This is a genomic window from uncultured Pseudomonas sp. (assembly GCF_913777995.1).
Classification (GTDB): Bacteria; Pseudomonadota; Gammaproteobacteria; order Pseudomonadales; family Pseudomonadaceae; genus Aquipseudomonas.
In genome coordinates this window covers 1-112,638 of the sequence record NZ_CAJYVE010000034.1, presented here as the reverse complement: position 1 = coordinate 112,638, position 112,638 = coordinate 1, and the positions used below count along the sequence as shown (strand labels likewise).

Sequence of the window (112,638 nt, the reverse complement as noted above, 5' to 3'; positions counted from 1 at the left end):
TCCGCCTGTCTGCGCTGTCGTTCAGGCGGCCCGACAGCTATAATCGACCGCTTTCCTCGCTGCCAAGACCTCTGAGACCATGACTGAGTCCGTTCTTGACTACATGTCCCGCCTGGGACGCGCCGCCCGTGAGGCCTCGCGCGTGATCGGCCGGGCCAGCACCGCGCAGAAGAACCGCGCCCTGCTGGCCACTGCCGCCGCACTGGATGAGGCCCGCGCCGAACTGTCCGCCGCCAACGAGCAGGACCTGGCCAATGGCCGGGCCAACGGCCTTGAGTCGGCCATGCTCGACCGCCTGGCCCTGACCCCGGCACGCATCGACAGCATGATCGTCGGCCTGCGCCAGGTGGCCAGCCTCCCGGACCCGGTAGGTGCGATCCGCGACATGAGTTATCGGCCCTCGGGTATTCAGGTCGGCAAGATGCGCGTGCCGCTGGGCGTGGTCGGCATCATCTATGAGTCGCGTCCCAACGTGACCATCGACGCCGCGAGCCTGTGCCTGAAGTCAGGCAACGCGACCATTCTGCGTGGCGGCTCCGAGGCCATCCACTCCAACCGTGCGGTGGCCGCCTGCATCGCCAAGGGGCTTGAGGCCGCCGGCCTGCCGGCAGGCGTGGTGCAGGTGGTGGAAACCACCGACCGTGCCGCGGTGGGCGCGCTGATCACCATGCCCGAGTACGTCGACGTCATCGTTCCACGTGGCGGCAAGAGCCTGATCGAGCGCATCAGCCGCGACGCGCGGGTGCCGGTCATCAAGCATCTGGACGGCATCTGCCATATCTATGTCAGCGCCCATGCCGACCTGGCCAAGGCGCAGAAGATCGCCTTCAACGCCAAGACCTACCGTTACGGCATCTGCGGGGCCATGGAAACCCTGCTGGTCGACCAGGCGGTGGCGGCCGAATTCCTGCCGCCGATGGCCGCGCAACTGCGCGAGAAGGGCGTCGAACTGCGTGGCTGCGAACGCACCCGTGCACTGATCGAAGCGGTGCCGGCCACCGAGGAAGACTGGCACACCGAGTACCTGGCGCCGATCCTGTCGATTCGTGTGGTGGCCAGCCTCGACGACGCCATCGAGCACATCAACCACTACGGCTCGCATCATAGCGACGGTATCGTCAGTGACCACCAGGGGCAGATCCGCCGCTTCATGGCCGAGGTCGACTCCAGTTCGGTGATGGTCAACGCGCCGACCTGCTTTGCCGATGGTTTCGAGTACGGCCTGGGTGCCGAGATCGGCATTTCCACCGACAAGCTGCACGCTCGCGGCCCGGTCGGCCTGGAAGGTCTGACCTGCGAGAAGTACCTGGTGATCGGTGACGGCCAGCTGCGTGGACAGGAGCCGGCCTGAGTTGACTGAGCCTGCGCTCGCCTTGCCCCGGCGTATCGGCCTGCTGGGCGGTACGTTCGACCCTGTGCACATCGGGCACTTGCGTGGCGCGCTGGAAGTGGCGGAGCTGCTCGCGCTCGATGAACTGCGCCTGGTCCCCAGTGCCCGGCCGCCGCACCGCGAGCGCCCCAGTGTCTCGGCACAGGACCGCCTGGCCATGGTGCGCTGCGCGGTCGCGGGCGTCGCGCCGCTGACGGTGGATGACCTGGAGCTGCGCCGCGACCGGCCCTCGTACACCATCGACACCCTGGAGTCGATGCGCAGCGACATGGATCCGTGCTCGCCGTTGTTCCTGCTGCTGGGCTGGGATGCCTTCTGCAGCCTGCCGGCCTGGCACCGCTGGGAGGCGCTGCTGGAGCACTGCCACATCGTGGTGCTGCAGCGCCCCGACGCCGATGTCGAGCCGCCCGAGGCGCTGCGCGATCTGGTCGCGGCGCGCACGGTCAGCGACCCCAAGGCCCTGGACGGGCCGGGTGGGCAGATCACGTTTGTCTGGCAGACGCCGTTGTCGGTGTCGGCCACCCAGATCCGCCAGTCATTGGCCACGGGGCGCTCGGTGCGCTTTCTGGTTCCTGACGCGGTTCTGGCCTATATCGAAGCACACGGGCTGTACCGTGCGCCGAATACCGCAGGAACGCCTGGGACCGCTTCGCACGGCAAGCCCCCGAGTGCTTCCACCTTGAAGAGTGAATGAGTTTTTATGAGCAAGCAGAAACTGAACAGTGAAGAAGTCGTCCAGCTGGCCATCAGCGCCCTGGAAGACGTCAAGGGTACCGACATCCTCAAGATCGACGTCCGTGAAAAGACCAGCATCGCCGACTACATGCTGATCTGCACCGGTAGCTCCAACCGCCAGCTCAACGCACTGGCCGAGAACGTTCGCGAGAAGGTCAAGGCCGCCGGCCTGCAGCCGCTGAGCGAAGAAGGCAAAGGCGACAGCGACTGGGTGCTGCTGGACCTGGGTGATGTCGTGGTCCACGTGATGACCGCCGCTGCGCGCCAGTTCTACGACCTGGAGCGCCTCTGGCAGGGCGCCGAGCAGAGCCGTGCCGCCAGCGCCGCGCACCACACGCCAGGCAACGAATAAGGCGCTGTCGTGCGGATACGCCTGATTGCCGTAGGCTCGCGCATGCCCAAGTGGGTGGAAGAAGGCTGGCATGAGTATGCCAAGCGTCTGCCATCCGAACTGGCGCTGGAACTGGTGGAAATCCCGCTCAACACCCGTGGCAAGAACGCCGACGTGGCGCGCCTGATCCGTCAGGAAGGCGAAGCCATGCTGGCCAAGGTGCAGCCGGGCGAGCGTGTGGTCACGCTGGAAGTGCAGGGCAAGCCCTGGAGCACCGAGCAGCTGGCCGCCGAGCTGGACCGCTGGCGGCTGGATGCGCGCACCGTCAACCTCATGGTCGGCGGCCCGGAAGGGCTGGCGCCGGAGGTCTGTGCGCGCAGCGAGCAGCGCTGGTCGCTGTCGCCGCTGACCCTGCCGCACCCGTTGGTCCGTATCCTCATCGGCGAACAGATCTACCGCGCCTGGACAGTCCTGTCCGGTCACCCTTACCACAAGTAGTACACCTCGAATGTCTCAGCCGATCCGCCTCAAAGATCACGAGAAAGACGCACGCCTGGTTCGCAGCCGTGTCGTGGTCGGTGCCGTGGCGGTCCTGCTGCTGGTGTGCGTGCTGATCGCCCGGCTTTACTACCTGCAGGTCATCCAGTACGACTACCACTCGACCCTGTCGGAGAACAACCGCGTCCACGTGCAGCCGATCCCGCCGAGCCGGGGGCTGATCTACGACCGCAACGGCGTGGTCATCGCCGACAACCGCCCCAGCTTCAGCCTCAGCATGACCCGCGAGCGGGCCGGCGACTGGGCCAAGGTGCTCGACACCATTGTCGATATCTTGCAACTGACCCCCGATGACCGGCTGATCTTCGAAAAGCGCATGAAGCAGGGGCGTCGGCCGTTCGAGCCGGTGCCGATTCTTTTCGAGCTGACCGAAGAGCAGATCGCCCTGATCGCCGTGAACCAGTTCCGCCTGCCTGGCGTGGAAGTGGTCGCGCAATTGGTGCGGCATTACCCGCAAGGGCCGCATTTCGCCCATTCGGTGGGCTATGTAGGGCGGATCAACGAGAAAGAACTCAAGAGCCTCGACCCGATCAACTACAGCGGCACCCACCACATGGGCAAGACCGGCATCGAGCGCTTCTACGAGGACGACCTGCATGGTCAGGTGGGTTACGAAGAGGTCGAGACCAACGCCCGCGGCCGGGTATTGCGGGTGCTCAAGCGCACCGACCCGATTCCCGGCAAGGACATCGTACTGAGCCTCGACATCCAGCTGCAGGAAGCCGCCGAGGCGGCGCTGGGCGGGCGGCGTGGCGCGGTGGTGGCGCTGAACCCGAATACCGGCGAGGTGCTGGCGATGGTCAGCGCACCGAGTTTCGACCCCAACCTGTTCGTCACCGGCATCAGCTTCAAGGCCTATGCCGAGCTGCGCGACTCCATCGACCGGCCGCTGTTCAACCGTATCCTGCGCGGCCTGTACCCGCCGGGTTCGACCATCAAGCCGGCGGTGGCCATTGCCGGCCTGGACGGCGGCGCGATCACCCCGACGTCGCGGGTATTCGACCCCGGTTTCTACCAATTGCCCAATTACGATCACAAGTACCGTAACTGGAACCGCACCGGCGACGGCTGGGTCGACCTGGACACCGCGATCATGCGCTCCAACGACACCTACTTCTACGACTTGGCGCACAAGCTGGGCATCGACAAGCTGTCGATGTACATGAACAAGTTCGGTATCGGCCAGAAGGTCTCGCTGGACATGTTCGAGGAGTCGCCGGGGCTGATGCCGTCCCGTGAGTGGAAACGCACCACCCGGCGCCAGGCCTGGTTCCCTGGCGAAACGCTGATTCTCGGTATCGGCCAGGGCTACATGCAGGCCACGCCGCTGCAGCTGGCCCAGGCCACTGCGCTGGTGGCCAACAAGGGCAAGTGGATTCGTCCGCACCTGGCCAAGACCATCGAAGGCCAGCCGCCGGTGGACCCCAATCCGATGCCGGACATCGTCCTGCGCGACCCCAACAACTGGGCGCGGGTCAACCATGGCATGCAGGAAGTGATGCACGGCGCCCGGGGTACCGCCCGCAAGGCGTCCATCGGCGCGCAGTACCGGATTGCCGGCAAGAGCGGTACCGCGCAGGTGGTGGCGATCAAGCAGGGCGAGAAGTACGACCGCAGCAAGGTCCAGGAGCGCCACCGTGACCACGCCCTGTTCGTCGGCTTCGCGCCGGCCGACAATCCGCAGATCGTCGTAGCGGTGATGGTCGAGAACGGCGAGTCCGGTTCCGGTGTCGCCGCGCCGGTGGTGCGCCAGGTGATGGACGCCTGGTTGCTCGACGCCAGCGGCCACCTCAAGCCCGAATACGCCAGTTCGTACAACCCAGAGCGCGGTAGCGCGCCTGCCGTGGAGTCCACCGCCCGTGAAGAGTAATTTCGACCGGGTGCTGTCCAGCGAAGACGTGATGCGCCGCCGCGCCACGCTGCTGCAGCGCATGCATATCGATGGCCCCCTGCTGGTACTGCTGCTGGTGCTCGCCGCCGGCAGCCTGTTCGTGCTGTATTCGGCCAGTGGCAAGGACTGGGACCTGCTGCTCAAGCAGGCCAGTTCGTTCGGTCTCGGCATCGTGGCGATGATCGTCATCGCCCAGTTCGAGCCGCGCTTCATGGCGCGCTGGGTGCCGGTGGGCTATGTGATCGGGGTGGCCCTGCTGGTGGTGGTGGACGTCATGGGCCACAACGCCATGGGCGCGACGCGCTGGATCAACATCCCCGGGGTGATCCGCTTCCAGCCGGCGGAATTCCTCAAGATCCTCATGCCGGCCACCATCGCCTGGTACCTCTCCAAGCGCACGCTACCGCCCCAGCTCAAGCACGTGGCGATCAGCCTCGGCCTGATCGGCATTCCCTTCGTGCTCATCGTGCGCCAGCCGGACCTCGGCACCTCGTTGCTGATCCTCGCCTCGGGCGCTTTCGTGCTGTTCATGGCCGGCCTGCGCTGGCGCTGGATCCTCAGCGTGGTAGTGGCGGTGGTGCCGGCCTCGGTGCTGATGTGGTTCTTCTTCATGCACGACTACCAGAAGCAGCGTGTACTGACCTTCCTCGACCCGGAAAGCGACCCGTTGGGTACTGGCTGGAACATCATCCAGTCCAAGGCGGCGATCGGCTCCGGCGGGGTGTTCGGCAAGGGCTGGCTGCTTGGCACCCAGTCGCACCTGGACTTCCTGCCGGAAAGCCATACCGACTTCATCATCGCGGTGCTGGGCGAAGAGTTCGGCCTGGTCGGCATCTGCGCGCTGCTGATCATCTACCTGCTGCTGATCGGTCGCGGGCTGGTCATCACCGCCCAGGCCCAGACCCTGTTCGGCAAATTGCTGGCGGGTGCGCTGACCATGACCTTCTTCGTTTACGTCTTCGTCAACATCGGTATGGTCAGTGGCCTGCTGCCGGTGGTAGGGGTTCCGTTGCCCTTCATTAGCTACGGAGGAACTTCGCTGGTGACCCTGCTGTCAGCGTTTGGCATTTTGATGTCGATTCACACCCATCGGAAATGGATCGCACAGGCTTGATTAAGGTGAACAATTCAATGCAAGCAGCCTTCAACCTGGCCCGCTGCGTACCGCTGGTCGGCCTGATGGGACTCCTCAGTTCGCTGCAGGATGCCGAGGCCGGCTCCTACGATGGCTCGCCCCAGGTGGCCGAGTTCGTCGGCGAGATGACCCGCGACTATGGCTTTGCCGGCGAACAGCTGATGGGGGTGTTCCGCGAGGTAGAGCGCAAGCAGGCCATCCTCGACGCCATCTCGCGGCCGGCCGAACGCGTCAAGCCGTGGAAGGAATATCGCCCGATGTTCATCACCGACGCGCGCATCGCCCGCGGGGTGGACTTCTGGCGCCAGCACGAGGCCGCCCTGGCCCGCGCCGAGCGCGAATATGGCGTGCCGGCGCAGATCATCGTGGCGATCATCGGCGTAGAGACCTTCTTCGGCCGCAACACCGGCAATTACCGGGTGATCGACGCCCTGTCCACCCTGGGCTTCGACTACCCGCCACGTGCCGACTTCTTCCGCAAGGAGCTGCGCGAGTACCTGCTGCTGGCCCGTGAACAGCAGGTCGACCCGCTGACCATCAAGGGCTCGTACGCCGGTGCCATGGGCCTGCCGCAATTCATGCCGAGCAGCTTCCGTGCGTATGCCGTGGATTTCGACGGTGATGGCCACATCAACATCTGGACCGACCCGGACGATGCCATCGGCAGTGTGGCCAGCTACTTCAAGCGCCACGGCTGGACGGCCGGGCAGCCGGTGGTCAGCCGTGCCAAGGTGTTCGGCGACCAGGTCGAGCAGGGCCTGAGCCCCGGGCTCGACCCGGTGATGAGCCTGGGGGAGTTGCGAGGCCTGGGCTGGTCAAGTCATGATGCGCTGCGCGACGACCTGCCGGTCACCGCGTTTCGCCTGGAAGGTGACAACGGCCCTGAATACTGGATAGGGTTGAACAATTTCTATGCGATCACTCGCTATAACCGGAGTGTGATGTACGCCATGGCGGTCTATCAGCTGTCCGAATCACTGGTTCAAGCTCGAGGCGTCAAGTAATGCGGGCAAGTACCTCTGTAAAACTGCTGCTGTGCGTCGGAATCGGCGTGGTACTGGCCAGCTGCTCGTCGTCCAGCCGTTCGCCCCAGAAGGGCAACAGCCAGGCTGTGCGTTCGATGCCGGGCCTGGACATCAACCGTGCCCACAAGGATGGCGCGCCCTGGTGGGACGTGGATATCTCGAAGATTCCCGATGCCACGCCAACCCTGCACACCGGGGCCTTCAAGGCCAACCCCTACACGGTGCTGGGCAAGACCTATTTCCCGATGAACGACGGTCGGCGCTACGTGGCCACCGGCACCGCCTCGTGGTATGGCACCAAGTTCCATGGCCAGAACACCGCCAACGGTGAGGTCTACGACCTGTATGGCATGAGCGCTGCGCACAAGACCCTGCCGCTGCCGACCTACGTCAAGGTCACCAACCTCGACAACAACCGCAGCGTGGTGCTGCGCGTCAACGACCGCGGGCCGTTCTACTCCGACCGCATCATCGACCTGTCCTACGCTGCCGCGAAGAAACTCGGTTATGCCGAAACCGGTACCGCGCGGGTCAAGGTCGAGGGCATCGACCCGCAGGAATGGTGGGCCCAGCGCGGCCGACCGGCGCCGCTGATGCTCAGTGAACCCCAGGTGACGCCGCAGCCGGCGGCGCCTGCCATCACCGCTTCGACCGGCAGCATCGAACAGTACACGCCGCCGCCCCAGCAGCACGCGGCACCCCAGGTGCCCCTGCAGGCCGAGGCAAAAAAAAACGTTTCCGGATCAGCCGATGGGCTGTTTCTCCAGGTCGGAGCCTTCGCCAACCCGGATGCTGCGGAGCTGCTGCGCTCGAAGCTGAGCACGATGGTCCGGGCGCCGGTGTTCGTCAGTTCGATCGCGCGCAACCAGCAGACACTCTATCGCGTGAGGATGGGGCCGGTCGCGACGCAGGGTGAAGCCCAGCAGCTGCAGGACAGCGTCCGCTCCGCCAACCTGGGGCAACCCAGTGTGGTGACAGCCGACTGATCGCGCCACCCGCTTGCGGGTGGCGGTTTCTTCGCACCATCTCCGAACCTGCCGCGCAGAGCAGAAGAGGCGGTGCAGCCGGCAAGGCCCCGATGGCCTTGCCCGCCAGGTACGGCCTGGTATCACGGAGCCCGGAGGAAGGCGCGACCTTCGAAGGGTTCTTGAGTTTTGCCCGCGAGGGCAGGTTATGCCCATTTAGCAATTTCGAGAGACGGATGAACATCACAACCTTTGCAAAACGTTTGTGCCTGCTGGTGCCATTGATGATCGCCCCGGCAGCCTGGGCCGCTGAACAGATGACTCCGGCCGCACCGCAACTGGCCGCCAAATCCTACGTGCTGATGGATGCCTCCAGCGGCAACGTTCTGGTTGAGAGCAACGGTGACCAGCGCCTGCCGCCCGCGAGCCTGACCAAGCTGATGACTGCCTACATCGCGACCCTGGAAATCCGTCGCGGCCAGATCGGCGAGAACGACCCGGTTACCGTCAGTGAAAACGCCTGGCGCACCGGCGGCTCGCGGATGTTCATCAAGGTGGGTAGCCAGGTGAGCGTCAGCGACCTGCTGCACGGCATCATCATCCAGTCGGGCAACGACGCCAGTGTCGCCATTTCCGAGCACATCGCCGGCAGCGAAGACGCGTTCGCCGACATGATGAACAAGACCGCCGGCGACCTGGGCATGACCAATACCCACTTCATGAACCCGACCGGCCTGCCGAACCCCGATCACTACTCCTCGGCCCACGACATGGCCATCCTGGCGCGAGCCATCATCCACGAAGACCCGGCGCACTACGCGATCTACTCGCAGAAGGAGTTTTTCTGGAACGGCATCAAGCAGCCCAACCGCAACCTGCTGCTGTGGCGTGACAAGACCGTCGATGGCCTGAAGACCGGCCACACCGACGAAGCCGGCTATTGCCTGGTGTCGTCCGCCGTGCGTGATGGCATGCGCCTGATCGCCGTGGTGTTCGGTACCAACAGCGAGCAGGCCCGTGCCGCCGAGACCCAGAAGCTGCTGACCTACGGCTTCCGCTTCTTCGAAACCCAGAACTTCTACCAGAAGGGCCAGGAGCTGGCTCAGGCGCCGGTGTGGAAAGGCACCGCCCGTCAGGTCAAGGCCGGCCTGGCCCAGGACCTGAGCCTGACCATGCCCAAAGGGCAAATGAAGAAACTCTCGGCCACCATGACCATGAACCCGCAGCTGATGGCCCCCATCAACAAGGGTGACGTGATCGGCAAGGTCGAAGTGCGTTCGGAAGACAAGGTGGTACACACCGCCGACCTGATCGCCCTGGAAGGCGTCGAGGAAGGTGGCTTTTTCCGCCGCGTGTGGGATAGCATTCGCCTGTTCTTCTTCGGCTTGTTCAACTAAGCCGCTAAGTCATTACCGCCGACCTTCTCGCGGCCTGCCCTTACAAGGGGCGGGCCGCGTGTCCGTCGTCAGGGCTTGTGAGACCTTTACTGCCATGACCGATACCGACGTCCAGTCGCCCAAAATCGAATTCCCCTGCAACGACTACCCGATCAAGGTGATCGGCGACACCGGTGTAGGCTTCACCGATACCGTGATCGAGATCCTCAGCAAGTACGCCAAGGTGGACCTGAACACCCTGGCCGAGCGGCAGAGCAGCAACGGCAAGTACACCACCGTGCAACTGCATATCGTTGCCACCGGTGAAGAACAACTGCGTGACATCAACAGCGCCCTGCGCGCCACAGGCATCGTGCACATGGTGCTGTGATGGGCGATGTCCTGGGCATCCGCGAGCTGGGGCTGGTCGACTACACCCAGGCCTGGCACGCGATGCAGCGTTTTACCGACACCCGTGGCCGCGAAGCGACCGATGAAGTCTGGCTGGTGCAGCACCCGCCGGTCTTCACCCAGGGCCAGTCCGGCAAGGCCGAGCATCTGCTGCTGCCGGGCGACATTCCGGTGGTGCAGGTCGATCGGGGTGGCCAGGTGACCTATCATGGTCCCGGCCAACTGGTCGCGTACCTGCTGCTGGATGTACGCCGCAAGGGCTGTGGTGTGCGCGAACTGGTGACGCGGATCGAGAACAGCCTGATCGATCTGCTGGCCAGCTACGGTGTGAAGGCCGTAGCCAAGCCCGATGCCCCGGGTGTGTATGTCGACGGGGCCAAGATCGCCTCGCTGGGCCTGCGCATTCGCAACGGCTGCTCCTTCCATGGCCTGGCGCTGAACGTCGACATGGACCTGGAGCCCTTCAGGCGTATCAACCCCTGCGGCTACGCAGGGCTGAAAATGACCCAGCTGAGCGAACATGCCGGGTCCATCGAATTTGCCGAGGTAAGTGCCCGGCTGCGTGCGCAGCTCGTCAGACACCTCGACTATGCTGAGCAGGCGACCCTTACGGGCGGAATAGACTGATATGACTGATACCGTGCAAACCCTGATCCCCACGCTCGACGTGTCCGAGCGAGCGCCCCGTCCCAAAGTCGAAGCCGGCGTCAAGCTGCGTGGCGCGGAGAAAGTCGCACGCATTCCGGTCAAGATCATTCCGACCGTCGAGCTGCCGAAGAAACCCGACTGGATCCGCGTGCGCATCCCGGTTTCCCCGGAGGTCGACCGTATCAAGCAACTGCTGCGCAAGCACAAGCTGCACAGCGTCTGCGAAGAGGCGTCCTGCCCGAACCTGGGCGAGTGCTTCTCCGGCGGCACCGCGACCTTCATGATCATGGGCGACATCTGCACCCGTCGCTGCCCGTTCTGCGACGTCGGTCATGGCCGGCCCAAGCCACTGGATGTCGACGAGCCAAAGAACCTGGCCGTTGCCATCGCCGACCTGGGCCTGAAGTACGTGGTCATCACCTCGGTGGACCGCGACGACCTGCGTGACGGTGGCGCCCAGCACTTCGCCGACTGCATCCGCGAGATCCGCGCGCTGTCGCCCAACGTGCAACTGGAAACCCTGGTGCCCGACTACCGTGGCCGCATGGACATCGCCCTGGAGATCACCGCCGCCGAGCCGCCGGATGTCTTCAACCACAACCTGGAGACCGTCCCGCGCCTGTACAAGGCTGCGCGTCCTGGCTCCGACTACCAGTGGTCGCTGACCCTGCTGCAGCGCTTCAAGCAGATGGTCCCGCACGTGCCGACCAAGTCCGGCCTGATGCTGGGGCTGGGCGAGACCGACGACGAGGTTATCGAGGTCATGCAGCGCATGCGCGAGCATGACATCGACATGCTGACCCTCGGCCAGTACCTGCAGCCGTCGCGCAACCACCTGCCGGTGCAGCGCTTCGTGCACCCCGACACCTTCGCCTGGTTCGCCGAGGAAGGCTACCGCATGGGCTTCAAGAACGTGGCGTCCGGCCCGCTGGTGCGTTCTTCGTACCACGCCGATGAACAGGCCAAGATCGCCAAGAACATGCTCTGATCAAAACAGCGCAAACAGAAAAGGCCGGGTAGCGATATCCGGCCTTTTTCATGCGCGCATGAAAAGCGTTGGGGTCACCTATTCATTTCGCTCTTGTGGGAGCGAGCTTGCTCGCGAAGAGGCCGATGAACGCGGCACATCTGCTGTGAACGTGACGGCCACTTCGCGAGCGACGGGCTGGCGGTCTGCCAGCCGTCTTCAACAGCGCTACAGAGCCCCTCAGGGCTGGCGCAGGCTGTTGAGCAGTTCGTGGGTAGGGTAACCGTCGGCGGGCCAGCCAAGGGCCTGCTGGGCGCTGCGGATGGCCTTGCGGGTATTGGCGCCGATGATCCCGTCCGGGGCGCCGGCGTCGTACTGGCGTGCGCTGAGCAGGGTCTGCAGCTCGATGCGTTCGGAACGGCTCAATGGCAGGTCGGTACGCGGCCAGGTGCCCACGATGTAACCGGCCCCTTTGAAGCGGTCGGCCAGCAGATTGATGGCCAGGGCGTAGGAGGTCGAGTTGTTGTACTTGAGCACGGCGCGGAAGTTGTCCAGCACCAGGAAGGCCGGCCCCCGGTAGCCTGCCGGCAGTATCAGCGAGGCCTGTTGCTGGCTGGCCGCCACTGGCAATGGGGTGCCGTCAGGAAGTTTCAGGCCCAGCGCCTGCCACTGCATCAGGCTCTTGCGGATGCTCGGGTCGGCCAATGCATAGTCGAAGTTGCTGCCCAGCACCACTTCGTAGCCCCACGGCTGGCCACGCTGCCAGCCAGAGCTTTGCAGGTAGTGTGCAGCCGAAGCCAGAGCGTCGGTGGGGCTGGTCCAGATGTCACGGCGCCCGTCGCCGTCGAAGTCCACGGCATGGGTGTTGTAGGTGGTCGGCATGAACTGGGTCTGGCCCATGGCGCCCGCCCAGGAGCCGAGCATGCGCTCGGGCGTGATGTCGCCCTGCTGGAGGATCTGCAGGGCGGCCAGCAGCTGATTCTGTGCGAAGGTCGGACGACGGCCTTCATAGGCCAGGGTGGCCAGAGAGCGGATCACCGATTGCGAACCCTGGAACTGGCCGAAATTGCTTTCCATGCCCCACACCGCCACCAGCGCCTGGCGGTCGACACCGTACTGCTGTTCGATGCGCTGCAGCTCGGTGGCGTACTGGGTCAGCAGGCTCTGGCCCTTGCGTACCCGCGCATTGGAAATCGCGCCCTCGAGGTATTCCCATACCGGGCGGCTGAACTCGGGCTGACTGCGGTCGGCCTTGACCACGCTCATGTCCGGGGTGACACCTGCGAACGCCTTGTCGAAGACATCGGCACGGATACCGGCCTGCAGGGCCTGGTTACGAAAGCCTGCCTGCCACTCGTCAAAACTCATGGTGGGCTGGATGGCCAGGTTCTGGTCGATCTGCAGGGGCTGGGCGGGCGTCAGCACTGCGGGGGCATTGGCCTTGCTGGTCTGCAGGGGAGTGGCGTCGGCGGCAGTCGGTTTTTCGGCGCAGGCGACCAGGGCGACGAGGCTTGAAGCGGTGATCAGCTGGCGCAGTGGCCAGTGCCGGGTAAAACAGGAATGCATGCTGGGGTCCAGAAAGGAATACCGTTTAGATGCAGACCTTAACATGCCAGCGTTGTTGCAGGGGTGCCCAAGGTAACTGCATTTATCGATGGGCCAGAAAGCAAGAAGCCTCCCAGTTTTTCGACTGGAAGGCTTCGCGGCGGTAGCTGCCCTTGCCCTTGGCCGGGCGTTCCTGGCGGCTGCGGAACAATGGCTGGGCGATGATGGATTTGGCCTTGTTGGGCCGCTTCTGTTTGCTCATGGCGGTATCCCTTGGATGAATGGCGAGCGCATGATCGGACATGTTCCGACACGTGTCCAATAGGTCTCTGCTATGGCCGGTGTCGTTACGGTGGGACCGGCTTCAGTCGGGAACGGGCGCTGCACTCATTCGGCCGGCAACCCCAGGCGCTGGCCGGACATCAGCACGGCCAAGCGTGCCAGGCTGCTCCAGGCCGAGCCGGGCGCCTGGCCTTTGATCTGTTCGTCGATGCGTTGCGCTTCCAGCAGCAGCTGGCTCCAGCGCTTGGCGGAAAGCCGCTGCAGGGCCTTGCTCATCAGCGGCTTGCGCTTGTCCCACACCGGTGGCCGGGCCGAGCTGAACACCTTGTCCAGCGGCATGCCCTGGCCGTATTGCAAGGCCATGGTCGCCAGCGAGCGCAGCTCGCGGGTCAGCGCCCAGAGAATCACCGGCGTCTCCACTCCCTCGCCGCGCAGCCCTTCGAGCATGCGCAACGCGTGCGCGGCGTCGCCATTGAGAACCGCATCGGTCAGGCCGAAGACGTCAAAGCGCGCGCTGTCGGCCACCGCCGCCTGTACCGTTTCCACGGTGATCTGGCCTTCTTCGGCCATCAGCTTGAGCTTCTCGATCTCCTGGGCTGCGGCCAGCAGGTTGCCCTCGACACGTGCGGCGATCAGTTCGACGGCGTCCTGGGTAGCGGCCAGGCCTGCCTGCGAAAGGCGCTGGCGAATCCACTGCGGCAGCTGGCCGGCGTCCACCGGCCAGATCTGGATGAACTGGCACTGCGCGCCTTCGATCAGCGCCTTGCCCCACTTGGTCTTCTGCGCGCTGCCATCGAGCTTGGGCAGGCTGACCAGCAGCAGGGTGTCTTCGGCGGGCCGCGAACAGTACTCGATCAGCGCCGCGGCACCCTTGTCGCCAGGCTTGCCCGAAGGCAGGCGCAGTTCCAGCAGGCGGCGTTCGGCGAACAGCGACAGGCTGGCACCCGCCTGCAGCAGCGTGCCCCAGTCGAAGTTGTTGTCGGCACTGAATACCTGGCGTTCGTCGAAGCCCTGCTGACGCGCGGCGGCGCGAATGGCGTCGGCGGCTTCCTGGCAGAGCAGCGGATCGTCACCACTGACCACGTAGACGGGGGCCAGCGGGCCTTGCAGGTGTTTGGCGAGTTGCGCGGGAGCGAGTTTCATCGGCGGGCAGGAGCGGGGCCAGCGAGCTGGCCCCTTGCTGGCTTAGCGGCCAGGAATTTCGATGGGCGACTGTTGCGGGGTCTCGTCACGCAGGCGCTGGGCCTCCTGGCGAGCCTGCTCTTCGGCACGGGCCACGTCATCGGCACGGGCCTGCAGTTTTTCCAGGTACTCAGGCGTCATCTGTTGCAGGCGGGCCAACAGGCGCTGGATCAGGTCGTGGCGCATTTCCTGACGAACCTGGGCGGCTTCCTGGTCGGAACCGGTCAGGTTGTTGCCGTCGTGGACGTACACGCGGTCGACGCTGATCTTCTCGCCCAGCAGGAAACGGTCCTGCATGCCGTGGATCTCGAAGTTCAGGGTCGAGGTCAGTTGGTACTCGGCGGAGCGGCCAGAGCCGGAGTAGCTCGCGGTGCGCTGGGTTTCAGCCTCGTTGACCAGGATCAGCTTGTACTGCGCGCCAGGGTAGATCTTCACGCCACCTGCGGTCAGCAGGCGGTTGAGCTGGGTCACGGTCTCGCCGTAGGCGTTGCGTGCGCTCAGGTCCAGTTCCTTGAGCGGCAACTCGTTGCTGCCGGTGCCGCGCAGCTGGAAGCCACAGGCACTCAGGAGCACGGCCAGGCCGACTACCAGCAGATTGCGTTTGATCATCTCGATACTCCCCTTGAATCCTTGAGGGCCGCGACGCGTACCCCGGAAATTGGTGGGCGCCCGCGTGTGGCGGGCGCCCTGGTCTATCAGCTGGCGACGATGTTGACGAGCTTGCCGGGTACGACGATGACCTTGCGGATGGTCAGGCCGTCGACGAAGCGCTGCACGTTCTCGTTGACCCGTGCGGCGGCCTCGATGTCTTCGCGGCTGGCGCTGGCCGGCATTTCGATGTGCCCGCGCAGCTTGCCGTTGACCTGTACCACCAGTTGCAGGCTGTCCTGCACCAGCGCGCTTTCATCCAGCGCCGGCCAGCCGGCGTCGATGGCGGCACCCTCGTGCCCCAGCTGTTGCCAGAGTACGTGGCTGATGTGCGGAGTGATCGGCGCCAGCAGCAGGACCACGGCCTCCAGGCCTTCCTGCAGCAGGGCACGGTCCTGTGCGCTGGCCTGCGGGGCCTTTTCCAGCACGTTCATCAGGGTCATCACCTGGGCGATGGCGGTGTTGAACTTGTGGAACTGACCGATATCGGTGCTGGCCTGCTTGATCGCCGCGTGGATGGCGCGACGCACGGCCTTCTGGGCGTCATCCAGCGCCGCGACGTCGAGCTGGCCGGGCAGGCCCTGGCTGACATGCGCGTGAGCCAGGCGCCAGACACGGCGCAGGAAGCGGTTGGCGCCTTCGACACCGGAGTCGGACCATTCCAGGCTCATGTCGGGTGGCGAGGCGAACATCATGAACAGGCGGCAAGTGTCGGCGCCGTAGGCATCGATCATGGCTTGCGGGTCGACGCCGTTGTTCTTCGACTTGGACATCTTCTCGGTGCCGCCGATTTCCACCGGCTGGCCGTCGGTCTTCAGGCGTGCGCCAATGATCTTGGCCTTGGCATCGCGCTCGACCTCGACGTCGGCGGGGTTGAACCAGTCCTTGCCGCCGTTGCTGGCGGTGCGGTAGTAGGTCTCGGCGACCACCATGCCCTGGGTCAGCAGGTTCTTGAACGGCTCGTTGGAGCTGACCAGGCCCTCGTCGCGCATCAGCTTGTGGAAGAAGCGCGCATACAGCAGGTGCAGGATCGCGTGTTCGATACCGCCGATGTACTGGTCCACCGGCAGCCAGTGGTTGGCGGCCTGCGGGTCGACCATGCCGCCTTCGTACTTCGGCGAGGCGTAGCGGGCGAAGTACCAGGACGACTCGACGAAGGTGTCCATGGTGTCGGTTTCACGCTTGGCCGCAGCGCCGCATTTCGGGCAGCTGCATTCGTAGAACTCGGGCATGCGCGCCAGGGGCGAGCCGGCGCCGTCCGGAACGACGTTCTCGGGCAGCACCACCGGCAGTTGCTCTTCCGGCACCGGTACGTCGCCGCAGGACGGGCAGTGGATGATCGGGATCGGGCAGCCCCAGTAACGCTGGCGGCTGATGCCCCAGTCGCGCAGGCGGAACTGGGTGCGCGACTTGCCGAGGTCTTTGCTGATCAGCGCCGCTTCGATGGCGTCGAAGGCACCCTGGAAGTCCAGGCCGTCGAAGGCGCCGGAGTTGATCAGCTGGCCATGCTCACCGTAGGCGGCCTGCCACTCGCTGCCGACCTCGTCGCCAGCGCTGGTGCGCACCACGGCCTTGACCGGCAGGTCGTACTTGCGGGCGAATTCGAAGTCGCGCTCGTCATGCGCCGGCACGGCCATCACCGCGCCGTCGCCGTAGTGCATCAGCACGTAGTTGGCGACCCAGACCGGCAGTTTCTCGCCGGTCAGTGGGTGCTCGACGAACAGGGAAGTGGGCATGCCCTTCTTCTCTTGGGTGGCGACGTCGGCTTCGGCGACGCTGCCGCTCTTGCACTCTTCGATGAAGGCTTGCAATTCGGCATTGCCCTGCGCGGCCTGGGTGGCCAGCGGGTGCTCGGCAGCGACGGCCACGTAGGTGGCGCCCATCAGGGTGTCGGGGCGGGTGGTGAAGACCTTCAGCGCGCCGGCATGGCCGATGCTCGCCTGGTCATAGGGGAATTGCACTTCCATGCCGCGCGACTTGCCGATCCAGTTGCGCTGCATGGTCTTGACCTGCTCGGGCCAGCCCGGCAGCTCGTCGAGGCTTTCCAGCAGTTCGTCCGCATAGTCGGTGATGCGGAAGTAGTACATCGGGATCTCGCGCTTTTCGATCAGCGCGCCGGAACGCCAGCCGCGGCCGTCGATGACCTGCTCGTTGGCCAGTACGGTCTGGTCCACCGGGTCCCAGTTCACGGTGCCGTTCTTGCGGTAGATCACGCCCTTTTCGAACAGGCGGGTGAACAGCCACTGCTCCCAGCGGTAGTAGTCGGGCTTGCAGGTGGTCACTTCACGGGACCAGTCGATCGCCAGGCCCAGGCTGTTGAGCTGGGTCTTCATGTAGGCGATGTTTTCGTAGGTCCACTTGGCCGGAGCGACGTTGTTCTTCATCGCGGCGTTTTCCGCCGGCATGCCGAAGGCGTCCCAGCCCATTGGCTGCAGCACGTTCTTGCCCTGCATGCGCTGGTAGCGGGCGATCACGTCACCGATGGTGTAGTTGCGCACATGACCCATGTGCAGCTTGCCGCTGGGGTAGGGAAACATCGACAGGCAGTAGTAGGTGTCCTTGCCTGGCTGTTCACTGACTTCAAAAGACTTTTGCTCGTCCCAGAACGACTGGGCGGCGGCTTCGATTTCGCGGGGCTGATAGAGTTCGTGCATGGCTGCTTTTTACTAAGGATTGGTGACCCTTGGCCTCTTCATCGCTTCGCGAGTCAGGTCGGCACCGGGCGCGATGGCCTGGGCGGTGCGTTGGAGCTCTGCGGGGCGCAAGTGGAGTGACAGGAAACGCCGTAGCATACATGAGCGCCGACGATCGAGGGAAACCCTGATTGCGATGACGGCGGGCAAAAAAGTCCGCCTGCCAGCGCGCTTGCCGATTAGTTCCCGCCGTTGGTCGCAGTTTCGCGCCTGTTTCGGTGGCAGCGCTAAGCTCAAAGACGAGGATGTCCAATCTTCAGTGAGGTGAGCGGATGACAGAGTTGCAGCACACAGTAGTCACTCCTGAGCTGTATGAACGTTTGATCAATCGCCTCGGGCTTGCGCTGGAAACGGCAAGCACCGCAGGCCGGCTGCGCGACGAGATGCCCGAGGAGCTGGAGCTCGACGGGCTCAGTAACGCGGAGTTCGAATTGATCGAGGCCTACCTTGAGAAAGGCGCGAGGGCCGCAAACGGGGCTGTTGAGGGTATGTCACAGGGCAGTTGCATGGCTTCGCCGGAGCGTTCCGTGCCAGTCGAGGTGTCGCAGGATTTGGCCAGGGTCATCTGGCTCAAAGACAAGAGGCGAGCAAACACCGTGGCCAGACCGGGCCGTTACTCACAGAACACTTTCAAGTTCTGATCATCGCGGGCTGCGGGCCCGTTCAGCAGGCATTGTTGCCTGGCACCATTCAATTTAGGCTTCGGGCATCGATGGAGATGCCCAATGCCCTTGCGTTACCTGTTCAAGACCCTGCTGCTGCCGCCTGGCATTCTGTTCCTTCTTTTGCTGCTGGCCTGGTGGCTGCGACGCTCGCGGCCGCGCCTGGCGCTGGCGTGCTTCGCCTGCGGGCTGGGTGGTCTGTGGCTGATGAGCCTGCCGGTGGTGGTGGAGCATGCCGCGCGCCAGCTGGAACGCGTGCCGCCGTTGCCTCAGGCGCAGTGGGCCAGCCTGGCGCAGCGCGCCGATGCCATCGTGGTGCTGGGCAACGGTCGCGAGCGTCAGGCGCCGGCCTGGGGCGAGGATGTACCGACGCCGATGGGGCTGCAGCGTCTGCAGATGGCCGCGCACCTGGCCAGGGTCAGCGGTCTGCCGCTGCTGACCAGCGGCGGCTTGCATTACGGTGAGCCGCCCAGTGAGTCGCGGATGATGGCCGACACCCTGCAGAGAGACTTCGGTGTTCAAGTGCGCTGGCTGGAAGAGCAGAGCCGTACCACCTGGGAGAATGCCCGGTTCAGCGCGCAGCAACTGCTACCGCAGGGGGTCAGGCGCGTGGTAGTGGTGACCCAGGCCTGGCACATGCCCAGGGCTGTGTGGAGCTTCGAGCAGGCGGGCTTCGAGGTGATTGGCGCGCCGGTGGGCTTCCTGGGTGTGGACAACGCCACGCCCTTCGGTGGCTGGTTGCCGGAAGCCCGTGCCTTTGCCCACAGCGCGGTGTTGCTCAATGAGGCGGCGGGCTTGCTGGTCTATCCGTGGGCGTATGCCGACTAGCCTGTTCGACCGGTAGGGGCGGCTTCAGCCGCGAAGCGACCGGGTGTTCACCGATGCCGCGACTTCCTGGCCCTTTCGTGGCCAAAGCCGCTCCTACCGAATCACATGACGCCTAACCGAACTGCATTGCGGCTAAAGCGCCGCATCCAAGGCGATCAGTCCTGGGCTTGCCTGGTGGGCCGTGCCGTCAGCAAGGCCCAGCCCAGCAGTGCGGTGCAGACGATGCCCAGTGGCCAGGAGCGCCAGCGCAGGTAGGGCGTCAGCTCATGCATCGGCACCACTTCGCCGTACATCACCGCGCGCTCGAACTGTGGCACCCGGGTGGTGATGCGGCCGAACGGGTCGATCAATGCGGTGACGCCATTGTTGGTGGCGCGGATCATCCAGCGGCCGGCTTCCAGGGCGCGCATCTGCGCCATCTGCAGGTGCTGCAACGGGCCGATGGAGGTGCCGAACCAGGTGTCATTGCTGATGGTCAGCAGCAGGTCGCTGCGGGCGGCCAGGCTGGCGGCGAATTCCGGGTAGACCACCTCGTAGCAGATGTATGGCGCGATCTGGTAACCCTTGGCCTGCAGCAGTGCCTGGTCGTTGGGGCCGCGGGCGAAGTCGGACATCGGCAGGTTGAAGAACTCGATCAGGCCGCGCAGCGCGTCCTGCAACGGCACGTACTCACCGAACGGCACCAGCTTCTGCTTGTAGTACAGGCCGTCGCCCTCGCCGGTCACGGTAATGCCGTTGTAGTAGCGGTACACACCGCGACCGCTGAGTTCACGCACTGGCACGCCGGTGATCAGCGCCGAGCGGCGTTCGCCGGCAAAGTTGCCCATCATGCTCAGGTAGCCTTCGGCGCTTTCCTTGAGCACCGGCACGGCAGTTTCCGGCCAGACGATCAGGTCGGCCGGCTGTGAGCGGAAGGTCATGTCGCGGTACAGCGCCAGTTGCGCATTGAGGTGCGCGGGGTCCCATTTCAGCATCTGTTCGACATTGCCCTGGATGGCCGCAACCTTCAGCGGCTTGCCGGAGGGCGAGGTCCAGGCGTGGTCCTTGAGCACCAGGGCAATCACCCAGAGAACGACCAGCAGCACTGCTGCCATTCCCAGCCAGGCCGGCTGCTGGCGCAGGCGCGGCAGGTTGCACAGCAGCGCGGCGCTCAGGGCCAGGACGAAGGAAATCAGCCACACCCCGCCCAGCGGCGCCAGCCCGGCCAGTGGGCCGTCGAGCTGACTGTAGCCGGAATACAGCCATGGGAAACCGGTGAGGAACCAGCCGCGGAAGGTTTCTTGCAGCACCCACAGCGCGGCGAAGGCTACGGCATCGGCCAGCGGCCTGTGGCTGCGCCTCAGCCAGCGTACCCAGAGCCAGGCGGGCAGGGCGAAGAACAACGCGATGGCGGCGATGAACGCCAGCATCAGCAGGCCGGCCAGTAGCGCCGAAGCGCCGCCGTAGGTGTGGATGCTGACGTAGATCCAGCTGGTGCCGGCACCGAACAGACCGAAGCCGAAGCACCAGCCGCGGCCCAGCGCCTGGCGTGGGCTCAGGTCGCGCAAGCCAAGATAGAACAGCGCTGCGGCGAGCAGCGCCAGGGGCCAGATATCGAATGGCGCCAGGGCCAAGGTGGTGAGGCCGCCGGCCGCCACGGCCAGCAAGTTACCGGGCCAGCCGGGGCGGGTGATCCAGCGCATCGATTTTCCTTAGTACGGCTCGTTACATTCAGGCTTGCGGTCGGTGGGCATCGCTCAGAGGCGTGAAACCGGGCTCAGGCGCAGCAGGTGGATGCGGCGGCTGTCGGCATTGAGAATGCGGAACCGGTAGGCGCCGATCTCGGTGGTTTCATTGCGCTTGGGCAGATGGCCGAAGGCGTTCATCACCAGGCCGCCGACGGTGTCGAATTCGTCATCGGAGAATTCGCTGTCGAAGAACTCGTTGAAGCTTTCGATGGGCGTCAGCGCCTTGACCAGGAAGTCACCGCTGGGCAGCGGTTTGATGTAGCTGTCTTCCTCGACGTCGTGTTCGTCCTCGATGTCGCCGACGATCTGCTCCAGCACGTCCTCGATGGTCACCAGGCCGGCCACACCGCCGTATTCGTCGATGACGATGGCCATGTGGTTATGGTTGGCGCGGAATTCGCGCAGCAGCACGTTGAGGCGCTTGGACTCGGGCACGAAGGTGGCCGGGCGCAGCAGGTTCTTGATGTCGGTCGCTTCGTCCTGCTGCAGGATCAGCGGCAGCAGGTCCTTGGCCAGCAGCACACCGAGCACGTCATCGTGGCTTTCGCCGATGACCGGGTAGCGCGAGTGCGCGGCGTCGATCACTGCAGGCAGGAATTCGCGTGGGGTCTGGTTGGCCTTGATGCTGATCATCTGCGAGCGCGGGATCATGATGTCGCGCACCTGCAGGTCGGCGACCTGGATGGCCCCCTCGACGATGGCCAGCGCTTCGCTGTCCAGCAGTTTGTTCTGGTGGGCTTCGCGCAGCAGCTCCAGCAGCTCCTGGCGGTTCTTGGGCTCGTGGGCAAAAGCCTGGGTCAGTTTACCCAGCCATGACTTCTGCCCATTGCTCGATCGATCTTCGCTCATGGCCCTTACTCGTGGTCCTTGCGTGGTGTTTCTGAATGATGGGGGGCTTCGCTGTCGTCGTCCGCATAAGGATCCGGATAGCCCAGCTCCTCAAGCAACCTTCGTTCCAGCGCTTCCATTTCCTCGGCTTCATCGTCGTCGATGTGGTCATAGCCGAGCAGGTGCAGGCAGCCGTGGATGACCATGTGCGCCCAGTGTGCATCGCGGGCCTTGCCTTGCTCGGCGGCCTCGCGGTCGACTACCGGGACGCAGATGACCAGGTCGCCCAGCAGCGGGATGTCCAGCAGGTCATCGGGGACGTCGGCGGGGAACGACAGCACGTTGGTGGCGTAGTCCTTGTGCCGCCAGGTGCGGTTGAGCTCGCGGCCTTCCGCTTCGTCGACCAGGCGAATGGTCATTTCCGAGTCGCCCTGGCGCTGGCGCAGGCCCATTTCGCACCACTGGCGGAACTGGGCCTCGCTGGGCGCGGGGGTGTCGCTGGCGATCTGCAGGTCCAGCTCAAGCATCGCGTTCGCCGCCCTTGGCGGTTTCGCCAGTGCCGGTGCGCTCGTCGAAACGCTCGTAGGCTTCCACGATGCGTTGCACCAATGGGTGGCGCACCACGTCTTTGGGGCGGAAATGCGTGAAGCTGATGCCCGGCACGTCCTTGAGCACCTCGATGACATGCGCCAGGCCCGACTTGGTGCCGCGAGGCAGGTCGACCTGGGTGATGTCGCCGGTGATCACGGCGGTGGAGCCGAAGCCGATACGGGTCAGGAACATTTTCATCTGCTCGACGGTGGTGTTCTGACTCTCGTCGAGAATGATGAAGCTGTTATTAAGGGTGCGACCGCGCATGTAGGCCAGCGGGGCGATCTCGATGATCTGCTTCTCGATCAGCTTGGCCACGTATTCGAAGCCGAGCATTTCGTAGAGGGCGTCGTACAGGGGGCGCAGGTAGGGGTCGATCTTCTGCGCCAGGTCGCCGGGCAGGAAGCCCAGTTTCTCGCCGGCCTCGACCGCCGGGCGCACCAGCAGGATGCGGCGGATCTGCTCGCGCTCCAGCGCATCGACCGCGCAGGCCACGGCCAGGTAGGTCTTGCCGGTACCGGCCGGGCCGATGCCGAAGTTGATGTCGTTGTTGAGGATCGCCTTGACGTAGCGCTGCTGGTTGAAGCCGCGCGGACGGATCATGCCTTTCTTGGTGCGCAGGGCCACGCTCGGGTCGCTGGCCGAATTCTGGTTCAGGGCCTCTATGCCCGACTCCTGCAGGAACAGGTGAACCATGTCCGGGGTAAGCTCGGAGCCCTTGGTTTCCCGGTAGAGAAGGCGCAGCAGGTTTTCTGCCGAGGAGGTCTGCTTGGGATCGCCGATCAGTTCGAACTGATTGCCGCGGTTGCGGATCTCGATGTCCAGGCGCTGCTCGATCAGGCGCAGATGCTCGTCGAGTTGCCCGCACAGGTTGGCGAAACGATGGGCCTCGAAAGGTTCGAGGATAAAACGGTGAGGTTCTATGGGTGCGTTCAAGGTCTTTTTTGGCCGCCTGACGGCTGTTGAAGTGAGTTGCAGCATAACCCCAGCTTTCGCTGTGCGAAAGCTCTGACTTGCGCCGCCGTGACGCGTTCCGCGAAAGGCCCGTGGTTGAGCCGTTCGCGGACGGGCGCCGGTTACATCAGCAGCGAGCCACGCAGGGAATGGGGCTGTGCGTCGTCAATGTGGACGTTGACAAACTGGCCGATGAGGCTCGGATTGTTGCAGGTGAAGTTGACGATCCGGTTGTTCTCGGTACGCCCCTGCAACTGGCCCGGGTCGCGGCGCGAGTAATCAGTGACCAGAATGCGCTGGGTAGTCCCCACCATCTGTCGGCTGATCTCGTAGCCCTGCTGGTTCAAACGATGCTGCAGGGCGTTGAGGCGCTGCTTCTTGACCTCTTCGGGGGTGTCGTCCTTGAGGTCGGCGGCCGGGGTGCCGGGGCGCGGGCTGTAGACGAACGAGAAGGAGAAGTCGAAACCCACGTCCTGGACCAGCTTCATGGTGTTTTCGAAGTCTTTCTCGGTTTCACCCGGGAAGCCGATGATGAAGTCGGAACTGATACAGATGTCCGGCACCGCCGCCTTGAGCTTGCGCAGCCGCGACTTGTACTCCAGCACGGTGTGGTTGCGCTTCATCGCCGCCAGGATGCGGTCCGAACCGGATTGCACGGGCAGGTGCAGGTGCTTGACCAGCTCCGGCACTTCGGCGTGGGCCTGGATCAGGCTGTCGGAGAACTCCAGCGGGTGCGAGGTGGTGTAGCGGATACGCTCGATACCGTCGATGGCGGCCACCACACGGATCAGGTCGGCCAGGTCGGCGACGCTGCCGTCGGGGTTGGGGCTGCGGTAGCCATTGACGTTCTGGCCGAGCAGGGTGACTTCCCGCACGCCGTTTTCAGCCAGGTGGATGATCTCGCCGATGACGTCGTCGAACGGTCGGCTGACCTCCTCGCCACGGGTATAGGGCACCACGCAGAAGGTGCAGTACTTGCTGCAGCCTTCCATGACCGAGACGAAGGCCGTGGGGCCGTCGACGCGGGGTTCGGGCAGGTGGTCGAATTTCTCGATTTCCGGGAACGACACGTCGACCTGCGGTTCGCGGCTGACCCGCGCCGCGTCGATCATTTCCGGCAGGCGGTGCAGGGTCTGCGGGCCGAAGACCACGTCCACGTAGGGCGCGCGGTCGCGGATCGCGGCGCCTTCCTGGCTGGCCACGCAGCCACCCACGGCGATGACCATCTCCGGGTTGGCCTGCTTCAGCTCGCGCCAGCGGCCCAGTTGCGAGTACACGCGGTCCTGGGCACGTTCGCGGATCGAGCAGGTATTGAGGAGGATCACGTCGGCATCTTCGGCCCGGCTGGTCACTTCCAGGGCTTGATGTTCGCCCAGCAGGTCGACCATGCGCGAGCTGTCGTACTCGTTCATCTGGCAGCCGTGGGTTTCGATGTAAAGCTTCTTGGCCATGCTCGATCAGTCTGTCGTTGCGAAGAACCGCGCATTATAGGGATGACGGCGATGCTCTTCCAGGGTTGCCGGTCTGCTATAGTCTCTGCCTTTTTTCACCCTTGCGATCATCAGCTACCTGACATGACCAAACGCGAATCTCCCATCTACAAGGTTATCTTCCTCAACCAGGGCCAGGTGTACGAAATGTACGCCAAGCAGATCTACCAGAGTGATCTGTGGGGCTTTCTGGAAGTGGAGGAATTCGTTTTCGGTGAACGCACCACTGTGGTGGTGGACCCCAGCGAGGAAAAACTCAAGGCGCAGTTCGAGGGTGTGGTGCGCAGCTTCGTGCCGATGCACTCGATCGTGCGCATCGACGAAGTCGAGCGGATGGGGACGCCGAAGATCAGCGAAGCCAAGGGTGGCAGCAACGTGATGCCATTCCCGATGCCGATGCCTGAAAAGTAAGCCCTGCGGGCTGGCGGGGGGCTACCGGTGTGGCCTGCCCGCGTTCAGGGCAGTGGTGAAAAGGGCGTACGCCCGTCGGCGCTCTGCAGTTCCAGCAGGTATTTGCGGAAGATCTGCCCCAGGACCTGGGTTGCAGCTTCCAGCTCCTTGCGGTCCATCTTCGCAGCCACCTCGTCGGCGGCGTCCAGTGCATCTTCTGCGCCGTTGACCGCGGCCATCTTCAGGACCACATAGGCCTGGATATTGTTGGCCGGTACCCCTTCGCCCGCAGCGAACATCGAACCAAGCCGGTACTGCGCCTGGGCATGGCCCTGCAGCGAGGCTTTTTCGAAGTAGTCCAGCGCCTGCGCCAGATCGCGGGGTGCCTGCTTGCCCTCGTAGTAGAACTCGCCCAACTCGTATTGCGCCTGGGCATCCCCGGCCTGCGCGGCCTGTTTGCAGGCGTCGAGCGCCGCTGGCAGGTTTTCCGGCAAGGTATTGAGGGTGCAGCGACCCATCGCTGGGATCAACAACGAGTTGCCACCTGCGGCTTGGGCCAGCAGGGGAAAGATAAGCAACAGGCAGCCCAATGCAAGGGTGCGGCCGGTGCGGTTCATGGGAGTCAACTTACCTCTGGAAAAAGGTGCGGGCGAAACACATAGAGCAAATGCATGCTGGCTGCGCATTATGAAATAAGCAGAGGCCACCTTACAAAGTGTTTACGGTTTTTCTGCTGCACGGCTTTAAAAAAGCTTGCTTTTAGAGGCTTGCGAACTAACCGCTGTCGCCGCCCCGCAGGGAGGGACGGCGCCGTTGCGGGTCAGAGCGCAGCGAACGCCTGCTTCGCGGCTTCCAGCGTCAGTTGCAGTTCTTTCTCGCCGTGGGCGATGGAGGTGAAGCCGGCTTCGAAGGCGCTTGGCGCCAGGTATACGCCGCCTTCGAGCATGAGGTGGAAGAACCGCTTGAAGCGCTCGACATCGCTGCTCATTACGTCCTGGAAGGTGACGATGTCCCGCTTGTCGGTGAAGTACAGGCCGAACATGCCACCGGCCTGGGTAGTGGTGAACGGCACGCCCGCCGCATCGGCGAGTGCCTGCAGGCCTTCGAGCAGGCGGGTGGTGAAGGCTTGCAGCTCGTCATGGAAACCGGGGCGGCTGATCAGGCGCAGGGTGGTCAGGCCGGCGGCCATGGCCAGCGGGTTACCCGACAGGGTACCGGCCTGGTAGACCGGGCCCAGCGGCGCGATGTGCGACATGATTTCGCGCTTGCCGCCGAAGCAGCCGACCGGCATGCCGCCACCGATGATCTTGCCGAAGGTCGACAGGTCCGGGGTGACGCCGTAATAAGCCTGGGCACCGCCCAGGGCAACGCGGAAGCCGGTCATCACTTCGTCGAAGATCAGCACCACGCCGTGCTCGTCGCACAGCTGGCGCAGGCCCTGCAGGTAGCCCGGTGCCGGCGGCACGCAGTTCATGTTGCCAGCCACTGGCTCGACGATGATGCACGCCACTTCCTGGCCGACTTCGCTGAGCAGCTGGCGAGCGGCCTCCAGATCGTTGAACGGCAGGGTCAGGGTGTGCTTGGCGAACGCTGCCGGTACGCCGGGAGAGCTGGGTACACCCAGGGTCAGGGCGCCGGAGCCGGCCTTGACCAGCAGGCTGTCGGAATGGCCGTGGTAGCAGCCTTCGAACTTGATGATGCTGTCGCGGCCGGTGTAGCCGCGTGCCAGGCGGATGGCGCTCATGGTCGCCTCGGTGCCGGAGCTGACCATGCGCACCATTTCCATCGACGGCACCAGCGAGCAGACCAGGTCGGCCATCTCGGTTTCCATGGCGGTCGGTGCGCCATACGACAGGCCGTGCTCCAGCTGGGCGCGCACGGCGCCGAGGACTTCAGGATGGCTGTGGCCGAGGATCATCGGGCCCCAGGAGCCGACGTAGTCGACATAGCGCTTGTCATCTTCGTCCGTCACATAGGCGCCAGCGGCATGCTTGAAGAACAGCGGCGTGCCGCCCACGCTCTTGAATGCGCGCACCGGCGAGTTGACGCCGCCGGGGATATGTTTTTGGGCATTGGCGAACAGTGTTTCGGAACGGGACATGATCGGGTCTCTGCTTTGCAACGGAAAATCGGGAGCCCGCTGGCGCGGTACAGGAGCGGCACTATAGCAAATGGCTGTCGGCCGCCGGTTGTCGATGTCCGATTTCAGCCAGACTTTTGCCAGGCCCAGGGTTACAGTCGCGGCATGAACAGATTCGATCCCCAGACCTGCTATGCCGCGTTCGTCGCCCGCGACCGCCGTTTCGACGGCTGGTTCTTCATGGGGGTGTCGTCCACCGGTATCTACTGCCGTCCCGTGTGCCCGGTGCGCGCGCCGCTGGCCAGGCATTGCACGTTCTACGCGTCGGCGGCGGCAGCCGAGCAGGCCGGGTATCGCCCCTGCCTGCGCTGCCGCCCCGAGCTGGCCCCCGGCCATGCCACCATGGACGTTTCCGGGCGGCTGGCCCAGGCAGCGGCGCGGCTGATCGAAGAGGGTTACCTCAGCGGCCGTAGTCTGGAGGACCTGGCGCAACGGGTCGGTGTCAGCGGTCGCCACCTGCGACGCATCTTCGAGGCCGAGTTCGGCGTAGGGTTGATCGATTTTGCCCAGACCCAGCGCCTGCTGACCGCCAAACGGCTGCTGACCGACACCGGGCTGTCGATGGCCGAGGTGGCGTTGGCGGCGGGCTTTGGCAGCGTGCGGCGTTTCAACGACGTTTTCCAGGCCCGCTATGGTCTCAACCCCTCGCGGCTGCGCAAGGCCAGGCACTTGCCGGGCGCGCGCAGCCTGAGCTTCGAGCTGGCCTACCGGCCGCCGTTCAATTGGCCGGGTGTACTGGCGTTCCTGGCGCATCGCTGCGCCGCCGGGGTCGATCAGGTGGTGGATGACAGCTACAGCCGGGTGCTGGAAGTGGAGCGCGCCGGTGAGCGCTTCACCGGCTGGGTTTGCGTACGCCAGCGTGCCGCACGGCATGCCCTTGAGGTGCAAGTGAGCGCGTCGCTGCAGCCTGTCATCGCCCAGGTGCTGGGTGCCGTACGGCGGATCTTCGACACCGGGTGCCGCCCCGACCTGGTCGATGCGCACCTGGGCGAACTGGCCGAAGGCTTGCCGGGCATGCGTGTGCCGTCGGTGCCGGATGGCTTCGAGATTGCCGTGCGCGCGGTGGTCGGTCAGCAGATTTCGGTGCTCAGGGCGCGGCAGATCCTCACGCGAATCGCCGAGCGCTACGGCACCCCGTTGGCCGAGGGTCCCGACGGGTTGCAGCGGGCTTTTCCGACGGCCAGGGCGCTGGCCGAGCTGGCGCCGCAGGCGCTGGTCGCCACGGGGCTGATCGGCATTCGCGCCGAAGCGATCATCGCCGTGGCCCGAGAGGTGGCCGCCGGGCGCATCGTGCTCGAACCGCTGGTGCCCCTCGAACCCACGCTCACCGCGCTGCGGCAGATCCGTGGGATCGGCGAGTGGACTGTGCAGTACATTGCCATGCGTGCCCTGGGCTGGCCGAATGCGTTTCCGCAAGGCGATGCCGTGCTGAAAAAATACCTGGGTTGCGCCACGGCCGCGCAGCTCGACGACCATGCCAGCCGCTGGGCACCCTGGCGGGCCTATGCGGTGGTGCACCTCTGGCATCTGAGTGAGGAGGCGAAGCGATGAAACCGGGCTACCTGTTTACCAGCCCCTTGGGCGATATCGTCCTGCGTGCCGAAGACGAGGCCCTGACCGGTGTGTTCTTCGTTGGGCAGAAGCATTACCCCGACCTGCTGCGGGTCACTGATCAGCAACCGGTGCCGCGCATCATCGCCCTGGCTCGCGAGCAGTTGCAGGAGTTCTTCGCGGGCGAGCGGCAGGTCTTCGATCTGCCGCTGCGTGCGCGGGGAACGCCGTTCCAGGAGCAGGTGTGGCAGGCGCTGGCGCGGATTCCCTACGGCGAGATCATGTCCTACGGTGCGATGGCGCGCCAGATGGGCCTCAGCGCCGGGCATTCCAGGGCGGTTGGCACGGCCAATGGGCGCAACCCGATCTCGATCATCGTGCCTTGCCATCGGGTAGTGGGCGCAGCCGGCGACCTGACCGGCTATGCGGGGGGCGTGGAGAGAAAACGCGCCCTGCTGGCCCTGGAGGCCGAGCAGGGCTTCAGGCTTGCCTGATCAGTGGCCAGCCAGCAGCGCGTTGAACGCCCGGGCGCGACGCGTGACCTCGGCGGCACTGTCTGCCCCGAACAGGCCGTGCACCACTGCAAGCAGGTCGGCACCGTGCTCCACCAGGGGCGCGGCGTTATCCACGGTGATGCCACCGATGACCGCGATGGGCAGGTTGACCTGATTGCGCACGTCCTCCAGCAGGTGCAGGGGCACGCCCGGCGCGTCAGGTTTGGTCTGCGAGCTGAAGAACCGCCCGAAGGCCACGTAGCTGGCGCCTTCGGCCTTGGCCTGTTCGGCCAGCTCCAGGCGACCGTGGCAGGTGGCGCCGACCACTGCGTGGCGGCCCAGCAGGGCGCGGGCGTTGGCCAGCGAACCGTCGGCCTGGCCCAGGTGCACACCGACACCCAGGCGTGCGGCCAGCTCGGCGTCGTCATTGATGATCAGGCGGGTGTTGTAGCGTTCGCAAAGCTGCAGCAGTTCACTGGCTTCGCGCAGGCGGCGTGATTCGTCCTGGCTTTTGTCGCGGTATTGCAGCAGGGCTACGCCGCCTTCCAGGGCCGCCTCGACGTAGGGCAGGAAGCGCCCCGCAAGCAGTTGGGCATCGGTGATGGCGTACAGGCCGCGCAGCCGGGAGGCCTTGTTCATGAGCAGAAATCCAGTGGCAGGCGGCGCGGGACGAATTGCCCCTTGCCCAGCAGGTCGGCGTCGCGCAGCGTCCGCCAGGTGTAGTCCAGGGCCGATTGCACGGCGTTGACCACATCCTGGCCGAGGGCCAGGCGCCCGGCCAGGGCACTGGCCAGGGTGCAGCCTGAACCGTGGTAGCTGCCAGGCAGGCGCTGGCAGGTGAAGGTGTGCAGGGCACCGCTGCGCAGGTACAGACGGTTGTGCACTTGCTGCTCGTCGCCATGGCCACCGGTGATCAGCAGGTGCTCGCAGAATGGCAACAGACGTTCGGCGCACTGGTCGGCACTGCCTTCCGGCAGTTCGGCGAGGATGCGTGCCTCAGGCAGGTTCGGCGTGGCGATGGTGGCGCGTGGCAGTAGGCGTTCGCGCATCGCGTAGCCGACCTCATCCTTGCCCAGCCGACCGCCGCCACCGGCGCGCAGCACCGGGTCGCAGACCACCGGCAGGTGCGGGTGCGCGGCAAGCAGTTCGACCACGGTCTCGACCATTTCCGTCGAACCGAGCATGCCGAGCTTGACCGCCGCGACCGGGGAGTCGGCGAGCACGGCATTGGCCTGGGCCAGCACCCACTCGCGATCCAGTACACGGAAGTCGCTGACGTTCACGGTGTCCTGCACGGTCAGCGCGGTAACGGCCGGGGCCGCGTGGCAACCCTGGGCGAGCAGGGCTTCGATGTCGGCCTGCAGGCCGGCACCACCGCTGGGGTCATGGCCGGACAGACAGAGCACGATGGGGCGGGTGCTATGGATAGTGTTCATGGTCGGCGAGCTTACCACCAAATGCCGGGAAGACTGATGGGCGAGCGGGGCATTTTTGGCGGCCTCGCGCAGCCTGTGCTGGCCCGATGCAGTCAAATGAGTGCGCCTGGCGCCGATTAGCGGCTATGCTTGTGCGTCTGAGCAGTTGGTATACCCATATTCGCTGGTTTTCCGCTGGCCGGGCCCGCAAGGTCCGCCTGCGGCCCTTGTGCCAATGGACTTTCTTCAGCCTGCTTCACGGATGGAAAACTGCAGGGCGTCGCTTCAGGGACTGATGGAACGCGACGGACTACCTTGGGGCTTTCATGCGCTATTTGCTGATACTGCTGGTAGGTTGGCTGCCATTGCTGGCCTTTGCCGTCGCGTTCGACGAAAACACCCGCAGTCTTTCCCTGGGCCCTTGGGTCCAGGTGTACGAGGACTCCAGTGGCCAGGCCGACCTCGACCAGGTCCTGCAGGTCGAGCGGGCCGGAGTGTTCCGCCCCTTGGGAGAACCCACGCTGAATGCGGGGTATTCGCGCTCCGCCTTCTGGCTGAAGGTCGATCTGGCGTACCTGCCCCGTGACCCGCAGCGACACGCCGACTGGCTGCTGGAGCTGGCCTATCCGCCGATGGACCATGTCGATGTGTATCTGCTCGACGCCCAGGGCGAGCGCCGCCTGGAATGGAAAACCGGTGACATGCTGCCGTTCGCCAGCCGGCAGATTCGCCAGAGCAACTACTTGTTCGAGTTGCCACTCGCGCCGGGGCAGGCCATGACCGCCTATGTCCGCGTCGCCAGCAACGGCTCGGTGCAGGCGCCGCTGAATCTGTGGTCCAGCCATGCCTACCTCGAAGAACAGCCGGCGCGCATTTATGTGCTCGGGCTGATCTACGGTGTGTTGCTGGGCATGCTGGTGTACAACCTGTTCATCTATGTCAGCGTCCGCGACATCAGCTACCTCTGGTACATCCTCTACATTGCCTCGTTCGGCCTCTATCAGGTGTCGATCAACGGTGTGGCCATCGAATACCTGTGGCCGGACAGCCCTTGGTGGGCCAATGCGGTGACACCGCTGCTGGTGGGGTGCGCGGTGTTCTTCGCCAGCCAGTTCACCCGCAGTTTCCTGCAGACCCGGCTGTTGGGGCGCTGGGTGGACAACCTGCTGATCTGGATAATGGCCAGCGCCCTGGTGGTGTCGGCCGTGGCGCTGTTCGCCGACTACGGCCTGGCCCTGCGTGCCATGACCTTGCTGGTGCTGGTGTTCACCCCGGTGGTGCTGGCCACCGGCATCCTGGCCTGGTTCCGGCGGGTGCGGGTGGCACGCTATTTCCTGCTGGCCTGGTCGGCCTTCCTGCTCGGCGGGCTGGTCAATGCGGTGATGCTGCTGGGTTACCTGCCCAATACCTTCCTGACCCTGTATGCCAGCCAGATCGGCTCGGTGGTGGAAGTCGCGCTGCTATCCCTGGCCCTGGCCGACCGCATCAACCATGGGCGCGAGCAGCAGGCCCGGCACCTGCTGGAAGCCGGCAAGGACCTTGAGCGCCTCAATCGCCAGCTGGCTACCAGCAACCGGCTGAAGGATGAGTTCCTCGCCACCCTGACCCATGAGCTGCGCACGCCGATGAACGGCATCATCGGCTCGCTGGACCTGATGCAGACCGTGCCGATGGACAGCGAGCTGCAGACCTACCAACAGACGGCATTCACCTCGGCCCAAGACATGATGCGCATGATCAACGGCATCCTGACCCTTACCGAGCTGCAGGCCGGTACCCTGCATGTCGACGAGCGGCCGGTCGAGCTGAGCGCCCTGATCCGGCGCCTGCACGAGCGGTTCATCGCTGCAGCGCAGGCCAAGGGCCTGATCCTGCGCTTCGAGGCCGAACCCTTCCTGCCGCAGGTGCTGCGCGGGGACCCGGACAAACTGTTCCAGTGCATCGAGTGCCTGATCGACAACGCCATCAAGTTCACCCGTCGCGGTTCGGTCACGGTCCGCCTGGAGGCTACGCGCTGGCAGCCTGATCGCTTCATTCTGCGCGTCGAGGTCATCGACACCGGCATCGGTTTCAAGCGCCTGGACGAAGCCGTGCTGTACCAGCGCTTCTTCCAGGTCGACAGTTCCATGACTCGCGAATACGGCGGATTGGGCATTGGCCTGGCGATCTGCCGACAGTTGATCGAGCTCCAGGGCGGTAGCCTCAGCCATCATTCCGAGCCGGGCCATGGCAGTCGCTTCGTGCTCAGCCTGCCGCTGCAGGTGGCGACCGGCAGTGATGGGCAGGAGAAAAGCACCGACAGTTCGTCGGGTATGGCCCTGTTCAAGATCCGGGGGGCGTGATTCACTGATTCCTGACCGATGACCGCCTATTGTCAGGAGGTGCTCGATGGACATCCATTCATTGGCTGAAACCCACCAAGTCACCAATCAACCCCCGCCCCTCGAAGGTCTCAACCTCTATCGCTGCGACCTGCCACTGCAGGCCTGGGTCAGGCATTACGGTGCCGGCTGGGCGCAGATGCGCATCGATGCCTACGGCGCCCTGGCCGGCGGCCCGCTGATGGAAGCGGGTTTTCTTGCCAACCAGCACAAGCCCGTCTTCCACAGCCATGACCGTTACGGCCATCGCATCGACCTGGTGGAGTTTCATCCCGCCTGGCACCTGCTGATGAGAACCGCCATCGAGCATGGCATTCCCTCGCTGCCCTGGCGCGATCCGAAACCCGGCGCGCAGGTAGCCCGGGCGGCGATGAGCTACCTGCATACCCAGGCCGAGCCAGGCAGCGGCTGCCCCTTGACCATGACCTTCGCCAGCGTGCCGGCCTTGCGCCTGCAGCCAGAACTGGCGGAGGTCTGGCTGCCCAAGGTGCTGGCCACCGAATACGACCCGCGTAACGTCGGCATGGCGCACAAGGCCGGGGTGACCCTCGGCATGGCGATGACCGAGAAGCAGGGCGGTACCGATGTACGTGCCAATACCACGCGCGCCTTCCCCACCGGTGTCGGCGGGTCGGGGCAGGCCTATGAACTGGTCGGCCACAAGTGGTTCTGCTCGGCGCCGATGTGCGATGCCTTCCTGACCCTGGCGCAGACCGAGCACGGCCTGAGCTGCTTCCTGCTGCCGCGCCACCGGCCCGACGACAGCCTCAATGCGTTTCAGATCCAGCGCCTGAAGAACAAGCTGGGCAACTGCTCGAACGCCTCCAGCGAAGTGGAGTTTCGCGGGGCGCTGGCGTGGATGCTGGGCGAGGAGGGACGCGGGGTCGCCACCATCATCGAAATGGTCGCCATGACCCGCTACGACTGCATGATCGGTTCCAGCGCGTTGATGCGCCAGGCGCTGACCCAGGCCATTCACCATTGCGCGCACCGCCAGGTCAGCGGTCGCCTGCTGAGCGAACAGCCGCTGATGCAGAACGTCCTGGCCGACCTGGCCCTGGAGAGCGAGGCGGCGCTGGCGCTGAGCCTGCGCATGGGGCATGCCCTGGACCACGCTGACGACGATCACCAGGCGCGTTTCATCCGTCTGGTCACGGCGGTGGGCAAGTACTGGATCTGCAAACGCGCCCCGGCGATGATCAACGAGGCCGCCGAATGCATGGGCGGCGCCGGCTACATCGAAGACAGCATCCTGCCGCGGCTGTACCGTGAAGCGCCGGTCAACTCCATCTGGGAAGGCTCCGGCAACGTGCAATGCCTGGATGTGCTGCGCGCGCTGTCCCGCGAGCCGGGTATCGCCGAGGCGCTGTTCGCCGAGCTGGACGACGGCCGGGGCGACGCCGACCTGAGCCGCCACGTGCTGCAGCTCAAGCAGGCGTTCAGCGACCAGGACGAACTGCCTTACCGGGCCCGGCAACTGACCGAGGACATTGCCGTGGCCTTGCAGGCCCGTCTGTTGCTCGACGCCGGTGTGCCAGCGGTCAGCGATGCCTTCGTGGTCAGCCGCCTGCGCCGCCCGGCGCGGGTCTATGGCGGCCTGCCGCGTGGCGTGGATTGCCCGGCGCTGCTGGCGCGTGCCGCCCCGCATGCGGCCTGAAACCCAGGATGCCAAAGGGGCGCTGAGGTCATCACGGCTTGTGCTGTGACGACCACAGCCCCTAGGATGCAGCACTGCCCGTCAGACAGGATCCCCATCGTGACTCAAGCTTTTGTTGTCGTCGAAACCGCCGAACAGGCCGTCGAACAGTTGGCCGCCCTGCACGAGCGTGCCACTGGCGCGTTGAACCAGGCCCTCAAACGCTACCTGAAGGATCGCATCGAGCCTGACGCCGAGCAGCGCGCGCTGTTCCGCTACCCGGAGCTGCGCCTGACCTACGCGGTCAACGGCGAGGTCCCGGCAACCACCCGCGCCTACGCCAAGGTACAGCTGCCGGGCACCTACAGCGTCACCGTGACGCAGCCGGCGGCCTTTCGCAAATACCTGCTCGAACAGCTCAACCCGCTGATCCGCGACTTCAACGTGACCCTGGAAGTGGGGCTGAGCGACCAGACCATCCCGTACCCCTACGTGGTCGACCAGGGCGACGAGCTGGCCGGTTCCGGGGTGACTGCCGCCGCCCTGGCGCGGGTATTTCCCAGTACCGACCTGTCGGCCACCACCGACGGCATCGCTGACGGCCTGCACGACTGGGGCAATGCCGACCCGCTGCCGCTGGCGCTGTTCGACGCCGCACGGGTGGATTTCTCGCTGCGTCGCCTGGTGCACTACACCGGTAGTGACTGGCGCCACGTGCAGCCGTGGATCCTGCTGACCAACTACCACCGCTATGTCGATCAATTCATCATGCACGGCCTGGAAACCCTGCGCAGCGATCCGCGCTTCGTGCACATGGTGCTACCGGGCAACGTCATCGTCGACAAGCACATGGATGCCGAAGAGGCGCAAAGCGTGGTGGCCGGTGTGGTCTGGCACCGCTACCAGATGCCTGCCTACCATCTGGTGGCCGAAGATGGCCACGGCGTGACCCTGGTCAACATCGGCGTCGGCCCGTCCAACGCCAAGAACATCACCGACCACCTGGCCGTGCTGCGCCCGCATTGCTGGCTGATGATCGGCCACTGCGGCGGCCTGCGGCAGTCGCAGACCATTGGCGACTACGTGCTGGCCCACGCCTACATGCGCCGCGACGGCATCCTCGACCGCGTGCTGCCGCCGCACATCCCGATTCCGGCCCTGGCCGAGGTGCAACTGGCGTTGCAGGAAGCCGCGGCACAGATCACCGGCGAGCGGGGCGAGGAACTCAAGAAGCGCCTGCGCACCGGGACCGTGCTGACCTACGACGACCGCAACTGGGAACTGCGCTGGGCCCAGGAGCGGCCACTGATCAACCTGTCGCGTGCCGTGGCCGTAGACATGGAAAGCGGCACCATCGCGGCCCAAGGCTATCGTCTGCGGGTGCCTTACGGGACCCTGCTGTGTGTGTCGGACAAACCGCTGCACAGTGAGATCAAGCTGCCCGGTTCGGCCAATGCCTTCTACAACCGCGCGGTCAGCCAGCACCTGAAGATCGGCATCGCGGCGCTGGACCTGCTGCGCGCCGAGCTGAATTCGCTGCACTCGCGCAAGCTGCGCAGCTTCGACGAGCCGCCGTTCCGCTGACAGCCTGCGGGTCAATACGAAGGGCCACTCTGGTAAAGTGGCCCTTTGTTTTTTCTGGCCAGATTCATGTCCCGCACCCCGCGCCCACCTTCCAAACCTCCTGCCGCACGCCGCCCTGCCCAGGGCAACGGCAGCGCGCCCCGGCGTGTCGCCAAGGCGCGCCCTGCCGAGCCGAAGCTGATCCTGTTCAACAAGCCGTTCGACGTGCTCACTCAGTTCAACGACGAGCAGGGCCGTGCCACGCTCAAGGACTTCATCGATATCCCTGGGGTGTACCCGGCCGGGCGTCTGGACCGCGACAGCGAAGGGCTGTTGCTGCTGACCAACGACGGACAGCTGCAGGCACGCATCGCCGACCCGCGGCACAAACTGCCGAAAACCTATTGGGTGCAGGTGGAGGGCGAACCCACTGAGGCGCAGCTGCAGCAACTGCGTGATGGCGTGACCCTCAACGACGGCCCGACCCTGCCGGCCGAGGCCCGTGCCCTTGACGAGCCGACGCTATGGCCGCGCAACCCGCCGGTGCGTTTTCGCAAGAGCGTGCCCACCGCCTGGCTGGAACTGGTGATTCGTGAAGGGCGTAACCGCCAGGTACGCCGCATGACCGCTGCGGTGGGCCTGCCCACGCTGCGCCTGGTGCGGGTGCGGATCGGTCCATGGAGCCTGGAAGGGCTGGAGCAGGGGCAGTACCGGCAGCTGGAGGACTGGCGCTTCTAGCAGCCAGGGGCCTGCTACGGTTGCCTTGTGGGAGCTTGATCGCGAAGCGGACAGTGAGGTCACTGCATCCGCTGAGCGTGATGCAATGTTCGCGAGCAAGCTCGCTCCTGCAAAAAACCGTTGACTGAACCCTGCTGCTAGTTGCGCAGGTGGGTCAGCGGCATTTCCGTGCTGGCCAGCACCTGGTTGAGCACGAAGCTGGATTTCACGCTGGTCACCCCTTCGATACGGGTCAGGTGGCCCAGCAGTAGTTTCTGGTAGTGATCCATGTCCGGCACCACCACCTTGAGTTGATAGTCGGCGTCCATCCCGGTCACCAGACAGCATTCCAGCACCTGGGGCAGGTTGCGAATGTGCTGCTCGAAGTTCTCGAAACGTTCCGGGGTATGGCGATCCATGCCGATCAGTACATAGGCGGTGAGGCTCAGCCCCAGCTTCTTGCGGTCCAGCAGGGCCACCTGGCGCACGATGTAACCGTCGTCTTCGAGCTGCTTGACCCGCCGCGAACAGGGCGACGGCGACAGGCCGATGCGTTCGGCCAGTTCCTGGTTGGAGATGCGGGCGTCGCGCTGCAGTTCGGCCAGGATGCTCAGGTCATATCTGTCGAGCTTGCTCACAATGTTCTCCTTTATGTTTCAGATTGCGCCAAATTATTTGTCCTAAGTGAAAAATTGCGCAAGTGAAGTTTTATTGAGCAATATTCGCAATCCTTCGCCTCGGCTGCACGCCTATCATTTTCCACAGAATCACTGCCCGGACATCGCGTCCACGGCGACCCGCCCAATCAGGCGCGTCGCGGCCCGCTACCCAACAGGGTAAACCGAGGCCCCCGGGCTGCATCCCGTCCAGAAGACGGTATGAAGTGAGCCGGCGCCACAAGCGTCGAGCCAGGACGAAGTATCCCAAGGGGGCCATCTGGCCCCCTTTTTTGTTTCACGGGTCTGATACAGTGTGGGGCATGGCGCTGGCGCATGTGGCCACGACGTCTCCCGTGAAGATTCCTAGTGAGGAAAGCATGAAATCCGGCATCTGGCAGCTCGCGATCACCAGTCTGTTGTGCTTGAGCCTCACCTCCCATGCCTTGGCCGACGACCGGCGTGATGCCCTCGACGAATTACGCGACCCGCCGCGCCAGCCGAACCCGGCCGAGCGCCAGCAGCAGATGCAGATCCAGCAACAGCAGAACCAGATGCGCCAGGTCGAGCGCCAGCAACAGTTGCAGATTCAACAGCAGCAGCGTGACCAGCAACGGCAGATCCAGCAGCAGTACGACCAGCAGCGCGATGTCCAGCGCCAACAGGACCGGCAGATTCGCGAGCAGCAAACGCAGCAGCGTCAGGTCGAGCGCCAGCAACAGCAGCAGATCCAGCAGCAACAGCGCGAGCAGCAACGGCAGATCCTCGACCAGCAGAATCAGCAGCGGCAGCAACTGCGCCAGAGCCAGAACAACCTGCCGATCCAGGGGCGCCCTGACCAGGTCTGGCAGACCCAGCCGCCGCGCCAGGGCTATTACCAGGACCTGCCGCGCGGCCAGCGGCCCCAGGACCACTGGGCCGGCCGCCCTGACGGACGCGGTGACGGCTGGGGGCCTGGCCCGCGCTACCGGCCGGGCTACTTCATTGACCGCGTGCCAGGCGACTATGCGCGCATTCCCTGGCGGGGGCAGAACTACTTCTATTCCGGTGGCTACTGGTATCAGTCGCAGGGTTCACGCTACGTGGTGGTAACGCCGCCCTATGGCGCGCGCGTGCGCAGCCTGCCGGACTATTCCCGCGAAGTGTGGGTGGGTGGTTCGCTGCTGTTCCTCGCCGCCGGCACCTACTATGCCTGGCAGCCGGAAAACGAAGAGTACGTGGTGGTCAATCCGCCGCCGCAGCCGGTGTATACCCAGGCGCCGGCGACCAACAATGCCTACGACCCGGTGTTCTCGCCGATTGCCGGGCAAACCCAGGAGCAGGTGGAATTCGACCGCTACCAATGCTACCGCCAGGCCGTGCAGGACACCGGCTTCGACCCGGCCACGGCCACTTACCAACCCGCCCCCGAGGTGCTGGACGGCTACCGCCGCGCCATGGGCGCCTGCCTGTACCAGCGCGGTTATCGGGTCGAATGATCCGCGCTTGGCCTGACCACTTCCTGCGGGTCGGCATGCACCAGCACCTCGGCCAGCGGGTACTGCGCATGAATGGCCGCTGCCGCCTGATCGCAGCGTTCATGGGCCACCGACAGCGTCAGTGAGCCAGGCAGCTCCAGGTGCAGCTGAACGAACCACACCTGCCCGGAAATCCGTGTGCGCAGGTCGTGGGCGCCCAGCACGCCGGGCACCTGGCAGGCCAGTTCAAGCATGTGGGCACTGACGTCGCTCGGCAGTTCTTCGTCCATCAGCACCGAGAAGGTCTCGCGGGCGATCTGCACCGCACTCCAAATGATGTAGCCGGCAATGCCCAGGCCGAACCAGGCATCGGCCTGATGCCAGCCCATGGCGCTGAGCACCAGCGCCAGCAGGATACTGGCGTTGAGCAGCAGGTCGGAGCGGTAGTGCAGCGAGTCGGCCTTTATCGCGCTGGAGCCCGTGGTGTCGATCACGCGCTTCTGCAGCCTCAGCAAGGCCACGGTCAGCACCAGCGACAGCACGATCACCAGGATGCCTGGCAACGCAGACGCCAGAGGCTCGGGGTTCTGAATGCGTTCGACCGCCTGCATGGCGATCAGCACGCCGCTGACCGCGATGAACAACGCCTGGGCCATACCCGACAGCGCCTGGGCCTTGCCATGCCCGTAGCGGTGGTCATCGTCGGCCGGGCGCAGCGCGTAATGCACCGCCAGCAGGTTGAGCAGCGATGCCGCGCCGTCGAGCAGCGAGTCGGTGAGACCGGCCAGCAGGCTGACCGAGCCGCTCATCCACCAGGCGATGGCCTTGCAGATGATCAGGGTGACGGCCACCCCCAGTGAGGCGCGGGTGGCCAGGCGCAGCAGGCGGGCGTGGTCGGCTTGCTGCATGGGTCAGGCAGCCGGCTTCAGGCCCAGGCTGGCCAGTTGCGAAAGGCTGCCGCGGCTCTGGATCAGGCGCGGGTCGTCCAGCGGGATGGAGCGGCCCAGTTCGTCTTCCAGGATGACCTGCAGCTTGCGGGTGTCGACGCTGCCGTCGGCATTGACCGCTGGTTGCAGCTTTTGCGGGTCGATCTGCGCATGTTCGTTGGGACCGTAGTAGATGGCGCCGGTGGCGAAGTCCACACCCAGCGCGATCACCCCGGGAATCACGTAGAACAGCAGGCCCAGGGCATCGAGCACGGCAATCGCCGGGTCGATCTTGCCGTCGATCTGCCCGCGACGGTCGGGATAGAAGATGCTGCCGCAGGCCGACAGTTGGGTGACCAGGGTGGCAGCCAGGACGCCGCCGATCAAACGGGAAGGAATGCGCATGGAAAACTCCTGTAGTGAAGGGGCAACTATACAAGGCATAGCGGGTTGTCGCTGCTCAGACTGCGTCGACGCCTGCAGGTTCTGCGCGAGGCCTCACCATAACGGCATAATGCCTGCTCATGATTGAAGAAAGGATGAACGATGTCGCATGCCAGGCTCGCCGCCCGAGAGGTGTACCAGTTGCTCAAGGATGTGGCGCAGGGCGAGCGCGCGCTGCGGCTGCTCGACGAGACCCAGGGCGCATTGCAGATCGAGATCGACGGCTGGCGCCTGACCCTGCTGCATGAGGGCCGTGTACTGCAGTGCTGTCGGCATTGCCAGGTCACGGACGGTCGGCAGGGCTCGCTGGACGACTGGCACCGCAGTGGCACCGACCCACTGGCCTTTCTGAGCGCATGGGAACAGCGGCAGATCGAGCGGCGCCTGTGGGGCTGAGGTTCAGGCCCACAGGCGCCTGTGCTTATTGCTTGGGCTTGATCAGTTGCAATTGCTGGCGATAGTCATCCGTCACCTGCCGGGCCTGGCTGTTGCTGGTGACCACGCGCGGGGTGATCAGCACCAGCAGTTCGGTGCGCTTCTTGCTCTTGCTGGTACTGCCGAACAACCAGCGCAACCCTGGAATGCGTCCCAGATAGGGCACTGACGAGGCGGTATCGCTGTTGTCCTGCTTGATCAGCCCGCCCAGCAGGACGGTCTGCCCACTCTGCACGGCCACCTGTGTGGACACCGAGCGCGTAGAGATGCGCGGGTTGCCGTTGTTGTCGGAGGCAGCGGAGTTATCGGCGTCACTGACCTGCTGCTGAATGTCCAGGTAGACGAGACCGCCCGGGTTGATGCGCGGCACCACGTCGAGAATGACCCCGGTCTGCACGTATTCGACGCTGCTCAGTGTGGTGTTGGAGACGTTGGTGTTGACCGTGGTCTGGCTGATGGGGATGTTGTCGCCGACCTGGATCTGCGCCTGCTGGTTGTTCATGACCACCAGCGAGGGCGCTGACAGCACCTGCGTGCGGCCATTGGTTTCCAGCGCATGCAGCGCCACCTGCAGGTTGTTGCTGACGAACGAATAGAACAGTGAGTCCGTGGCACCCAGCCCCGCCCCGCCGCCGCCGAGCGCACCCTGGCTGCCCGCAGCATTGGCCACCGTGTTGCTGCCGGAGTTGCCGGCCAGCCGGCCCAGGTACCATTGCACGCCGAGGTCCAGTTCGCCGCTGAGGTTGACCTCCAGAATCCGCGTTTCGATCTGCACCTGCATCGGTGCGTTGTCCAGGCGTTTGATGGCCGACTCGATTTCCGCCCACTGCGCGGGGCGGGTGCGGATCAACAGCTGGTTGCTGCTTTTCTGCGCGGTAATGCGGGTGCTGTCATCCAGGCGCTGGCTGGCGCCGGACGGCGTGCCAGCGGTTTCGCCATAGGTGCTGTCCGTGCCGTCAGCCGTTTCATCGCCGCCCTCGGCGTCGGTGTCTGCGTCGCTTTGCTGCAGGCCGCCCTGCAGGTTGGCATTGCCGCCGTTCAGGCCCATGGCCGATGCCGAGCCCATGCCCTGGCCGGTGCCGTTGAAGCCCATGCCGACCGAGTTGCCGTTGCTGCCATTGAGCGACGACAGCGAGCGGGTACGCAAGCCGGGAGCGACCCTGGCGGCGCTGTCATCCTTGATCTGGCCGTTGCCGTAGATCTGCCGCAGGTACTTGGCCAGATCGGCGGCCTTCATGTTGCGCACGTCATACACGTACATCTGCGGCTCGTTGCCGCCGCCTTCGTCGATGGTGCGAATCCAGTCGCCCACTTCGCTCAGGTACTGCGGCTGGGCCGAGATCGCCACGATCGAATTGGTTCGTTCGATGGGCATGAAGCGCACCATGCCAGCGGTGGGCAGGCCGCTGTCGGGGCCGAACATTTTCGTCAGCTCCGGCATCAGTTCGGCGACGCTCGCGCGCTGCAGGCCATAGACGCCCACCGACATGCCCTTGAGCCAGTCGACATCGAAGGTATCGATGGTGTCCTGGTAGTTGGCCAGTTCATCCGGCGTACCGGCCAGGCTGAGTACGTTGCGCCCAGGGTCGACCAGCAGGAAGGCGTTGTCACGGGCGAAGGGCTTGAGCAGCTTCTGCATCTCCGTCGCCGAGATGTAGTGCAGCGGGAACAGCCGCGCCGACATGCCGCTGGAAGGGCGGGCAACCGGCATCTCGGGGACCAGCTTGCCGGCCACGGCCTGGTTGGCCGGCAGGATCACGTAGCGATCGCCCTGGCGGATCATCGCGTTGTCGGTCCATGACAGCAGGGTTTCCAGAATCGACAGCGCCTGCTGCTTGTTCACCGGCTTGGAGGTGGAGAAGCTGACGTCACCCTTGACCCCCTGAGCGATGCTGTAGTTTTCGTGCAGCAGGTCGCCCATCACGCTGTTGATCACCGCTTCGATGGGCTGGTTGGTGAAGTTGAACACGATATCGCCGACCTCTGCCGCACCGGCCTTGGCACTCGACGCCGGTGCCGGGTTGCGTACGAACCGCTGGCTGCCACGCATGATCTGCTGGCGTGGCCCTGCGCTGGCGCTGGGGTTGGCCTGTGGTGCCAGGGGCTGGGGTTCCGATAGCGGCGGGCGCTGTGATCCTGTGCCGTTGAGTGCTTCCTGCATCAGTGCCGGGTCGTTTTCAAGAGGCTCTGGCGTTGTGGCGCAACCGGCCAGTGCAACCGCCGTGGCCAGGCAAAGCAAGGGACTGCGCAAACGGGGAAACTCAGGATAGCGATTGGTCATGGTGTGCGTACGTCTGGAAGGGTAATGGGTCGGGCTTTCGAAGGGGGTGGAAGGCGAAGCAGGGGCAGGCGCAGTTCACGGGTCTGCCCCTCGTGGGTAAAGGTGGCTTGCCGTGCGCTGGCAGCGGTCAGCGTCCAGCCGTTGTCGAGGCTGCTGCCGACGGCCAGTTTCACGTTGCGCTGGTCGGGCATGCGCAGCAGTACCCATTGAGATTGGCCGTCGATGATCACCCCGCTGAGGCTGATGCCATCCAGCGAGGACGCCTGGTGCTTGTCGGCCACCGGGTCGGGTTTGCGGTCCGGGCTGAACATCGATTGCTGCCAGGTCAGGGCCAGGGCTTGCGACGACAAAGGGGGCAGCGCCTTGGGTTTGCTGGCCGGTGCCGCTGCATGGACCTCGCCCGGTGGCAACCAGTTCACTGTCTGCCCGGCGCCCATGGCCAGGCTGATGGCCGTGGCGCTCAACAGGGCGGTGGCGGCCAGCAGCGCCAGGGTCAGGTTGTCGAGTCTCATGCGTCAGGCTCCTTGGCGGTGGCGGATGCCTTGCCTGGCTGTTTGCCGGCTTGCGCAGGGCTGGACGCCTGTTGCATATAGCCACGCAGCAGCAGGTGGACCTCCAGGCGCCCGGCGCCGCCCCTGGCCGGTGCCGAGGTGGCGCGGCGCAGGCTCAGGTTGTCGACGAACAGAAACGGCTGCCCGTATTCGAAGTCGTGCAGCAGCCTGGCCAGGGGCTCCATGGCGCATTCCAGGGTCAGGCTGACTTTCACCTGGCGATAGGGCTCTGCACCTTCATGCTCGGGGGTGATCGGCATGCGCTGCGTGACTTCGCAGCCGGGGCCCTGATCGGCGTGGGCCTTGACCAGGTCGAGGCTGCGTTGCATCAGGTCGGCGGCCACGGCGCTGGGATCTTCGCCGGGCAGCAGGCTGGTGCGGCTGGATGGGTCGCGGCGCGCCGCCTGTAGCTGCTGCTCCAGGCTGTCGTGTTGCTGCAGGATGGCGGCGTAGCGCTGTTGCTGGCCACGCAGCATCTCGGCCTGTTCGTCGAGCGCATTGAGCGGGTCGAGAAACCAGCTTTGCACCAGCAGCCACCACGCCGCCCAAAGTACCAGTGCGAGGACGATCAGCGCCGCGCCGCGGCGCTCCCTGGCGGTCAGCTCACGGCGCATCGGCGGCCTCCCTGTGCAATTGGGCGCGCAGGGAAAAGCGTTCCTTGCCGGTCGCTTCGTCGGGCTGGATGATGCCCTGGAACTGCGCGTCCCTCAGGGTCTTGCAGTCTTTCATGCGGGTGATCAGGGCGCTGGCTTTGGCGCTTTGCCCGGAAAGCGACACGCCGCCGCCGTCGGTGATTTCCAGTTGCTCGACCCAGGTGTCGGCACCCAGGCAGCCGGTCAGGTCGACCAGCACGCTGGACAGCGTGGGTTGCGCGGCTTTCTGCTGGGCCAGGTAGCGTGCCGCACCCTGCGTGTTGATCAGTTCGCGGCGCAGGTTCTGTACTTGTTGCACCTGCGTGCGCTGCTCGTCGACGCGGTGCTGCATCGTCTCGACCATCGCCGTGCGGGCATCCAGCCAGAGCACCATGCAGCTCACCAGCAACACGCCGCAGGCCAGTGCCAGATAGCCTGGCAATTGCGCACGCGCCGGGCGCGCTGGCCGTTGCTCGGCGGGCAGCAGGTCGATGCCCAGGCGCTGGCCACGGGCGTCATAGCCGTCGACGGCATGCAGCGCCAGCCCTCTGGCCTGGCATTCCTCGAGCGCTGGCTGCAGGCGCTCGCGCAGCACCGCCGCCAACTGCACCTTGGCCAGCGCGCCGTCCTTGCCGATGACCCGGGCCACGTAATGCAGGCGTTCGCGGGGGTAGGGCGTGTACTTGTCGAGTTCGAAGCCGATCACGCTGTGCAGGTCACGCACGGCGGCACTCGGCAGCATCAGGGTCTGGACCAGCAGCATGTTGGCCGGCAGCAGCAGAACCCGACGTTCATCGGGATGTTCGTCGACCTGCTCGGGCAGCGGCCAGTCCACCAGGCGTTCGCGTACCTGAGGCAGCAGGCGCGTGCGAATGGCGGCGGGCAACAGCGCATGCAGCTCGCCCAGCCAGGCCTGCCAGAGGTGTTGTGCCCGGCTGCCACGCCATTGGCCGAGCAGGCGGGCTTGCAGCGCAGCGAGCTGCTTTGAAAGACGATGCTTCATTCTTGCCAGCGCAGGACCCGATAAGGCCTGACACCCTCCTCCGATGGGTTGAGTAGCAGCGTGACGCTCAGCGTCTTGCTGAAGCCGCCGGGCAATGTCGCCCGGCTTTGTACGGTGATGACCGGCCCCGCCTGAGTGGCGGCCCCGCTGCCGCGTGGCAGATTCAGGGCCTGACGCAACCACGGCGAGGCCTGGCCGGCGACCGGGGCGGGCAAGCCGCTCCACAGGGTCAGGTGCGCACTGGCGCACTGGTAAAGCCGCTGGTCCATGGCCGGCAGTTCGCGCACTTCCTCGATGCTGCGCAGGGGCGGACGCTTGTCGCCACGGCGCTGGGTCAGGGCCTGCGACAGTTGCCCGGACTGTTCGGCCGAACTGCCACAGGCGCGCAACAGCCGGGCGAAGGATTCGGCGGGTGCCGCGTTGACATCCAGCTTCCCGGCCTCGCTGGTCAGGCTCACCGCCAGCGACGCCTGGTCAAAGCGCAGCGCGCGCGCCTGGCCATCGGTTTTCCAGTGGCGCTGCGGGTCACGATCCAGTTGCGCCAGCACGGCCATTTCCACCCCCGCCTCGGCGGCCAGCAGCGCCTGGGTCTGCTGGCGTTGCCACAGCGCCTGGCGATTCTGCAGGTGCACCCAGCCCAGCAGGCCGGCAAGCAAGGTGCCCAGCAGTGCCAGGACCCACAGCACCAGGAGCAGGGCCACACCGCGCTGGTTTGTCATAGCGCGTGCGCCTCCGACGACAGGTCCAGGCGCAGGTCGATGCTCTGCAACGGCCATGGCACCGGCCCCCTCAGCTGTGCGTCGATACGTACGTTCAGCGGCAGCCGCCCCGGCCAGGGCCAGTGATCGAGCCAGTCGGTGGCAACGCCTTGGGGCGAGACGCCGCGATAGCTGAATTGCACGTCCTGTACCTGATGCAGCAGCACCTGGGGTTCCAGCGCCGGCTGCAGGCCCTGATCGCTCAGGCGTTGCAGGCTTACCTGCAGGCGCTGCCCTTGGGCCAGCGCCAGGCTGTATCGATACAGACCACCACCCAGGGTGCTGGCGAGCGGTGCATGAAAGGTCATGCTGTGCGGCTCGCCGATGAACACGGGCGCCTGCTCCGACGGCGAGGTCCCGGCCGCCAAGGGCAGACTCTGGCCGATGGCATGGCGCAGGAAATTCTGCGTCGAACGCACTTCGTCGAGTGCCGCGCTGTAGCGTTCGGCCTTGGCCATGGCCCGATTGCCGCCGCTGATCGCGCCGGCAATCAGGGTGAGCAGCACGCCGAGCAGGCTCAGCACGATCAGCACTTCCAGCAAGGTGAACCCCTGGGCACGATGCTTCATTGTCCGGCCCTCGAACCCGCACTGCGCACTTGCAGCGCGCTGTAGTGCGCGTGCCGTTTACCGTCGCTGACATCCAGGTCAAGCCGCCAGGCGTCCAGCGGTGCGTTGCCGGCGGGCATGGCGCTGACGTTCAGGCGCCACTTCACGCCCGACCATTGCCCTTCGGTCACGCCGGCCTGCAAGCGGCGCGCGCGGGCCTCGTCCATCAACGAGCGTGCGGTCAGGCTCAGCAGGTCGCTGCGTTGCACCTGCTGCAGGGCGCGGGCGCTTTGCCCGAAGGCCACCACCAGCACGCTGCTGCACAGCGCCAGCACCGCAAGCGCAGCGAGCATTTCCAGCAGCGTGAAGCCGCGCTCGCCGCTCAATTGAGCCTGCGCAACTGAACGCTGCCGTTCAGCCAGTTGATATCGACCCGCCACTGCTTGTCGTTGCGGCTCAGCAACAGATGCCCACCGCTCGACCCGCCATCGGGATAGAACTCGAATGCCGGGCCGAGGCCGTCGGCGGTCTGCAGTTGCACGTGCATGTCGGCGGGCAGGCGATGGGCTTTCTGCTGCGGCCCCTGGAAGCGCCCGTTCCTGAGATCGAAGCGGGTCTGCGCCGGTTGCCCGGTGACGATCGCCTGCACCCGCGCCGCGCGCAGCGCCTGCACCACCTCGCTCAAGGCGCGGTGCTCGCTGGCGGTGTGCAGGCCTTTGCCCACGCCGAAGCCCACCACGCCGATACCGATGCCGATCAGGACGATCACCACCAGCAGTTCGAACAGGGTGAAGCCGCGGGAGCGGGGCAGGGCGCGCATGTTACTGCCAGTTACCGATATCGGCGCGGTAGCCTTCGCCACCGGGCTGGCCGTCCTGGCCGTAGAAGATCAGGTCGAAGTTGCCGTGCTCGCCAGGGAAGCGGTAACCGAAGGCATGGCCGAACGGGTCCTTGAGGTCGGACTTTTTCGCATAGGGGCCTGCCCAGCCGGTGGCATTGGCGGGCTTGCTGACCAGCTGCTGCAGGTTGGCCGGTGGCGAGCCGACATCCAGCGCGTAGCTTTCGATCTTCATGCTCAGGCTGGCCAGCTGTGCCTTGCCGGCGCCGTACTTGCCCTTGTCGACGTTGCCGCCGACCTGGCGTACGACGATGGTCGCCACGATGCCGAGCAGCACGATGACCGCGAGCATTTCCAACAGGGTGAAGCCGCCCTGGCGACGGCCATTGGCGGATTTGAATCGACGCATGTGTGTGTCCTCAAATGTTACTGGTCAGGCTCATCAGCGGAAGCATGATGGCCAGCATGATCACCGCCACCATGACCGCCATGACCACGGTCAGACTGGGTACCAGGGCCGCGAGCATGCGGTCGATGCCACGCTTGGCCTCGACGTCGAAGACGTCGGCGACCTTGAGCAGCATGCTGTCGAGGTTGCCGGCCTGTTCGCCGACCTCGATCATTTGCAGGGCCAGTTCCGGCAGCAGTGGTTGTTCTCCAAAGGCTTGTGCCAGCCGGCCGCCACCCTTGACCCAATCGGTGGCTTGCTCGACCTGGGCGCGCAGGGCGTGGTTGCCGCATACCTCGCGCACGATGGTCATGGCTTGCAGCAGGGCCACGCCGTTGCTCAGCAAGGTGCCCAGGGTGCGGGCCAGTCGCGCGGCCTCGATGCGTTGCAGCAACGGGCCGATGACCTTCAGTGACAACAGGCGCCGGTCGTGCCGTTGCCGACGCTGTGGGTCGCGGCGCAGCACCGCGATGCTCCAGACCGATGCCACGATGGCGGCCAGCAGCACCAGGCCGTAGGCGCTCAGGAACTCGCCCATGCCGAGAATGGCCTGGGTGATCAACGGCACCGGAACGCCCAGGTCGCGGAAGATCGGCACGAACTGCGGCACCACGTAAGCCAGCAGCAAGGCCAGCGAGCCGAGTACGCCGACCACCAGGAAAATCGGATAGATCAGCGCGTTGACCACTTCGCCGCGCAGCTTCTGACTGCGCTCCAGGTATTCGCCCAGCTGGCGCAGGGTGTTTTCCAGCGAGCCGCCGGCCTCACCGGCGCGCACCATGCTGATGTACAGGCTGGAAAACTCGCCGTGCTCTTCTTCCAGCGCATGGCTCAGTGGCTTGCCGGCCTTGACCTGTTCGCGCACTCGCTCGAAGACGGCCTGGCGGCGAGGCTCCTGGTTCTGTTTGCCGAGCGTGCCCAAGGCCCGTTCCAATGGTTGGCCAGCGCCGATCAGGGTTGCCAACTGCTGGGTGAAACTGACCAGCGCCGCGCCGTTGAGCACGCGACGCCGCATGGCCGTCAGCCCTTGATGGGTGCCGACTTCCAGGCTGAGCAGTAACAGGTTGCGCTTTTGCAGGATGGCCGCTGCGGCGTTCTCGTCGCTCGCTTCCAGCGTGCCATGGTGTGTGGCCCCCTCGGCGTCCAGCGCCCGATACTTGAAATGCGCCATGTCAGTCTCCGCGCGTCACGCGCAGCACCTCGTCGAGGGAGGTCACGCCGGCAACGGCCTGGCGCAGGCCGTCTTCATACAAGGTGCGCAACCCATCCCGTCGGGCAGCCTGTTCGAGTGTCGCGGCATCGGCCTGACGCATCAGCAGGCTGCGCAGTTCTTCGTTCATCACCAGCAGTTCGGTGATTGCGCTACGACCATGGAAGCCACCGCCCGGCAACTCGCTGGCCGGGCGGTAGAGCATGATCGGGCGTTGCTCGGTAAAGCGTTCAAGACCGTGCTCGGCGACCAGTTCAGGCGGCGCTTCGAAGGCGATGCGTGTGACCGGGTCAAGGCGACGCACCAGACGCTGGGCCAGGATGCCCTTGACGGTGGAGGCGATCAGGTAGCTCTCCACGCCCATGTCCAGCAAGCGCGTGATACTCGCCGCCGCGCTGTTGGTGTGCAGGGTGGACAACACCAGGTGGCCGGTGAGGGCGGATTGAATCGCGATGCGGCAGGTTTCCAGGTCGCGCATCTCACCGATCATGATCACGTCGGGGTCCTGCCGCACGATGGAGCGCAGCGCGCCGGCGAAGTCCAGGCCGATGGAGGGCTTGACCTGAATCTGGTTGATGCCTTCGAGCTGGTATTCCACCGGGTCTTCGACGGTGATGATCTTGCGTTCGGCGGTGTTCAGGCGTGACAGCGCCGTATATAGGGTGGTGGTCTTGCCTGAGCCGGTAGGGCCGGTGACCAGCAGGATGCCGTTGGGGTTTTCCAGTACGTCGAGGAAGTTGGCCAGGCGTTCGCCGTCCATGCCCAGGCTGGGAAAATCGAAATTCACCGTTTCGCGATCGAGCAGGCGCATGACCACCGACTCGCCGAAGCTGGTCGGTACGGTGCTGACCCGCAGGTCCAACTCCTTGCCTTGTATGCGCAGCATGATCCGGCCGTCCTGCGGCAGGCGCCGCTCGGCGATGTCCAGCCTGGCCATGATCTTCAGGCGCGAAATGATCGCTGCCGATGAACTCGAGGGTGGTGCCTCGGCCTCGTGCAGCACCCCGTCGATGCGGTAGCGCACTTTCAGCTGGCTTTCGAAGGGTTCGATGTGGATGTCCGAAGCGCGTTGTTCGACGGCGCGCTGCAGGATCAGGTTGACCAGGCGGATGACCGGGGCTTCGGAAGCCAGGTCCTTGAGATGCTCGATGTCTTCTTCGGCACCGCCATGTTCATCCATGGTTTCGATCAGCGAGCCCATGGCCGAGCGGCCCTGGCCGTAGAAACGCTCGATCAGGCCATCGACTTCGCTGGCCAGGCCCACCGACACATACACCGGGGTCTGGCAGGCATAGCGCACCGCCTCCAGCCCATAGGCATTGGCGGGATTGGCGGCCAGCACATGCACGCCATCGGCGTGGCTGCCGATAGGCAACAGCCGGTTGTGACGCATGAAGCGCTCACTCAATACGGGCAGCGTGTCGGTGGGCGGCGGGACGGCATCGGCAACCAGTAAAGGTGCCTCAAGCGTCGAGGCCCAGGCCCGGGCCAGGTCCATTTCCGAGACCAGGCCGAGGCGTGTCAGCAGTTCGCTCAGTGAACTGCCGGGTGATTCCTGCGCGAGTCGCTGTGCCCGATCCAGATCCACCGACTTGAGCCCGGCGTGCTCGACCAGCCAGGCACACAAAGCCTCGGACGAGTGCCCGTTCAGTTGCTCAAGTTGGACAGGATTCAAGGTATCGGACACGACGTAACTTCAAGTGCGACAAACAGCAGGTATTGTGCGTCCCGTGTTTGAGGTTAATAAGTAAGGCGCGAAAGCTTTAGTTGGAAGTGCCCGAAGATTGCTGCACTGGGCGACCCCGCTTATTTTCATCTGCCTGCACTTGTTTCTGTTTTTTCTTTTCGGCTTTCACGTTTTTAGTTTGTGTCATCACCGTGCTGTCCGGCGCACCGGATGCCGAATCCTGAGTGCTCGAATCGGCCGCAAAAGTGGTCGCGGAAACAGCGAGCGCCATGACGGCTACAGCACTAAGAAGTGGCATTTTCATATCGTGGTTCTCCAGTGTTTTTAACAGTGTTGAAACGCTTGGTGCCTGGGTGATCAGCAGCGTTGCTGCATGGGTCAGGCGGTTTTGGCCCCTTATTCATTGGGGTTCAGGCGGTTGTCCGTCGTTTTGCTAAACCTACAGACCAGTAGGTTTTGTGAGAGTTCAGCGAATGTGTCAAAAAATTTCGAGCCTGTATCGGGGCTGAATTTTTTGTTTGACTTCAACTAAAAATGCACGTCTTAATTTAAAAGACGCGTGGTTTTACCGCGCAGTTTACTGGCGCAGTGCCATTAACTTTAGTTTTGCCTAGTTTGTTGCCCAAGCTCGCGGCTTGTCGGCGCCTGTCCCTCTATTTGTCTGCCGTTTCTTGAAGAAGCTGCGGCTGCGGTGTTGTAGTGCCGTTAATAAAGGGGTTCCGTCGGCTCGCTGCGACATTTGCGCACAGGGGATATCTGGAGACTTTTAATGCGAACCCGTAGAACTCTTGCTGCTCATTCGGCATTGGCGCTTTTGAGCCTGGCCGTCAGTCATGCCAACGCAGCGACAACCACCACCCAGGAGCAGTTGGCGGCCCATGAGGCACGCGCTGAAAAAGAGGCCGAGAAGACCCTGGCGAAAATGACCCAGGAAGAGAAGCTGGCCTACATCGGCGGTATTGGCGGTTGGGACGTGAAGCCTTTGTCGCAGTACGGCGTTCCGCAGATCCACGGTACCGACGGCGGCGCCGGCGTTCGTTACGTCAGTGAAGGCAACGATCAAGGTGTGGTCTACCCTGCCGGTCCGAACCTGGCGGCAACCTTCAACCCCCGTCGCGCCATCGACTTCGGTCGTGCCCTGGGCTACGACACGGCCACCGGTGGCTACCAGTTCGTGACGGGGCCGGGCATGAACCTGTACCGCATGCCATGGAGCGGTCGGGCGTTCGAATACCTCTCGGGTGAAGATCCGTTCCTGGGCGCCAGCCTCGCTCCTGCGGTGATCAACGGCATCCAGCAGCGTCGGGTCTGGGCTGAAGCCAAGCACTACGCCGCTAACGACCAGGAAACCAACCGCTTCATCCTCAACCAGGTGATGCCGGAGCGGGTGCTGCGCGAGATGAGTCTGCCTGCGTTCGAGTCGGCGACCAAGAACAGCACCGTGGCGATGATGATGTGTGCGTTCCAGAAGGTGAACGGCGAGTATGCGTGTGAAAACAAGCACCTGCTCACTGACATTCTGAAAAAGGAATGGGGCTTCAAAGGCCTGGTGCAGAGTGACTACAACGCCATCGTCCATGGCTTGCCCGCCGCACAGGCCGGCAGCGACCTGGACATGATGGGCGGGCAGATGAACAGCAAGGTGCTCAAGCCTTACCTGGACAGCGGTGAGCTGGACATGGCGACCATCGATGACAAGGTTCGTCGCATCCTCAAGAACATCTACCTGTACCAGTTCGACAAAATCGCACCGCTGACCACCCACAACATGGCCAGCGCCACCAGCAACAAGGTTGCGCTGAACATTGCCCGTGAAGGCATCGTGCTGCTGAAAAACCAGAACGACGTGCTGCCGCTGGACAAGTCCAAGGTCAAGCGCATCGCCGTGGTCGGCGACCTGGCCAAGTACGCTCCACCGACCGGTTTTGGCAGCGCCTATGTCGATGCCAGCCACTACATCAGCGAGCTGAGCGGTCTGCAACAAATGGCGCCGGGCGCCAAGGTCGAGTTCCTCGACAGCCTGTCGCTGGACCCGGCGGCTTCGAAGTGGACCACCACCGACAGCAAAGGCAACACGGTCGACGGCATGAAGGCCGAGTTCTTCAACAACGCCAACTGGTCCGGCGATCCGTCGAGCGTGCGCATCGACAACCATGTCGATATGGACTGGTCCACCGACGATCTGCCGAGCAATGGCGATGTCAACAACACCTCGATTCGCTGGAGCGGCCAGATCAAGCCGACCATCAGCGGCGACCAGGTGTTCAAGGTCCGCGCCGACGGCGCCGTGCGCCTGTGGGTCAACGGCAAGAAGATCATCGACAACGGCGACGGTGAGAACATCACGTTCGGCAGCATTCCGCCGACCATCCCGGAGTCGGGCAAGATCAAGCTCGAAGCCGGCAAGACCTATGACGTGAAGCTGGAATACTCGCGTCGCGACGGTTACCTCTCCACGCTGGGCGGCCTGGTCGGTGTGCAGATGGCCTGGGCGTCGCTGGCCGCCCCGCAGGATCTGTCGCAGTACGATGCCGTGGTGGTCGCTGTGGGTAACAGCAATGAATACGAAGGTGAAGGCTTTGACCACAGCTTCGACCTGCCCGAGTACCAGAACGAGCTGATCCAGAGCATCGCCAAGGTCAACCCGAACACCATCGTCACCATGCACGGTGGTACCGGGCTGAAGATGAGCGACTGGATCGACCAGGTGCCGGCGGCGCTGCATGCGTTCTATCCGGGCCAGAACGGTGGTCAGGCACTGGCCGAGATCCTCTTCGGCAAGGTCAACCCATCCGGCAAGCTGCCGATCAGTATCGAACGTAACGTCGAAGACAACCCGCTGTACAAGGACTTCCCGAAGTACGACAGCACTCGCAAGCAGGTCAAGGAACTCAGCTACAAGAACGACCTGACCATGCTCGGCTACCGCGGTTACGACAAGACCGGCACCAAGCCGCTGTTCGCCTTCGGCCATGGCCTGTCGTACACCCAGTTCACCTACAACAACATCTCGGTGACTCCGGGCGTTGCGGTGGGCAACACGCCGATCAAGGTTTCCTTCGACCTGACCAACAGCGGCAAGCGCGCCGGTTCCGAAGTCGCCGAGCTGTATGTCGGCCAGAAGAATCCGAAGGTCGAGCGCGCCGTCAAGGAGCTCAAGGGCTACAAGAAGGTCTTCCTGCAGCCGGGTGAAACCCGTCGGGTCACCATCGAACTCAATGACCGTTCGCTGGCGTATTTCGATGAGGCGAGCAAGCAGTGGGTCGTCGATGCCGACACCTTCGACATCAGCGTGGGTTCGGCCTCGGATGACATTCGCCTGAACGGCAGCCTGGTCAACCAGTTCCGTCAGGAACTGTCGACCACGACCAGCAACCCGCTGCCACGTTCGGCACTGAACTCGACCAAGGCGCTACTGCCTGCGGTCAAGACCGGTGGGGTTTTCGACCAGGACGAAAACATCAACGACGGTAACGGCAACGCCGACTATGACGGCAGCACCGACTACTGATTGACCCTCGGGCGCGGAGGGCGCCGGGCTTGAGTGCCCGGCGCCGACTTCGCTGACGGTGAAACGGAACGGGGTGATCCAGCCATGGATCACCCCGTTTTCATTTGGCCTGAATATCCCGCCTGACCTGCGCCATATAGCTTTCGAAGGTCTTGACCAGGTCGATCTGCTCCGGAAAGCGCAGCCATTGCAGCTGCAAGCCGTCCATCATCGCCAGGATCTGCCGGATGAGGCTGTCCAGGTCTACGTCTGCACGTACTTCTCCGGTGGTCACCAGATGGTCGAGGCGCGCGCGCATGCGCCCGTAGATGGTCTGGTAGCGGGTCTGGAACCACTCCCAGGCCGGGTGGCTGTCTACCAGGCTTTCGGCATTGAGAATGCTGAACGCACGAATGACACCAGGCGCCGTTGCATTCGCCCGGTTGATCGCCAGCAGCCCTTCGATGAAGCCGTCCAGGGTCGCTTCGCTCTGGACCTTGTCAAGGACCTTGCGGTTGACCTCATCGCGCCGGGCCAGCACGCCCATGAGCAGGGCGGCCTTGTTGGGAAAGTGGTGCAGTACGCCGGCCACGGAGATGCCGACGTGCTCGGCGATACGGGCGATTGACGCGCCGGCATAACCCTCGAGTGAATACAGCCCAAGCGCCGCATCCAGTAATTCTTCGCGGCGTTTCTGGCCTTTTGGCGCGCGGCGGGTGCGGGGTGCTGACGCTGGTGGGGTGCCTTCCATGTGGATCCTGTGGGTAACGGTTTGCATCTTTATGGTGCAACTTTACGCGAGCCTTTACCCCGGTCGCCAGCCCGGGATTGTCGGACACAGGCAGCGTAGCCGCTTTTGAGCCTGTGCCAGCGGCGTGGGCCGTCAGCCCTGGCGGGGCTTTGGCCGCAAGCCCCTTGGCTTGAACTGCCGCACCGCCTGTTGTGCTCAGGCCGGAACGGGTCAGCGGCTCTCCAGGCGTATACTGCCGCTCTGATTTGGGGGCCTAGATGATTTCTCTACCAATTGACCTCGTACTGCCATCTCTTCGCGAAGCGCTGGCCAAGCGCGACGAGGCTGTCCTGGAAGCACCGCCCGGCGCCGGCAAGACCACCCGCGTGCCACTGGCGCTGCTGGATGAGCCCTGGCTGGCCGGGCAGAGCATTCTGATGCTCGAACCCCGGCGCCTGGCCGCGCGCGCCGCCGCCGAGCGGCTGGCCAGCGAGCTGGGTGAGAAGGTCGGCGAAACGGTCGGCTACCGCATCCGCCTGGATAGCAAGGTGGGGCCGAAGACGCGTATCGAGGTGGTGACCGAGGGGATTCTCACGCGGCGCTTGCAGGACGACCCGGCCTTGGAAGGCGTGGGGCTGTTGATTTTCGATGAATTCCACGAGCGCAGCCTGGATGCCGACCTGGCCCTGGCGCTGAGCCTCAATGGCCGTGAGCTGCTGCGCGATGACCTGCCGCTGAAAATCCTGCTGATGTCCGCGACCCTGGAAGGCGAGCGTCTGTCGACGCTGCTCGATGACGCGCCGGTGGTGCGCAGCGAGGGGCGGATGTTTCCGGTCAGCACGCAATGGGGGCGGCCGTTCCAGCCTGGTGAATTCGTCGAGCCCCGGGTGGTGCAGACGGTCATCGACGCACTGGGCAGCGAAAGCGGCAGCCTTTTGGTGTTCCTGCCTGGCCAGGCGGAGATTCGCCGGGTGCATCAGCAACTCGCTGAAGCCTTGGGTGAGCGCCGTGACGTGTTGCTGTGCCCGTTGCATGGCGAGCTGGACCTCGATGCCCAGCGCGCGGCCATCGACCCGGCGCCGGCGGGCAAGCGCAAGGTGGTGTTGGCCACCAACATCGCCGAGACCAGCCTGACCATCGACGGTGTGCGGGTGGTGGTGGACGCTGGCCTGGCGCGAGTGCCGCGTTTCGATCCCGGCAGTGGCATGACCCGCCTGGACACCCAGCGTATTTCCCGCGCCAGTGCCACCCAGCGCGCCGGCCGTGCCGGACGCCTGGAGCCAGGGGTGTGCTACCGCCTGTGGTCCGAAGCCCAGCATGACCAGTTGGCGGCCTATGGCAGCGCCGAGATTCTCCAGGCCGACCTGGCCGGCCTGGCCCTGCAGCTGGCGCGCTGGGGCGTGGAGCCTGCTCAGTTGCAGTGGCTGGACCAGCCGCCCGCCGCCGCTTTTGCCCAGGCCCGCGACCTGTTGCAGCGCCTTGGTGCCCTGCAGGATGACGGGCGCCTGAGCCGCCATGGCCAGGCCATGGCCGAGCTGCCGGCGCATCCGCGCATCGCTCACCTGCTGTTGCGCGGGCACGACCTCGGCCTGGCAGACATGGCCTGCAATGTGGCGGCCCTGTTGGGCGAACGTGACATTCTGCGCGGCGCCGGTGCCGACCTGCACAGCCGCCTGGCCCTGCTGAGCGGCGAGCACAAGGCGCAGCGTGGCGGGCAGGGCGGGGTGCAGCGTGCGCGGCAACTGGCCCGGCAATACCGCAGCTACCTGCGCGGTACGCCAGGCCAGCCGGTCAGCGACCCGCAGGATAGCCGCTGGCTGGGCGCCCTGCTGGCCCTGGCCTATCCGGACCGCGTGGCACGCCAGCGCCGCGCTGGCGGCGCGGAATATCGCCTGGCCAATGGCCGGGCAGCGCTGTTCGGCGAAGCCGACGCGTTGATGAAACACGAATGGCTGGTGGTCGCCGACCTGGGCAGCCGGCAAGGCCAGCGCGAGGAGCGGATCTACCTGGCCGCCGACCTCGATGAGTCGTTGTTCGACACTGTGCTGAGCGAGCAGGTCCGTCAGGTGGATGAACTGGACTGGGATGAACGCGAAGGCGTTCTGCGTGCCGAGCGGCAGATCAAGGTGGGCGAGCTGGTGCTGTCCCGTGCACCGTTGGCGAATCTGGATGACGAGGCGCGTACGCGGGCGCTGATCAACCATGTGCGCCGCAAAGGGCTGGAGCTGCTGCTGTGGACGCCAGAGCTGCGTCAGTGGCAGGCAAGGGTAGAACTGCTGCGCACGCTCGACGTTGAAGCGGGGGTTGAAAGCCAGTGGCCTGACTTGCGCGACGAGGCTCTGCTGGCGACCCTGGAGCAGTGGCTGGCGCCTTATCTCGGCAAGGTTTCGCGGCTCAGCCATTTCGCCCAGCTCGACCTGTCTTCCATCCTGCGCAACCTGTTGCCCTGGCCATTGCCCCAGCACCTCGATGCCCTGGCGCCGCAGACGATTGCGGTACCGTCCGGCTCGAACATTCGCGTCGACTACAGCGAGCGGCCTCCGGTGCTTGCCGTTCGTCTTCAGGAGTTGTTCGGTCAGGCTGATACGCCGCGCATCGCCAATGGGCGGCAGGTGCTGAAGCTGCACCTGTTGTCGCCGGCACGGCGCCCGGTGCAGGTGACCCAGGACCTGGCGAATTTCTGGAAGTCGACTTACGGCGAAGTGAAGAAGGACCTCAAAGGCCGCTATCCCAAGCATTTCTGGCCAGACGATCCGCTGGTGGCGCAGGCGACGGCCCGGGCCAAGCCAAGGGGAACGTAAAGCGCCTGGTAAAGGAAAGCTGCCCAGCTCCGGCGATGCCGGGATCCGTCAGCTGCGCCGTATGTCTTTACTTCAAGCGAGCCTTTCGAGGTAACGGGGCGCATTGGGCTCTGGCAGTACGGACAGCACCTTGAGCCGTTGCAGGGTGCGCTCGCGGGCTTTGGCGATGTGGTCGCGCAGGCACGAGCAGGCCGACTCGACCGTTCCGTACAACAAGGCCTCGAAAATCAGGCGATGCTCGACCAGCATCGCTTCGTCGTTGCTGGAATGCAGGGCTTCATGCAGTACGCGGCCGACGTTCATGGGGATCTGACACTGGCGAATGACCGCTGCCATGCGGGTGTTGCTCACCCCGGCGATGCAGGTGACGTGCAGGTCTTGCTCCAGCTGTTCGATGGCTGCCCGGTGCACGTCGCGGCCCGCGGCCTGGGCTTCGATCACGCGCTGCAACATCGCTTCCAGGTCGCTGCGAGACACCTGTTCGACACCTTGGCGAAGAGCATCGGGTTCCAGCAGCATTCGCAGTTCGTAGTCTTGCTTGACGGCCTGGGCCGTCAGTGGGCCGGCCAGCCATTGCGAGTAGGGCTCTTTTTCCACCAGGCCCTTGTCGCGCAGGCGCATCAAGGCTTCTCTGATGACCGCTCGGCTGACGTTCAGCTCTTCGGCGGCGCTCTGTTCGTCGATGCGATAGTGACCGAAGACCATGAAACGGATGACCGTCTGCGCGAGGTGGTCATAGATCCGCTCGCCCAGGGGGCGGTAATCGATGAGGTCGTCCTGTGGCTCCAGGCCCAGCAGCTTGCGGGTCAGGGGTACGCGGAGCGGGGTTTGCGTGGTGCCCTCGGGGTCGATCATGAAGCCCCGGCCATCGAAACGGCGAATGAGCCCTTCTTCATGCAGCAGATTCAGGGCCTGGCGAACCGGTACGCGGCTGGTACCGAAAAGCTCGGCCAGCGGGCCCTCGACCAGCACCAGGCCAGGAACCGTCTGACCGCCGAGAATCGCATCGCGCAACGTGTTGCGAATGGTCTCGTAGCGAGAAGACGGACGCTCTTCCAGGGAGGGTGTGGCAGACATCAGGACGGCTCTCATCAAGCGTGGCGGGGAAGTTTCTCACAAGCAGGGGGAGATGTGAGCGAACGCCGGTAACACTTCCATGAGCGATCTTGGGGCGAGCTGTTACTGAAAAGCCCAAAATGGATCATTTATTTAAAAATACATTTTTCGAGCCAGGCGCGTTGCGCAAACCCTTTACCACATTCATCTGCCTGTCATAGAGCCTCCCAATCCAGTATGGGAGCTAAGGTTCAAAACTTGGCACGCTCGATGCTTCTGTAAATGTACTTATTTTTAAAATGTACATTTTGTAGGGTGTGCCATGCGTGTCGATGCTCATTCCCTGGCCCAACGATTCGCCGATGGCACGACCGACCCTGTCGAGGTGCTCGACCACGCGCTGCTGGGCGCGGCGCAAAGTCCCGCAGCGTTCATTAGCCTCACCGAACAGCGCGCCCGGCGCGAGGCGCTTGCCGCCCAGGCGCGCTGGCAGGCCGGTCAACCGTTGTCGCCCTTCGATGGCGTACCTGTGGTGTGGAAAGACCTTTACGACCTGGCCGGCTGCGTCACCACGGCCGGGGCCAAAGTGCGCATGGGCACCCCCCCTGCATCACGCGATTGCTCACTGGCCGTGGCGCTCAGCCGTGCCGGCATGGTGTGCGTCGGCAAGACCAACCTCAGTGAGCTGGCGTACTCGGGGCTGGGCTTGAATCCGCATTTCGGAACCCCGGCCAATCTGCGCTTCAACGGTGAGCTGCGTGCCCCGGGTGGGTCGTCTTCGGGTTCGGCCATCGCCGTTGCCCATGGCATCGCGCCTGTTGGCATGTCTACGGATACTGCAGGTTCGATCCGAGTGCCTGCCGCGTTCAACGGCCTGGTGGGCTATCGAAGCAGCGCGAAGCGTTATTCGTTCGACGGCGTGGCACCGCTGGCCAGCTCGCTCGACTCGCTGGGGCCGATTACCCACAGCGTTCGCGACGCCATCGTGGTGGATAACCTTTTGCTGGGCAACCGCACTGGCATGCCGCTGGAGGTGCCGGGCCTGCCCATCACCGGGCTGCGGCTGTGTGTGGATGTCGAGCTGCTGCGTGATGCGCGCATCCAGGCTGAAGTCAGTGCCAATCTTCTTGCTGCGCTGGAGCGACTGGCCTCGGCAGGCGCCGTGATCGAGCGCCGGAAGGTGCAGGCTTTTCAACAGGCACTGGAGGTCATCGAGCAGGTTGGCTGGCTTGGCAGTGCCGAAGCCTTTGCTCTGCACCAGGCGCTGCTCGACAGCCCGGATGCCGAGCAGCTCGACCCCCGCGTGCGCCAACGGCTTGAGGCTGCGCGAGCCTACCCGGCCAGTAAACAGGTGCGCTTGTACCAGGCTGCCCAGGCCCTCAAGGCACAGATGGCCCGAGAGCTGGATGGGGCGTTCCTGGTGACCCCTACGGTCGGTCATGTTGCGCCGCTTCTGGCGCCTCTCGAAGAGGACACCGAGCTTTTTGTGCGCACCAACCTGGCGACGCTCAGGCTGACCATGCCCGGCAGCATGCTGGACATGCCCGGCGTGGCGATCCCCTGCGGTATCGGAGAGGCAGGGCTTCCCACCAGTTTCCTTCTTTCAAGTTTCAGCGGAAATGACCCGCAACTGCTGCGTGCCGCCCTGGCGATCGAGCCTTTGGTGCGAGGTTGGAGCTGAAGGCCGCCCGGCGGGCAGGCCATTGCGGTGCGCGTTTATTTGAATGAAAACGAGGTATGCGTCATGGCAAAAGAAATCTTTGTATCGATTGGTGTGGATGTCGATGCGGTAGCGGGTTGGCTCGGCTCTTACGGTGGCGAGGACTCGCCGGACGACATCTCTCGCGGGCTTTTTGCGGGTGAGGTCGGCTCTTTGCGCCTGCTCAAGCTGTTTGCCAAGTACGAGCTGCGCACCACCTGGTTCATCCCCGGCCATTCGGTGGAAACCTTTCCTGAGCAAATGAAGGCGGTGGTGCAGGCCGGTCATGAAGTGGGGATTCATGGTTACAGCCATGAAAACCCGATTGCGATGACCCCCGAGCAGGAAGAGATCGTGCTGGACAAGTCGATCGAGATCATCACCCAGCTTTCGGGCAAGCGGCCCACCGGTTATGTGGCGCCGTGGTGGGAATTCAGCAACGTCACCAACGAGCTGTTGCTGAAGAAGGGCATCAAGTACGACCACAGCCTGATGCACAACGACTTCCATCCCTACTACGTAAGGGTCAAGGACAGCTGGAGCAAGATCGACTACAGCCAGCACCCCGATACCTGGATGAAGCCCCTGGTGCGCGGTGAAGAAACCGATCTGGTCGAGATTCCGGCGAACTGGTACCTCGACGACCTGCCACCCATGATGTTCATCAAGAAGTCTCCGAACAGCCACGGTTTCGTCAATCCTCGCCACGTGGAGGAGATGTGGCGTGATCAGTTCGACTGGGTTTACCGCGAACACGACTACGCCGTATTCCCCATCACCATTCACCCGGACGTTTCGGGTCGACCTCAAGTGCTGCTCATGCTTGAGCGCTTCATCGAGCACATGAAAAGCCATGAAGGCGTGCAGTTCGTAACCATGGACGAGATCGCTGACGACTTTATTCGGCGGCAACCCCGCAAGCGTTGAGAGACGTTTGGGTTGACCCATTCATAGGCGCAACAGAAACAAGAGAAATGCCGATATGACCACTACACAAGCCACCACGGCGACGTCAGTCACTGAGTCCGCTGGGGCATGGAAGCCGGTACAACTGCAATCAGGAGACGTCAAATACGCAACCTGGATTGCCTTCTTCGCGTGGGTTTTCGCGGTATACGACTTCATCCTGTTTGGCACACTGCTGCCGGTCATGGGTGGGCATTTCACTTGGAGCGAAGCGGAACAGGCCGAAATCGCCACTTGGGTGGCGGTGGGCGGCGCGGTCATCGCCTTCGTCGTCGGTCCACTGGTGGACAAGATCGGCCGACGTGGCGGGATCATGTTCACCATCGGCGGCACTGCCCTCTGTTCTGCGCTCACGGCCATATGCGCCGGGATGGGCAAGGGGCCGCTGATTGCGGTTCGTTCGGTCGCAGGCCTGGGGTATGCCGAGGAAGCGGTCAACGCGACCTACCTGACCGAGGTCTATGCAGCCTCGACCGACCCGAAGCTGATCAAGCGCCGCGGTTTCGTCTACAGCCTGGTGCAAAGTGGTTGGCCGGTAGGGGCTCTGATTGCGGCTGGGCTGACGGCGCTGTTGCTGCCGCACATTGGCTGGCAGGGGTGCTTCGTGTTCGCCGCGGTGCCTGCCCTGGTCGTCGCGATCCTGGCGCGCAAGCTCAAGGAAAGCCCGCAGTTCCAGGTGCTGCAGCGCATCAACCAACTGCGCAAGGCCGGTGACGAACCTGCCGCCCGCAGCCTGGCGCATGAGTATCAGGTCGATTACGACGAGCATGCCAAGGCCGGTGTGGCCGCCGCATTCCGAGGCGCTGCGCTGCGCCCGACCCTGGTGCTGAGCCTGGCGATTCTCCTCAACTGGTCGGCCATTCAGGTGTTCAGCGTGCTGGGAACCTCAGTAATCGTCAGTGTGCATAAGCTGTCGTTCGAGAATTCACTGTGGATCCTCGTGTTGTCCAACCTGGTGGGCTTCATCGGCTACCTGGTCCACGGTTGGCTGGGGGATCGTATCGGTCGCCGCAACACCGTCGCGCTGGGCTGGATGTCGGGCGGGCTGGCGTTCTTCGCCATGATCCAGGGCCCCAGTGACCTGGTGACCGTGGTGGCGCTGTACAGCCTGGGTCTGTTCTTCCTGACCGGCCCGTACTCCGCCCTGTTGTTCTTCATGGGCGAAAGCTTCCCCACCAGTATCCGTGCAACGGGCGGGGCCATCGTGCATGCCATGGGTCCTATCGGCGCCATCGTCGCCGGCCTGGGCATCACCAGCGTGTTGACGGCCGGTGGCCAGTGGCACGGCGCTGCGCTCTGGTTCGGCGCGCTGCCTTGCTTCCTGTCGGGCCTGGTGATGTTGGCGGCCCGTCACGTCGAACCCCGCTCAGTCAAATGATTCATTCAAATAACCGGGAGCGTAATCATGTCTCAACCCGTGGCCTTGATCACCGGAGCGGCCAGCGGTATTGGCCAGGCGGTGGCAGTCGCCTATGCCAAGAAAGGTGTGCGTGTCGTCGGCGGCTACCTGGCAGGTGACCCACATGACCCTGCGCAGACACAGCAGCTCGTCGAAGACGCTGGCGGCGAGTGCTTGATGATGCCCATGGACGTTACCGACAGCGCGTCGCTGGAGGCCATTGCCGCAGCAGCCGTCGAGCGTTTCGGGCGGCTCGACTATGCCGTCGCCAACGCCGGGCTGTTGCGCAAGGCGCCCCTGCTGGACATGTCGGACGAACAATGGGACGCCATGCTCAACGTCGACCTGACGGGCGTCATGCGTACGTTCCGCAGCGCCAGCCGCCATATCGGCGAAGGCGGCGCCCTGGTTGCGATCTCGTCGATCGCCGGCGGCGTGTATGGCTGGCAGGAGCACGCGCATTACGCCGCCGCCAAGGCGGGTGTTCCAGGCCTGTGCCGCTCCTTGGCCGTAGAGCTTGCGCCCAGGGGCATTCGCTGCAACACCATCATCCCGGGGCTGATCGAAACCCCGCAGTCGCTGGATGGCAAGAACTCGCTGGGGGCCGACGGCTTGGCCAAGGCCGCCAAGGGCATTCCCCTGGGGCGCGTTGGGCGGGCCAGCGAAGTGGCCGATCTGGTCTGCTACCTGACCGGGCCTGAGTCGAGCTACATCACCGGGCAGAGCATCATCATCGATGGCGGCCTGACGGTGCGTTGGCCTGAGTGAAACGACACTACGCCGCATGACGCCATGCGGCTTGGAGGGCATTGAAAAATGAAGCCATTGCAAGATCGACGTGCGGTCATCACCGGTGCTGGCAGCGGTATCGGTGCGGCGATTGCTGTTGCCTATGCCGATGCCGGTGCCAGGCTGGTGTTATGTGACCGCGACGCGGAGCGTCTGGCGGTGATTGCCGGGCACTGCCGTGCCCGTGGCGCCCCAGTGACGCCATGCGTGGCGGACGTGGGCAGCAGGGAAGGGGCTCAGGCAGGAGTGGATGCCTGCATCGAGGCCTACGGTGGCATCGATATTCTGGTGAACAACGCCGGCATGTTGACCCAGGCGCCTTGCGTGGATCTCACCCAGGCGATGTGGGACGAGATGCTGCGTGTCGACCTGACCAGCGTCTTCGTCGCCAGTCAGCGGGCACTGCCGCACATGCTGGAGCAGAAATGGGGCCGCATCATCAACATCGCTTCCCAGCTGGGTATCAAGGGCGGCGCGCAACTGACTCACTACGCCGCAGCCAAAGCGGGGGTGATCGGTTTCACCAAATCCCTGGCGCTGGAGGTGAGCAAGGACAATGTGCTGGTCAACGCCGTCGCGCCGGGGCCTATCGAGACGCCGCTGGTCGATGGCCTCAGCCAGGAGTGGAAGGCGGCCAAGTCCAGGGAACTGCCGCTGGGCCGATTCGGCAGGGCCGAAGAGGTGGCGCCGATCGTGGTGCTGCTCGCCTCCGAGCCTGGCGGCAACCTGTTCGTCGGCCAGACCCTCAACCCGAATTCGGGCGATGTCATGCCGTGAGGTGAGCGATGTGTGGATTGTGTGGCCTGATCGGCGAAGACACGCACTGGAGCGACCCTATCGACACCAGCCTGCCCGGCCGACGCGAGCGGTTGCGTCGTATCGCGGCGATCAACCAGGTGGTCGCCCCTTTCCGGCTCAAGGTCAGCGATGTTCAGGGCGCGTCTTACCTGGTACAGGGGGCGACCGGCAAACAAGGTGTCGCCTCGGGCCTGGAACAGCTCTGGCAGACAACCGAAGAAATTCTCGGGCGTCGCCTCGACCCCCTTGACCCGCGAATTCTCGAACATCTGGAAATGCCCGCATGAGTCTGCAGATCAACGTACTGACCGGCTTTCTAGGCAGCGGCAAGACCACCTTGCTGCAGCGGGTCCTGGCCCATGAAGAGATGGGCGAGACGGCCCTGCTGATCAATGAGTTCGGCGAGGTCGGGATCGATGATCTGCTGGTGCAGGAAATCGCGCCCAATACGGTGCTGCTGCCGAGTGGCTGTGTCTGCTGCTCGATCAGGGGCGATCTGAAGCAGGCGCTCATCGACCTGCACGACAAGCGCAGCCGTGGCCTGATACCGCCGTTTCGCCGAGTGCTGCTTGAGACCACTGGCCTTGCCGACCCGGCGCCGATTCTTTCTACCTTGCAGCGTGACCCGCAACTGCGTGGCCGCTATCACTTGGGACTGATCGTCACCGTCGTGGATGCTCAGCATGCTGCGCTCCAGGAGCGCATCCACCCCGAATGGCTGGGCCAGGTGACGGCGGCCGATCGACTGCTGGTGAGCAAGGCCGATCGGGTATCGGTTGAGGTGCTCGAGCAGGTCACTGCCCATCTTCAATCGCTCAACCCATCCGCCTCGGTGGCACTGGCCAGTGGCGTCGGTGAGGGTGACGAGCAGCTTCTGGGTGAAGGACTCAGGAGCCCTGCGCCTGATGACGAGGTCGCCAGGTGGCAGCTGTTCGCACCCACCCGACAGCCGCAGCATGGCGGGGCCCAAGTCTGTGCCCTGGAGTACGACCAGGCACTGGACTGGCTGGCCTTCGGGGTTTGGCTGTCGATGCTGTTAAGATGCCACGGCGAACGCATTCTCCGGGTCAAAGGGATTTTGGATGTAATGGACTGCGAACAACCTATCGTCATTCACGGTGTCCAGCACTGCCTGCATGCGCCTGTACATCTGAAGGCGTGGCCCGGCGGTGAGCGGCGCTCGCGCCTGGTCATCATCGTGCGCGATCTGGACACCCGGCTGCTGCGTCGATCATTCGAAGCCTTTGTGCAGCGTCTGGGGCGAGCGGCATGAGCGGTCCCGTGACCTTGAGGGTACTGGGCACCTCCGTGACCCTGCTCGAGTCGATTCGCCTGCGCGCCGAGCGAGAGCTGGGCATTCGTATCGACTATCAGGTGCATGACGTACAGACGGTGCAGCGCATTGCCTTGATGCACCCTGAAAGCTACGACCTCTACGATCAATGGTTCCACAGCATGGACTTCGTCTGGCCTGCCGGTGCCATACAGCCCATCGATATCCGGCGCGTCGCCCTATGGGATGAGATCAATGACCTGGCCAAACGTGGCAGGCTGCATGCCCACGACACTCTGGGCGGTGGCAGCCTGCCCTGCGATCGACTGTTCGTTCAGCACGATCGCAGCCTGGGCAACCGACCCACCGACTTCATCAGCATGCTGCCGCTGACCCACAATGCGGACAGTTTCGCCTACCGACCCGACCTGCTACCCCCAGGGTTTTCCATCGAAAACGAAAGCTGGTCGTGGCTGGTCGATCCTGCCTGGTGTGGCCATGTGGCCTTGCAGAGCGATGCGGCAATCGGTGCGCTCGACGCGGCGCTGGCCGTGCAGGCGAAAGGCCTGGCGAGGTTCGACGTCTTGGCCAACCTGCGTCTGGATGAGATCGACGAGCTTGCCGAGGTGCTCATCAAGTTGCAGCGCCAGGGCCATTTCGCGGCCTTCTGGTCGGATGACCGTGACGCGGGCAAGCTCATGCTCGGCCCCAAGGTGCACATCGAAAGCGTATGGTCGCCAGCGCTGATGCAACTGCATCGCGAGGGTATTCAATATCGCCAGGCGGTGCCCAAGGAAGGCTACCGGGGCTGGTTCGGCGGCCTGTCGCTGTCTCGAGCTGTCGAAGGGCCCGTGAAGGATGCGGCCTATGCCTACCTCAACTGGTGGCTGGCCGGTTGGCCGGGGGCCATGATGGCGCGGCAGGGGTTCTACATTTCCAATCCATTGCGTGCTCGCGATCATTTGTCGGCCGCGGAATGGGATTACTGGTACGAGGGCAAGCCTGCCAGGGAGCAACTGCTCGGCAGTGATGGCGAGCCGCTCATCGAGCCAGGGCAGACCCGAGAGGGCGGCTCGTATGCCGAGCGAGTGAGCCGAATCAGCGTCTGGAACTCGGTGATGGACGAGCATAACTACCTGGTCCGCAAATGGGCGGATTTTCTCAGGGCCGGGCGATGCTAGCCTGGTGATTCACCACGTTAGTCTTGCCTGACCAGCTCGACCCGACGGTTTTGCGCTTTACCCGCTTCGCTGGCGTTATCGGCCACTGGAGCGCTTTCGCCAAAGCCGGTGGCCGATAAGCGGGTCGCGTCGATCCCCTGGGCGACGATGGCAGCTACCACGGCCTCTGCGCGTTGGGCTGAAAGCGTCTTGTTATGCGCAGCGTCGCCGGTGTCGTCGGTATAGCCGTTCACTGCCAGTTTCAACACTGAGTCTTGCCTGAGTAACTGCACGACTTGCTGCAGTTGTGCTTGCGAATCAGGCAGGATGCGGCTCTGGTCACTGGCGAAATTGACGTGCAATACCGCCTTGCCCGATTGCTCCAGCTGCGTGCCGAGTTCCTGTGCCGATAACAGGCTGGCGGTGATTTGCAATGGTTTGCTTTCGGCGATCAGCATCCCGGCGCCAAAGGCGTAGCTGCACAGGTGTATCCAGATGTCGCGGTCGGTACGGTGGATGACGAACACCTGCGTCGCGTTGTTCCAGATATCGCCCAGGCCGCTGTTGTATTTCATCGCGAAGTCGCGTGGCCATTCCTTGATGCGTTGGCTGGCCTCTTCCGGGATTTTGCCGTCGAAGATCTTCTTACCGCCCAGCGAGAACACCACGGATTCGAGGTTGCGCTGCAGTTCGAGGTCAGAGAATGCCTTGCCCTGTGCGGCGTCGATATGCGCCGACCAGACTTTGCCTTCGACAGCCTCCAGGCGGTCGCCTGTCCAGAAGGGAATCTGATCGAAGTCCGAGGTATCAGGCGTGGTCGCCACGACATAGCCCTTGGGAAGCGCAAGGTAGGGAAATGCCCCCAAGGGGGTGGTCGATACCGGCAGGCTGGCGGCCTCGAATGCTCGATTGTTGGTTGCCTGCGCGCCAGGCGAGGACAGCACCGCCAAGCCCAGCACAATGGAAAGTATGGGTATCACTACAGTGGTTTTTTTAAAGTTCATCGTTCCGAAACTCTCGGCTGCAAGACGTCATGCATGACCCGCTGAATAACAGGTCGGCGGTGGCGGTTATAAAACCGGCGAGAATGAAACCCCGCAATAGTACAACTGCCCTATTGCAGGGTTCGTGATGTTGCAACAGGGTCAGCCTATTCACCCTGCATGGCTGATATCGAAAGGTATAGTGCAGGTGTACTAGTTCATGTGTTCTATATCTTAAGTCGCCTGGGTCAGAGATGATCGAGCCGTGTTCTCATCGATCTGAACAGGCTGTACTTGCTGATATGAGTTGTCGAATTGTGGTGGCGGATGAGCACCCGCTCTATCGGGAAGGAATGATAGGGCTATTGGAATGCCTGTTGCCGGGCGCAGAAATAAGGCAGGCGGGAACACTGGAGGATGTCTACACACTTATGGCCGGCTGGAAGCCAGTCGCTCTGTTGTTTATCGAAGTGCGTCTGCCAGGGCTATGCTCTCTTAAAGGGCTGGAAAAACTGTGTCAGGAAAAAGGCGCTACCCGAATTATTGTTGTTTCTGCCGTTGATGATAGCCTGGTGGTCGCACGAGTGATGGAAACGGGCGTCAATGGATTCATTGGCAAGAACATGGCGCCTAAAGACGTGCGTAAAGCGATCAGGGATATAAATAGTGGCCAAGTAGTGGCGTGCTATGAGCCGAGTGATACACCGCTGCTCGAAAGCGATGAAGTTCCTCGCAAGCTGACGTCAAGGCAGCGAGAAGTCTGGCAACTGATCGCACAAGGAAAGACCAACAAGGAAATTGCCGCCGAACTGGCCATTTCTCCCTACACCGTGCGTATTCATGTCTCCTCGTTGATTCGCGCCTTGAATGTGCCCAACCGCGCAGTCGCCGCAGTGCGTTTTGCGGACCGCGACGCCTGTTAGACCTCGTACGAAAACCGGCTGCGTTCGATGGATTTGGCCTGCTCGAGCAACACACTGCGCAATTCAGGTGGACGCACGGGCTTGGCCAGCACCGAAATGTTCAGGCTGTGCAGCGATTGGCGAATACGTTCGATCTCGTGTCCGGTAATCACCAGGGCAGGTACTTCCCGGCCGCGTCGCTCACGGATCGTCGCGATGCATTCGGCCCCCGAGGCTTTGGTGCCCAGGTCGAAGTCGGCAATGATGATGTCGCAGTCGGCGTCCAGGATATCCGCATCCGTGTGGACTTCGACCACGCAACCCCATTTCTCCAGCAGGGCCTTGGTCGCCATGGAAACGTTGGCATCGTCTTCGATCAGGCATATGCGTAGACCATGGAGGCGTTCTTGCGGGCTCTTGACGCGCGGGGCCAGCGGCTGGGCAGCGACCTGCTTCAATCCCGTGATGGCCACCCGGGTACCCCGCTCGGGCGTGGAGCGGATATGCACGTTCACATCGAGCAACTGGCTGATCCGCTTGACGATGGACAGCCCCAAACCCAACCCTTCGACATCCTTGTCGCGCGTGCGGCGCACTCGATAGAACTCCTTGAAGACCTCGGGCAGGTGCTCGGCGGCGATGCCGCAGCCTTTGTCATAAACCACCACGGCCAGGCCGTTGGCCTGGCGCCGGGCGCCGATCAATACCGGTTTGCCGGGGGCGTACTTGATCGCGTTGGACACCAGGTTCTGCACCATGGTGGTCAATAGACCGGCATTGGCATCGACCCAGTGTTGGCAAGGACGCAGGCGCATCTCGACACCTGCCCAGCGTGCGGCTTCGGTGTTCTGCTTGACCACATCGCGCAACAGCTCATCCAGACTCAGCGGTTCAGACTGTGGTTCCAGCTTGCCGTTGTCGAGGGTGTAGATGTCCAGGATCGAGCGGAACAGCTGCGAGACGGTGTGCAGCGAACGGTCGATGTTATCCACCAGACGCAGTTCCTCGCTGCCGAGCCTGGCGTCGCGCAGGCAGGCCGTGAACAGGCCGATGGAATGGATCGGCTGGCGCAGGTCGTGGCTGGCCTGGGCGAGAAAACGGGATTTCTCCTGGTTGGCAGCGATGGCTTCTTCCGAGGCGAGACGTGTGCGTTTGAGCAGGATATGCGCGTAGGCCGGCACCACGACGGTGGTCACGATCAGCATCAGGAACAGGTAGGGCTGAGAGCGCCAGAAGGGGTTGAAGAGGAAAATCACCACCAGGGTGGCAAGTGCGATCGCCGTGGCCAGGGCCAGATAATGCGAGCCGAAACGCATGCCATTGCCCAGCGTCACCCACAGCAGGGCGGCGTAGATGGGCAACGCGCCTTCGCCGCCCAGCACCATGGCGAAGGCGATGCCGGTGTAGTCATGCAGCATGGAGAACAGGCGGCGCCAGAAAAAATGCCCGGGCCAGCGCTTGATCGCCATGCGCAGGAATATCGAGGCAATGATGAAGGTCGAAATATACAGAATGATGGGAAGGTACGTCGCCGCATCAGCAGGGCGCAGACCGCTCAGCACCACCATGTATAGCAAGGCGCTGGCACTGACGGTCAGTCGCAGGCTGGCCTGATTGAGTTCGCTGTTCTGTTCCACGCTTACGACCTCAGGGTCATGGGGAGGCATCGCCGGATGTTGCTCCCTTGAGCGCGGCAAGTGAACTTTGGCCGCCGGGCTCTAGGGACCCTGGCGGCCGGGTGGGAGGGAGCGCATCAATACAGCCGGTAGTAGTCCACCACATCGTCGATGAAGTAAATGATCAGCGTCGACCCGGTGGCCTGGTTCGGTGCTTTTTTCGTTCCCGTCACGCTGCTGACGTCCTCGGCGACACCCTGTGCCTTGGACACCTGCGCGGAGGCGTCGTACATCTTCAGGCTCGTCTCGGTCGACACATACTTGTGCGCCAGAGTCATGTATTTCTCCAGCCCTTCTTCTTTTTTCTCATAAGTCCAATTGGAACCGTTACTGCGACTGGTCGAGTTAAGTTCTTCTTGGGAGGGCGCGCCGAACAGTTGCATCACCTGATTCTTGGTGGTTTTTCCCGGAATCAGGGTTTTCTTCAAATAAGTGATCTCGTACTTTTGTGCACCTGGATTCAATGAATTCATCAAGCCGTCCGTATTGGCGCAGCCCGACAAACCGACGGCCAGCCAGCACAGCATGAATCCGATGCCGAGTATTTTTCCATGATTGACGTGCATAGACTTACCTTGATGTGTATTCAGGGGCGTTGTTATTGGCCCGCATTCAGGCAGCAGGCCTTCGAGATGAGCGCTGTATGTTTATCGCCGGCAACAGCCACGCGTGTGCCTGTTCACTGAAGTAATGAACAGGCGCCGGGTTACTGCGCGAGCTGGATAAAACAGCGTGTTCGGACCGTTGTGAGTTTATGAGCGGTACAGGGAGGGGCGCCATAGTACAGGTGTGCTATGGACGGTCATTTAAGGGCTTTCTAGCATGGCGTGATAACTAAGCATTGCCTCCCGGGTTCGATAAGTTGTCGAGTTGTGGTGGTGGCATTTTAATATTTAATAATGATTGGAGTTGTAGCATGAAGCCCTGGGTCGTCCTTTTCCCCGTCCTGTTGTTGTCTGGGTGCGCCGGTTCGCCCTTGGGTAATCTGCTCACGAACCAGCGTTACCAGACCACATCGGACATCACCGCCTCATGGGTAGGCGCCTCAGAGGATGACCTGGTGACTTCATGGGGCGCGCCAAAGAACAGCTATGCCTTGAGCGATGGGTATTCGAAGATCATCGGCTACGACTATGTCTGGCTGACCAACGCCAGTCGTTCGGCAGAGTGGGGTTATGTGCCTGACTACGCCCGTTGTGAACAGCGCTTCATGATCGAGCGGGGGATGGTTACCCGTTGGTATTCGTCCGGCGACTGCCCGAAACGACCCTCGGGAGCCAAGTTGATTCCCGCGAGCACGCCGGTGCCCAAGCCCACGCTGTAACCCTCGCTGCCAGGTCTTTGCGGCGTCATCGACTGTCAGCGCAGGTAAGTTTCAGGTATCGGTTTTTTCCGGCCAGCCATTGCCGCTGGGAAAAATCCCGAACTGCGCCGCCGCGGCCGCACGCGTGGGGACCCCCAGGGACTTGAGCAGCGTGGAAACATGGATGCGTACGGTAAAGGGCGAAATACCCAGCAGCTTGGCGATTTCCTTGTTGGTCTTGCCAGCGGCAACCAGGCTCAGCACTTGCTTCTGACGCGCAGTCAGTGATGAGAGGCTAGGGTCCAACAGCGGATTTTCAGGGTTGTACTTGACCACCACCTCGCCTTCCCGGATGGCCTGAATGGCGTCGGCAATACCCGTCGGGTCGACATTCTTGCCGATGAAGCCGTCAGCTCCCTGGTCGATGACCTGCGAGATGATCTCCGGGTCGTCGACCATCGAGACGACGATGATCGATGTGCGTTTGAACTCGCTGCGCAACTGACCAATGACCTGCATGGAGGTGAGCCCGGGAAAGCGCAGATCCAGAATCAGCGAATCGACTTCCGGGCCCGAACGCGCGAGTGCCAGGACTTCATCCAGGTTGCCCGCCTGCTCGATCAGCGCGTTGGGTATGAGCCGCTCCAGGGTCTTGAGCATCCCTTCGCGAAACAGAGGGTGGTCATCTGCCACTATGATTCTGTGCGTCATGCTCAAGGCCAATTCACCGCAGGGTGGGCGTATCGTACCGCAACTGTAACATCCGGTTTCAGATTTGAAGCGGCTTGTGCCTCGGAGACTTGCCATGCCCCTGATGGAAAAGAACAGCGAGCTTGACCAAGCCACCTTAAGGCTGACGGTCAGCACCTGTGCTTCGCTGTACATCTTCGTGGTGGCTTGCCTGCCTTCCAGTGACTTCGCCACTTATGCGCCCATCCTGTGGTACATGGCGTTTTTCGTCAGCGTGGCGGTGCCCCTGCGCATGGCGATCAAGCGTTGGCCTGGGCATTTCTTCTGGCGCCGCCTGTTCGCCATGGCCCACGACTACAGCGGTATCTCGTTTGCCATGGTCGTGGGTGGGGAGGGCGCCTTGCCCGTGTATGCCGCCTTGCTGTGGGTCACCCTGGGCAATGGCATGCGCTTTGGTTCTCGCTACCTGGCCGCCGCGACACTCATCGCGCTGGGCATGCTGGTGATGATCTTTATCCTGACCCCGTTCTGGCGTGGCCAGCCTTTCATGTTCCTGATGCTGATCGTGACCACCATCGTGGTACCGGCCTATGCGCACATTCTGCTCGAACGAACCCGTGTCGCGTCGGAAGAGGCAATGGCCGCGAATCAGGAGAAGTCCCGCTTTCTTGCCCAGGCCAGCCACGACCTGCGCCAGCCGATCCATTCCATTGGCCTGTTTACGGCCTGCCTGCGCGACGCCAGGCTGGGCAGCGAAGAGCTTCGCCTGGTGGACAACATTGACCGCTCGCTGCACACCGTCTCGCAGCTGTTCCGTTCGATCCTCGACATCTACACCCTCGACAACGGCAAGCTGGAGCCACAGGCGGAGCCCGTCAACCTCGATGCGCTTCTGCGTGATGTGGTCAAGCAGAACACCGAGGCGGCACGCTGGGCGGGGGTCGAGTTACGCCTGCGTCCGTGTCGACAGTGGGTCAACGTCAATGCCGGCTTGTTGACCACCATGGTGCAGAACCTGGTCTCCAATACGCTCAAGTACGCCGCCGGACAACCGGTGCTGATAGGTGTTCGACCCCGGGGCAAAGGGCTGGCCATTGTTATCTACGACAAGGGGCGCGGCATTGCCGCCGAGCATCTGCCGGAGGTGTTCAAGGAGTTCTACCGGGTACGCCACGTCCGTGACAAGGATGTCGAAGGCCTGGGGCTGGGGTTGTCCATCGTCAAGCGAATCAGCCAGTTGATTGGCCTGGATATCCGCCTGGACTCGCGACCCGGTCGGGGTACTTGCGCGACCATCCAGGGCCTGGAGCGCATGGTGCCTGGCATCGAGGCCCAACGGCCGGTGATCATGCAGCGGCGCTTGCAGGGCCTGCGCGTATGCCTGGTGGAAGACGATGCCAATGTGCTGATGGCAACCTCGGCCCTGCTCGAAAAGTGGGGGTGCGAGGTGGAAACCCACAGCGATGGACTGGACGTGGTGACCGACTGCGACATCATCATTGCCGATTTCGATCTGGGGCCGAAGATCTCGGGCGCCGAGTGCATCGCCGCGATACGCGAGCGGCGCGGCTGGGAGGTTCCGGCGATGATCATGACCGGACATGACATCGAGCGCATCCGCAGTGGCCTGATGCATATGAACATTTCCATTCTGTCCAAGCCTGTGCGTCCGCCCGAATTGCGAGCGACCCTGCTCGAATTGACCAAGGATTTTTTCAAAGAGGCCACGTAGTCAATCGACGATGAACAGCGTCGCGCCACTTGCCGTGGAGGAACGATGCGCCTCGGCGTTGTCGGCCACCTGGTAGCTCATGCCGGGCAGCAGGGTGAAGCGACGGCCGTCTTCCAGCTCGGTGTCCAGTTGGCCCTTCAGGCACAGCAGCACGTGGCCTTTGCTGCACCAGTGGTCGGCCAGGTAGCCCGGCGTGTATTCCACCATGCGCACGCGGATGGCGCCGAACTGGCAGGTGCGCCAGTAGGCGATGCCGGTCTCTCCGGGATGGGTTGTGGCCTCGATGGCCGACCAGTCGGTGATGCCGAAGGGAATGTCGTGGATGTGCATGGCGCGCTCGTTCGGATGATCCAGCCGGCAACCTACCTGTGGCGACAGGCTGCCGGTAGATACAGATCCTTGCGAAACCCGCCATACATCGGCCACGCGGCAAGCGATCAGAACGTCATCTTGACCCCCGCCTGTACGCTGCGTCCGGCGGCCGGTACTTCGTCACGCAGGATCGAACTGGCGTAGCGGATGGTCTGGTTGTTCAGGTTGTCGCCCTTAAGGAAGGCCAGCCACTGGCTCTGCCCGATATCGAAGTGGTAACCGAGGCTGGCATTGAGGGTGGTGTAGCCATCGGTGCTGGTCTCGGCTTCCGGCACCCGGTGCTGGGCACTGGCGTGTTCCGCGCCGAGGCTGGCCTGCCATTTCTGGTAGGTCCACAACAGCGCGGTGTTCAGGCGCAGCGGCGCGATGCGCGGCAGCGGCTCGCCGGTTTCGCGGTTCCTGGCGCGGGTGTAGTCTGCCGAGCTTTGCAGGGCGAACTCACCGTACGGGGTTTGCGCCAGACGCCAGTGGTCCTGGGCTTCGATACCCCAGAAATCGGCTTTCACCCCGCTGTACAGGTATTCCGGCAGTGCGCCGTCGTCGCTGGCGGCCACCTGTTCGCCGTCATCGTTCAGGTAGCGCCCGCTGCCCAGCAGACCGATGTAGTTGGAGAAACGGCTGTAGAACACCCCAACGCTGCCCTTGTGGGTGCCATTGTCGAAGCGCAGGGCCAGGTCGCTGGACCAGGACTTTTCCTTCTCGGCGTTGGCGTCGCCCACTTCATAGGTGCCGGTGGCTTCGTGCGGGCCATTGGCGTACAGCTCATAGAAGGTCGGTGCCCGCTCGGTGTAGCTGAGGGTGCTGGCCAGCGACCAGACCTTGTCCAGGCTGTAGATGGCACCGAACGACAGGCTGCCGGCGGTGAAGCTGTGATTGGCCGCGGCGCCCTCGAAGCGCTCGTTGCCGCCGGCGTCCGGGCTCAGGCGTGTATGTTCCAGGCGACCGCCCAGCGACAGGTCGAGGCGCTCGGTGGCTTTCCAGTCTTCCAGGACGAACAGCGCGGCGCTGTCGGTGTCGGTCTTGGGCACGAAGGCTTCTTCGCCCAGGGCCTGGAACTGGCTGCTGGACACCTGGGCACCGATCACCCCTTGCAGCGGGCCGATGGGCTGGTGGCGGGCTTCGATGCGGGCCTCGTAGCCGTCGTTCTTGAACACCGTACCGGTGGCACCGTCTTCGATCTCGCGATGTTCGTACTGGGTGTGGCCGACGTTCAGTTTCACCGAGCTGAACGGCCCTTCCAGGTCGCGGACTTCGGCGGCCATGGCGGCGTGACGCTGCTCCATGTCGATGCGCACGTCTTTCTCGGCGGGGGAGCCGTAGTTGCTGTCGTACTCGTCGTAGGACAGACCGACATAACCGTGATCCCAATGGTAGGCACCGCCGATGGCACCACCGTCCTGGCGGCCGTCGCTGTTGGCCACCCGGTGTTTGCTGTCGTCGCCATCGAGGGCGCGCTGGTCGCGGGAGTGGGCATAGCCGGGGATGCGCAGGTCGTTGAACTCGCGGGAACTGGCGTCCAGATGCAGGGCGAAGGTGCCGTCGCCGGCTTCCAGTTTGCCGGCGCTGCTGCGCGTGGTGTCGGCGCCGCCGTAACGCAGCTCACCGCCGCCGTGCACGCCGTCAACCGGCTCGGTAGGAATGCGGTTGTCGATGGTGTTCACCACGCCGCCCACCGCGCTGCCGCCATACAGCAGCGCGGCGGGGCCACGCACCACTTCGACGCGCTCGGCGTTGGCCGCATCGAAGGGTACGGCGTGATCGTAGGACAGCGACGAGGCGTCCAGCGCGCCGACGCCGTTGCGCAGCACGCGAATGCGGTCACCGTCGAAGCCGCGGATCACCGGGCGACTGGCCACCGGGCCGAAGTAGGTGGACGACACACCGGGCAGGCCGTTCAGGGTTTCGCCCAGCTGCGCCGCCTGGCGCAGGGTCAGGTCATCGCCCTCCACCACGCTGGTGGGGGAGGCCAGCGCGTCGGCACCGAGCGGGTTGGCGGTAATGATCTGTGGCTCGAGGGTCATCGTCTGATCGGCGAGCGCCGGCTGGGCGGCCAGCAGGGCGACCGTCAGGGACGAGAGGGCAGGGAAGACGCGCGTGAACATTGAAAGCTTTCCTTACAATTGGAAATGCAATGTTACAACATAACAATGTCGTCGCCAGGATAAATTTCCCACGCGCTCGCCCGCGCTCCAGGCGGGAGGGGCGCGTGCCGGCGGGGTATCAAGGATGTGCAGGCAGTTGCAGGCGTGCCAGCAGCGGCAGATGGTCGGAAATCTGCAAGGTATCGCCCTGGCGCACCCCGGCCTCCAGGCGGCGCAGGGACGGGCTGTGGATCAGGTAGTCGAGGGTGCGGTCGGGCCCGCTGATCTGCGGGTCGTTGGGCCAGTAGGTCAGCCACAGGCTGCGTTCGATACCACCGGCTTCGGCATTGGAGGGGATCATCGGGTATTTGTCCCAGAGCAGGTGCAGCGGGCTGTCGGGCAGATAGCCGACGCGCTGTTGCTCGTCCAGGCGCGGGTACTGGCCCAGCGGCAACAGGCTGAAGTCGCCGCCGATCAGCCAGGGCGTGCCACTGCGCTCCAGGCGGTCGAGCAGGGCGGCGGTGGCTGCGGTCTGCTGGCGCAGCGTCTCGGGGTCTGGCTCCGGGGTGTATTGCTGGGTATTGATCAATGCCAGACGTCCGCCGCCTTGCAGTGGCAGGTAGCTGACCAGCAGCGCCGGTCTGGGCTGGAACAGGCGCACCAGGGGGGTGCTTGGGTGCAGGGGAAGTTGCAGGCGCTCGGCACTGTCGATGCGGTAACGGCTCAGGGTCGCCAGCTTGAGGCCGACGCTGCCCCAGATACGCGGGTGGGGCACGAATTCGGCCTTCCAGTTGAACGCCTGGGTGCTGCACGGGTAGAGGTCGGCCAGGCGTTCCTGAAGCAGGGCCAGCTGGTTCTGGTAACCGGTGTCGCGGGCGCCGTCGCCGAGTTCCTGGAGCAGTACCAGATCGGGCTGTTCGTCGCGGATCACCCGCACCACTTCATCAAGGTTGAAGGCCAGGTCCTCGGCGCTCGGGCGTTCGTCCGGGCCGCTGCCATCGGGGCGCTCGTACCAGAACACGTAGCGCTTGCCGGCCAGGTACTGGACATTCCAGGTCATCACCTTCACGGCCTGGCCGGGCTTCAGCAGGGCGGGGCGGTCGGTGGTGCTGCACAGGGGCTCGACCGCTTCACGGTCGGCGGGCCGCCAGGTCGATTGATACAGTGCCCCCCAGAGGGCGGCGGCCAGCAGCAGGATGAACAGGATCAGGCGTGGCAGCAGGCGGTTCATCGGACGGTCAGGATTCCTGAACGGGATGCCCGCAGCATAGCCCAATCAGCCGGCAGGGCGCTCCTGCTCGATCAGCATGAACAGGCGGAACAGGGTCACGCCCATGAACAGCTGCAGAAAGCTGGTCAGGCTGTTGAGCAGCACCTCCACGCTCGGGCTTTGTGGGGCCGGCAGCAGGTACATGCCGGCCGCTTCGAACAGCGAAATGGGAATGTAGATGATCAGCAGGCACACCAGGATGCGCGTGAAGTGCCCGGTGGTCATCAGCATGCTTTCACGCATGGCCATGAACGGCGTGCGCTGGCGCAGTACCAGCAGGTACTCGCTGAACGCCAGTTTGATCATCACCCACAGGCCGGGCAGCACGAACAGTGACAGGCCGAACATGATCAGCAGCGTGCTGATCGCCGACAGCAGGGCGAAGGACGGCCACAGGCGCAGGGTCTGGCCCCACAGCTCGGTGATGGGCGGGTTTTCGCCACGGGTGCGGGCGTCCATGAACAGGATCAGCGCGCCACTGTACAGCGGGTAGAACAGCAGGCCGACGATCAGCTCGTAGGCGGTGGATGCCTGGGCCTGGGCGCTGGCCTGCACGGCCTGCTTGACGACGCCTTCGAGGATGACCGGCGGCAGGCACAACAGCAGGATGGCGAGCAGGTTGTGGCGGAAGAAGTACAGCGAGTCCTGGATGATGTTCAGCGGGTTCATGAGGGTCGTCACGGGTAAAGTCGGCGGACACTGTAGCCGATGGCCTGCGACGAACCAAGCGCACGGGTTCGACGGGGCTTTCTTAACTTTTTCGTCATGTGCTTGAACTGCCGCACAGCAGCCCCATTCTGTTTCGCAGGGCCATTGTTCGGCCTTCTGACGATCCGTGCGAGGTCACCATGAACACCCAAGAGCAAACCCTGATCGATGAACTGTTCGGCAAGCTGAAGACCGCCGAGGGGCAATCCGGCGTGCGGGATGCTGCGGTCGAGGCGTACATCAACGACCATCTGCGCCGTCAGCCGGCCGCGCCTTACTACATGGCGCAGGCGATCGTGGTGCAGGAGGCGGCGGTCAATCAGCTCAACCAGCAACTGCGTGAACGTGACGAGCAGATTCGCCAACTGCAGGCCGAACTGCAACAGGCCCGCAGTGGCAGTGCGCCTTCGTCGGGCGGCGGCTTTTTGTCCGGGCTGTTCGGTGGTGGCGCTTCGCGACCAGCGCCTGCACCGGCACCCGCACCGGCTTCTTCTGGCGGTGGCTGGCGCGACCCCGGCTACGCTGCGCCTGCCGCGCAGCCGGCGCCGGCTCCAGCCGCCGCGCCCAAGGGCAGCGGCTTTCTGGGTGGGGCCTTGCAGACCGCTGCCGGTGTGGCGGGCGGGGTGATGCTGGCGCAAGGCATCAGCAGCCTGTTTGGCCATCACAGTGCGCCGCAGGAAATCGTCGAAGTCATTCACGATTCGCCGACCCAGGGCCTGCAGTCGGATGACTGGGGCGGGCGTGACCAGGGCCTGCAGGCCGATGACTGGTCGGCCCGTGACCAGGATTACAGCGCCGGCGATGGCGGCTTTTTCGACGACGACGACAGTTTCGTCTAACGCCCGCGCCTCTGCGCTGCGCGGCGGCCGCATGGAAGTGGCATACTGCGCGCTGCCAGCAGCGCAGGGGAGGCGCGGTGAGAAAGATCGCAGTGTTCGCCGATGTGCAGAACCTTTACTACACCGTGCGCCAAGCGCACGGTTGTCATTTCAACTACGGTGCCTTGTGGGCCGAGGTCAGCCAGCGCGGCACCATCGTGCAGGCCTTCGCCTACGCCATCGACCGCGGTGACGCCCGCCAGCAGCAGTTTCAGCAGATCCTGCGCAACCTGGGCTTCACCGTGCGCCTCAAGCCCTACATCCAGCGCAGCGACGGCTCGGCCAAAGGTGACTGGGACGTGGGCATCACCCTGGATGTGATGGAATTCGCGCCGCAGGTCGACGAGGTGGTGCTGGCTTCCGGCGACGGCGACTTCGATCTGCTGCTCGAGCGCATCATCCAACGCTATGGCGTGGAGGCCGTGGCCTATGGCGTGCCAGGCCTGACCGCGAACTCGCTGATTCGCGCCGCCAGCCGCTACGTGCCCATCGAAGGCGCGCTGCTGCTCAAGAACTGATACGAGGAACGACCTTTGGAACCTGTTGCCGTCATCGACTTCGAAACCACCGGCATCGCCCCCGGTCCCGGTTGCCGGGCCACGGAAGTGGCAGTGGTGATCCTCGAGGACGGACGCATCGTCGACCGCTACCAGAGCCTGATGAACGCCGGGGTGCGCATCCCGCCGTTCATCGAGGCATTGACCGGCATTAGCAACGCGATGATTCGCAGCGCGCCCAGCGCCGATGAAGTGATGGGCGAGGTAGCGGATTTCGTCGGGCGTACGCCACTGGTGGCGCACAACGCGGCGTTCGACCAGAAGTTCTGGGACTTCGAGCTGGCACGCCTGCAGCGCACCCGCGAGCAATCCTTTGCCTGCTCCTTGCTGCTGGCCCGGCGCCTGCTGCCCCAGGCGCCCAACCACAAGCTTGGCACCCTGACTCGCTACGCCCGGCTGCCCGACACCGGCCAGGCTCACCGGGCCATGGCCGACGCGGAGATGGCCGCCAACCTGCTGGGCTACATGACCGCGCAGTTGCGCGATACGCATGGCATTGCGCAGGTTTCCCACCAGTGGCTGTGTCGCCTGCAGAAGGTCCCGGCCGCGCGCATTCTGGAAACCCTCAAGCGTCAGCGCGGCCTTTGACCGGCGCCTTGTCCAGGCGCACGCCGATGCCCAGGTGCCCGGCAGGCAGGCGACGGTCCACCGGGGTGGAGAGCACCATCGAGGTCTTGCTGAAGCCGTAGCGGGTGATGCGGTCGAGCAGGTCTTCCAGATGCTCCATGGAGTCCACCGCCGCGCGCATGATCACGCAGGGGTCGCCGGTCACCCGGTAGCACTGGATCAACTCAGGCAGCTTGTACAGCTCCTGCTGGGCGTTCTGGTTGCCGTGGCTGCCCAGGCGCAGCTCGATTATGCACTGGATGGGCAGCCCGACCTTGGCCAGGTTGACCTTGGCTTCATAACCGGTGATAACCCCGCTGGCTTCCAGCTTGGCCACCCGCTCGGCCACTGCGGGGGCTGACAGGTTGACCTGGCGGGCCAATTGCGCGAAGGAGGCGCGGCCATTTTCCAGCAGCGCGCCGAGCAGCATGCGATCGTATTTGTCCAGTTCCAAGACGGTGCTCCCGCAAGGCTAAAGAGTTGCTTTTCGAATGCAAGGCAAGACCTGACGATTACCGTTGAATCATAGGTCGGTGGCGTATTTAAACAGCTTTTCTGGCTTATTGTTCGGCGCATGCCTTCTTAGAATGGCTGAACCTTATGAAAGGATGCGTGCCTGCCATGTCTGATTCACGTCGCGTTCCCCTGGTGCTGATCGGCGCCTTCCTGGCCCTCTACCTGATCTGGGGCTCCACCTACCTGATGATCCGCATTGGCGTGGCTTCCTGGCCGCCGATGATGATGGCCGGGGTGCGCTTCCTGATTGCCGGGCTGCTGATGTACGGCTTTCTGCGCTGGCGCGGGGTGCCCACGCCGACCCGCGAGCAATGGAAGGCCAGTGCGCTGATCGGCTTTTTGCTGCTGGCCTGCGGCAATGGCGGGGTGACCCTGGCCGAGCACGCCGATGTCTCGTCGGGCGTCGCTGCCCTGGCGGTGGCCACCGTGCCGCTGTTCACGCTGTTGTTCAGCCTGCTGCTGGGCAACCGCACCACGCGTCTGGAATGGGCCGGCATCGCCCTGGGCATGACCGGTATCGGCCTGCTCAATCTGGGTTCCAACCTGCAGGCCAGCCCATTGGGTGCGGCGTTGCTGATCTTCGCGGCGGCGTCCTGGGCCTTCGGGTCGGTATGGAGCCGACGCCTGTCACTGCCGGACGGCCCGATGGCCAGTGCCGCGCAGATGCTCGTCGCCGGCGCCATGTTGCTGCTGGGCAGCCAGATCAGTGGCGAGCGCCTGGAGCAGATGCCCAGCGCCGCGGGTTGGGCGGCGTTGGCGTACCTGGTGGTGTTCGGCTCGATCGTCGCATTCAGTGCCTACCTGTACCTGCTCAAGCATGTGCGCCCGGCAGCGGCCACCAGCTACGCCTACGTCAACCCGGTGGTGGCAGTGGTGCTCGGCATGCTCTTCGCCGGTGAGCGTATCGGTGCGGAAGAGACCCTGGCGATGCTGGTGATCATCAGCGCGGTGATCCTCATTGGCCTGCCCCAGTGGCGGCGCCCGGTGGTCAGGGAGTCGGCGGCCTAACCCAAGGGCGGGGGGACAGGGTAAACTGCGCGCCTTGCGCTGAATCATTACCAACGGTACCCCCCATGACTTTCGCTTCCCTCGGCCTGATCGAACCCCTGCTGCGCGCCCTCGAAGCGCTGGACTACCAGACGCCGACGCCGGTGCAGGCCAAGGCGATCCCCGCCGTGCTGGACGGCCGCGACCTGATGGCCGCGGCGCAGACCGGCACCGGCAAGACCGCCGGTTTCGCCTTGCCGCTGCTGCAGCGCCTGACCATGGAGGGCCCCAAGGTGGCCGCCAACTCGGTGCGCGCCCTGGTGCTGGCGCCAACCCGCGAACTGGCCGAGCAGGTCCATGAGAGCTTTCTCCAGTACGCCGAGCACCTGCCACTGAGCACCTACGCGGTGTATGGCGGGGTGAGCATCAACCCGCAGATGATGCGCCTGCGCCGTGGCGTCGACGTGCTGGTCGCCACCCCGGGCCGCCTGCTCGACCTGCATCGCCAGAACGCAGTGAAATTCAACCAGGTACAGATCCTGGTGCTCGACGAAGCCGATCGCATGCTCGACCTGGGCTTTGCCGAAGAGTTGCGGGGGCTCTATGCGGCCCTGCCGAAACGCCGCCAGACCCTGCTGTTCTCGGCGACCTTCTCCGACCCCATCCGCCTGCTGGCCGGGCAGATGCTCGACAACCCGCTGAGCATCGAGGTCAGCCCGCGTAACGCCGCGGCCACCACGGTCAAGCAATGGGTGGTGCCGGTGGACAAGAAGCGCAAGACCGAGCTGTTCATCCACCTGCTGAAAAAGCTGCGCTGGGGCCAGGTGCTGGTGTTCGCCAAGACCAAGGTCGGCGTCGACCAGTTGGCCGAGCGTCTGCAGGGCCTGGGCATCAAGGCCGACGGCATCCATGGCGATCGCCCGCAGGCCACCCGCCAGCGCGCGCTGGACAGTTTCAAGACCGGAGACATCCAGGTGCTGGTGGCCACTGATGTGGCAGCGCGTGGCCTGGATATCGACGACCTGCCAACCGTCGTCAACCTCGACCTGCCGATCGTTGCCGAGGACTACGTGCATCGCATCGGCCGCACCGGACGCGCCGGGCAGACTGGCGAGGCGATTTCGCTGGTGTGTGCCGATGAAGTGGAACAGCTGGCGGCCATCGAGGTGCTGATCCGCCAGGTGCTGCAGCGCAAGGAAGAGCCGGACTTCGAGCCCGACCACCGGGTGCCGGCCACCGATGCCAGCGGGCAGATCCTGAAGAAACCCAAGAAGCCGAAGAAACCCAAGACCACCGGCGCCAAGGGCAACCTGGGCAAGTGGATCGACAGCGGTGACTTCGATGCGCCAGCACCGAGCGTCAAGCCCGTGCGCAAGGTCCCGGCTTTCAATACCGGACCGCGTAAACGCAAGCCATGAAAAAAGGCCGGGTGTGATACCCGGCCTTCTTGTTTGGCCCGAGGGGAAAGGCCGCGCCCGGTGGGCGTGAGGCCCGTACCGATCAGCCGCGGTGACGACCGCGGAAGTAGTTGATCAGGCCTTGGGTCGAGGCGTCTTCGGCCGGCTCTTCGTTGCCGCCGGTCAGGCGCTGGTAGACACCCTTGCCCAGCTCCTTGCCCAGTTCCACGCCCCATTGGTCGAAGGCATTGATGCCCCAGATCACGCTCTGCACGAACACCTTGTGCTCGTACATCGCCACCAGCGCGCCCAGGCGGCGTGGGCTGATGCGCTCGACCACCAAGGTGTTGCTCGGCCGGTTGCCCGGGATCACCTTGTGCGGCGCCAGGCGCTGCACCTGGTCTTCCGGCAGACCCTTGTCGCGCAGTTCGGCCTCGGCCTCGGCGCGGGTCTTGCCGAGCATCAGTGCCTGGCTCTGCGACAGGCAGTTGGCGTACAGCCACTGGTGATGGTCGGCTACCGGGTTGAAGCTGACGATCGGCACGATGAAGTCGGCCGGGATCAGCTGCGAGCCCTGGTGCAGCAACTGGTGATACGCGTGCTGGCCGTTACAGCCCACGCCACCCCAGATGACCGGGCCAGTGTCGGTGGACACCGGCGTGCCGTCCTGGCGCACGCTCTTGCCGTTGGACTCCATGTCCAGCTGTTGCAGGTGCTTGGTGATGTTACGCAGGTAGTGGTCGTACGGCAGGATCGCGTGGCTCTGCGCGCCCCAGAAGTTGCCGTACCACACGCCCAGCAGGCCCAGCAGCACCGGCATGTTCTGTTCGAACGGCGCGCTCTGGAAATGCTGGTCCATGGTGTAGGCGCCGGACAGCAGTTCCTTGAAGTTGGACATGCCGATGGCCAGGGCGATCGGCAGGCCGATGGCCGACCACAGCGAATAACGGCCGCCGACCCAGTCCCACATCGGGAAAATGTTTTCTTCACGGATACCGAAGGCCACGGCAGCGGCATTGTTGCTCGACACGGCGATGAAGTGACGATGCAGCTCGGCTTCCGACCCACCCTGAGCCAGGTACCAGGCACGTGCGGCCTGGGCGTTTTTCAGGGTTTCCAGGGTGCTGAAGGACTTCGACGAGACGATGAACAGTGTGGTCTCGGCGCGGATGTTCATCGACAGCTCGTGGAACTCGCTGCCGTCGATATTGGCCAGGTAATGGCAGCGTACGCCCTTGTGGGTGTAGGCCAGCAGGGCTTCGGAGACCAGTTCGGGGCCCAGGTAGGAGCCGCCGATGCCGATGTTGACCACGTCGGTGATGGGCTTTTCGGTATAGCCACGCCACAGGCCGTCGTGGATGCGCCCGACCAGCTCGGTCATCTGGCTCAGCACCCGGTGCACTTCCGGCATGATGTTGGTGCCGTTGACCAGCAGCTTGTCGCCTACCGGGCGACGCAGGGCGGTGTGCAGTGCCGGGCGGCCTTCCGACGCGTTGATGGTCTCGCCATCGTACTGGGCCTTGATCGCTTCCTTGAGGCCGACGTCCTTGGCCAGGCGTACCAGCAGGTCGCGGGTTTCGGTGGTGATCAGGTTCTTGGAATAGTCGAGGAACAGGCCGCAGCTGCTGAGGGTGAACTGGTTGAAACGCTGCGGGTCGGCAGCGAACGCCTCGCGCATGCTGAAGTCCTGCATGGCCTGGCGGTGTTCGCTCAATGCCTGCCAGGCGGGCAGAGCGGTCACATCGGAAGGATTGCGGTAGTACGCCATCGCTTGGGGTTTCCTTTAACTTTAACTGCCTGTGGACATTTCGACGCCGCCTGTTCGGCGGCAGGTTGTGCTGCGGTGAACTGCCAGGCGCCTTCGGGGCCCAGGCTCGTCAGGGTCGTGCGCATCGATGTCCGGGCATTCACTCCAGGGTGTCATGCAGACCACGTTGGATCTGTAGGAATAGGGCACTGTCGCACCAGCTTAGTTCATTGCCAAGCGGCCTGGCCGCCGTCAGCGCTTGAGGTGCAGGTTGTCGATCAATCGGGTCTTGCCCAGGAATGCCGCAGCGATCACCACCAGGTCACGGTCGTCGGCCGTGGCCGGACGCAGACTGGTCGCTTCGCGAACCTCCAGATAATCCACCCGCAAGCCGGCGCTTTCAAGCTGGCGAGCGCTTTCGTTCAGCAACGGCTCGAAGGCGTTGTCACCGCCCTGCAGGGCTGCGGCGACACGCTGCAGCTCGCGGTACAGGGCCGGAGCGACGGCACGCTGCTCGTCGCTCAGGTAGCCGTTGCGCGACGACAGCGCCAGGCCGTCGGCGGCGCGCACCGTGGGCTCGCCGATGATCTGGATAGGCATGTTCAGGTCGCGGACCATGGCGCGGATCACCGCCAGCTGCTGGAAGTCCTTCTCGCCGAACACCGCGACGTCTGGCTGGGCCATGTTGAACAGCTTGCTGACCACCGTGGCCACGCCTTCGAAATGCCCGGGGCGGCTGGAGCCGCACAGACCTTCTGAAACGCCCGGCACGCTGACCCGGGTCTGCTCGCCCATGCCGTTGGGGTACATCTCTTCGACGGTGGGGGTGAACAGCAGATGGCAGCCGGCCTGCTGGAGCTTTTCCTGGTCGGCGGTGAGGGTGCGCGGGTAGCTGGCCAGGTCTTCGTTGGCGCCGAACTGCAGCGGGTTGACGAAGATGGTCGCGACGATGAAGTCGGCGTGCTCGGCGGCGCGGGTCACCAGTTGAATGTGGCCGCTGTGCAGGTTGCCCATGGTCGGCACCAGGCCGATACGCTTGCCGGCGCGGCGCGCCTCGGCGACGGCCGCACGCAGGGCCTGGACGCTGTTGACGGTGTTCATGCCTGGAATCCGTGTTCTGGGGCTGGGAAACTGACGTCTTTGACGGCCGCGACGTAGGCCTGGATGGCCGACGGGATGTCGGGCTGACCGATCATGAAATTCTTCACGAAACGCGCCACCCGACCGGTGATCGACAGCCCGAGCATGTCGTGCAGGACCAGCACCTGGCCATCGGTGGCGCTGCCGGCGCCGATCCCGATCACCGGGATTTTCACCGCATGGGTGATTTCCTCGGCCAGGTCGGTGGGCACGCATTCGAGCAGGATCATCGCCGCACCGGCCTGCTCCAGCGCAATGGCATCGGCGCGCAGCTGGCGGGCCTGGGCTTCCAGGCGACCCTGGACCTTGTAGCCGCCCATCACGTTGACGGTCTGCGGGGTCAGGCCCAGGTGCGCGCACACCGGAATGCCGCGGTCGGTCAGCTGACGAATGGAATCTGCCAGCCAGGCCGCGCCTTCGACCTTGACCATGTGCGCACCGGCACGCATCAGTGCGGCGCTGTTGAGCAGGGTCTGTTCGAGGCTGGCATTGGCCATGAACGGCAGGTCGGCGAGGATCAGCGAGCCCTGGTTGCCGCGGCGCACGCAGGCGACGTGGTAGGCCATGTCCTCGACAGTGACTGGCAGGGTGCTGTCATGGCCCTGCAGGACCATGCCCAGCGAGTCGCCGACCAGCAGCACTTCGACGCCTGCGCCACTGGCAGTGTGGGCGAACGTCGCGTCGTAGCAGGTCAGCATGGTGATTTTTTCGCCCTTCTGCTTGAGAGCCTGCAGCGACGTAACGGTTGTAACCGGCATGTAATTTCCTCCATCACCAGGCGCTGTGAATACTACAGATTCATCCTGGAAAGCAGGCACACCGTCGTACCGCGGTGTTTTGCAAAGGCCTGTCTTGCGCCCATTCACCAAGGGGTTGGCGGCGGGAGGCCTATCTTCGTGAGGCGCGGACTTGAAGTCAAATGCAGGTGTTACCGGTCACGGACGACCGGTAACGGGGGGCGGGGTGGCTCACTCGGTAGCGGGCAGACGTTCCAGGCCGACGAATGGGCAATCGGCCAGCATCTGGCTGAGCAGGCGTCCGTCCGGCAGTTGCAGGCCGGGCGCGAGGTCGGCCAGCGGGTAGAGCACGAAGGCCCTGGCGTGCATGTGGTAGTGCGGCACTTGCAGGCGTGGCACGTCGATGGCCTGGCTGCCGAACAGCAGAATGTCCAGGTCCAGGGTCCGTGGGCCCCAGCGCTCCAGGCGTTCACGGCCCTGGTCCAGCTCGATGGCCTGCAGGGCGTCGAGCAGCGCCAGCGGGGCGAGATCGGTGTCCAGCGCCGCCACGGCGTTGGTGTAGCGGGGCTGGCCGGGTAGCAGCGAATCGCTCACATAGAACGGCGAGACGCCGGCCAGCTGGCTGCGGGGCAGTGCGGCCATGGCTTCCAGGGCCGCATGCAGTTGGGCGGCAGGGTCTGCCAGGTTACTGCCCAGGCCGATGTAGGCCCGTTCAGTCATCGTAGCCGCCGCTTTCGGCTCCGGCGCGCTTGCGCTTGCCTCCGCTGCGCCGGCGCTTGCGCGGGCCGCTGCCAGTGTCGTCGGCCTTGCTGCCCAGCTCGCGGATCATGTCGCGGCGTTCGCTTTCGTTGGCGTCCTGATAGTCGGTCCACCATTGGCCCAGACCGTCGGTCTGCTCGCCGGCGCTCTCGCGCAACAGCAGGAAGTCATAGGCGGCGCGGAAGCGCGGGTGATCGAGCAACTGGTCGGCGCGTTTGCCCGAGCGGCGCGGCAGGCGCTCCTGCATGTCCCAGATTTCCCGGATCGGCAGGGTGAAGCGTTTGGGAATCGCGATGCTGCGGCACTGTTCCATGATCAGGTCATGGGCGGCGTCCTGCATGGCGGTGATCGGCGGAACGCCACGCTCCTGCAGGCGCAGCACGCGGTGCGGCAGGGCTGGCCAGAGCAGCGCGGCGAACATGAAGGCCGGGGTGACCGGCTTGTCCTGGCGCACGCGCAGGTCGGTATTGGCCAACGCCTGGCTGACCAGCGTGTGGGTGTAGGTCGGGTTGTGTTCCAGGGCCTTGGCGGTAGCCGGGAACAACGGATCGAACAGCTCCAGGTCGACGAGCATTTCGAAGGTGATCTCGCCGTGCCCGGACAGGAACAGCTTCAGCGACTCTTCGAACAGCCGTGCCGCCGGAATGTCGCGCAGCATCGGCGCCAGCGGACGGATCGGCAGCATGCTGTGCTTCTCGATGCCAAAGTTCAGCTTGGCGGCGAAGCGCACCGCACGCAGCATGCGCACCGGGTCTTCCTTGTAGCGCTGCTCCGGGTCGCCGATCAGGCGGATCAGGCGATTGCGGATGTCGTGTACGCCGTTGGCGTAGTCGAGGATGCGTTCGGTGACCGGGTCGTAATACAGCGCGTTGATGGTGAAGTCGCGGCGCTGGGCGTCGTCTTCCAGCGTGCCGTAGACGTTGTCGCGCAGGATGCGACCACTGGAGTTGCGCGAAGACTGGTTGGTGTCTTCGTCGTCCTCTTCTTCCGGGTGATTGGCGCGGAAGGTCGCCACTTCGATGATTTCCCGTCCGAAATGGATATGCACCAGCTTGAACCGTCGGCCGATGATTCGGGCGTTGCGGAACTCGGCGCGGATCTGCTCGGGTGTGGCGCTGGTGGCGACGTCGAAGTCCTTGGGATCGAGCTGCAGCATCAGGTCGCGGACACAGCCGCCCACCAGGTAGGCCTGGTAACCGGCGTTCTGCAATCGCTCGACGATGCTCACCGCATGGCGGCTGAATTGCGAGCGCTGTAGCGAATGCTGGTTGCTATTGAGCACGACGGGCGTAGAGCGCGTGTGTTGCCGTGGGGTGCGCAGCGGAGAGCGAAATGACTGGAACAGCTTCTTCAGCATGGGATGCACTGTTTGAAGGAATATTCGACCAAAAATGGAGAATGGCCGCACGATGGGCGGGGATTCTAGCATTTGATCGGGCAATGGTGTAGGAAGCCGTCGATCGGCGATGCTGGGCAGGTCTGGAGATGGGGCTGTGCGGGGGCTCTGTGCCCAGAACGGCGGGCTTGCAGAAGCCTGGCGGGCGGGGGTTGCCGGGTGGCAGAAGCTACTAGGGGAGCCGAAGCTCCCCCAAAGTGTGTGCTCTTTATTTTTATTGTCGTTTCGGGCTTCTTGTTTTTGTTGAGTGCCCGTTCGCCGGTCTTTGCCTGCGAAACCTCTCAAATCGAGAGTGAAGAGCAAACGGATTGCTTTGGACGCTGTATTGCGATGATCGGTGATCCAACCAGTTCAGGCGCTACCTTGGGGTAGTTTTTTGTTGTTCTCGGCCTGGTCGCGGGGCAAGCCCCAAATACAACACCTCTCCAAAAGAATCAGTTAGCTGCGCCTCCGCCGTGTTGTTCTTGTTATGCGTGAGTCGTTTCATCTTGTTCTTGTTGTGGGGGTGACACGTGTTTTTTGTTTTTCTTGTACCGAACATATAGCAGGTGCTGTGCCAACTTTTGAAAACCCTTGAAAATCAATGGCTTGAGATGGCTGGCTATTTTCGTGGAGCGAAAAAAACCGGGATTCCGTTACCGTACCTCCCGGTTTTTGTTACGTCTGCAAAGGCTTCGGTAACAGTTTCAGCCTGAGAAGAGGAACTGTTACCGAGGGCCAGGGTCACGTTTCGTTGGCTACGCCCTTGCGCCGTGGGATGCCCAGGCGCTGGCGGCGTTCCCACAGGCACTTGCGGCTGACCCCGAGCTTGCGCGCCAGCTCGGTCTCGGTCATGTGGTCCTGGTGTTCGAGGACGAAGTGCTGGAAGTAGTCCTCCAGTGAGAGGTCCTCGGTGGGCTCGTGATTGGCACCGTTGGCCCCATTGGGCAAGGGCGCCAGACCGACGAACTCTTCGTCTTCGAGGTCGCCCAGCTCGATGTCGATGCCAAGCAGGTCGGCAGAAATCTCGGCCGACTCGCTGAGGATGACCGAACGCTCCACGGCGTTCTCCAGCTCACGAACGTTACCCGGCCAACTGTAATGACGAATGGCCTGTTCGGCATCCTGGCCGAAGCGCAGGTCAGGGCGCCCGGCCTTGGCACTTTGCCGTGCCAGGAATGCGCGGGCGATTTCCAGCACGTCGTTACCGCGCTCGCGCAGTGCGGGCAGCTTCAGCGCGATGACGTGCAGGCGGTAGTAGAGGTCTTCGCGGAATTCACCGTTCTTGGCCAGGGTCTTGAGGTCGCGGTGGGTGGCGGCGATCAGGCGCACATCGACCTTCTGCGACTGCACCGAACCGACCCGGCGGATCTCGCCTTCCTGCAGTACGCGCAGCAGACGTGCCTGGGCCTCCAGAGGCAGTTCACCGATCTCGTCGAGAAACAGCGTGCCACCATCGGCCGCTTCGACCAGCCCCGCACGCCCGGCGCTGGCGCCGGTGAAGGCGCCTTTCTCGTGGCCGAACAGCTCGGACTCGATCAGGCTTTCCGGAATCGCTGCGCAGTTCACCGAGATCATCGGTGCCTTGGCGCGCCGCGACAGATTGTGCAGCGCCCGGGCCACCAGTTCCTTGCCGGTGCCGGACTCGCCCTGCACCAGCACGTTGGAGTCGGTGGGTGCGACCTTGCGGATCTTGCCGTAAAGGTCTTGCATGGGCGGGCAGGAGCCGATGATGCCGATCTCGCCATTGGCGTGGCCGGGCGCAGGCTTGTCTGCCGTGCCGCCCTTGGCAGCGGCGCCACGCTCGGCCGCGGCAGGCGCCGCCTGTGCCGGGGTGCTCTGGCGGTCGCGCAGGATGCGCGCCACGGCCTGGAGCATCTCGTCGTGGTCGAAGGGCTTGGCGATGTAGTCCACCGCACCCATTTTCATCGAGTCCACCGCCGAGCGCAGGCTGGCGTAGCTGGTCATGATCAGCACCGGTTTGCCTTCGCCGAGGCGGATCAGCTCGGTGCCGGGCGCGCCGGGCAGCCGCAGGTCACTGACGATGAGGTCGAACGATGGAATGCTGAAGCGCTCCTGAGCCTCTTGCACCGATCCGGCTTCGCTGACCTGGTACTGGTTGCGCTCGAGCAAGCGGCGCAGGGCTGAGCGGATGATGGTTTCGTCTTCGACGATCAGAATATGCGGCATTGATTCGGTTCTCTCGACGGTCTCAGTTCACGGCGGACGTCGCGTCGACATGGCGCGGCAGTGTCACCCGGATGCGGGTACCACGCTGCCGTTCGATATCGGCCGGGCTGTCGATGGTGATCTGTCCATAATGCTCTTCAACGATTGAATAGACCAGAGCCAGGCCCAGTCCTGTCCCCTCGCCGGGGTCCTTGGTCGTGAAGAATGGCTCGAACAATCGGTCCATGATTGCTTTTGGAATACCGCTTCCTTCGTCTTCGACGATCAGATCCACGGTGTGTTCAGACGCTTCGCTCATGACCCGTACCGCGCTGCCCGGCGGCGAGGCGTCGCGCGCATTGGACAGCAGGTTGATCAGTACCTGGGCCAGGCGCTGCGGGTCGCCGTCGGCCCAGTGGTCCGGGTTGCAGAGGTTGTAGAACTGAATCTCGAAATTGCGCCGGTTGAGCGCCAGCAGACCGATGGCGTCCTGGGCGACTTCGGCCAGGCATACCGGCTCGTCACTGTTCTGGTGCGCGCCGGCATGGGCGAAGCTCATCAGCGACTGCACGATGCGCGACACGCGCTTGGTCTGTTCGATGATCTGGCTGCTGATTTCCGCCAGCTCCGGCTCGTCTTCGCGTTCTTCGCGCAGGTTCTGCGCCAGGCAGGCGATGCCGGTGATGGGGTTGCCGATTTCGTGGGCCACACCGGCGGCCAGGCGGCCGATGCTGGCCAGGCGTTCGGAATGCACCAGCTTGTCTTCGAGCATCTGGGTATCGGTAAGGTCCTCGACCAGCAGCACCAGGCCGCTGTTGCCCGGTGCCAGGGGTTCGTCGATGGCAGCCTTGTGCAGGTTCAGCCAGCGGATCTGCCCGTCCAGTGACAGGCGCTGCTTGTGCAGGTGCTCGTCGGGCACGCTGATGAAACTGGTCAGCAGGCCCTTCCAGGGTTCGGCGATGGTGCCCAGCCGCGAGCCGACCACGCGTTGCGCGGGCACCCCGGTGAGTTCTTCCATGGCTTTGTTCCACATGAGGATTTCCTGGTCCTTGGCCAGCGAGCAGACGCCCATCGGCAGTTCCTGCAGGGTCTGCCGGTGGTAGCGGCGCAAGGCGTCGAGTTCTGCGGCCAGGCCGGTGAGGCGCGAGTGGTAGTCCTCCAGACGGCTCTCGATGAAGTGGATGTCTTCGGTGACGTACTTTTCGCTGCCCGACTTGTAGGGCAGGAAGGTCTCGACCATGTCCTGGGCCACGCTGGGGCCCATCAGGCCCGACAGGTTGGCTTCGATGCGGTCGCGCAGGCGCCGCAGGGCATAGGGTCGCCGTTCGTCGAAGGGCAGGTACAGGTCATGCAGGGCCTGTTCGACTTCCTTCTGCGCGGCCTTGGGGCCTAATGGCTTGGCCAGCTGGGTGGCGAACTCCTGGGGCGAGGCGACGAACAGTTCACGGCGCTGCGGGCGGCGTACGTTGTCCACTGCACAGGCCTCGGCGGCGCTGGCTTCTTCGGCGCTGGCATTGGTGAACAACGACACCAGGGTGAACACCAGGACGTTGGCGGCCAGCGAGGCGATCGCCGCCATGTGCCAGCTGGTGTCGTCCAGCACATAGATCATGTTCAGCATCGGAATGTAGATGCCTTCCATGTTGCCGAGCAGCGGTAACAGCATGCTGAACAGCCAGACGGTGATGCCGGCCAGGATGCCGGCGATGAAGCCGCGACGGTTGGCGGTCGGCCAGTACAGCACCGAGAGCACGCCGGGCAGGAACTGCAGGGTGGCGACAAAGGCGACGATGCCCATGTTGGCCAGGTCCTGCTGAGCGCCGAGCATCAGGTAGAAGCAGTAGCCGGCAGCGATGATGGCGATGATCAGCGCGCGGCGGGTCCATTTCAGCCAGCGGTAGATGTTGCCTTCGGCCGGGGGCTGGTAGAGCGGCAGCACCAGGTGGTTCAGTGCCATGCCCGACAATGCCAGGGTGGTGACGATGATCAGGCCGCTGGCGGCCGACAGCCCGCCCACGTAGGCCAGCAGGGCCAGGGAGGGACTGTGCGCGGCCATGCCGATGCCCAGGGTGAAGTATTCCGGGCTGGTCGGTGCGCCGAGCTTGAGACCCGACCAGAGGATCAGCGGCACTGCCAGGCTGATCAGCAGCAGATAGAAAGGCAGACCCCAGCTGGCGCTGACCAGCGAGCGCGGGCTGAGGTTTTCGGTGAAGGTCATGTGATACATGTGCGGCATCACGATGGCCGAGGCGAAGAACACCAGCAGCAGGGTCCGCCACGGGCCTTCCTGCAGCGGCGTGTGCAGCGAGGCCAGCGCGGTCTGGTTCTGCAGCAGCCACATCTCCAGCTGCTGTGGGCCGCCGAACACGCCATACAGCGCATAAATGCCCAGGCCGCCGAGGGCGACCAGCTTGATGATGGACTCGAAGGCGATGGCGAACACCAGGCCCTGGTGCTTTTCCCGCGTGGCGATGTGGCGTGAGCCGAAGAAGATGGTGAACAGGCTGATCAGCGCGCAGAACGCCACGGCCACACGATTGCGCACCGGCTCGCCGGTGAGGATGCCGATGGAATCGGCCACCGCCTGGATCTGCAGGGCCAGCAGCGGCAGAACGCCGATGAGCATGAAAATGGTGGTCAGGGCGCCGGCCCAGGTGCTGCGGAAGCGGAAGGCGAACAGGTCGGCCAGTGACGACAGCTGATAGGTGCGGGTGATGCGCAGGATCGGGTAAAGCAGCACCGGCGCCAGCAGGAACGCCCCGGACACCCCAAGGTAGCTGGACAGGAAACCGTAGCCGTACTGGTAGGCCAGGCCGACCGTGCCGTAGAAGGCCCACGAGCTGGCATAGACGCCCAGCGACAGGGTGTAGGTCAGCGGGTGGCGAATGAACCGGCGCGGGATCAGGCCGCGCTCGCTGATCCAGGCCACCGCGAACAGCACCAGCAGGTAGGCGGCGCTGACCAGCAGCATCTGGGTGAGGCTAAAGCTCATCGGCGTCTCGCTGGCTCTGCAGGATGAAAGTCACCACGATGAGAATCAGCCACAGCATGTAGGGCCGGTACCAGGCCCCCGTGGCGTCGATCCACCAATCCATGATGGCCGGGGAAAACAGGTAGATGCCTACCACCAGGAGCAGGACCAACCGATAGATGTACATGGTGCCTCCCGGAACTCTGCGAGCGGTCGCGGCGTACGGCGTTGGCCGACGTGCAAGCGCTGATCCCTGCGGGTTGCCTGCCCTGTGATGGGGCAGGTAAGGAGCGGCATGTTAACCAATGCCGCATAACCTGCAAGCAGCGATTGTGGGCAATTTCGCCAGCCGCTCTGGATCAGTCTATTCCAGCTTCCGGCAGGCTGGGTACCCGGGCAATGGCCTCGGCGTTCCAGTGCTGCACGCCCCACTTGAGCAGTTCCTCGGGCGTGGCGTAGCGCAGCTGTGGGTCCGGGTTCTGGCCCAAGGCCCGCAGCGCGCGCAGCAGCAGTGGCGTGGCCTGGTCGGCCGGGAGCGGCGGTGAGCGATAGGACTTGCCCAGCTTGTGGCCGTCGGGCTGGGTGATCAGGGGCACGTGCAGGTAGCGCGGCTGGGCGATGCCGAGCAGCTCCTGCAGGTACAGTTGGCGAGGCGTGGAGTCCAGCAGGTCGGCACCGCGCACGATGTGGTTGATACCCTGCCAGGCGTCATCGATCACCACCGCCAATTGGTAAGCATAAAGGCCGTCACGGCGGCGAATCACGAAGTCACCGGACTCCCGCCCCAGATGCTGGCGGTACTCGCCCTGCACGCGGTCAGTGAAACGGTACTCGACTTCCGGTACGCGCACGCGAATCGCCGCGCCTTCAGGAGCATGGCCCAGGTTGCGGCAGGTGCCGGGGTAGATGCCGCCGAAGGGCTCCAGCTGCTTGCGTGAACAGGTGCAGGCGTAGGCCAGACCCTGGCTGAACCAGCGCTGCAGAACCTGGGCGTAGGCTTCATGGCGCTCGCTCTGGCGTACGCAGGGTCCGTCCCATTCGAAGCCGTAGGTTTCCAGGGTATGCAGGATCGCGGCCTGGGCGCCCGGCACTTCTCGGGGCGGGTCCAGGTCTTCCATGCGCATCAGCCACTGGCCGCCAGCGGCCCGGGCGTCAAGGTAAGAGGCCAGGGCGGCGACCAGCGAACCGAAATGCAGGTAACCGCTGGGGGTGGGCGCGAAGCGCCCGACATAAGAAGAGCTGTTCATCAACTGAAGTGTCCCGCCAACAAAAAAGACGCCGAAGCGTCTTTTCAGTCGAGTCGTCGCTGTTACTTGCCGACTTGCTTTTCCTTGATTTCTGCCAGGGTCTTGCAGTCGATGCACAGGTCGGCGGTCGGACGGGCTTCGAGGCGGCGGATACCGATCTCGACGCCGCAGGATTCGCACCAGCCATATTCTTCATCGAGAATGAGTTGCAGCGTCTTGTCGATCTTCTTGATCAACTTGCGTTCACGGTCACGGGCGCGAAGTTCGAGGCTGAACTCTTCTTCCTGGGTGGCACGGTCTGCCGGGTCCGGAAAGTTGGCTGCTTCATCCTTCATGTGGTCAACCGTACGGTCGACCTCCTGCATCAAGTCGTGCTTCCACTTGTTGAGGATCTTGGTGAAATGCGCGCGCATCCGCTCGCCCATATACTCTTCGCCCGGTGTTTCCACATAAGGCTCGAAGCCGCTGATTAGATGCTGTTGCTTTTCTTGCGTGGGCATGTATGGACCGCCTCTCACTCTTCTAATCTATTGCGCAGGATGTTCCATCACCGACACCCGTCGGCCCTGCAGGTGCAAGCCGGCGAACTTACCAGATCGATTCGTCGTCCGCTACTCCCGGTTGTCGAGCATGGTGGCGGGGTGTGAACGGGTTTTCGAAAGTCGGCTGGCCGGCCTTCAACTCTAGACATTAAAGCGCGGCGGAGTTTCTTTTTTTATTTTCTTGCCGACCGATTTTTTACCCCGCGTCAATCGACCCTGTTCGAGTCGGTGTTGGGTAGAATCGTGCCGGACTGTCTTGCCGGCATGGCCGCTGGACAAGCCGATACTTTCCGAAGCCTATAGGAATGCCCCATGGTCCAGCACTACAGTGCGCGCAGTCGCGCCATCGAACCCTTCCATGTCATGGCGCTGTTATCACGAGCCAATGAACTGCAGGCGGCCGGCCACGATGTCATCCACCTGGAAATCGGCGAGCCCGACTTCACCACCGCTCAGCCCATCGTCGAAGCCGGCCAGGCCGCCCTGGCACAGGGCAAGACCCGCTACACCGCCGCGCGCGGGCTGCCCGAGCTGCGTGCGGCGATTGCCGGCTTCTATGCGCGGCGCTATGGCCTGGACGTCGATCCGCAACGCATCCTGGTCACGCCGGGCGGCTCGGGGGCGCTGTTGCTGGCCAGCAGTCTGCTGGTCGATCCTGGCAAGCACTGGCTGCTGGCCGACCCTGGCTACCCCTGCAACCGCCACTTCCTGCGTCTGGTCGAAGGCGGCGCGCAGCTGGTGCCGGTTGGTCCCGAGGAGCGTTACCAGCTGACGCCCGACTTGGTGGAGCGCTTCTGGAACCAGGACAGCGTCGGAGCGCTGGTGGCCTCGCCCGCCAACCCGACCGGCACCTTGCTGCACCGCGACGAACTGCTCGGGCTGTCCGATGCGCTCAAGGCCCGGCGGGGGCATCTGGTGGTCGACGAGATCTATCACGGCCTTACCTATGGCACCGACGCTGCCAGTGTGCTGGAAGTGGACAATGACGCCTTCGTGCTCAACAGCTTCTCCAAGTACTTCGGTATGACCGGCTGGCGGCTGGGCTGGCTGGTAGCGCCCACGGCGGCGGTGGGCGAGCTGGAAAAGCTCGCGCAGAACCTCTACATCAGTGCGCCGAGCGTGGCCCAGTATGCTGCACTGGCGTGTTTCGAAGAGCCGACCCTGGAGATCCTCGAGCAGCGCCGCAGCGAGTTCGCCCGGCGCCGTGACTACCTGTTGCCAGCCCTGCGTGAGCTGGGCTTCGGTATCGCCGTGGAGCCGGAAGGGGCGTTCTACCTGTATGCCGATATCAGTGCGTTTGGCGGTGACGCCTTCGCCTTCTGCCAGCACTTTCTGGAAACCCAGCACGTGGCGTTCACTCCGGGGCTGGACTTTGGTCGCCACAAGGCCGGGCACCACGTGCGGTTCGCCTACACCCAAAGCCTGGAGCGCCTGGAGCAGGCGGTCGAGCGCATTGCCCGTGGCCTGCAGAGCTGGCAAGGCTGATGCGTTTTTCTCCTGCACTGGAAACCGGTCGCCTGTTGCTGCGTTACAAGCGCTTTCTGGCCGATATCGAGACCGACAGCGGCGAGCGTCTGACCATCCACTGCCCCAACACCGGCTCGATGCTCAATTGCATGCGGCCCGGCGGGCGGGTGTGGTTCAGCCGTTCCAACGACCCGAAGCGCAAGCTGCCCGGCACCTGGGAAATCAGCGAAACACCGCAGGGGCGGCTGGCCTGCATCAATACCGGGCGGGCCAATACCCTGGTCGAGGAAGCGCTGCGCGCCGGGGTCATCGAAGAGCTGGCCGGGTTCACCGCGCTCAAGCGCGAAGTGCCCTATGGCGTGGAAAACAGCCGGGTGGATTTCCGCCTGCAGTATCCCGAAGGCGACCTGTACCTGGAGGTCAAGAGCGTGACCCTGGGATACGACGATTCGCCGGTGGCGGCGTTTCCGGATGCGGTCACCCAGCGTGGTGCGCGGCACCTGCGCGAGTTGGCAGCGCTGGCCCGGCAAGGGGTTCGGGCGGCGCTGCTGTATTGCGTGAACCTTTCCGGCATCGTCGCGGTGCGTCCGGCGCGGGAAATCGATCCGGCCTATACGGCGGCCCTGCATGAGGCGATCGTCGCCGGTGTTCAGGTGCTGGCCTACGGCGTGGACATCAGCGCAGAAGAGGTACGCCTGGTCAGACGCCTTGAGGTCGTCGATACCTGAGCCCGGTAATCGGCACGAAAAGTTTGATTTACGCGTAGTCCTTTTCTCTGATTCCTGGGTAACCCATTCAGACGAGTGTGGCTGGTTTATTGTCCTGCTTCATTTGCGAAGTGGATGGGCAGGACATGGCAGCAGACACCGAGCCGCTGGCGTTTCAGGCGTTGGGCCTGGTGGAGTTGCTGGCGAGGGCTCACGACAGCAGCGAGCAACGTATCGTCAGCCTGTGCCGACGGGGCGTGACCTCGCTGGGACCGGTGGCGGCCGTGGGGGTGCCGGCGGCGTTCGCGGGCCTGGCGCGAACGACGCTGGATCAGCTGGGCGCGCAGCAGGCGGCGGTGGTGGCACAGATCAGGTTTCCGGCCGGGGGCACGGCCATCGAGGCGATTGCCGGGGAGGTGCGCGGCGCGCTGCTGGTCGGAGCCGACGAGGTCGATGTGGTATTTCCGTTTCGCGCACTGTTGTCGGGCAACGCCGACGTCGGCCACGACCTGGTGGCCGCCTGCAAGGCCGAGTGCCGACTGCAAGGCCGGCTTGTGGTGACGCTGGAAACCGGTGAGTTGCGTGACCCGCAGTTGATTCGCAGTGCCTGTCGCATCGCCATCGGGGCGGGGGCGGACTTCATCAAGAGCTGCACGGACCGGCTGCTCACGCCGTTGAGCGACCAGGCAGCGCGCATCATGCTCGAATGCATCGCCGAGGCCGGAGGCCAGGTGGGCTTCAAGGCCGCCGGAGGGCTGCGCAGCCTGGAGGATGTTCGGCCCGTGCTGCGGCTGGTCACAGAGCGTTTCGCACCTTCGTGGGTGGCGGGGCAGCGCCTGCGTCTGGGGGGCTCGGTCTTGCTGGACGACCTGCTAGGCCGGCTCGGGCTGATCGAGACAGGAATGCTTTATTGAAGGCAAAAAAAGACCCGGCAAAAATGCCGGGTCAAAAACCGTGATTAGCCTGATGAGGAGATAATCTGAGAGTCCGAACCAAGGTCTTTCAGGTTACCGACCAGTCTCGCGACCGGATGCGATAATCATAACGATTCTCATTTCTATGTCAACACCTGCTCATCGAAGTTTTTCTGCGCCCGCGCAAGAGCCGGGCGCTCGTGCGTCGTGGAGGCGAAAACGGATTAAAAGAAAAGCCACCCGCGGCAGGTGTGTGCAGGTGGCTGTGGGAGTCTCAGCGGGTGTTGTAGCGCAGGCGGGTGCCGAAATTGACCGACATCAGGATCTCGTCTGCGGTGAGTTCCCGCGGGAAGTAGGCTCCGGAGATCTGCGCGTGGGCGATGCTGGCACCTTCCATCGGCGTGTTGCGCAGGTCGAGCCCGCGCAGGTCGGCGGAGCGGAAGTAGGCATCGGTGAAGTCGATGCCGGTAATGTCCAGATTGCGCAGGTCAAGACCACGGAAATCGCCGCCACGCATGTCGATCACGCCACTCTTTGGCTTTTCCTGATTGAAGCCTGCAACGTCATCCTTACGCAGTAACAGATACAGCGGCGAGTCGATCTGTTTAGGCTGGCTCATAGCGGTTCTCGATTTCGTTGGAATTATGGCGCCATTATATCGCCACTAATGGCGCGCCGTGAAGCGGCAACCGCTCAACGGCGCGCCTTTTATCAGAGCCCCGGGAGGCGTCGACGGAGGTCGTCGGCCAGGCTGTCGAGTTCGTTGGCGACGTGGGTTTGCACCCGCTTGCTCGACAGCACTTCCTCGGCGCTCAGTGGCTCGCGGTTCGCCTGTTGGGCCTTGACGACCTCCAGAGTGGCCTGCGAAGGATCGCCGCCTTCGGCCTGGCGCTGTTGCAACCACTGCTCGATGATTTCCTGGGGCGCCTCGCAGTCCAGAATCAGGAAAGGTACGCCGCTGTTTTCGGCGACCTGAGCAGCGGCCTGACGCTGCGCCTGCTTGAGGTATGTGGCATCCAACACTACGGAGAAACCGGCATGCAGCACGTGGCCGGCCAGATCGTTGAGGCGCTGGTAGGTCGCCTCGCTGGCCTGGCTGGCATAGCGACTGGCGTCATCGGCATACAGGCGCTGGCGCTCGACGTCGGAGCGAATGCGGATGGCGCCCAGGTCCTCGACCAGGCGTTGGGCCACGTGGCTCTTGCCGCTGGCCGAGACACCATGGGTGATTGCCAGAAAGCGTGATGGTACGGCGCTGTAGCTTTCGGCCAGGTTGGCGTAGTTGCGGTACTGGGCCAGTACGCTGGCGCGGCGCTCGGCATCGGCATCTGCACCCAGGCCGAACAGTGCGACCTTGGCGCGCACCATGGCGCGGTAGGCCTTGTAGAAATTCAGCAGCTCCAGGCCCTGGTAGTCGCCGGTCAGCTCCAGGTAGCGGCTGATCAGGCGGTTCGACAGCGCCTTGAGGCCGCGGTCTTCGAGGTCCATGGCCAGGAAGCCGATGTCGGCATAGACGTCGGTCTTGCGGAATGGCTCGTTGAATTCGATGCAGTCGAACAGCACCACTTTGCCGTCGATGAGCGCGGCGTTGCCCAGGTGGATGTCGCCATGGCATTCACGGATGAAACCTTCGGCCTTGCGTTGAACCAACAGCGGGCGCAGCCGCTCAAAGCTCGACTGTGCCCAGGCCTCCAGAGCATCGAGCTGCTGCAGGTCGGTTTTTTCACTGATGAAGGGGCGAATCTGCTCGAAGTTCTGCGCGACCGGGGCCATGACGGACTCTGGCGAACCCAGCTCGGTTTCCGTGCCGACCTTGGGCGCGCTGAGGTGGAACTGGGCGATCTGCTCGGCCAGCTCGTCGATCTGCGCGCTGTGCAGATCGCCATTGGCCTGCACGGTGCTGAGCAGGCCGCTTTGCGGGAACTGGCGCATTTTCAGGGCGAATTCGATGGGTTCGCCAACGCCACCGAGCTGGGGCGCTTCGGCGCTGCCGGTCAGGGGGATGACTTCCAGGTACAGGTCTTGGGTCAGTCGCTGGTTCAGGCGCAGTTCTTCATGGCAGAAATGTTCGCGGGCCGCCAGGGTGGTGAAATCCAGGAAGCCGAAGTTCATCGGCTTCTTGATCTTGTAAACGTAGGGCCCAGTGAGCAGCACCCAGGAAATATGCGTTTCGATGACCTGGAACCCCTCCACCGGATGGGGGAACAGAGCAGGGTTCTGCAAGGCTGCGATCAGTGACTGGCTCACGGGCGGTCCTTCAATGATGATGTGGAAAATATATGCCTCAAGCCGGCCATTATGGCGACTCCGAACCGTGCTGCAAACCGCTGTCCGGGGCGTCTGTCGATCCTTTTCAAAGTGCGTATAATCCGCGCCCATGACTCGATCCCGCTCTTCCCGTACTCCCAAGAAACGCCCACCTTCCAGCCGTCTGCGGACCATACTGGGGTGGGGGCTGAAACTCGGTATCGTCGGCCTGGTGATCCTCGCCGGCTTCGCGGTCTACCTCGACGCCGTGGTGCAGGAGAAATTCTCCGGCAAGCGCTGGACGATTCCTGCCAAGGTCTATGCCCGTCCGCTGGAACTGTTCGTCGGCCAGAAACTGAGCCGTGATGACTTCCTGCTCGAACTCGACGCCCTGGGCTATCGCCGTGAAAGCGTGGCCAACGGACCGGGGGCTGCTGCGGTGAACGGCAATACCGTGGACCTCAACACTCGTGGGTTCCAGTTCTATGAAGGCACCGACCCGGCGCAGCAGATCCGGGTGCGCTTTGCCGGAGATTCGGTGGCCGACCTGACCTCGGCCAAGGGTGACAAGCTTGCCGTGGCACGCATGGAGCCGCTGTTGATCGGCGGCCTGTACCCCAAGAATCTCGAAGACCGCATCCTGATCAAGCTCGATCAGGCGCCGCCCTACCTGCTCGACGGTCTGGTGGCTGTCGAGGACCGCGACTTCTACAGCCACTTCGGTGTTTCGCCCAAGTCCATCGCCCGCGCCATCTGGGTGAACGCCACGGCCGGGCATATGCGCCAGGGCGGCAGTACGCTGACCCAGCAGTTGGTCAAGAACTTCTACCTGACCAACGAGCGCAGCCTGTCGCGCAAGCTCACCGAGGCGATGATGTCGGTGCTGCTGGAGCTGCATTACAGCAAGCAGGAAATCCTCGAGGCCTACCTGAACGAAGTGTTCGTCGGTCAGGATGGCCAGCGTGCAGTGCACGGCTTCGGCCTGGCCAGCCAGTATTTCTTCAGTCAGCCGCTGTCGGAGTTGAAGCTGCATCAGGTGGCCTTGCTGATCGGCATGGTCAAGGGGCCTTCCTATTACAACCCGCGACGTAACCCGGAGCGTGCGCTGGAGCGCCGCAACCTGGTGCTCGACCTGCTGGAACAGCAAGGTGTGGCTTCTGCCGAGGCGGTGGCCGCTGCCAAGCAGATGCCGCTGGGCGTGACCCGCACCGGCAGCCTGGCAGACAGCTCGTTCCCGGCGTTCCTCGATCTGGTCAAGCGCCAGTTGCGTGAGGATTACCGCGACGAGGACTTGACCGAGGAGGGGCTGCGGATCTTCACCAGTTTCGATCCGATCCTGCAAATGAAGTCCCAGGCGGCGATGGACGAGACCTTCAAGAAGTTCACCGGACGCAAGGGGGCCGATGAGGTCGAGGCGGCCATGGTGGTCACCAACCCCGAGACCGGCGAGGTGCAGGCCCTGCTGGGCAGCCGTCAGGCCGGTTTCGCCGGGTTCAACCGCGCCATCGATGCAGTACGGCCGATCGGCTCGCTGGTCAAGCCGGCGATCTACCTGACCGCTCTGGAGCAGCCCAACAAGTACACCCTCACCAGTTGGGTGGCCGACGAGCCGTTCCAGGTCAAAGGGGCCGATGGGCAGGTCTGGAAACCGCAGAACTACGATCGCAAGGCCCATGGCAATATTTTCCTGTACCAGGGGCTGGCGCATTCCTACAACCTGTCCACGGCCAAGCTGGGCCTGGAAGTCGGCGTGCCGGCCGTATTCAAGACACTCAACAAGTTGGGCGTGAACCGCGAGTGGCCGGTCTATCCTTCGATGTTGCTGGGCGCCGGTGGCCTCAGCCCGATGGAAGTGGCCACCATGTACCAGACCATCGCCAGCGGCGGCTTCAATACGCCGATGCGCGGTATCCGCAGCGTGCTGACCGCCGAGGGCGAGCCGCTCAAGCGCTATCCGTTCCAGATTCAGCAGCGCTTCGATCCGGGCGCCATCTATCTGGTGCAGAACGCCATGCAGCGGGTGATGCGCGAAGGCACCGGCAAATCGGTCTACAACGTACTGCCCAGCTCGCTGAACCTGGCGGGCAAGACCGGTACCAGTAACGACTCGCGTGACAGCTGGTTCGCCGGCTTCAGCCAGGACACTCTGGCGGTGGTGTGGATGGGCCGTGACGACAACGGCAAGACACCGTTCACCGGTGCCACCGGCGCGCTGCAGGTCTGGACCAGCTTCATGCGCAAGGCCGATCCTTTGCCGCTGGACATGGCCATGCCCGACAACGTGGTGCAGGCCTGGGTGGATGCCGCCACCGGGCAGGGCTCCGATGCGAGTTGCCCGAATGCCGTGCAGATGCCGTATATTCGCGGCAGCGAACCGGTGCCAGGCCCCAGCTGCGGCAGCGGCCCCGCCCCGGCCGAGTCCGTGATGGACTGGGTCAAGGGATGGTTGAATTAAGCGAAGAGGGTTTGACGTGAATAAATGGTGGATTCCGGCTGTAACAGCGCTGACCGTGCTCAGTGGTTGCGCCAGTGTTCCGCAAGGCTCGATCCCGGTGGTGGATTCGGGCTCCAAGGTGTCCAACAGCGAGCGGGTCAATGCTTCGCGCAACACCGGCTACCGTCCAGGCGCCGCGCAGCCCCAGCAACCGCAGGCGCAGTCGATTCCCGAAGACTCGGGCGTGACCGTCATGGTGCCGGCCGGTGGCAGTGGCGGCGCGATCCAGACCTATTCGGCCCCGACAGGCCAGGCGCCGATCAGTGTTGATTCGCCACCCATCGACACCTCGGGCAGTTATCAGATGCCACCGGCCTCCGCGCCTGCCGCAGGGGGCTATAACCCTGCCTCCGCACCGACGGGTATTCCGTCCAGCAGCAATAGCGGTGGCTTGTCCGCCGACGAACAGCTCGATGGCCCGGTGCTGGCGCTGCTGACCACCGCTCAGCAACAGCAAAGCGGTGGCGACCTCAATGGCGCCTCTTCGAGCCTGGAGCGCGCCCAGCGCGTCGCCCCACGCGAGCCTCAGGTGCTGTACCGCCTGGCTCAGGTGCGCCTGGCCCAGGGTGATGCGGCCCAGGCCGAGCAGTTGTCGCGGCGCGCCCTGACCTATGCCAACGGTCGCCCGAGCCTGCAGGCCAGTCTGTGGGAGCTGATCGCCCAGTCACGTGAGAAACAGGGTGATGCTGCGGGTGCAGCGCTGGCGCGCCAGAAAGCCAAGGTCAACCTGTGATGGACAAGCGAGTTCCTGCACTGGCTGACCAGTTGCTGTCGATCGAACAGGCCCTGCGTGAGCTGGGCTGGTGGGAAAGCAGTGCACCGGCACCGCAGGCGCTGGCCAGCCAGCAGCCGTTCTGCGTCGACACCCTGTCGTTCGAGCAGTGGCTGCAGTGGATTTTCCTGCCGCGCATGAAGGCCATCGTCGAGCAGTCGCTGCCGTTGCCCAGTGTGTCCGGCATTCGCGAGATGGCAGAGATGGTCTACGTCGAGCGTCCCGAGCAGGTGCGCAACCTGCTGGCGTCGCTCAGCCGTTTCGACCAGTTGATCGGTAAGGCCGGCTGAGGGAAACGCGGTTTCCCTCAGTTGCAGTACTCGGCAATCATCTTTTCGGTTTCATCGATGCGCGCCTGACGCTCTTCCTGGGTCAGGCGTTTGTATCCGTCTTCCACCGGCTCGCGAATGCGCGAGTAGGTCTTCAGCTTGGCCAGGTTGGTGCGGATGATTTCGCAGTTGGCTTGGCGCTTCTTTTCTTCTACGGCGGCCTGCTTCTTGACCTTGGCGTCGATGGCGCGCTGCTGCGCTGCCGGGTCGGGCTCCGTATTGCGCGGCGCGCTGCTGCCGCTGCTGGGTGGCGGTGATGCCTGCAGGTCGACCTGCTCGGCGGGGGCGCCGGCCGGTGGTGTCGCGTCGTAGTGGGTCACGCCCTGGGCGTCGACCCATTTGTAGATCTGCGCCGCCTGTACGCTGGCGCCCGTGGCCAGCCATAACAACACCGCTGAAACGATCATTGCGCGCATCGTGCTTCCTTGAAGTGCTCGTCAGTGGCGCACGCTATCACATCGGCCGCATGACGTCCGTGACTGGCGGTTTTCATGGGAATCATGGAAGAAAGCTTACGGATGACTTGACTTGCAGGGGGCGAATCACAACAATTCAAAGTTCGCTGTAGGGGGACTGCCAGAAGCAGACCGTCTCGGTAGATCATGAGGCGCACATCCGCGTCGACCTGTAACACCCGCAACGCGTTACCTCGCGCTGGGTGGGACCGTTCCGCAACACTCAGGGACATCCCAATACTTGCTCAGTCAGTGCTGACGTAGTCGGCGACCACCGTCGCTCATGCTCTGCTAGGCAGTAAACCTATTAAGACCCGTCCGCCCATGGACGGTATTCTGGCGTTTTAGAGGTGAACAACGTGGAGCTTTTATCTGGCGCTGAAATGGTCGTCCGCTTCCTGCGTGACGAAGGCGTTAAGCACATCTATGGCTACCCGGGCGGCGCGCTCCTGCACGTATACGATGCGCTGTTCAAGGAACCCGAGGTCAGTCATATCCTGGTCCGCCACGAGCAGGCCGCTACCCACATGGCCGATGGCTATGCCCGTGCGACCGGCAAGGCCGGCGTGGTGCTGGTGACTTCCGGCCCAGGTGCAACCAACGCCATCACCGGTATCGCCACTGCCTACATGGACTCGATCCCCATGGTGGTCATCTCTGGCCAGGTGCCCAGCACCCTGGTCGGTACCGATGCCTTCCAGGAAACCGACATGATCGGTATCTCCCGTCCGATCGTGAAGCACAGCTTCATGATCAAGCACCCGACGGAGATTCCAGAAGTCCTGAAGAAAGCCTTCTATCTCGCACAATCCGGCCGTCCCGGCCCGGTGGTGGTCGACCTGCCCAAGGACATGACCAACCCGGCCGAGAAGTTCGAATACGTCTACCCGAAAAAGATCAAGCTGCGCTCCTACAGCCCGGCGGTCCGCGGCCACTCCGGCCAGATCCGCAAGGCCGTGGAGATGCTGCTGGCTGCCAAGCGTCCGGTCATCTACTCCGGTGGTGGCGTGGTCATGGGCAATGGTGCCGCTGCGCTGACCGAGCTGGCTCGCCTGCTCAACGCACCGGTGACCAACACGTTGATGGGCCTGGGTGGCTACCCGGGTACCGATCGCCAGTTCATCGGCATGCTGGGCATGCACGGCAGCTACACCGCCAACGTCGCCATGCACCACACCGACGTGATCCTCGCGGTGGGCGCGCGCTTCGATGACCGGGTCATCAACGGCGCTGCCAAGTTCTGCCCGAACGCCAAGATCATCCACATCGACATCGACCCGGCGTCGATCTCCAAGACCATCAAGGCCGACGTGCCGATCGTGGGACCGGTGGAGAGCGTGCTGACCGACATGGTCGCGACCTTCAAGGAAATCGGCCAGGCTCCCGACAAGGAAGCGGTCGCCGCCTGGTGGAAGCAGATCGACGAATGGCGCGCCAGTGGCGACCTGTTCCCGTACGACCGTGGCGATGGCAGCGTGATCAAGCCGCAGAAGGTCATCGAGACCCTGCACGAAGTGACCAAGGGCGATGCCTACATCACCTCGGACGTCGGCCAGCACCAGATGTTCGCCGCGCAGTACTACCGCTTTGACAAGCCGAACCGCTGGATCAACTCCGGTGGCCTGGGCACCATGGGCTTCGGTTTCCCGGCAGCCATGGGCATCAAGCTGAACTTCCCAGATGCCGATGTGGCGTGCGTGACCGGTGAAGGCAGTATCCAGATGAACATCCAGGAGCTGTCCACCTGCCTGCAGTACGACCTGCCGGTGAAGATCATCCTGCTCAACAACGGCGTGCTCGGCATGGTCCGTCAGTGGCAGGACATGAGCTACGGCGGCCGTCACTCGCACTCCTACGTGGAGTCGCTGCCTGACTTCGTCAAGCTGGTCGAAGCCTATGGTCACGTTGGTGTGCGCATCACCGACCTCAAGGACCTGAAGCCGAAGCTGGAAGAAGTCTTCGCCATGAAGGATCGCCTGGTCTTCGTCGACATCCAGGTCGATGTGAGCGAGCACGTCTACCCGATGCAGATCAAGGACGGCTCGATGCGCGATATGTGGTTGAGCAAGACGGAGCGGACATAATCATGCGGCACATCATTTCCCTTCTGCTGGAAAACGAACCGGGTGCACTGTCTCGCGTCGTGGGTCTGTTTTCCCAGCGTAACTACAACATCGAAAGCCTGACCGTGGCGCCGACCGAGGACCCGACCCTGTCGCGTCTGACGCTGACCACGGTGGGGCATGATGAGGTGATCGAGCAGATCACCAAGAACCTCAATAAACTGGTTGAAGTGGTCAAGCTGGTCGACCTGTCCGAGAGCGCGCACATCGAGCGCGAACTCATGCTGGTCAAGGTCAAGGCCACTGGCGCGCAGCGTGCCGAGATCAAGCGCACCACGGATATCTTCCGCGGGCAGATCGTCGACGTCACGGCCAGCGTGTATACCGTGCAGTTGAGTGGCACCAGTGACAAACTCGATAGCTTCATCCAGGCCATCGGCACCGCGTCCATTCTGGAAACGGTCCGCAGTGGCGTAACGGGCATCGCCCGTGGCGATAAAGTTCTGAGCATCTGACCAATTTGCAATTTGGCCCGAGTGGCCAAGATAAACAGGGGATTTCCATGAAAGTTTTCTACGACAAAGACTGTGACCTTTCGATCATCCAGGGCAAGAAAGTCGCGATCATCGGCTACGGTTCCCAGGGCCACGCTCAGGCGTGCAACCTGAAGGACTCGGGCGTTGACGTCACTATCGGCCTGCGTAAAGGTTCGGCTACTGTCGCCAAGGCCGAAGCCCACGGCCTGAAAGTGACCGACGTTGCCAGCGCCGTTGCCGCTGCCGACCTGGTCATGATCCTGACCCCCGACGAATTCCAGGGCCAGCTGTACAAGCAGGAAATCGAGCCGAACCTCAAGCAGGGCGCTACCCTGGCGTTCTCCCACGGCTTCGCCATTCACTACAACCAGGTCGTTCCTCGCGCCGACCTGGACGTGATCATGATCGCGCCAAAAGCGCCGGGTCACACCGTACGTACCGAGTTCGTCAAGGGCGGCGGTATCCCTGACCTGATCGCCGTTTACCAGGACGCTTCGGGCAATGCCAAGAACGTCGCTCTGTCCTACGCTTCGGGCGTCGGTGGCGGCCGTACCGGCATCATCGAAACCACCTTCAAGGACGAGACCGAAACCGACCTGTTCGGTGAGCAGGCCGTTCTGTGCGGCGGTACCGTCGAGCTGGTCAAGGCCGGTTTCGAAACCCTGGTCGAAGCGGGCTACGCGCCAGAAATGGCCTACTTCGAGTGCCTGCACGAGCTGAAGCTGATCGTTGACCTCATGTACGAAGGCGGTATCGCCAACATGAACTACTCGATCTCCAACAACGCCGAGTACGGTGAGTACGTGACTGGCCCAGAGGTCATCAACGCCGAATCCCGCCAGGCCATGCGCAACGCTCTGAAGCGCATCCAGGACGGCGAATACGCGAAGATGTTCATCAGCGAAGGCGCCACCGGCTACCCATCGATGACCGCCAAGCGTCGTAACAACGCTGCCCACGGCATCGAAGTCATCGGTGAGCAACTGCGTTCGATGATGCCTTGGATCGCGGCGAACAAGATCGTCGACAAGACCAAGAACTGAGTTCGCGGTGATTGCGAAGAACGCGGCCAGGTGCCGCGTTCTTTCGTTTCAGGGGTATGGATATTTTCCGCTGTTCAGCTTTGCGACAAGTGCCGGAACGTCAAGCGCGGCGAGTTCTGGTATAAAGCTGCATCGTTTGCCGGCAACGTGCCCGGCAGACAGCCTGTCAACATTTCAAACCGCTGCAAGGTAATCTTCATGAGCGAACGTCCTGAAGAACCCCGCCAGGGTTCCGACGCCGAAAGCCTGCTACCGATCGATGAACACGTTGAAGAAGGACATGACGCCGAAGGGCGCAAGGTCCGGCATCGCGGCATCTACCTGCTGCCCAACCTGTTCACCACCGCGAACCTGTTCGCCGGCTTCTATTCCATCATCAGTTCGATGAGTGCCATGAGCGCCGGCGATGCCGCCAGCGCCAGCAAGTACTTCGCCTTCTCGGCCATCGCGATTTTCGTTGCCATGGTGCTCGACGGCCTGGATGGCCGCGTGGCGCGCATGACCAATACCCAGAGCGCCTTCGGCGCAGAGTACGACTCGCTGTCCGATATGGTCGCCTTCGGTGTCGCGCCTGCCTTGCTGGCCTTCGGTTGGGCGCTGGGCGACATGGGCAAAGTCGGCTGGATGGTCGCCTTCATCTATGTTGCGGGCGCTGCGCTGCGCCTGGCGCGCTTCAATACCCAGGTGGGCAAGGCCGACAAGCGTTATTTCATCGGCCTGGCCAGCCCGGCGGCCGCCGGCGTAGTGGCCGGTACCGTCTGGGCGTTCAGCGACTACGGTATCCAAGGCTCGAAGCTGTCGTTCCTGGTGGCGCTTCTGGTGGCGGCCGCCGGCATGCTGATGGTCAGCAATATCAAGTACAACAGCTTCAAGGACCTGGACTTGAAAGGTCGTGTGCCCTTTGTTGCCATTCTTGTCGTGGTGCTGATCTTCGCCGTGGTCTTCAGCGACCCGCCACGCATTCTGCTGCTGATTTTCCTGGCTTACGCCTTGTCAGGTCCCGTTCAGCATCTGTTACGTTCGCAGCGTCGCAACTGAGTTGATTTTGGGCATACTCCACAGTCTAACGGTGCGTCAGCACTCAAGCCTGTGGAGTTGTCATGCTCATCAAGCGCCCCTCGGCTTCCGACTCGCGTGAGTCGGAAGTCACGCCTGAATCCATTTACCTTTCCCGTCGTACATTGCTGGGTGGCTCGCTGGCCGGACTGGCCGTGAGCGCCATGCCGTCCTGGGCTCATGCAACCGAGCAGTCCCGCTACGCGGATGTCGAGCCCGGCAAGCCGCCTGCATGGTTCACCGACAAACTTGGCGCCACCCGCTGGCAGGCCGTCACGGCCGGCAGCGAGGCCATAACGCCTTTCAAGGACGCGACCCATTACAACAACTTCTATGAGTTCGGTACCGGCAAAGGGGATCCAGCGCAAAACGCCGGCTCCTTGAAGACTGAGCCATGGAGCGTGGTGATCGATGGTGAGGTTGGCAAGCCCGGGCGCTACGCGCTCGAAGACTTCATCAAGCCTTATCAGCTCGAAGAACGTATCTACCGGCTGCGCTGCGTGGAGGCCTGGTCCATGGTCATTCCGTGGATCGGCTTTCCGCTGGCCGCCTTGCTCAAGCAGGTCGAGCCCACCTCGAAGGCGCGCTATATACGCTTCGAAACCCTCAAGGATCCGGAGTCGATGCCGGGCCAGCGCTCCGGTTTCGCCTTGATCGACTGGCCTTATGTAGAAGGGCTGCGCCTGGATGAAGCCATGCACCCGCTGACCATTCTGGCAGTCGGTATGTATGGCCGCGAGCTGCCCAACCAGAACGGTGCTCCGCTGCGGCTGGTCGTCCCTTGGAAGTACGGCTTCAAGGGCGTGAAGTCCATCGTGCGTATCAGCCTGGTCAGCGAGCAGCCGAAGACTACCTGGCAGAGTATCGCGTCGGACGAGTACGGTTTCTACGCCAACGTCAATCCGACGGTGGATCACCCACGCTGGAGCCAGGCCCGGGAGCGGCGCTTGCCCAGTGGGCTGTTCAGCCCCAATCTGCGGCAGACCGAGATGTTCAATGGCTATGCAGAGGAAGTGGCCTCTCTCTATAGCGGTATGGATCTGCGCAAGGACTATTGATGCGACATGCTTATTGGCGGGTAGGAGTGTTTCTCGCGGCGCTGGCCTTTCCGGTGTGGTGGGTGTACCAAGCGTGGATTTTTGCCCTGGGGCCGGATCCGGGGAAGGTGCTGGTGGATCGTCTCGGGCTGGGTACGCTGATCATTCTATTGATTACCCTGAGTATCACGCCTATGGCGAAGCTGACCGGCTGGTCTGGCTGGATGGCAGTGCGTCGGCAACTGGGCTTGTGGAGCTTCGCGTATGCCGTGCTGCACCTGAGTTTCTATGCCTTGTTCATTCTGGGGCTGGATTGGAGGCAGTTGGGTGTGGAGCTGGTGAAGCGGCCCTACATCATCGTTGGTGCCGTGGCCTGGGTCGGACTGCTGGCGCTGGCGCTGACCTCCAATCGATACAGTCAGCGTAGGCTGGGTCGGCGCTGGAAGCGCCTGCACCAGCTGGTTTACGGGATTCTGATTCTGGGCCTGTTGCACATGCTCTGGATCGTTCGCGCCGATCTTGAAGAGTGGGCTATCTATAGTGCGATCGGTGTATTTCTTCTGGCGCTGCGTATCCCGGCCGTGGCGCGCCGCATCCCTCGTATTGGTTCAGCGAAGCGGTAAATTCAAAAAAGTTGAAATTAACAGTTGACGGCCTTTCAGATGTCCTTATAATGCGCACCACTTCCAACGCGGAATGCACCGAAAACTCCTTGATAATCAACGAGTTAAGGTGAAGCGAAAGAAGTGGTGCGAATCTTCGGATTCCGGCGGTGAAAAAGGCAGTTGACAGCAACTTAGGATGCTGTAAGATTCGCCTCCCGCTGACGAGATGATCGAATGATCGCTCGGCACGCAAGCGCTTCGAAGTTTGAATCGAGATTGAAACTTCTGAAAATAAACGCTTGACAGATTAAGAGGTTAGCGTAGAATGCGCGCCTCGGTTGAAGCGAAAGGCTCAACCAACCGCTCTTTAACAACTGAATCAAG

Annotated in this window: 106 protein-coding genes; 53 read left to right on the top strand and 53 right to left on the bottom strand. The window is 63.7% G+C overall.

The features are described from left to right. Positions 1-79 precede the first annotated feature (79 nt). The 12 genes from QZ497_RS14935 (at position 80) to lipA (ending at position 11,453) form a co-directional block, all read left to right on the top strand. Positions 80-1,351, top strand: coding sequence for a glutamate-5-semialdehyde dehydrogenase (locus QZ497_RS14935; protein WP_295476493.1), 1,272 nt, complete (start codon positions 80-82; stop codon positions 1,349-1,351). A gap of 22 nt (positions 1,352-1,373) precedes the next feature. Next, positions 1,374-2,084, top strand: a complete 711-nt coding sequence (nadD, locus tag QZ497_RS14930; protein ID WP_295476653.1) for a nicotinate-nucleotide adenylyltransferase — start codon at positions 1,374-1,376, stop codon at positions 2,082-2,084. Positions 2,085-2,090: 6 nt separating this feature from the next. Further along, positions 2,091-2,477 carry a ribosome silencing factor gene (rsfS, locus tag QZ497_RS14925; protein ID WP_295476492.1) on the top strand — a complete coding sequence of 129 codons (387 nt, stop codon included), beginning with the start codon at positions 2,091-2,093 and terminating at the stop codon, positions 2,475-2,477. A gap of 9 nt (positions 2,478-2,486) precedes the next feature. Further along, a complete protein-coding gene (gene rlmH / locus QZ497_RS14920; protein WP_295476491.1) occupies positions 2,487-2,954 on the top strand; it encodes a 23S rRNA (pseudouridine(1915)-N(3))-methyltransferase RlmH in 468 nt (155 codons plus the stop codon). Between the two features lie 10 nt (positions 2,955-2,964). Then, positions 2,965-4,884, top strand: a complete 1,920-nt coding sequence (gene mrdA, locus QZ497_RS14915; protein ID WP_295476490.1) for a penicillin-binding protein 2 — start codon at positions 2,965-2,967, stop codon at positions 4,882-4,884. A 31-nt stretch (positions 4,885-4,915) separates the two neighbouring features. Next, complete coding sequence (gene rodA / locus QZ497_RS14910) at positions 4,916-6,019, top strand: rod shape-determining protein RodA (RefSeq protein WP_295476652.1); 1,104 nt, start codon at positions 4,916-4,918, stop codon at positions 6,017-6,019. Between the two features lie 17 nt (positions 6,020-6,036). After that, on the top strand, positions 6,037-7,044 hold the full coding sequence (mltB, locus tag QZ497_RS14905; RefSeq protein WP_295476489.1) for a lytic murein transglycosylase B: 1,008 nt from the start codon (positions 6,037-6,039) through the stop codon (positions 7,042-7,044). Beyond that, a complete protein-coding gene (locus tag QZ497_RS14900) occupies positions 7,044-8,051 on the top strand; it encodes a septal ring lytic transglycosylase RlpA family protein (RefSeq protein ID WP_295476488.1) in 1,008 nt (335 codons plus the stop codon). Before mltB ends, QZ497_RS14900 begins: the two co-directional genes overlap by 1 nt. Positions 8,052-8,266: 215 nt before the next feature. Then, entirely contained in the window at positions 8,267-9,427 is a 1,161-nt protein-coding gene (locus QZ497_RS14895) for a D-alanyl-D-alanine carboxypeptidase family protein (protein ID WP_295476487.1), read from the top strand. A gap of 94 nt (positions 9,428-9,521) precedes the next feature. Continuing rightward, a complete protein-coding gene (locus QZ497_RS14890) occupies positions 9,522-9,797 on the top strand; it encodes a DUF493 domain-containing protein (RefSeq protein WP_295476486.1) in 276 nt (91 codons plus the stop codon). After that, entirely contained in the window at positions 9,797-10,444 is a 648-nt protein-coding gene (gene lipB, locus QZ497_RS14885; protein WP_295476485.1) for a lipoyl(octanoyl) transferase LipB, read from the top strand. The genes QZ497_RS14890 and lipB overlap by 1 nt, the downstream gene beginning before the upstream one ends. A 1-nt stretch (position 10,445) precedes the next feature. Continuing rightward, positions 10,446-11,453 (top strand): lipoyl synthase, encoded by a 1,008-nt coding sequence (gene lipA / locus QZ497_RS14880; RefSeq protein WP_295476484.1) that lies wholly within the window; start codon positions 10,446-10,448, stop codon positions 11,451-11,453. A 219-nt stretch (positions 11,454-11,672) separates the two neighbouring features. On the opposite strand, the gene QZ497_RS14875 is transcribed toward lipA, so the two are convergent. From QZ497_RS14875 to leuS, 5 genes are all read right to left on the bottom strand, one after another. Next, positions 11,673-12,998: a lytic murein transglycosylase gene (locus QZ497_RS14875; protein WP_295476483.1), complete on the bottom strand. Its 1,326-nt coding sequence runs from the start codon at positions 12,996-12,998 to the stop codon at positions 11,673-11,675. A gap of 82 nt (positions 12,999-13,080) precedes the next feature. Further along, positions 13,081-13,239, bottom strand: coding sequence for an alternative ribosome rescue factor ArfA (arfA, locus tag QZ497_RS14870; protein ID WP_295476482.1), 159 nt, complete (start codon positions 13,237-13,239; stop codon positions 13,081-13,083). A gap of 125 nt (positions 13,240-13,364) precedes the next feature. Further along, on the bottom strand, positions 13,365-14,402 hold the full coding sequence (holA, locus tag QZ497_RS14865) for a DNA polymerase III subunit delta (RefSeq protein ID WP_295476481.1): 1,038 nt from the start codon (positions 14,400-14,402) through the stop codon (positions 13,365-13,367). Between the two features lie 42 nt (positions 14,403-14,444). After that, the gene (lptE, locus tag QZ497_RS14860; RefSeq protein WP_295476480.1) at positions 14,445-15,050 is read right to left on the bottom strand and encodes an LPS assembly lipoprotein LptE; all 606 of its coding nucleotides are present in this window, start codon (positions 15,048-15,050) and stop codon (positions 14,445-14,447) included. Positions 15,051-15,136: 86 nt separating this feature from the next. Beyond that, positions 15,137-17,743: a leucine--tRNA ligase gene (gene leuS / locus QZ497_RS14855; protein ID WP_295476479.1), complete on the bottom strand. Its 2,607-nt coding sequence runs from the start codon at positions 17,741-17,743 to the stop codon at positions 15,137-15,139. A 311-nt stretch (positions 17,744-18,054) separates the two neighbouring features. On the opposite strand from leuS, the gene QZ497_RS14850 reads away from it, so the two are divergent. Together QZ497_RS14850 and QZ497_RS14845 are read left to right on the top strand one after the other, a co-directional pair. After that, on the top strand, positions 18,055-18,423 hold the full coding sequence (locus QZ497_RS14850) for a hypothetical protein (RefSeq protein ID WP_295476478.1): 369 nt from the start codon (positions 18,055-18,057) through the stop codon (positions 18,421-18,423). Positions 18,424-18,507: 84 nt separating this feature from the next. Next, complete coding sequence (locus tag QZ497_RS14845) at positions 18,508-19,272, top strand: YdcF family protein (RefSeq protein ID WP_295476477.1); 765 nt, start codon at positions 18,508-18,510, stop codon at positions 19,270-19,272. A 155-nt stretch (positions 19,273-19,427) separates the two neighbouring features. Here QZ497_RS14845 and lnt read toward each other — a convergent pair whose 3' ends face one another. The 5 genes from lnt to miaB form a co-directional block, all read right to left on the bottom strand. Continuing rightward, positions 19,428-20,954 carry an apolipoprotein N-acyltransferase gene (lnt, locus tag QZ497_RS14840; RefSeq protein WP_295476476.1) on the bottom strand — a complete coding sequence of 509 codons (1,527 nt, stop codon included), beginning with the start codon at positions 20,952-20,954 and terminating at the stop codon, positions 19,428-19,430. A gap of 54 nt (positions 20,955-21,008) precedes the next feature. Beyond that, positions 21,009-21,848, bottom strand: a complete 840-nt coding sequence (locus QZ497_RS14835) for an HlyC/CorC family transporter (RefSeq protein ID WP_295476474.1) — start codon at positions 21,846-21,848, stop codon at positions 21,009-21,011. Positions 21,849-21,853: 5 nt separating this feature from the next. Then, positions 21,854-22,354, bottom strand: coding sequence for an rRNA maturation RNase YbeY (ybeY, locus tag QZ497_RS14830; RefSeq protein ID WP_295476473.1), 501 nt, complete (start codon positions 22,352-22,354; stop codon positions 21,854-21,856). Next, a complete protein-coding gene (locus QZ497_RS14825; protein ID WP_295476471.1) occupies positions 22,347-23,354 on the bottom strand; it encodes a PhoH family protein in 1,008 nt (335 codons plus the stop codon). The genes ybeY and QZ497_RS14825 overlap by 8 nt, the downstream gene beginning before the upstream one ends. A gap of 140 nt (positions 23,355-23,494) precedes the next feature. After that, on the bottom strand, positions 23,495-24,823 hold the full coding sequence (miaB, locus tag QZ497_RS14820) for a tRNA (N6-isopentenyl adenosine(37)-C2)-methylthiotransferase MiaB (protein WP_295476469.1): 1,329 nt from the start codon (positions 24,821-24,823) through the stop codon (positions 23,495-23,497). A gap of 123 nt (positions 24,824-24,946) precedes the next feature. Between miaB and QZ497_RS14815 the strand changes: the two genes are divergently transcribed. Further along, complete coding sequence (locus tag QZ497_RS14815; RefSeq protein WP_295476468.1) at positions 24,947-25,273, top strand: DUF1820 family protein; 327 nt, start codon at positions 24,947-24,949, stop codon at positions 25,271-25,273. A gap of 44 nt (positions 25,274-25,317) precedes the next feature. On the opposite strand, the gene QZ497_RS14810 is transcribed toward QZ497_RS14815, so the two are convergent. Next, complete coding sequence (locus tag QZ497_RS14810; RefSeq protein WP_295476466.1) at positions 25,318-25,869, bottom strand: tetratricopeptide repeat protein; 552 nt, start codon at positions 25,867-25,869, stop codon at positions 25,318-25,320. Between the two features lie 203 nt (positions 25,870-26,072). Next, positions 26,073-27,353 carry a glutamate-1-semialdehyde 2,1-aminomutase gene (gene hemL / locus QZ497_RS14805; RefSeq protein ID WP_295476464.1) on the bottom strand — a complete coding sequence of 427 codons (1,281 nt, stop codon included), beginning with the start codon at positions 27,351-27,353 and terminating at the stop codon, positions 26,073-26,075. A gap of 144 nt (positions 27,354-27,497) precedes the next feature. Here hemL and QZ497_RS14800 point away from each other — a divergent pair, with 144 nt between their 5' ends. Both QZ497_RS14800 and QZ497_RS14795 read left to right on the top strand, forming a co-directional pair. Continuing rightward, positions 27,498-28,943 carry an AlkA N-terminal domain-containing protein gene (locus QZ497_RS14800; protein WP_295476462.1) on the top strand — a complete coding sequence of 482 codons (1,446 nt, stop codon included), beginning with the start codon at positions 27,498-27,500 and terminating at the stop codon, positions 28,941-28,943. Then, on the top strand, positions 28,940-29,437 hold the full coding sequence (locus tag QZ497_RS14795) for a methylated-DNA--[protein]-cysteine S-methyltransferase (protein WP_295476460.1): 498 nt from the start codon (positions 28,940-28,942) through the stop codon (positions 29,435-29,437). Before QZ497_RS14800 ends, QZ497_RS14795 begins: the two co-directional genes overlap by 4 nt. Here QZ497_RS14795 and thiE read toward each other — a convergent pair whose 3' ends face one another. Beyond that, on the bottom strand, positions 29,438-30,076 hold the full coding sequence (gene thiE, locus QZ497_RS14790; protein WP_295476458.1) for a thiamine phosphate synthase: 639 nt from the start codon (positions 30,074-30,076) through the stop codon (positions 29,438-29,440). Then, complete coding sequence (locus QZ497_RS14785) at positions 30,073-30,873, bottom strand: hydroxymethylpyrimidine/phosphomethylpyrimidine kinase (RefSeq protein ID WP_295476456.1); 801 nt, start codon at positions 30,871-30,873, stop codon at positions 30,073-30,075. Before QZ497_RS14785 ends, thiE begins: the two co-directional genes overlap by 4 nt. Before the next feature lie 305 nt (positions 30,874-31,178). Here QZ497_RS14785 and QZ497_RS14780 point away from each other — a divergent pair, with 305 nt between their 5' ends. From QZ497_RS14780 to QZ497_RS14765, 4 genes are all read left to right on the top strand, one after another. After that, a complete protein-coding gene (locus tag QZ497_RS14780; RefSeq protein ID WP_295476455.1) occupies positions 31,179-33,194 on the top strand; it encodes a sensor histidine kinase in 2,016 nt (671 codons plus the stop codon). A 46-nt stretch (positions 33,195-33,240) separates the two neighbouring features. After that, on the top strand, positions 33,241-34,890 hold the full coding sequence (locus tag QZ497_RS14775; protein WP_295476453.1) for an acyl-CoA dehydrogenase family protein: 1,650 nt from the start codon (positions 33,241-33,243) through the stop codon (positions 34,888-34,890). A 66-nt stretch (positions 34,891-34,956) separates the two neighbouring features. Further along, positions 34,957-36,453: an AMP nucleosidase gene (amn, locus tag QZ497_RS14770; RefSeq protein WP_295476451.1), complete on the top strand. Its 1,497-nt coding sequence runs from the start codon at positions 34,957-34,959 to the stop codon at positions 36,451-36,453. A 66-nt stretch (positions 36,454-36,519) separates the two neighbouring features. Then, complete coding sequence (locus QZ497_RS14765; RefSeq protein WP_295476449.1) at positions 36,520-37,170, top strand: pseudouridine synthase; 651 nt, start codon at positions 36,520-36,522, stop codon at positions 37,168-37,170. A gap of 137 nt (positions 37,171-37,307) precedes the next feature. On the opposite strand, the gene QZ497_RS14760 is transcribed toward QZ497_RS14765, so the two are convergent. Further along, positions 37,308-37,787 (bottom strand): Lrp/AsnC family transcriptional regulator, encoded by a 480-nt coding sequence (locus tag QZ497_RS14760; RefSeq protein ID WP_295476447.1) that lies wholly within the window; start codon positions 37,785-37,787, stop codon positions 37,308-37,310. A 398-nt stretch (positions 37,788-38,185) separates the two neighbouring features. Here QZ497_RS14760 and QZ497_RS14755 point away from each other — a divergent pair, with 398 nt between their 5' ends. Continuing rightward, positions 38,186-39,283 carry a DUF6515 family protein gene (locus QZ497_RS14755; protein WP_295476446.1) on the top strand — a complete coding sequence of 366 codons (1,098 nt, stop codon included), beginning with the start codon at positions 38,186-38,188 and terminating at the stop codon, positions 39,281-39,283. On the opposite strand, the gene QZ497_RS14750 is transcribed toward QZ497_RS14755, so the two are convergent. Together QZ497_RS14750 and QZ497_RS14745 are read right to left on the bottom strand one after the other, a co-directional pair. Further along, positions 39,268-40,170, bottom strand: a complete 903-nt coding sequence (locus QZ497_RS14750; RefSeq protein WP_295476444.1) for a cation diffusion facilitator family transporter — start codon at positions 40,168-40,170, stop codon at positions 39,268-39,270. The genes QZ497_RS14755 and QZ497_RS14750 overlap by 16 nt on opposite strands. A 3-nt stretch (positions 40,171-40,173) precedes the next feature. After that, on the bottom strand, positions 40,174-40,593 hold the full coding sequence (locus QZ497_RS14745; RefSeq protein ID WP_295476442.1) for a polyribonucleotide nucleotidyltransferase: 420 nt from the start codon (positions 40,591-40,593) through the stop codon (positions 40,174-40,176). A 141-nt stretch (positions 40,594-40,734) separates the two neighbouring features. Here QZ497_RS14745 and QZ497_RS14740 point away from each other — a divergent pair, with 141 nt between their 5' ends. Next, positions 40,735-41,028, top strand: coding sequence for a hypothetical protein (locus QZ497_RS14740; protein ID WP_295476440.1), 294 nt, complete (start codon positions 40,735-40,737; stop codon positions 41,026-41,028). A gap of 25 nt (positions 41,029-41,053) precedes the next feature. Here the strand turns inward: QZ497_RS14740 and gspD are convergent, their stop codons facing one another. The 12 genes from gspD to QZ497_RS14680 form a co-directional block, all read right to left on the bottom strand. After that, positions 41,054-43,348 (bottom strand): type II secretion system secretin GspD, encoded by a 2,295-nt coding sequence (gene gspD / locus QZ497_RS14735; RefSeq protein ID WP_295476438.1) that lies wholly within the window; start codon positions 43,346-43,348, stop codon positions 41,054-41,056. Further along, positions 43,345-43,860: a general secretion pathway protein GspN gene (locus QZ497_RS14730; protein ID WP_295476437.1), complete on the bottom strand. Its 516-nt coding sequence runs from the start codon at positions 43,858-43,860 to the stop codon at positions 43,345-43,347. The genes gspD and QZ497_RS14730 overlap by 4 nt, the downstream gene beginning before the upstream one ends. After that, the gene (gene gspM, locus QZ497_RS14725) at positions 43,857-44,513 is read right to left on the bottom strand and encodes a type II secretion system protein GspM (protein WP_295476435.1); all 657 of its coding nucleotides are present in this window, start codon (positions 44,511-44,513) and stop codon (positions 43,857-43,859) included. The genes QZ497_RS14730 and gspM overlap by 4 nt, the downstream gene beginning before the upstream one ends. Further along, entirely contained in the window at positions 44,503-45,534 is a 1,032-nt protein-coding gene (locus tag QZ497_RS14720; protein WP_295476433.1) for a type II secretion system protein GspL, read from the bottom strand. Before QZ497_RS14720 ends, gspM begins: the two co-directional genes overlap by 11 nt. Further along, positions 45,531-46,253 (bottom strand): general secretion pathway protein GspK, encoded by a 723-nt coding sequence (locus QZ497_RS14715; protein ID WP_295476431.1) that lies wholly within the window; start codon positions 46,251-46,253, stop codon positions 45,531-45,533. Before QZ497_RS14715 ends, QZ497_RS14720 begins: the two co-directional genes overlap by 4 nt. Further along, positions 46,250-46,861 (bottom strand): prepilin-type N-terminal cleavage/methylation domain-containing protein, encoded by a 612-nt coding sequence (locus QZ497_RS14710; RefSeq protein ID WP_295476429.1) that lies wholly within the window; start codon positions 46,859-46,861, stop codon positions 46,250-46,252. The genes QZ497_RS14715 and QZ497_RS14710 overlap by 4 nt, the downstream gene beginning before the upstream one ends. Beyond that, positions 46,858-47,226, bottom strand: a complete 369-nt coding sequence (locus QZ497_RS14705) for a prepilin-type N-terminal cleavage/methylation domain-containing protein (RefSeq protein ID WP_295476427.1) — start codon at positions 47,224-47,226, stop codon at positions 46,858-46,860. The genes QZ497_RS14710 and QZ497_RS14705 overlap by 4 nt, the downstream gene beginning before the upstream one ends. Continuing rightward, positions 47,223-47,660: a GspH/FimT family pseudopilin gene (locus QZ497_RS14700; protein ID WP_295476425.1), complete on the bottom strand. Its 438-nt coding sequence runs from the start codon at positions 47,658-47,660 to the stop codon at positions 47,223-47,225. The genes QZ497_RS14705 and QZ497_RS14700 overlap by 4 nt, the downstream gene beginning before the upstream one ends. A 1-nt stretch (position 47,661) precedes the next feature. Further along, positions 47,662-48,087 carry a type II secretion system major pseudopilin GspG gene (gene gspG, locus QZ497_RS14695; RefSeq protein WP_295476423.1) on the bottom strand — a complete coding sequence of 142 codons (426 nt, stop codon included), beginning with the start codon at positions 48,085-48,087 and terminating at the stop codon, positions 47,662-47,664. A gap of 10 nt (positions 48,088-48,097) precedes the next feature. Beyond that, positions 48,098-49,297 carry a type II secretion system inner membrane protein GspF gene (gspF, locus tag QZ497_RS14690; protein WP_295476421.1) on the bottom strand — a complete coding sequence of 400 codons (1,200 nt, stop codon included), beginning with the start codon at positions 49,295-49,297 and terminating at the stop codon, positions 48,098-48,100. A gap of 1 nt (position 49,298) precedes the next feature. After that, entirely contained in the window at positions 49,299-51,023 is a 1,725-nt protein-coding gene (gspE, locus tag QZ497_RS14685) for a type II secretion system ATPase GspE (RefSeq protein ID WP_295476419.1), read from the bottom strand. A 76-nt stretch (positions 51,024-51,099) separates the two neighbouring features. Further along, positions 51,100-51,327, bottom strand: a complete 228-nt coding sequence (locus QZ497_RS14680; RefSeq protein WP_295476417.1) for a hypothetical protein — start codon at positions 51,325-51,327, stop codon at positions 51,100-51,102. Between the two features lie 465 nt (positions 51,328-51,792). On the opposite strand from QZ497_RS14680, the gene QZ497_RS14675 reads away from it, so the two are divergent. After that, on the top strand, positions 51,793-54,534 hold the full coding sequence (locus tag QZ497_RS14675) for a glycoside hydrolase family 3 C-terminal domain-containing protein (RefSeq protein ID WP_295476415.1): 2,742 nt from the start codon (positions 51,793-51,795) through the stop codon (positions 54,532-54,534). Positions 54,535-54,634: 100 nt separating this feature from the next. On the opposite strand, the gene QZ497_RS14670 is transcribed toward QZ497_RS14675, so the two are convergent. Next, a complete protein-coding gene (locus QZ497_RS14670; RefSeq protein WP_295476413.1) occupies positions 54,635-55,264 on the bottom strand; it encodes a TetR/AcrR family transcriptional regulator in 630 nt (209 codons plus the stop codon). Between the two features lie 257 nt (positions 55,265-55,521). Between QZ497_RS14670 and hrpB the strand changes: the two genes are divergently transcribed. Then, positions 55,522-58,044, top strand: coding sequence for an ATP-dependent helicase HrpB (gene hrpB, locus QZ497_RS14665; protein WP_295476411.1), 2,523 nt, complete (start codon positions 55,522-55,524; stop codon positions 58,042-58,044). Between the two features lie 72 nt (positions 58,045-58,116). Here hrpB and QZ497_RS14660 read toward each other — a convergent pair whose 3' ends face one another. Next, on the bottom strand, positions 58,117-59,121 hold the full coding sequence (locus QZ497_RS14660) for a GntR family transcriptional regulator (RefSeq protein ID WP_295476410.1): 1,005 nt from the start codon (positions 59,119-59,121) through the stop codon (positions 58,117-58,119). 301 nt (positions 59,122-59,422) lie between these two features. Between QZ497_RS14660 and QZ497_RS14655 the strand changes: the two genes are divergently transcribed. The 8 genes from QZ497_RS14655 to QZ497_RS14620 all read left to right on the top strand — a co-directional run bounded on the left by QZ497_RS14655 (position 59,423) and on the right by QZ497_RS14620 (position 67,205). Then, positions 59,423-60,781, top strand: a complete 1,359-nt coding sequence (locus QZ497_RS14655; protein ID WP_295476408.1) for an amidase — start codon at positions 59,423-59,425, stop codon at positions 60,779-60,781. Positions 60,782-60,844: 63 nt separating this feature from the next. Beyond that, a complete protein-coding gene (locus QZ497_RS14650) occupies positions 60,845-61,726 on the top strand; it encodes a polysaccharide deacetylase (RefSeq protein ID WP_295476406.1) in 882 nt (293 codons plus the stop codon). Between the two features lie 55 nt (positions 61,727-61,781). Further along, positions 61,782-63,143 (top strand): MFS transporter, encoded by a 1,362-nt coding sequence (locus tag QZ497_RS14645; RefSeq protein WP_295476404.1) that lies wholly within the window; start codon positions 61,782-61,784, stop codon positions 63,141-63,143. 27 nt (positions 63,144-63,170) lie between these two features. Beyond that, positions 63,171-63,932 (top strand): SDR family NAD(P)-dependent oxidoreductase, encoded by a 762-nt coding sequence (locus QZ497_RS14640; protein WP_295476402.1) that lies wholly within the window; start codon positions 63,171-63,173, stop codon positions 63,930-63,932. 48 nt (positions 63,933-63,980) lie between these two features. Further along, complete coding sequence (locus QZ497_RS14635; RefSeq protein ID WP_295476400.1) at positions 63,981-64,730, top strand: SDR family NAD(P)-dependent oxidoreductase; 750 nt, start codon at positions 63,981-63,983, stop codon at positions 64,728-64,730. Positions 64,731-64,738: 8 nt separating this feature from the next. Next, complete coding sequence (locus QZ497_RS14630) at positions 64,739-65,038, top strand: hypothetical protein (RefSeq protein ID WP_295476398.1); 300 nt, start codon at positions 64,739-64,741, stop codon at positions 65,036-65,038. Beyond that, positions 65,035-66,024, top strand: coding sequence for a GTP-binding protein (locus QZ497_RS14625; RefSeq protein WP_295476396.1), 990 nt, complete (start codon positions 65,035-65,037; stop codon positions 66,022-66,024). Before QZ497_RS14630 ends, QZ497_RS14625 begins: the two co-directional genes overlap by 4 nt. Further along, positions 66,021-67,205 carry an extracellular solute-binding protein gene (locus QZ497_RS14620; RefSeq protein WP_295476395.1) on the top strand — a complete coding sequence of 395 codons (1,185 nt, stop codon included), beginning with the start codon at positions 66,021-66,023 and terminating at the stop codon, positions 67,203-67,205. Before QZ497_RS14625 ends, QZ497_RS14620 begins: the two co-directional genes overlap by 4 nt. Before the next feature lie 17 nt (positions 67,206-67,222). Here the strand turns inward: QZ497_RS14620 and QZ497_RS14615 are convergent, their stop codons facing one another. Beyond that, a complete protein-coding gene (locus QZ497_RS14615) occupies positions 67,223-68,188 on the bottom strand; it encodes an OmpA family protein (RefSeq protein ID WP_295476393.1) in 966 nt (321 codons plus the stop codon). Positions 68,189-68,469: 281 nt separating this feature from the next. On the opposite strand from QZ497_RS14615, the gene QZ497_RS14610 reads away from it, so the two are divergent. Next, positions 68,470-69,090: a response regulator transcription factor gene (locus QZ497_RS14610; RefSeq protein ID WP_295476651.1), complete on the top strand. Its 621-nt coding sequence runs from the start codon at positions 68,470-68,472 to the stop codon at positions 69,088-69,090. Here QZ497_RS14610 and QZ497_RS14605 read toward each other — a convergent pair. Both QZ497_RS14605 and QZ497_RS14600 read right to left on the bottom strand, forming a co-directional pair. After that, entirely contained in the window at positions 69,087-70,706 is a 1,620-nt protein-coding gene (locus QZ497_RS14605; protein WP_295476391.1) for a hybrid sensor histidine kinase/response regulator, read from the bottom strand. The two genes, QZ497_RS14610 and QZ497_RS14605, sit on opposite strands and share 4 nt — an antisense overlap. A 116-nt stretch (positions 70,707-70,822) precedes the next feature. Next, positions 70,823-71,311: a hypothetical protein gene (locus QZ497_RS14600; protein ID WP_295476389.1), complete on the bottom strand. Its 489-nt coding sequence runs from the start codon at positions 71,309-71,311 to the stop codon at positions 70,823-70,825. 350 nt (positions 71,312-71,661) lie between these two features. Here QZ497_RS14600 and QZ497_RS14595 point away from each other — a divergent pair, with 350 nt between their 5' ends. Next, positions 71,662-72,069, top strand: a complete 408-nt coding sequence (locus QZ497_RS14595) for a hypothetical protein (protein WP_295476387.1) — start codon at positions 71,662-71,664, stop codon at positions 72,067-72,069. Positions 72,070-72,120: 51 nt separating this feature from the next. Here QZ497_RS14595 and QZ497_RS14590 read toward each other — a convergent pair whose 3' ends face one another. Continuing rightward, complete coding sequence (locus tag QZ497_RS14590) at positions 72,121-72,759, bottom strand: response regulator transcription factor (protein ID WP_295476385.1); 639 nt, start codon at positions 72,757-72,759, stop codon at positions 72,121-72,123. 103 nt (positions 72,760-72,862) lie between these two features. On the opposite strand from QZ497_RS14590, the gene QZ497_RS14585 reads away from it, so the two are divergent. Next, positions 72,863-74,470 (top strand): hybrid sensor histidine kinase/response regulator, encoded by a 1,608-nt coding sequence (locus QZ497_RS14585; protein ID WP_295476650.1) that lies wholly within the window; start codon positions 72,863-72,865, stop codon positions 74,468-74,470. Here QZ497_RS14585 and QZ497_RS14580 read toward each other — a convergent pair whose 3' ends face one another. The 4 genes from QZ497_RS14580 to QZ497_RS14565 form a co-directional block, all read right to left on the bottom strand. Beyond that, positions 74,471-74,800 carry a DHCW motif cupin fold protein gene (locus QZ497_RS14580; protein ID WP_295476383.1) on the bottom strand — a complete coding sequence of 110 codons (330 nt, stop codon included), beginning with the start codon at positions 74,798-74,800 and terminating at the stop codon, positions 74,471-74,473. It lies immediately after the preceding gene. Positions 74,801-74,907: 107 nt separating this feature from the next. Further along, a complete protein-coding gene (locus tag QZ497_RS14575; RefSeq protein ID WP_295476649.1) occupies positions 74,908-76,863 on the bottom strand; it encodes a TonB-dependent receptor in 1,956 nt (651 codons plus the stop codon). Between the two features lie 199 nt (positions 76,864-77,062). Further along, a complete protein-coding gene (locus QZ497_RS14570; RefSeq protein WP_295476381.1) occupies positions 77,063-78,154 on the bottom strand; it encodes an endonuclease/exonuclease/phosphatase family protein in 1,092 nt (363 codons plus the stop codon). 45 nt (positions 78,155-78,199) lie between these two features. Continuing rightward, a complete protein-coding gene (locus QZ497_RS14565; protein WP_295476379.1) occupies positions 78,200-78,862 on the bottom strand; it encodes a YciC family protein in 663 nt (220 codons plus the stop codon). A gap of 179 nt (positions 78,863-79,041) precedes the next feature. On the opposite strand from QZ497_RS14565, the gene QZ497_RS14560 reads away from it, so the two are divergent. From QZ497_RS14560 to QZ497_RS14550, 3 genes are all read left to right on the top strand, one after another. Then, a complete protein-coding gene (locus tag QZ497_RS14560; protein WP_295476377.1) occupies positions 79,042-79,740 on the top strand; it encodes a DUF2076 domain-containing protein in 699 nt (232 codons plus the stop codon). A gap of 77 nt (positions 79,741-79,817) precedes the next feature. Beyond that, entirely contained in the window at positions 79,818-80,297 is a 480-nt protein-coding gene (locus QZ497_RS14555) for an NYN domain-containing protein (RefSeq protein ID WP_295476376.1), read from the top strand. 15 nt (positions 80,298-80,312) lie between these two features. Next, positions 80,313-80,924, top strand: a complete 612-nt coding sequence (locus QZ497_RS14550; protein WP_295476374.1) for a 3'-5' exonuclease — start codon at positions 80,313-80,315, stop codon at positions 80,922-80,924. Here the strand turns inward: QZ497_RS14550 and QZ497_RS14545 are convergent. Continuing rightward, entirely contained in the window at positions 80,902-81,396 is a 495-nt protein-coding gene (locus tag QZ497_RS14545; protein ID WP_295476373.1) for an Lrp/AsnC family transcriptional regulator, read from the bottom strand. The two genes, QZ497_RS14550 and QZ497_RS14545, sit on opposite strands and share 23 nt — an antisense overlap. 167 nt (positions 81,397-81,563) lie before the next feature. On the opposite strand from QZ497_RS14545, the gene yedA reads away from it, so the two are divergent. Beyond that, positions 81,564-82,466: a drug/metabolite exporter YedA gene (gene yedA / locus QZ497_RS14540; RefSeq protein WP_295476371.1), complete on the top strand. Its 903-nt coding sequence runs from the start codon at positions 81,564-81,566 to the stop codon at positions 82,464-82,466. Positions 82,467-82,531: 65 nt separating this feature from the next. Beyond that, positions 82,532-83,863, top strand: coding sequence for a DEAD/DEAH box helicase (locus QZ497_RS14535; protein WP_295476369.1), 1,332 nt, complete (start codon positions 82,532-82,534; stop codon positions 83,861-83,863). A gap of 82 nt (positions 83,864-83,945) precedes the next feature. Here QZ497_RS14535 and pgi read toward each other — a convergent pair whose 3' ends face one another. From pgi to dksA, 10 genes are all read right to left on the bottom strand, one after another. Further along, on the bottom strand, positions 83,946-85,610 hold the full coding sequence (gene pgi / locus QZ497_RS14530) for a glucose-6-phosphate isomerase (RefSeq protein ID WP_295476367.1): 1,665 nt from the start codon (positions 85,608-85,610) through the stop codon (positions 83,946-83,948). Positions 85,611-85,841: 231 nt separating this feature from the next. Beyond that, the gene (panC, locus tag QZ497_RS14525; protein ID WP_295476365.1) at positions 85,842-86,690 is read right to left on the bottom strand and encodes a pantoate--beta-alanine ligase; all 849 of its coding nucleotides are present in this window, start codon (positions 86,688-86,690) and stop codon (positions 85,842-85,844) included. After that, positions 86,687-87,487 carry a 3-methyl-2-oxobutanoate hydroxymethyltransferase gene (gene panB, locus QZ497_RS14520; RefSeq protein ID WP_295476364.1) on the bottom strand — a complete coding sequence of 267 codons (801 nt, stop codon included), beginning with the start codon at positions 87,485-87,487 and terminating at the stop codon, positions 86,687-86,689. Before panB ends, panC begins: the two co-directional genes overlap by 4 nt. A 210-nt stretch (positions 87,488-87,697) precedes the next feature. Beyond that, positions 87,698-88,186 carry a 2-amino-4-hydroxy-6-hydroxymethyldihydropteridine diphosphokinase gene (gene folK / locus QZ497_RS14515; RefSeq protein ID WP_295476362.1) on the bottom strand — a complete coding sequence of 163 codons (489 nt, stop codon included), beginning with the start codon at positions 88,184-88,186 and terminating at the stop codon, positions 87,698-87,700. Next, positions 88,179-89,582 (bottom strand): polynucleotide adenylyltransferase PcnB, encoded by a 1,404-nt coding sequence (locus QZ497_RS14510; protein ID WP_295476360.1) that lies wholly within the window; start codon positions 89,580-89,582, stop codon positions 88,179-88,181. Before QZ497_RS14510 ends, folK begins: the two co-directional genes overlap by 8 nt. A 762-nt stretch (positions 89,583-90,344) precedes the next feature. After that, positions 90,345-91,790, bottom strand: a complete 1,446-nt coding sequence (locus QZ497_RS14505; RefSeq protein WP_295476358.1) for a sigma-54 dependent transcriptional regulator — start codon at positions 91,788-91,790, stop codon at positions 90,345-90,347. A gap of 22 nt (positions 91,791-91,812) precedes the next feature. Continuing rightward, entirely contained in the window at positions 91,813-94,761 is a 2,949-nt protein-coding gene (locus QZ497_RS14500) for a sensor histidine kinase (RefSeq protein WP_295476356.1), read from the bottom strand. Beyond that, positions 94,751-94,927: a hypothetical protein gene (locus tag QZ497_RS14495; protein WP_002552060.1), complete on the bottom strand. Its 177-nt coding sequence runs from the start codon at positions 94,925-94,927 to the stop codon at positions 94,751-94,753. Before QZ497_RS14495 ends, QZ497_RS14500 begins: the two co-directional genes overlap by 11 nt. Before the next feature lie 172 nt (positions 94,928-95,099). Continuing rightward, positions 95,100-95,987, bottom strand: coding sequence for a tRNA glutamyl-Q(34) synthetase GluQRS (gene gluQRS, locus QZ497_RS14490; protein ID WP_295476297.1), 888 nt, complete (start codon positions 95,985-95,987; stop codon positions 95,100-95,102). 62 nt (positions 95,988-96,049) lie between these two features. Then, entirely contained in the window at positions 96,050-96,487 is a 438-nt protein-coding gene (gene dksA, locus QZ497_RS14485) for an RNA polymerase-binding protein DksA (RefSeq protein WP_295476295.1), read from the bottom strand. Between the two features lie 354 nt (positions 96,488-96,841). Between dksA and QZ497_RS14480 the strand changes: the two genes are divergently transcribed. The 3 genes from QZ497_RS14480 to deoC all read left to right on the top strand — a co-directional run bounded on the left by QZ497_RS14480 (position 96,842) and on the right by deoC (position 99,617). Beyond that, positions 96,842-98,014 (top strand): pyridoxal phosphate-dependent aminotransferase, encoded by a 1,173-nt coding sequence (locus QZ497_RS14480; RefSeq protein WP_295476293.1) that lies wholly within the window; start codon positions 96,842-96,844, stop codon positions 98,012-98,014. Further along, on the top strand, positions 98,014-98,724 hold the full coding sequence (sfsA, locus tag QZ497_RS14475; protein ID WP_295476291.1) for a DNA/RNA nuclease SfsA: 711 nt from the start codon (positions 98,014-98,016) through the stop codon (positions 98,722-98,724). The genes QZ497_RS14480 and sfsA overlap by 1 nt, the downstream gene beginning before the upstream one ends. Before the next feature lie 125 nt (positions 98,725-98,849). Then, positions 98,850-99,617 (top strand): deoxyribose-phosphate aldolase, encoded by a 768-nt coding sequence (gene deoC / locus QZ497_RS14470; RefSeq protein WP_295476289.1) that lies wholly within the window; start codon positions 98,850-98,852, stop codon positions 99,615-99,617. Positions 99,618-99,891: 274 nt separating this feature from the next. Here the strand turns inward: deoC and QZ497_RS14465 are convergent, their stop codons facing one another. Further along, positions 99,892-100,236, bottom strand: coding sequence for a pentapeptide repeat-containing protein (locus tag QZ497_RS14465; RefSeq protein ID WP_295476287.1), 345 nt, complete (start codon positions 100,234-100,236; stop codon positions 99,892-99,894). 92 nt (positions 100,237-100,328) lie between these two features. Next, positions 100,329-101,864 (bottom strand): bifunctional aminoglycoside phosphotransferase/ATP-binding protein, encoded by a 1,536-nt coding sequence (locus QZ497_RS14460; RefSeq protein ID WP_295476285.1) that lies wholly within the window; start codon positions 101,862-101,864, stop codon positions 100,329-100,331. A gap of 130 nt (positions 101,865-101,994) precedes the next feature. Between QZ497_RS14460 and mrcB the strand changes: the two genes are divergently transcribed. The 3 genes from mrcB to QZ497_RS14445 are packed head-to-tail and all read left to right on the top strand — an operon-like array spanning position 101,995 to position 105,420. Next, a complete protein-coding gene (mrcB, locus tag QZ497_RS14455) occupies positions 101,995-104,319 on the top strand; it encodes a penicillin-binding protein 1B (RefSeq protein ID WP_295476283.1) in 2,325 nt (774 codons plus the stop codon). Positions 104,320-104,335: 16 nt separating this feature from the next. Further along, positions 104,336-105,091, top strand: coding sequence for a hypothetical protein (locus QZ497_RS14450; protein WP_295476282.1), 756 nt, complete (start codon positions 104,336-104,338; stop codon positions 105,089-105,091). Then, positions 105,091-105,420: a YqcC family protein gene (locus QZ497_RS14445; RefSeq protein ID WP_295476280.1), complete on the top strand. Its 330-nt coding sequence runs from the start codon at positions 105,091-105,093 to the stop codon at positions 105,418-105,420. The genes QZ497_RS14450 and QZ497_RS14445 overlap by 1 nt, the downstream gene beginning before the upstream one ends. Before the next feature lie 17 nt (positions 105,421-105,437). Here the strand turns inward: QZ497_RS14445 and QZ497_RS14440 are convergent, their stop codons facing one another. Further along, positions 105,438-105,875, bottom strand: a complete 438-nt coding sequence (locus tag QZ497_RS14440) for a DUF4124 domain-containing protein (protein WP_295476279.1) — start codon at positions 105,873-105,875, stop codon at positions 105,438-105,440. 398 nt (positions 105,876-106,273) lie between these two features. On the opposite strand from QZ497_RS14440, the gene QZ497_RS14435 reads away from it, so the two are divergent. The 6 genes from QZ497_RS14435 to msrQ all read left to right on the top strand — a co-directional run bounded on the left by QZ497_RS14435 (position 106,274) and on the right by msrQ (position 112,272). Next, positions 106,274-107,998 (top strand): acetolactate synthase 3 large subunit, encoded by a 1,725-nt coding sequence (locus QZ497_RS14435; protein ID WP_295476277.1) that lies wholly within the window; start codon positions 106,274-106,276, stop codon positions 107,996-107,998. Between the two features lie 2 nt (positions 107,999-108,000). Beyond that, positions 108,001-108,492 (top strand): acetolactate synthase small subunit, encoded by a 492-nt coding sequence (ilvN, locus tag QZ497_RS14430; RefSeq protein WP_003250040.1) that lies wholly within the window; start codon positions 108,001-108,003, stop codon positions 108,490-108,492. A 47-nt stretch (positions 108,493-108,539) separates the two neighbouring features. Continuing rightward, a complete protein-coding gene (gene ilvC, locus QZ497_RS14425) occupies positions 108,540-109,556 on the top strand; it encodes a ketol-acid reductoisomerase (RefSeq protein ID WP_295476252.1) in 1,017 nt (338 codons plus the stop codon). A gap of 198 nt (positions 109,557-109,754) precedes the next feature. Continuing rightward, positions 109,755-110,594, top strand: a complete 840-nt coding sequence (gene pssA / locus QZ497_RS14420) for a CDP-diacylglycerol--serine O-phosphatidyltransferase (RefSeq protein WP_295476250.1) — start codon at positions 109,755-109,757, stop codon at positions 110,592-110,594. Between the two features lie 62 nt (positions 110,595-110,656). Continuing rightward, positions 110,657-111,670 carry a protein-methionine-sulfoxide reductase catalytic subunit MsrP gene (gene msrP / locus QZ497_RS14415; RefSeq protein ID WP_295476248.1) on the top strand — a complete coding sequence of 338 codons (1,014 nt, stop codon included), beginning with the start codon at positions 110,657-110,659 and terminating at the stop codon, positions 111,668-111,670. Continuing rightward, complete coding sequence (gene msrQ, locus QZ497_RS14410; protein WP_295476246.1) at positions 111,670-112,272, top strand: protein-methionine-sulfoxide reductase heme-binding subunit MsrQ; 603 nt, start codon at positions 111,670-111,672, stop codon at positions 112,270-112,272. The genes msrP and msrQ overlap by 1 nt, the downstream gene beginning before the upstream one ends. Positions 112,273-112,638 lie beyond the last annotated feature (366 nt).

What these genes read in the sequence shown, in the direction of transcription:
- QZ497_RS14935 (WP_295476493.1), top strand. Translation starts at nt 80, where the DNA reads ATGACTGAGTCCGTTCTTGACTACATGTCCCGCCTGGGACGCGCCGCC.
- rsfS (WP_295476492.1), top strand. Translation starts at nt 2,091, where the DNA reads ATGAGCAAGCAGAAACTGAACAGTGAAGAAGTCGTCCAGCTGGCCATC.
- mrdA (WP_295476490.1), top strand. Translation starts at nt 2,965, where the DNA reads ATGTCTCAGCCGATCCGCCTCAAAGATCACGAGAAAGACGCACGCCTG.
- rodA (WP_295476652.1), top strand. Translation starts at nt 4,916, where the DNA reads ATGCGCCGCCGCGCCACGCTGCTGCAGCGCATGCATATCGATGGCCCC.
- mltB (WP_295476489.1), top strand. Translation starts at nt 6,037, where the DNA reads ATGCAAGCAGCCTTCAACCTGGCCCGCTGCGTACCGCTGGTCGGCCTG.
- QZ497_RS14900 (WP_295476488.1), top strand. Translation starts at nt 7,044, where the DNA reads ATGCGGGCAAGTACCTCTGTAAAACTGCTGCTGTGCGTCGGAATCGGC.
- QZ497_RS14895 (WP_295476487.1), top strand. Translation starts at nt 8,267, where the DNA reads ATGAACATCACAACCTTTGCAAAACGTTTGTGCCTGCTGGTGCCATTG.
- QZ497_RS14890 (WP_295476486.1), top strand. Translation starts at nt 9,522, where the DNA reads ATGACCGATACCGACGTCCAGTCGCCCAAAATCGAATTCCCCTGCAAC.
- lipB (WP_295476485.1), top strand. Translation starts at nt 9,797, where the DNA reads ATGGGCGATGTCCTGGGCATCCGCGAGCTGGGGCTGGTCGACTACACC.
- lipA (WP_295476484.1), top strand. Translation starts at nt 10,446, where the DNA reads ATGACTGATACCGTGCAAACCCTGATCCCCACGCTCGACGTGTCCGAG.
- QZ497_RS14875 (WP_295476483.1), bottom strand. Translation starts at nt 12,998, where the DNA reads ATGCATTCCTGTTTTACCCGGCACTGGCCACTGCGCCAGCTGATCACC.
- arfA (WP_295476482.1), bottom strand. Translation starts at nt 13,239, where the DNA reads ATGAGCAAACAGAAGCGGCCCAACAAGGCCAAATCCATCATCGCCCAG.
- holA (WP_295476481.1), bottom strand. Translation starts at nt 14,402, where the DNA reads ATGAAACTCGCTCCCGCGCAACTCGCCAAACACCTGCAAGGCCCGCTG.
- lptE (WP_295476480.1), bottom strand. Translation starts at nt 15,050, where the DNA reads ATGATCAAACGCAATCTGCTGGTAGTCGGCCTGGCCGTGCTCCTGAGT.
- leuS (WP_295476479.1), bottom strand. Translation starts at nt 17,743, where the DNA reads ATGCACGAACTCTATCAGCCCCGCGAAATCGAAGCCGCCGCCCAGTCG.
- QZ497_RS14850 (WP_295476478.1), top strand. Translation starts at nt 18,055, where the DNA reads ATGACAGAGTTGCAGCACACAGTAGTCACTCCTGAGCTGTATGAACGT.
- QZ497_RS14845 (WP_295476477.1), top strand. Translation starts at nt 18,508, where the DNA reads ATGCCCTTGCGTTACCTGTTCAAGACCCTGCTGCTGCCGCCTGGCATT.
- lnt (WP_295476476.1), bottom strand. Translation starts at nt 20,954, where the DNA reads ATGCGCTGGATCACCCGCCCCGGCTGGCCCGGTAACTTGCTGGCCGTG.
- QZ497_RS14835 (WP_295476474.1), bottom strand. Translation starts at nt 21,848, where the DNA reads ATGAGCGAAGATCGATCGAGCAATGGGCAGAAGTCATGGCTGGGTAAA.
- ybeY (WP_295476473.1), bottom strand. Translation starts at nt 22,354, where the DNA reads ATGCTTGAGCTGGACCTGCAGATCGCCAGCGACACCCCCGCGCCCAGC.
- miaB (WP_295476469.1), bottom strand. Translation starts at nt 24,823, where the DNA reads ATGGCCAAGAAGCTTTACATCGAAACCCACGGCTGCCAGATGAACGAG.
- QZ497_RS14815 (WP_295476468.1), top strand. Translation starts at nt 24,947, where the DNA reads ATGACCAAACGCGAATCTCCCATCTACAAGGTTATCTTCCTCAACCAG.
- QZ497_RS14810 (WP_295476466.1), bottom strand. Translation starts at nt 25,869, where the DNA reads ATGAACCGCACCGGCCGCACCCTTGCATTGGGCTGCCTGTTGCTTATC.
- hemL (WP_295476464.1), bottom strand. Translation starts at nt 27,353, where the DNA reads ATGTCCCGTTCCGAAACACTGTTCGCCAATGCCCAAAAACATATCCCC.
- QZ497_RS14800 (WP_295476462.1), top strand. Translation starts at nt 27,498, where the DNA reads ATGAACAGATTCGATCCCCAGACCTGCTATGCCGCGTTCGTCGCCCGC.
- QZ497_RS14795 (WP_295476460.1), top strand. Translation starts at nt 28,940, where the DNA reads ATGAAACCGGGCTACCTGTTTACCAGCCCCTTGGGCGATATCGTCCTG.
- thiE (WP_295476458.1), bottom strand. Translation starts at nt 30,076, where the DNA reads ATGAACAAGGCCTCCCGGCTGCGCGGCCTGTACGCCATCACCGATGCC.
- QZ497_RS14785 (WP_295476456.1), bottom strand. Translation starts at nt 30,873, where the DNA reads ATGAACACTATCCATAGCACCCGCCCCATCGTGCTCTGTCTGTCCGGC.
- QZ497_RS14780 (WP_295476455.1), top strand. Translation starts at nt 31,179, where the DNA reads ATGCGCTATTTGCTGATACTGCTGGTAGGTTGGCTGCCATTGCTGGCC.
- QZ497_RS14775 (WP_295476453.1), top strand. Translation starts at nt 33,241, where the DNA reads ATGGACATCCATTCATTGGCTGAAACCCACCAAGTCACCAATCAACCC.
- amn (WP_295476451.1), top strand. Translation starts at nt 34,957, where the DNA reads ATGCAGCACTGCCCGTCAGACAGGATCCCCATCGTGACTCAAGCTTTT.
- QZ497_RS14765 (WP_295476449.1), top strand. Translation starts at nt 36,520, where the DNA reads ATGTCCCGCACCCCGCGCCCACCTTCCAAACCTCCTGCCGCACGCCGC.
- QZ497_RS14755 (WP_295476446.1), top strand. Translation starts at nt 38,186, where the DNA reads ATGAAATCCGGCATCTGGCAGCTCGCGATCACCAGTCTGTTGTGCTTG.
- QZ497_RS14750 (WP_295476444.1), bottom strand. Translation starts at nt 40,170, where the DNA reads ATGCAGCAAGCCGACCACGCCCGCCTGCTGCGCCTGGCCACCCGCGCC.
- QZ497_RS14745 (WP_295476442.1), bottom strand. Translation starts at nt 40,593, where the DNA reads ATGCGCATTCCTTCCCGTTTGATCGGCGGCGTCCTGGCTGCCACCCTG.
- QZ497_RS14740 (WP_295476440.1), top strand. Translation starts at nt 40,735, where the DNA reads ATGTCGCATGCCAGGCTCGCCGCCCGAGAGGTGTACCAGTTGCTCAAG.
- gspD (WP_295476438.1), bottom strand. Translation starts at nt 43,348, where the DNA reads ATGACCAATCGCTATCCTGAGTTTCCCCGTTTGCGCAGTCCCTTGCTT.
- QZ497_RS14730 (WP_295476437.1), bottom strand. Translation starts at nt 43,860, where the DNA reads ATGAGACTCGACAACCTGACCCTGGCGCTGCTGGCCGCCACCGCCCTG.
- gspM (WP_295476435.1), bottom strand. Translation starts at nt 44,513, where the DNA reads ATGCGCCGTGAGCTGACCGCCAGGGAGCGCCGCGGCGCGGCGCTGATC.
- QZ497_RS14720 (WP_295476433.1), bottom strand. Translation starts at nt 45,534, where the DNA reads ATGAAGCATCGTCTTTCAAAGCAGCTCGCTGCGCTGCAAGCCCGCCTG.
- QZ497_RS14715 (WP_295476431.1), bottom strand. Translation starts at nt 46,253, where the DNA reads ATGACAAACCAGCGCGGTGTGGCCCTGCTCCTGGTGCTGTGGGTCCTG.
- QZ497_RS14710 (WP_295476429.1), bottom strand. Translation starts at nt 46,861, where the DNA reads ATGAAGCATCGTGCCCAGGGGTTCACCTTGCTGGAAGTGCTGATCGTG.
- QZ497_RS14700 (WP_295476425.1), bottom strand. Translation starts at nt 47,660, where the DNA reads ATGCGCGCCCTGCCCCGCTCCCGCGGCTTCACCCTGTTCGAACTGCTG.
- gspG (WP_295476423.1), bottom strand. Translation starts at nt 48,087, where the DNA reads ATGCGTCGATTCAAATCCGCCAATGGCCGTCGCCAGGGCGGCTTCACC.
- gspF (WP_295476421.1), bottom strand. Translation starts at nt 49,297, where the DNA reads ATGGCGCATTTCAAGTATCGGGCGCTGGACGCCGAGGGGGCCACACAC.
- QZ497_RS14680 (WP_295476417.1), bottom strand. Translation starts at nt 51,327, where the DNA reads ATGAAAATGCCACTTCTTAGTGCTGTAGCCGTCATGGCGCTCGCTGTT.
- QZ497_RS14675 (WP_295476415.1), top strand. Translation starts at nt 51,793, where the DNA reads ATGCGAACCCGTAGAACTCTTGCTGCTCATTCGGCATTGGCGCTTTTG.
- QZ497_RS14670 (WP_295476413.1), bottom strand. Translation starts at nt 55,264, where the DNA reads ATGGAAGGCACCCCACCAGCGTCAGCACCCCGCACCCGCCGCGCGCCA.
- hrpB (WP_295476411.1), top strand. Translation starts at nt 55,522, where the DNA reads ATGATTTCTCTACCAATTGACCTCGTACTGCCATCTCTTCGCGAAGCG.
- QZ497_RS14660 (WP_295476410.1), bottom strand. Translation starts at nt 59,121, where the DNA reads ATGTCTGCCACACCCTCCCTGGAAGAGCGTCCGTCTTCTCGCTACGAG.
- QZ497_RS14655 (WP_295476408.1), top strand. Translation starts at nt 59,423, where the DNA reads ATGCGTGTCGATGCTCATTCCCTGGCCCAACGATTCGCCGATGGCACG.
- QZ497_RS14650 (WP_295476406.1), top strand. Translation starts at nt 60,845, where the DNA reads ATGGCAAAAGAAATCTTTGTATCGATTGGTGTGGATGTCGATGCGGTA.
- QZ497_RS14645 (WP_295476404.1), top strand. Translation starts at nt 61,782, where the DNA reads ATGACCACTACACAAGCCACCACGGCGACGTCAGTCACTGAGTCCGCT.
- QZ497_RS14640 (WP_295476402.1), top strand. Translation starts at nt 63,171, where the DNA reads ATGTCTCAACCCGTGGCCTTGATCACCGGAGCGGCCAGCGGTATTGGC.
- QZ497_RS14635 (WP_295476400.1), top strand. Translation starts at nt 63,981, where the DNA reads ATGAAGCCATTGCAAGATCGACGTGCGGTCATCACCGGTGCTGGCAGC.
- QZ497_RS14630 (WP_295476398.1), top strand. Translation starts at nt 64,739, where the DNA reads ATGTGTGGATTGTGTGGCCTGATCGGCGAAGACACGCACTGGAGCGAC.
- QZ497_RS14625 (WP_295476396.1), top strand. Translation starts at nt 65,035, where the DNA reads ATGAGTCTGCAGATCAACGTACTGACCGGCTTTCTAGGCAGCGGCAAG.
- QZ497_RS14620 (WP_295476395.1), top strand. Translation starts at nt 66,021, where the DNA reads ATGAGCGGTCCCGTGACCTTGAGGGTACTGGGCACCTCCGTGACCCTG.
- QZ497_RS14615 (WP_295476393.1), bottom strand. Translation starts at nt 68,188, where the DNA reads ATGAACTTTAAAAAAACCACTGTAGTGATACCCATACTTTCCATTGTG.
- QZ497_RS14610 (WP_295476651.1), top strand. Translation starts at nt 68,470, where the DNA reads ATGAGTTGTCGAATTGTGGTGGCGGATGAGCACCCGCTCTATCGGGAA.
- QZ497_RS14600 (WP_295476389.1), bottom strand. Translation starts at nt 71,311, where the DNA reads ATGCACGTCAATCATGGAAAAATACTCGGCATCGGATTCATGCTGTGC.
- QZ497_RS14595 (WP_295476387.1), top strand. Translation starts at nt 71,662, where the DNA reads ATGAAGCCCTGGGTCGTCCTTTTCCCCGTCCTGTTGTTGTCTGGGTGC.
- QZ497_RS14590 (WP_295476385.1), bottom strand. Translation starts at nt 72,759, where the DNA reads ATGACGCACAGAATCATAGTGGCAGATGACCACCCTCTGTTTCGCGAA.
- QZ497_RS14585 (WP_295476650.1), top strand. Translation starts at nt 72,863, where the DNA reads ATGGAAAAGAACAGCGAGCTTGACCAAGCCACCTTAAGGCTGACGGTC.
- QZ497_RS14580 (WP_295476383.1), bottom strand. Translation starts at nt 74,800, where the DNA reads ATGCACATCCACGACATTCCCTTCGGCATCACCGACTGGTCGGCCATC.
- QZ497_RS14575 (WP_295476649.1), bottom strand. Translation starts at nt 76,863, where the DNA reads ATGACCCTCGAGCCACAGATCATTACCGCCAACCCGCTCGGTGCCGAC.
- QZ497_RS14570 (WP_295476381.1), bottom strand. Translation starts at nt 78,154, where the DNA reads ATGAACCGCCTGCTGCCACGCCTGATCCTGTTCATCCTGCTGCTGGCC.
- QZ497_RS14565 (WP_295476379.1), bottom strand. Translation starts at nt 78,862, where the DNA reads ATGAACCCGCTGAACATCATCCAGGACTCGCTGTACTTCTTCCGCCAC.
- QZ497_RS14560 (WP_295476377.1), top strand. Translation starts at nt 79,042, where the DNA reads ATGAACACCCAAGAGCAAACCCTGATCGATGAACTGTTCGGCAAGCTG.
- yedA (WP_295476371.1), top strand. Translation starts at nt 81,564, where the DNA reads ATGTCTGATTCACGTCGCGTTCCCCTGGTGCTGATCGGCGCCTTCCTG.
- QZ497_RS14535 (WP_295476369.1), top strand. Translation starts at nt 82,532, where the DNA reads ATGACTTTCGCTTCCCTCGGCCTGATCGAACCCCTGCTGCGCGCCCTC.
- pgi (WP_295476367.1), bottom strand. Translation starts at nt 85,610, where the DNA reads ATGGCGTACTACCGCAATCCTTCCGATGTGACCGCTCTGCCCGCCTGG.
- panC (WP_295476365.1), bottom strand. Translation starts at nt 86,690, where the DNA reads ATGAACACCGTCAACAGCGTCCAGGCCCTGCGTGCGGCCGTCGCCGAG.
- panB (WP_295476364.1), bottom strand. Translation starts at nt 87,487, where the DNA reads ATGCCGGTTACAACCGTTACGTCGCTGCAGGCTCTCAAGCAGAAGGGC.
- folK (WP_295476362.1), bottom strand. Translation starts at nt 88,186, where the DNA reads ATGACTGAACGGGCCTACATCGGCCTGGGCAGTAACCTGGCAGACCCT.
- QZ497_RS14510 (WP_295476360.1), bottom strand. Translation starts at nt 89,582, where the DNA reads ATGCTGAAGAAGCTGTTCCAGTCATTTCGCTCTCCGCTGCGCACCCCA.
- QZ497_RS14505 (WP_295476358.1), bottom strand. Translation starts at nt 91,790, where the DNA reads ATGCCGCATATTCTGATCGTCGAAGACGAAACCATCATCCGCTCAGCC.
- QZ497_RS14500 (WP_295476356.1), bottom strand. Translation starts at nt 94,761, where the DNA reads ATGAGCTTTAGCCTCACCCAGATGCTGCTGGTCAGCGCCGCCTACCTG.
- QZ497_RS14495 (WP_002552060.1), bottom strand. Translation starts at nt 94,927, where the DNA reads ATGTACATCTATCGGTTGGTCCTGCTCCTGGTGGTAGGCATCTACCTG.
- gluQRS (WP_295476297.1), bottom strand. Translation starts at nt 95,987, where the DNA reads ATGAACAGCTCTTCTTATGTCGGGCGCTTCGCGCCCACCCCCAGCGGT.
- dksA (WP_295476295.1), bottom strand. Translation starts at nt 96,487, where the DNA reads ATGCCCACGCAAGAAAAGCAACAGCATCTAATCAGCGGCTTCGAGCCT.
- QZ497_RS14480 (WP_295476293.1), top strand. Translation starts at nt 96,842, where the DNA reads ATGGTCCAGCACTACAGTGCGCGCAGTCGCGCCATCGAACCCTTCCAT.
- sfsA (WP_295476291.1), top strand. Translation starts at nt 98,014, where the DNA reads ATGCGTTTTTCTCCTGCACTGGAAACCGGTCGCCTGTTGCTGCGTTAC.
- deoC (WP_295476289.1), top strand. Translation starts at nt 98,850, where the DNA reads ATGGCAGCAGACACCGAGCCGCTGGCGTTTCAGGCGTTGGGCCTGGTG.
- QZ497_RS14465 (WP_295476287.1), bottom strand. Translation starts at nt 100,236, where the DNA reads ATGAGCCAGCCTAAACAGATCGACTCGCCGCTGTATCTGTTACTGCGT.
- mrcB (WP_295476283.1), top strand. Translation starts at nt 101,995, where the DNA reads ATGACTCGATCCCGCTCTTCCCGTACTCCCAAGAAACGCCCACCTTCC.
- QZ497_RS14445 (WP_295476280.1), top strand. Translation starts at nt 105,091, where the DNA reads ATGGACAAGCGAGTTCCTGCACTGGCTGACCAGTTGCTGTCGATCGAA.
- QZ497_RS14440 (WP_295476279.1), bottom strand. Translation starts at nt 105,875, where the DNA reads ATGCGCGCAATGATCGTTTCAGCGGTGTTGTTATGGCTGGCCACGGGC.
- ilvN (WP_003250040.1), top strand. Translation starts at nt 108,001, where the DNA reads ATGCGGCACATCATTTCCCTTCTGCTGGAAAACGAACCGGGTGCACTG.
- ilvC (WP_295476252.1), top strand. Translation starts at nt 108,540, where the DNA reads ATGAAAGTTTTCTACGACAAAGACTGTGACCTTTCGATCATCCAGGGC.
- pssA (WP_295476250.1), top strand. Translation starts at nt 109,755, where the DNA reads ATGAGCGAACGTCCTGAAGAACCCCGCCAGGGTTCCGACGCCGAAAGC.
- msrP (WP_295476248.1), top strand. Translation starts at nt 110,657, where the DNA reads ATGCTCATCAAGCGCCCCTCGGCTTCCGACTCGCGTGAGTCGGAAGTC.
- msrQ (WP_295476246.1), top strand. Translation starts at nt 111,670, where the DNA reads ATGCGACATGCTTATTGGCGGGTAGGAGTGTTTCTCGCGGCGCTGGCC.